The organism is Ralstonia sp. AU12-08 (assembly GCF_000442475.1).
Classification (GTDB): Bacteria; Pseudomonadota; Gammaproteobacteria; order Burkholderiales; family Burkholderiaceae; genus Ralstonia; species Ralstonia insidiosa.
The window spans coordinates 170,507-283,790 of the sequence record NZ_ASZV01000047.1 but is presented as its reverse complement, the minus strand read 5'-3'; the positions used below and the strand labels follow the sequence as shown (position 1 = coordinate 283,790).

General features: G+C 65.3%; 106 protein-coding genes, 1 tRNA gene and 2 riboswitches (1 of these 109 only partly in view). Of the genes, 50 read left to right on the top strand and 57 right to left on the bottom strand.

Annotation, left to right across the window (positions count from 1 at the left end; all coding sequences use genetic code 11):
* The 3 genes in view from C404_RS53490 to C404_RS53480 are tightly spaced (at most 48 nt apart) and all read right to left on the bottom strand, a layout consistent with a single transcriptional unit that may run on beyond the window.
* Positions 1–903, bottom strand: the 5' portion of a protein-coding gene (locus C404_RS53490) for a cyclase family protein (RefSeq protein WP_021197059.1). 117 nt of this gene lie to the left of the window's left edge; only the first 903 of its 1,020 coding nucleotides appear in the window; it begins with the start codon at positions 901–903; the stop codon falls past the left edge of the window.
* 43 nt (positions 904–946) lie between these two features.
* A complete protein-coding gene (locus C404_RS53485; protein ID WP_021197058.1) occupies positions 947–2,224 on the bottom strand; it encodes a CaiB/BaiF CoA transferase family protein in 1,278 nt (425 codons plus the stop codon).
* Positions 2,225–2,272: 48 nt separating this feature from the next.
* Entirely contained in the window at positions 2,273–3,022 is a 750-nt protein-coding gene (locus C404_RS53480; protein WP_021197057.1) for an IclR family transcriptional regulator, read from the bottom strand.
* A 222-nt stretch (positions 3,023–3,244) separates the two neighbouring features.
* On the opposite strand from C404_RS53480, the gene C404_RS53475 reads away from it, so the two are divergent.
* From C404_RS53475 to C404_RS53465, 3 genes are all read left to right on the top strand, one after another.
* The gene (locus tag C404_RS53475; RefSeq protein ID WP_021197056.1) at positions 3,245–4,135 is read left to right on the top strand and encodes an HpcH/HpaI aldolase/citrate lyase family protein; all 891 of its coding nucleotides are present in this window, start codon (positions 3,245–3,247) and stop codon (positions 4,133–4,135) included.
* Between the two features lie 64 nt (positions 4,136–4,199).
* Entirely contained in the window at positions 4,200–5,285 is a 1,086-nt protein-coding gene (locus C404_RS53470) for a porin (RefSeq protein WP_021197055.1), read from the top strand.
* Positions 5,286–5,325: 40 nt separating this feature from the next.
* Positions 5,326–6,831 (top strand): MmgE/PrpD family protein, encoded by a 1,506-nt coding sequence (locus C404_RS53465; RefSeq protein WP_021197054.1) that lies wholly within the window; start codon positions 5,326–5,328, stop codon positions 6,829–6,831.
* Between the two features lie 64 nt (positions 6,832–6,895).
* On the opposite strand, the gene C404_RS53460 is transcribed toward C404_RS53465, so the two are convergent.
* On the bottom strand, positions 6,896–7,330 hold the full coding sequence (locus C404_RS53460; RefSeq protein ID WP_031330039.1) for a PaaI family thioesterase: 435 nt from the start codon (positions 7,328–7,330) through the stop codon (positions 6,896–6,898).
* A 287-nt stretch (positions 7,331–7,617) separates the two neighbouring features.
* Here C404_RS53460 and C404_RS53455 point away from each other — a divergent pair, with 287 nt between their 5' ends.
* A complete protein-coding gene (locus tag C404_RS53455; RefSeq protein ID WP_021197052.1) occupies positions 7,618–8,748 on the top strand; it encodes a porin in 1,131 nt (376 codons plus the stop codon).
* A gap of 18 nt (positions 8,749–8,766) precedes the next feature.
* Here C404_RS53455 and C404_RS53450 read toward each other — a convergent pair whose 3' ends face one another.
* On the bottom strand, positions 8,767–9,828 hold the full coding sequence (locus C404_RS53450) for an ABC transporter substrate-binding protein (RefSeq protein ID WP_031330037.1): 1,062 nt from the start codon (positions 9,826–9,828) through the stop codon (positions 8,767–8,769).
* A gap of 152 nt (positions 9,829–9,980) precedes the next feature.
* On the opposite strand from C404_RS53450, the gene C404_RS53445 reads away from it, so the two are divergent.
* Together C404_RS53445 and C404_RS53440 are read left to right on the top strand one after the other, a co-directional pair.
* Positions 9,981–10,661, top strand: a complete 681-nt coding sequence (locus C404_RS53445; protein ID WP_021197050.1) for a response regulator — start codon at positions 9,981–9,983, stop codon at positions 10,659–10,661.
* A complete protein-coding gene (locus C404_RS53440) occupies positions 10,639–12,096 on the top strand; it encodes a sensor histidine kinase (protein ID WP_031330036.1) in 1,458 nt (485 codons plus the stop codon). Before C404_RS53445 ends, C404_RS53440 begins: the two co-directional genes overlap by 23 nt.
* Positions 12,097–12,126: 30 nt before the next feature.
* On the opposite strand, the gene C404_RS53435 is transcribed toward C404_RS53440, so the two are convergent.
* Both C404_RS53435 and C404_RS53430 read right to left on the bottom strand, forming a co-directional pair.
* A complete protein-coding gene (locus C404_RS53435; RefSeq protein ID WP_021197048.1) occupies positions 12,127–13,794 on the bottom strand; it encodes a hypothetical protein in 1,668 nt (555 codons plus the stop codon).
* 234 nt (positions 13,795–14,028) lie between these two features.
* Entirely contained in the window at positions 14,029–14,511 is a 483-nt protein-coding gene (locus C404_RS53430; protein WP_021197047.1) for an RrF2 family transcriptional regulator, read from the bottom strand.
* Between the two features lie 220 nt (positions 14,512–14,731).
* On the opposite strand from C404_RS53430, the gene C404_RS53425 reads away from it, so the two are divergent.
* The 6 genes from C404_RS53425 (at position 14,732) to C404_RS53400 (ending at position 20,252) form a co-directional block, all read left to right on the top strand.
* Positions 14,732–15,937, top strand: a complete 1,206-nt coding sequence (locus C404_RS53425) for a globin domain-containing protein (protein ID WP_021197046.1) — start codon at positions 14,732–14,734, stop codon at positions 15,935–15,937.
* A gap of 23 nt (positions 15,938–15,960) precedes the next feature.
* Entirely contained in the window at positions 15,961–17,172 is a 1,212-nt protein-coding gene (locus tag C404_RS53420) for an NnrS family protein (protein ID WP_031330034.1), read from the top strand.
* A 70-nt stretch (positions 17,173–17,242) separates the two neighbouring features.
* Entirely contained in the window at positions 17,243–18,700 is a 1,458-nt protein-coding gene (gene pdxR, locus C404_RS53415; protein ID WP_021197044.1) for a MocR-like pyridoxine biosynthesis transcription factor PdxR, read from the top strand.
* Between the two features lie 79 nt (positions 18,701–18,779).
* Complete coding sequence (locus tag C404_RS53410) at positions 18,780–19,217, top strand: carboxymuconolactone decarboxylase family protein (RefSeq protein WP_021197043.1); 438 nt, start codon at positions 18,780–18,782, stop codon at positions 19,215–19,217.
* Positions 19,218–19,227: 10 nt separating this feature from the next.
* Positions 19,228–19,665 (top strand): cupin domain-containing protein, encoded by a 438-nt coding sequence (locus C404_RS53405; RefSeq protein ID WP_037012481.1) that lies wholly within the window; start codon positions 19,228–19,230, stop codon positions 19,663–19,665.
* Positions 19,666–19,826: 161 nt separating this feature from the next.
* The gene (locus C404_RS53400) at positions 19,827–20,252 is read left to right on the top strand and encodes a hypothetical protein (RefSeq protein ID WP_021197041.1); all 426 of its coding nucleotides are present in this window, start codon (positions 19,827–19,829) and stop codon (positions 20,250–20,252) included.
* Positions 20,253–20,268: 16 nt separating this feature from the next.
* Here C404_RS53400 and C404_RS53395 read toward each other — a convergent pair whose 3' ends face one another.
* On the bottom strand, positions 20,269–21,567 hold the full coding sequence (locus C404_RS53395; RefSeq protein WP_021197040.1) for an MFS transporter: 1,299 nt from the start codon (positions 21,565–21,567) through the stop codon (positions 20,269–20,271).
* Between the two features lie 295 nt (positions 21,568–21,862).
* Between C404_RS53395 and C404_RS53390 the strand changes: the two genes are divergently transcribed.
* The gene (locus C404_RS53390) at positions 21,863–22,090 is read left to right on the top strand and encodes a YgaP family membrane protein (RefSeq protein WP_021197039.1); all 228 of its coding nucleotides are present in this window, start codon (positions 21,863–21,865) and stop codon (positions 22,088–22,090) included.
* Positions 22,091–22,107: 17 nt separating this feature from the next.
* Positions 22,108–22,623, top strand: coding sequence for an RNA polymerase sigma factor (locus C404_RS53385; RefSeq protein WP_021197038.1), 516 nt, complete (start codon positions 22,108–22,110; stop codon positions 22,621–22,623).
* A gap of 20 nt (positions 22,624–22,643) precedes the next feature.
* Here C404_RS53385 and C404_RS53380 read toward each other — a convergent pair whose 3' ends face one another.
* The gene (locus C404_RS53380; protein ID WP_021197037.1) at positions 22,644–23,540 is read right to left on the bottom strand and encodes a LysR family transcriptional regulator; all 897 of its coding nucleotides are present in this window, start codon (positions 23,538–23,540) and stop codon (positions 22,644–22,646) included.
* A gap of 134 nt (positions 23,541–23,674) precedes the next feature.
* Here C404_RS53380 and argC point away from each other — a divergent pair, with 134 nt between their 5' ends.
* Positions 23,675–24,601, top strand: coding sequence for an N-acetyl-gamma-glutamyl-phosphate reductase (gene argC / locus C404_RS53375; protein WP_021197036.1), 927 nt, complete (start codon positions 23,675–23,677; stop codon positions 24,599–24,601).
* Between the two features lie 178 nt (positions 24,602–24,779).
* Positions 24,780–25,616: a bifunctional allantoicase/(S)-ureidoglycine aminohydrolase gene (locus tag C404_RS53370; protein ID WP_021197035.1), complete on the top strand. Its 837-nt coding sequence runs from the start codon at positions 24,780–24,782 to the stop codon at positions 25,614–25,616.
* Positions 25,617–25,686: 70 nt separating this feature from the next.
* On the opposite strand, the gene tam is transcribed toward C404_RS53370, so the two are convergent.
* The gene (tam, locus tag C404_RS53365; RefSeq protein WP_021197034.1) at positions 25,687–26,466 is read right to left on the bottom strand and encodes a trans-aconitate 2-methyltransferase; all 780 of its coding nucleotides are present in this window, start codon (positions 26,464–26,466) and stop codon (positions 25,687–25,689) included.
* Positions 26,467–26,567: 101 nt separating this feature from the next.
* Here tam and C404_RS53360 point away from each other — a divergent pair, with 101 nt between their 5' ends.
* Positions 26,568–27,467, top strand: coding sequence for a LysR family transcriptional regulator (locus C404_RS53360; protein ID WP_021197033.1), 900 nt, complete (start codon positions 26,568–26,570; stop codon positions 27,465–27,467).
* Positions 27,468–27,531: 64 nt separating this feature from the next.
* Here C404_RS53360 and C404_RS53355 read toward each other — a convergent pair whose 3' ends face one another.
* Both C404_RS53355 and C404_RS53350 read right to left on the bottom strand, forming a co-directional pair.
* A complete protein-coding gene (locus tag C404_RS53355) occupies positions 27,532–27,903 on the bottom strand; it encodes a hypothetical protein (RefSeq protein ID WP_031330031.1) in 372 nt (123 codons plus the stop codon).
* A 242-nt stretch (positions 27,904–28,145) separates the two neighbouring features.
* On the bottom strand, positions 28,146–29,267 hold the full coding sequence (locus C404_RS53350; protein ID WP_021197031.1) for a nickel/cobalt efflux transporter: 1,122 nt from the start codon (positions 29,265–29,267) through the stop codon (positions 28,146–28,148).
* 102 nt (positions 29,268–29,369) lie between these two features.
* Between C404_RS53350 and C404_RS53345 the strand changes: the two genes are divergently transcribed.
* From C404_RS53345 to C404_RS53335, 3 genes are all read left to right on the top strand, one after another.
* Positions 29,370–29,642: a metal/formaldehyde-sensitive transcriptional repressor gene (locus C404_RS53345; protein ID WP_021197030.1), complete on the top strand. Its 273-nt coding sequence runs from the start codon at positions 29,370–29,372 to the stop codon at positions 29,640–29,642.
* Positions 29,643–29,667: 25 nt separating this feature from the next.
* On the top strand, positions 29,668–30,069 hold the full coding sequence (locus C404_RS53340) for a hypothetical protein (protein ID WP_021197029.1): 402 nt from the start codon (positions 29,668–29,670) through the stop codon (positions 30,067–30,069).
* A gap of 363 nt (positions 30,070–30,432) precedes the next feature.
* Positions 30,433–31,293, top strand: a complete 861-nt coding sequence (locus C404_RS53335) for a DMT family transporter (protein WP_021197028.1) — start codon at positions 30,433–30,435, stop codon at positions 31,291–31,293.
* A gap of 20 nt (positions 31,294–31,313) precedes the next feature.
* On the opposite strand, the gene C404_RS53330 is transcribed toward C404_RS53335, so the two are convergent.
* The 4 genes from C404_RS53330 to C404_RS53315 are packed head-to-tail and all read right to left on the bottom strand — an operon-like array spanning position 31,314 to position 34,856.
* Positions 31,314–32,669, bottom strand: a complete 1,356-nt coding sequence (locus C404_RS53330; RefSeq protein WP_021197027.1) for an ATP-binding protein — start codon at positions 32,667–32,669, stop codon at positions 31,314–31,316.
* Positions 32,645–33,310: a response regulator transcription factor gene (locus C404_RS53325; RefSeq protein ID WP_021197026.1), complete on the bottom strand. Its 666-nt coding sequence runs from the start codon at positions 33,308–33,310 to the stop codon at positions 32,645–32,647. Before C404_RS53325 ends, C404_RS53330 begins: the two co-directional genes overlap by 25 nt.
* Before the next feature lie 18 nt (positions 33,311–33,328).
* Complete coding sequence (locus tag C404_RS53320; RefSeq protein ID WP_021197025.1) at positions 33,329–34,093, bottom strand: COG4705 family protein; 765 nt, start codon at positions 34,091–34,093, stop codon at positions 33,329–33,331.
* Between the two features lie 10 nt (positions 34,094–34,103).
* Positions 34,104–34,856 carry a COG4705 family protein gene (locus C404_RS53315; protein ID WP_235180673.1) on the bottom strand — a complete coding sequence of 251 codons (753 nt, stop codon included), beginning with the start codon at positions 34,854–34,856 and terminating at the stop codon, positions 34,104–34,106.
* Between the two features lie 210 nt (positions 34,857–35,066).
* Here C404_RS53315 and C404_RS53310 point away from each other — a divergent pair, with 210 nt between their 5' ends.
* Entirely contained in the window at positions 35,067–35,696 is a 630-nt protein-coding gene (locus C404_RS53310) for a DUF1963 domain-containing protein (RefSeq protein ID WP_021197023.1), read from the top strand.
* Positions 35,697–35,726: 30 nt separating this feature from the next.
* Here the strand turns inward: C404_RS53310 and C404_RS53305 are convergent, their stop codons facing one another.
* The 5 genes from C404_RS53305 to C404_RS53285 form a co-directional block, all read right to left on the bottom strand.
* On the bottom strand, positions 35,727–36,128 hold the full coding sequence (locus C404_RS53305; RefSeq protein WP_021197022.1) for a hypothetical protein: 402 nt from the start codon (positions 36,126–36,128) through the stop codon (positions 35,727–35,729).
* An 84-nt stretch (positions 36,129–36,212) separates the two neighbouring features.
* Entirely contained in the window at positions 36,213–37,532 is a 1,320-nt protein-coding gene (locus tag C404_RS53300) for an NAD(P)/FAD-dependent oxidoreductase (protein ID WP_021197021.1), read from the bottom strand.
* On the bottom strand, positions 37,529–38,302 hold the full coding sequence (locus C404_RS53295; protein ID WP_021197020.1) for an amino acid ABC transporter ATP-binding protein: 774 nt from the start codon (positions 38,300–38,302) through the stop codon (positions 37,529–37,531). The genes C404_RS53300 and C404_RS53295 overlap by 4 nt, the downstream gene beginning before the upstream one ends.
* A complete protein-coding gene (gene ehuD, locus C404_RS53290) occupies positions 38,299–38,970 on the bottom strand; it encodes an ectoine/hydroxyectoine ABC transporter permease subunit EhuD (RefSeq protein ID WP_021197019.1) in 672 nt (223 codons plus the stop codon). The genes C404_RS53295 and ehuD overlap by 4 nt, the downstream gene beginning before the upstream one ends.
* 28 nt (positions 38,971–38,998) lie before the next feature.
* A complete protein-coding gene (locus tag C404_RS53285) occupies positions 38,999–39,763 on the bottom strand; it encodes an ABC transporter substrate-binding protein (protein ID WP_021197018.1) in 765 nt (254 codons plus the stop codon).
* Positions 39,764–39,967: 204 nt separating this feature from the next.
* Between C404_RS53285 and C404_RS53280 the strand changes: the two genes are divergently transcribed.
* The 4 genes from C404_RS53280 to C404_RS53265 all read left to right on the top strand — a co-directional run bounded on the left by C404_RS53280 (position 39,968) and on the right by C404_RS53265 (position 42,813).
* Positions 39,968–40,756 carry an IclR family transcriptional regulator gene (locus tag C404_RS53280; protein WP_021197017.1) on the top strand — a complete coding sequence of 263 codons (789 nt, stop codon included), beginning with the start codon at positions 39,968–39,970 and terminating at the stop codon, positions 40,754–40,756.
* Between the two features lie 89 nt (positions 40,757–40,845).
* The gene (locus C404_RS53275; protein WP_021197016.1) at positions 40,846–41,961 is read left to right on the top strand and encodes a Fic family protein; all 1,116 of its coding nucleotides are present in this window, start codon (positions 40,846–40,848) and stop codon (positions 41,959–41,961) included.
* Positions 41,962–42,022: 61 nt separating this feature from the next.
* On the top strand, positions 42,023–42,463 hold the full coding sequence (locus C404_RS53270; protein WP_031330029.1) for an acyl-CoA thioesterase: 441 nt from the start codon (positions 42,023–42,025) through the stop codon (positions 42,461–42,463).
* A gap of 128 nt (positions 42,464–42,591) precedes the next feature.
* Positions 42,592–42,813 carry a hypothetical protein gene (locus tag C404_RS53265; protein WP_021197014.1) on the top strand — a complete coding sequence of 74 codons (222 nt, stop codon included), beginning with the start codon at positions 42,592–42,594 and terminating at the stop codon, positions 42,811–42,813.
* Positions 42,814–42,960: 147 nt separating this feature from the next.
* Here C404_RS53265 and C404_RS0130385 read toward each other — a convergent pair whose 3' ends face one another.
* On the bottom strand, positions 42,961–44,484 hold the full coding sequence (locus tag C404_RS0130385) for a hypothetical protein (protein WP_152524487.1): 1,524 nt from the start codon (positions 44,482–44,484) through the stop codon (positions 42,961–42,963).
* A 450-nt stretch (positions 44,485–44,934) separates the two neighbouring features.
* Between C404_RS0130385 and C404_RS53260 the strand changes: the two genes are divergently transcribed.
* Positions 44,935–45,210 (top strand): hypothetical protein, encoded by a 276-nt coding sequence (locus C404_RS53260; RefSeq protein WP_021197012.1) that lies wholly within the window; start codon positions 44,935–44,937, stop codon positions 45,208–45,210.
* Positions 45,211–45,353: 143 nt separating this feature from the next.
* Positions 45,354–46,010, top strand: coding sequence for a VOC family protein (locus C404_RS53255; RefSeq protein ID WP_021197011.1), 657 nt, complete (start codon positions 45,354–45,356; stop codon positions 46,008–46,010).
* 17 nt (positions 46,011–46,027) lie between these two features.
* Here C404_RS53255 and C404_RS53250 read toward each other — a convergent pair whose 3' ends face one another.
* Together C404_RS53250 and C404_RS53245 are read right to left on the bottom strand one after the other, a co-directional pair.
* Positions 46,028–46,936: a LysR substrate-binding domain-containing protein gene (locus C404_RS53250; protein ID WP_031330027.1), complete on the bottom strand. Its 909-nt coding sequence runs from the start codon at positions 46,934–46,936 to the stop codon at positions 46,028–46,030.
* 58 nt (positions 46,937–46,994) lie between these two features.
* Complete coding sequence (locus C404_RS53245) at positions 46,995–48,419, bottom strand: coniferyl aldehyde dehydrogenase (RefSeq protein ID WP_021197009.1); 1,425 nt, start codon at positions 48,417–48,419, stop codon at positions 46,995–46,997.
* 362 nt (positions 48,420–48,781) lie between these two features.
* Here C404_RS53245 and C404_RS53240 point away from each other — a divergent pair, with 362 nt between their 5' ends.
* Positions 48,782–50,500 (top strand): GMC family oxidoreductase, encoded by a 1,719-nt coding sequence (locus C404_RS53240; protein ID WP_021197008.1) that lies wholly within the window; start codon positions 48,782–48,784, stop codon positions 50,498–50,500.
* A gap of 285 nt (positions 50,501–50,785) precedes the next feature.
* Here the strand turns inward: C404_RS53240 and C404_RS53235 are convergent, their stop codons facing one another.
* The 4 genes from C404_RS53235 to C404_RS53220 form a co-directional block, all read right to left on the bottom strand.
* Complete coding sequence (locus C404_RS53235; protein ID WP_021197007.1) at positions 50,786–51,685, bottom strand: amino acid ABC transporter substrate-binding protein; 900 nt, start codon at positions 51,683–51,685, stop codon at positions 50,786–50,788.
* A gap of 256 nt (positions 51,686–51,941) precedes the next feature.
* Complete coding sequence (locus C404_RS53230; RefSeq protein ID WP_021197006.1) at positions 51,942–52,838, bottom strand: amino acid ABC transporter substrate-binding protein; 897 nt, start codon at positions 52,836–52,838, stop codon at positions 51,942–51,944.
* Between the two features lie 117 nt (positions 52,839–52,955).
* Positions 52,956–54,617: an acyl-CoA dehydrogenase family protein gene (locus tag C404_RS53225; protein WP_021197005.1), complete on the bottom strand. Its 1,662-nt coding sequence runs from the start codon at positions 54,615–54,617 to the stop codon at positions 52,956–52,958.
* A 79-nt stretch (positions 54,618–54,696) separates the two neighbouring features.
* The gene (locus C404_RS53220) at positions 54,697–55,881 is read right to left on the bottom strand and encodes an NAD(P)H-dependent flavin oxidoreductase (protein WP_021197004.1); all 1,185 of its coding nucleotides are present in this window, start codon (positions 55,879–55,881) and stop codon (positions 54,697–54,699) included.
* Between the two features lie 238 nt (positions 55,882–56,119).
* A riboswitch (TPP riboswitch) is annotated at positions 56,120–56,221 on the top strand.
* A 93-nt stretch (positions 56,222–56,314) separates the two neighbouring features.
* Here C404_RS53220 and thiC point away from each other — a divergent pair.
* The 6 genes from thiC (at position 56,315) to C404_RS53190 (ending at position 62,208) form a co-directional block, all read left to right on the top strand.
* A complete protein-coding gene (gene thiC / locus C404_RS53215; protein ID WP_021197003.1) occupies positions 56,315–58,210 on the top strand; it encodes a phosphomethylpyrimidine synthase ThiC in 1,896 nt (631 codons plus the stop codon).
* A gap of 13 nt (positions 58,211–58,223) precedes the next feature.
* On the top strand, positions 58,224–59,369 hold the full coding sequence (locus C404_RS53210) for an FAD-dependent oxidoreductase (RefSeq protein WP_021197002.1): 1,146 nt from the start codon (positions 58,224–58,226) through the stop codon (positions 59,367–59,369).
* Positions 59,366–59,581 carry a sulfur carrier protein ThiS gene (gene thiS, locus C404_RS53205; protein WP_021197001.1) on the top strand — a complete coding sequence of 72 codons (216 nt, stop codon included), beginning with the start codon at positions 59,366–59,368 and terminating at the stop codon, positions 59,579–59,581. Before C404_RS53210 ends, thiS begins: the two co-directional genes overlap by 4 nt.
* Positions 59,582–59,590: 9 nt before the next feature.
* Positions 59,591–60,427: a thiazole synthase gene (locus C404_RS53200; protein WP_021197000.1), complete on the top strand. Its 837-nt coding sequence runs from the start codon at positions 59,591–59,593 to the stop codon at positions 60,425–60,427.
* Positions 60,424–61,578, top strand: coding sequence for a thiamine phosphate synthase (locus C404_RS53195; RefSeq protein ID WP_021196999.1), 1,155 nt, complete (start codon positions 60,424–60,426; stop codon positions 61,576–61,578). Before C404_RS53200 ends, C404_RS53195 begins: the two co-directional genes overlap by 4 nt.
* A 150-nt stretch (positions 61,579–61,728) precedes the next feature.
* On the top strand, positions 61,729–62,208 hold the full coding sequence (locus tag C404_RS53190; RefSeq protein ID WP_021196998.1) for a VOC family protein: 480 nt from the start codon (positions 61,729–61,731) through the stop codon (positions 62,206–62,208).
* A gap of 66 nt (positions 62,209–62,274) precedes the next feature.
* Here the strand turns inward: C404_RS53190 and C404_RS53185 are convergent, their stop codons facing one another.
* The 5 genes from C404_RS53185 to C404_RS53165 all read right to left on the bottom strand — a co-directional run bounded on the left by C404_RS53185 (position 62,275) and on the right by C404_RS53165 (position 67,612).
* Positions 62,275–62,628, bottom strand: coding sequence for a DUF4369 domain-containing protein (locus C404_RS53185; protein WP_021196997.1), 354 nt, complete (start codon positions 62,626–62,628; stop codon positions 62,275–62,277).
* A 15-nt stretch (positions 62,629–62,643) separates the two neighbouring features.
* Complete coding sequence (gene thiD / locus C404_RS53180; protein ID WP_021196996.1) at positions 62,644–63,555, bottom strand: bifunctional hydroxymethylpyrimidine kinase/phosphomethylpyrimidine kinase; 912 nt, start codon at positions 63,553–63,555, stop codon at positions 62,644–62,646.
* A gap of 392 nt (positions 63,556–63,947) precedes the next feature.
* Entirely contained in the window at positions 63,948–64,652 is a 705-nt protein-coding gene (locus tag C404_RS53175) for a hypothetical protein (protein WP_021196995.1), read from the bottom strand.
* Between the two features lie 81 nt (positions 64,653–64,733).
* Positions 64,734–66,128: an alkaline phosphatase gene (locus C404_RS53170; RefSeq protein ID WP_021196994.1), complete on the bottom strand. Its 1,395-nt coding sequence runs from the start codon at positions 66,126–66,128 to the stop codon at positions 64,734–64,736.
* Between the two features lie 17 nt (positions 66,129–66,145).
* Positions 66,146–67,612 (bottom strand): alkaline phosphatase, encoded by a 1,467-nt coding sequence (locus C404_RS53165; protein WP_021196993.1) that lies wholly within the window; start codon positions 67,610–67,612, stop codon positions 66,146–66,148.
* A 213-nt stretch (positions 67,613–67,825) separates the two neighbouring features.
* Between C404_RS53165 and C404_RS53160 the strand changes: the two genes are divergently transcribed.
* The 6 genes from C404_RS53160 to C404_RS53135 all read left to right on the top strand — a co-directional run bounded on the left by C404_RS53160 (position 67,826) and on the right by C404_RS53135 (position 73,002).
* Positions 67,826–68,575, top strand: a complete 750-nt coding sequence (locus tag C404_RS53160; protein ID WP_031330024.1) for an AAA family ATPase — start codon at positions 67,826–67,828, stop codon at positions 68,573–68,575.
* Between the two features lie 92 nt (positions 68,576–68,667).
* Positions 68,668–69,474, top strand: coding sequence for a hypothetical protein (locus C404_RS53155; RefSeq protein ID WP_152524486.1), 807 nt, complete (start codon positions 68,668–68,670; stop codon positions 69,472–69,474).
* A gap of 177 nt (positions 69,475–69,651) precedes the next feature.
* A riboswitch (S-adenosyl-L-homocysteine riboswitch) is annotated at positions 69,652–69,726 on the top strand.
* A 112-nt stretch (positions 69,727–69,838) separates the two neighbouring features.
* Positions 69,839–71,263, top strand: a complete 1,425-nt coding sequence (gene ahcY, locus C404_RS53150) for an adenosylhomocysteinase (protein ID WP_021196990.1) — start codon at positions 69,839–69,841, stop codon at positions 71,261–71,263.
* Positions 71,264–71,315: 52 nt separating this feature from the next.
* The gene (locus C404_RS53145) at positions 71,316–71,663 is read left to right on the top strand and encodes a phage holin family protein (protein WP_021196989.1); all 348 of its coding nucleotides are present in this window, start codon (positions 71,316–71,318) and stop codon (positions 71,661–71,663) included.
* A 10-nt stretch (positions 71,664–71,673) separates the two neighbouring features.
* Complete coding sequence (metF, locus tag C404_RS53140) at positions 71,674–72,504, top strand: methylenetetrahydrofolate reductase [NAD(P)H] (protein WP_021196988.1); 831 nt, start codon at positions 71,674–71,676, stop codon at positions 72,502–72,504.
* A 36-nt stretch (positions 72,505–72,540) separates the two neighbouring features.
* The gene (locus C404_RS53135) at positions 72,541–73,002 is read left to right on the top strand and encodes a TfoX/Sxy family protein (protein ID WP_021196987.1); all 462 of its coding nucleotides are present in this window, start codon (positions 72,541–72,543) and stop codon (positions 73,000–73,002) included.
* 4 nt (positions 73,003–73,006) lie between these two features.
* Here the strand turns inward: C404_RS53135 and C404_RS53130 are convergent, their stop codons facing one another.
* Positions 73,007–73,621, bottom strand: coding sequence for a pyridoxamine 5'-phosphate oxidase family protein (locus C404_RS53130; protein ID WP_021196986.1), 615 nt, complete (start codon positions 73,619–73,621; stop codon positions 73,007–73,009).
* Positions 73,622–73,640: 19 nt separating this feature from the next.
* Positions 73,641–74,255, bottom strand: coding sequence for a 5-formyltetrahydrofolate cyclo-ligase (locus C404_RS53125; RefSeq protein ID WP_021196985.1), 615 nt, complete (start codon positions 74,253–74,255; stop codon positions 73,641–73,643).
* A 42-nt stretch (positions 74,256–74,297) separates the two neighbouring features.
* Between C404_RS53125 and C404_RS53120 the strand changes: the two genes are divergently transcribed.
* The 4 genes from C404_RS53120 to C404_RS53105 all read left to right on the top strand — a co-directional run bounded on the left by C404_RS53120 (position 74,298) and on the right by C404_RS53105 (position 79,648).
* Complete coding sequence (locus C404_RS53120) at positions 74,298–76,259, top strand: lytic transglycosylase domain-containing protein (RefSeq protein WP_031330022.1); 1,962 nt, start codon at positions 74,298–74,300, stop codon at positions 76,257–76,259.
* Positions 76,260–76,453: 194 nt separating this feature from the next.
* Positions 76,454–77,458 (top strand): complex I NDUFA9 subunit family protein, encoded by a 1,005-nt coding sequence (locus C404_RS53115; protein ID WP_021196983.1) that lies wholly within the window; start codon positions 76,454–76,456, stop codon positions 77,456–77,458.
* A 217-nt stretch (positions 77,459–77,675) separates the two neighbouring features.
* Positions 77,676–78,365 (top strand): glutathione S-transferase family protein, encoded by a 690-nt coding sequence (locus C404_RS53110; RefSeq protein ID WP_021196982.1) that lies wholly within the window; start codon positions 77,676–77,678, stop codon positions 78,363–78,365.
* 50 nt (positions 78,366–78,415) lie between these two features.
* On the top strand, positions 78,416–79,648 hold the full coding sequence (locus C404_RS53105; RefSeq protein WP_425338176.1) for a multifunctional CCA addition/repair protein: 1,233 nt from the start codon (positions 78,416–78,418) through the stop codon (positions 79,646–79,648).
* A gap of 16 nt (positions 79,649–79,664) precedes the next feature.
* Here C404_RS53105 and C404_RS53100 read toward each other — a convergent pair whose 3' ends face one another.
* Positions 79,665–80,222 carry a TetR/AcrR family transcriptional regulator gene (locus C404_RS53100; RefSeq protein WP_021196980.1) on the bottom strand — a complete coding sequence of 186 codons (558 nt, stop codon included), beginning with the start codon at positions 80,220–80,222 and terminating at the stop codon, positions 79,665–79,667.
* An 89-nt stretch (positions 80,223–80,311) separates the two neighbouring features.
* Between C404_RS53100 and C404_RS53095 the strand changes: the two genes are divergently transcribed.
* Positions 80,312–81,649: a protoporphyrinogen/coproporphyrinogen oxidase gene (locus C404_RS53095; RefSeq protein ID WP_049285956.1), complete on the top strand. Its 1,338-nt coding sequence runs from the start codon at positions 80,312–80,314 to the stop codon at positions 81,647–81,649.
* Positions 81,650–81,674: 25 nt separating this feature from the next.
* Here C404_RS53095 and C404_RS53090 read toward each other — a convergent pair whose 3' ends face one another.
* From C404_RS53090 to def, 15 genes are all read right to left on the bottom strand, one after another.
* Positions 81,675–82,580, bottom strand: a complete 906-nt coding sequence (locus C404_RS53090) for a glutamate/aspartate ABC transporter substrate-binding protein (protein ID WP_021196978.1) — start codon at positions 82,578–82,580, stop codon at positions 81,675–81,677.
* A gap of 84 nt (positions 82,581–82,664) precedes the next feature.
* Positions 82,665–83,507: a 3-keto-5-aminohexanoate cleavage protein gene (locus C404_RS53085; protein WP_031330018.1), complete on the bottom strand. Its 843-nt coding sequence runs from the start codon at positions 83,505–83,507 to the stop codon at positions 82,665–82,667.
* Positions 83,504–84,859, bottom strand: coding sequence for an aspartate aminotransferase family protein (locus C404_RS53080; RefSeq protein ID WP_021196976.1), 1,356 nt, complete (start codon positions 84,857–84,859; stop codon positions 83,504–83,506). The genes C404_RS53085 and C404_RS53080 overlap by 4 nt, the downstream gene beginning before the upstream one ends.
* Before the next feature lie 16 nt (positions 84,860–84,875).
* The gene (locus tag C404_RS53075) at positions 84,876–85,796 is read right to left on the bottom strand and encodes a MurR/RpiR family transcriptional regulator (protein WP_021196975.1); all 921 of its coding nucleotides are present in this window, start codon (positions 85,794–85,796) and stop codon (positions 84,876–84,878) included.
* A gap of 182 nt (positions 85,797–85,978) precedes the next feature.
* Entirely contained in the window at positions 85,979–86,284 is a 306-nt protein-coding gene (locus C404_RS53070; protein ID WP_021196974.1) for a hypothetical protein, read from the bottom strand.
* A 285-nt stretch (positions 86,285–86,569) separates the two neighbouring features.
* Positions 86,570–86,645, bottom strand: a tRNA-Phe gene (locus tag C404_RS53065).
* Between the two features lie 67 nt (positions 86,646–86,712).
* Positions 86,713–87,423, bottom strand: coding sequence for a response regulator (locus C404_RS53060; RefSeq protein ID WP_021196973.1), 711 nt, complete (start codon positions 87,421–87,423; stop codon positions 86,713–86,715).
* Between the two features lie 36 nt (positions 87,424–87,459).
* On the bottom strand, positions 87,460–89,907 hold the full coding sequence (locus C404_RS53055; RefSeq protein WP_021196972.1) for a sensor histidine kinase: 2,448 nt from the start codon (positions 89,905–89,907) through the stop codon (positions 87,460–87,462).
* Positions 89,904–90,674 (bottom strand): DUF4390 domain-containing protein, encoded by a 771-nt coding sequence (locus C404_RS53050; RefSeq protein WP_021196971.1) that lies wholly within the window; start codon positions 90,672–90,674, stop codon positions 89,904–89,906. The genes C404_RS53055 and C404_RS53050 overlap by 4 nt, the downstream gene beginning before the upstream one ends.
* A 13-nt stretch (positions 90,675–90,687) precedes the next feature.
* Positions 90,688–92,022, bottom strand: a complete 1,335-nt coding sequence (gene rsmB / locus C404_RS53045) for a 16S rRNA (cytosine(967)-C(5))-methyltransferase RsmB (RefSeq protein WP_021196970.1) — start codon at positions 92,020–92,022, stop codon at positions 90,688–90,690.
* Between the two features lie 103 nt (positions 92,023–92,125).
* Positions 92,126–92,986 carry a zinc metalloprotease HtpX gene (gene htpX / locus C404_RS53040; protein ID WP_021196969.1) on the bottom strand — a complete coding sequence of 287 codons (861 nt, stop codon included), beginning with the start codon at positions 92,984–92,986 and terminating at the stop codon, positions 92,126–92,128.
* A 133-nt stretch (positions 92,987–93,119) separates the two neighbouring features.
* The gene (locus tag C404_RS53035; protein WP_021196968.1) at positions 93,120–93,779 is read right to left on the bottom strand and encodes a LysE family translocator; all 660 of its coding nucleotides are present in this window, start codon (positions 93,777–93,779) and stop codon (positions 93,120–93,122) included.
* Positions 93,780–93,821: 42 nt separating this feature from the next.
* On the bottom strand, positions 93,822–94,808 hold the full coding sequence (fmt, locus tag C404_RS53030; RefSeq protein WP_021196967.1) for a methionyl-tRNA formyltransferase: 987 nt from the start codon (positions 94,806–94,808) through the stop codon (positions 93,822–93,824).
* 55 nt (positions 94,809–94,863) lie between these two features.
* Positions 94,864–96,885: an ArnT family glycosyltransferase gene (locus tag C404_RS53025; RefSeq protein ID WP_021196966.1), complete on the bottom strand. Its 2,022-nt coding sequence runs from the start codon at positions 96,883–96,885 to the stop codon at positions 94,864–94,866.
* 10 nt (positions 96,886–96,895) lie between these two features.
* Positions 96,896–97,411, bottom strand: a complete 516-nt coding sequence (def, locus tag C404_RS53020) for a peptide deformylase (RefSeq protein WP_021196965.1) — start codon at positions 97,409–97,411, stop codon at positions 96,896–96,898.
* A gap of 263 nt (positions 97,412–97,674) precedes the next feature.
* On the opposite strand from def, the gene C404_RS53015 reads away from it, so the two are divergent.
* The 4 genes from C404_RS53015 (at position 97,675) to C404_RS53000 (ending at position 103,415) form a co-directional block, all read left to right on the top strand.
* Complete coding sequence (locus tag C404_RS53015; RefSeq protein ID WP_021196964.1) at positions 97,675–98,859, top strand: LysM peptidoglycan-binding domain-containing protein; 1,185 nt, start codon at positions 97,675–97,677, stop codon at positions 98,857–98,859.
* Between the two features lie 22 nt (positions 98,860–98,881).
* Positions 98,882–100,090: a DNA-processing protein DprA gene (dprA, locus tag C404_RS53010; protein ID WP_031330017.1), complete on the top strand. Its 1,209-nt coding sequence runs from the start codon at positions 98,882–98,884 to the stop codon at positions 100,088–100,090.
* 50 nt (positions 100,091–100,140) lie between these two features.
* Positions 100,141–100,530 carry a thioredoxin family protein gene (locus tag C404_RS53005; RefSeq protein WP_021196962.1) on the top strand — a complete coding sequence of 130 codons (390 nt, stop codon included), beginning with the start codon at positions 100,141–100,143 and terminating at the stop codon, positions 100,528–100,530.
* A gap of 242 nt (positions 100,531–100,772) precedes the next feature.
* Positions 100,773–103,415, top strand: coding sequence for a DNA topoisomerase III (locus tag C404_RS53000; RefSeq protein ID WP_021196961.1), 2,643 nt, complete (start codon positions 100,773–100,775; stop codon positions 103,413–103,415).
* An 86-nt stretch (positions 103,416–103,501) separates the two neighbouring features.
* On the opposite strand, the gene C404_RS52995 is transcribed toward C404_RS53000, so the two are convergent.
* Positions 103,502–104,440 (bottom strand): LysR family transcriptional regulator, encoded by a 939-nt coding sequence (locus C404_RS52995; RefSeq protein ID WP_021196960.1) that lies wholly within the window; start codon positions 104,438–104,440, stop codon positions 103,502–103,504.
* A gap of 451 nt (positions 104,441–104,891) precedes the next feature.
* Between C404_RS52995 and C404_RS52990 the strand changes: the two genes are divergently transcribed.
* On the top strand, positions 104,892–106,580 hold the full coding sequence (locus C404_RS52990) for an AMP-binding protein (RefSeq protein WP_021196959.1): 1,689 nt from the start codon (positions 104,892–104,894) through the stop codon (positions 106,578–106,580).
* Positions 106,581–106,629: 49 nt separating this feature from the next.
* Here the strand turns inward: C404_RS52990 and rodA are convergent, their stop codons facing one another.
* From rodA to C404_RS52965, 5 genes are all read right to left on the bottom strand, one after another.
* Positions 106,630–107,781 carry a rod shape-determining protein RodA gene (gene rodA, locus C404_RS52985; RefSeq protein WP_021196958.1) on the bottom strand — a complete coding sequence of 384 codons (1,152 nt, stop codon included), beginning with the start codon at positions 107,779–107,781 and terminating at the stop codon, positions 106,630–106,632.
* A gap of 23 nt (positions 107,782–107,804) precedes the next feature.
* Complete coding sequence (gene mrdA, locus C404_RS52980) at positions 107,805–110,201, bottom strand: penicillin-binding protein 2 (RefSeq protein ID WP_021196957.1); 2,397 nt, start codon at positions 110,199–110,201, stop codon at positions 107,805–107,807.
* Between the two features lie 36 nt (positions 110,202–110,237).
* Positions 110,238–110,750, bottom strand: a complete 513-nt coding sequence (mreD, locus tag C404_RS52975) for a rod shape-determining protein MreD (protein WP_021196956.1) — start codon at positions 110,748–110,750, stop codon at positions 110,238–110,240.
* A 13-nt stretch (positions 110,751–110,763) separates the two neighbouring features.
* Positions 110,764–111,813, bottom strand: coding sequence for a rod shape-determining protein MreC (gene mreC, locus C404_RS52970; protein ID WP_021196955.1), 1,050 nt, complete (start codon positions 111,811–111,813; stop codon positions 110,764–110,766).
* A 221-nt stretch (positions 111,814–112,034) separates the two neighbouring features.
* On the bottom strand, positions 112,035–113,078 hold the full coding sequence (locus tag C404_RS52965; RefSeq protein WP_004628293.1) for a rod shape-determining protein: 1,044 nt from the start codon (positions 113,076–113,078) through the stop codon (positions 112,035–112,037).
* Positions 113,079–113,284: the final 206 nt, after the last annotated feature.

Here is a 113,284-nt window from a genome sequence, read left to right as displayed (position 1 = left end):
CAGGTGCCACAGCTCGCCCAGGTGGATGCCCAGCTTGAACAGGCACAGCTCATGCAGCGGCATCAGCGCGCCGGGGCTGGTGCGGTCGGCAAGCTGCTGCGGGCGTTCTTCCACCGCGTGGTTGTCGGCGACCAGTGCGGCCAGGCCCGAGGCGTCGATCCAGTTCCGCAGCCGCGCGTCGTTGCCGTCGAGCACGCAGCAGACATCGGGCACGGCGCGTTCGCCGGCGGCATCGGCTTGCAGCAAGCGATCGGCAAAGCCGGTGTGGATGCAGACGATGTCGCCGCGCTCGACAACGATAGCGTCGGCGCGCAGCACGGCCATCCAATCGTCGTAGCCGATCTTGCGGCGGGCATCGCCAAAGTGGTGCCGTAGGTCGATCAGCACGCCCCGGCCCTGCACGCCGGTCTGGGCCATGACTTCGATGCCCAGTGCATGTGCGCCGCCCGTCGATGCGCCGGCTTGCGGCACGCGCACGTGTTCGTCCATGCGGTAGCCGTTGTAGAACACGGCTTCTGCGTTGCCATCACCGTCCGCATCGAACAGCGAGCCCACATGCGACAGCGCATCCCACTGCGTGGAGAACTGCGAGTGCATGCAGAAGGCATCGTCGCAGACGATATCCGTTGCGTTGCGCGCCGCTTCCTCGGCGCGATAACCGAAGTACGGCTTGCCTTGCAGCAGTGCGGGGCTGATCGTTGGCGGCTGCCGCCGGGCGTTGAGCCCGCCGCCGCGTGGTACATCCAGCGGCAGGCTGAGCGAAAACACCACGCCTTCGCGCACTTCTGCGACGGCGCGCAAGACGCGGTCCGGTGTCAGCCAGTTCAGTCTGCCTCGTTGATCATCGATGCCGAAGTCGCCCCAATTGGAACCGGGCGGCCGGTGGGTCCAGCGCGGGTTCATGCAGTCTCCTCGTTTTTGATTTGTGTTCTGGTGGTGCTGTTGCCTAGCGTGGCAGGATCACGCCCTGCGCCGTGAGGCGGGCGTAGTCGTCCTCGCCCAGCAGCGGCAGCAGGATTTCGCGGTTGTTCTCACCGAGTGTGGGTGCCGGCCGGCGAAACACGCCCGGCGTGCCGGACAGGCGCGGCGCGATGTTGTGCATGGGCAGGCTGCCTGCGTCGTCGTCCGGCAGTTCGACCAGGGCTTCGCGCTCGATCACGTAGTGGTCGTGCACGATCTGGGCGATATCGTGGATCGGCCCAACCGTGACGCCCGCCGCCTCGAAGAAGGCGAGGTTGCTCTCCAGGTCGCGCTCGGCAATGAAGGCGCCCACGATGGCATCCAGTTCTTCCGCGTGCTGCACGCGTTGCACATTGGTGCGATAGCGCGGGTCGTCGATCAGGTCGGCACGCCCGATGGCGCGGAACAGGCGCTCGGCCATCCCCTGCGTAGAGCTCGACATGCACAGCCATTTGCCGTCGCGGGTGCGGTACGTATTGCGCGGCGCGGTGTTGGTCGAGCGGCTGCCGGTGCGCGGCTTGACCTTGCCCGTGAGCGCGTAGTTGGCGGCGGCCGGCCCGAGAATGGAGAACAGCGGTTCGAACAGCGACACGTCGATCACCTGGCCCGTCGCGCCCTCAGCGTCGTGTGCGCGCAGGGCTACCAGCACGGCAATCGCGCCGGACAGGCCGGCCGTCATGTCGCCCAGGAACATTGGCGGCAGCACCGGTTCACGATCGGCAAAACCATTGATGGCGGCGAACCCCGCATAGCCTTCGGCCAGCGTGCCGAAGCCGGGTTTGTGCCGGTACGGGCCGCTCTGGCCCCAGCCGGAGATACGCGCGATCACCAGCTGCGGGCGCAGCGCCAGCAGCACCTCGGGGCCGAGCCCCATCTGCTCGGCAACGCCGGGTTTGAAGCTCTCGATGAACACATCGGCCTCGCGCACGAGCCTGTGCACGATATCGATGCCTTCCGGCGAGCGCAGATCCACACACACGCTGCGCTTGTTGCGCCCGTAGACCTTCCAGTTGGTGCTGATGCCGCCGGCGCCCACCGCGCGCAGCGTATCGCCGTGCTCGCCTTCGACCTTGATCACGTCGGCGCCGAAATCGGCGAGCTGCACGCTCAGCATGTTGCCCGCCATCAAGCGCGACAGATCGATCACGCGCACTCCGGCCAGTGGCCCGCGCGCATCGGCATCGAACTGCTTCATGTGGATCGGGCCAGTCGGCGCGCGAAAGGGGGCCTTCCCCGCCTGGGGTGGCATGTGTTCAACGGACATCGGTGTCTCCGGGATGGGTAACTGGTGTGGCGCGCCTGGGCGCCTGCGCTACGCCTGTAGTGCGCCGAGCGAGTCGGCTTGGGAGGTGGCAGCGCCGGAAGACGGGAGGTCTCCGCCCAGCGCGTGTGTCAGCTCGGTGGCGGCATCCAGCACGCGCGGCAGGTAGTCGTTCTGCACTTTCTTGTTGAAGCGATAGCGCGGGATGCCCAGTGAGATCGTGCCGCTGAGCACGCGGCCCACGCCAAACACCGGGCAGGCAATCGCCGCGCTTTCCGCATCGCGCTCTGCAATGGAGACGGCGTACCCCTGCTCCACGACCTTCTCGTGCTCCGCGCTGCGTGTGCCGGAAAACGCCAGCAGCACGTGCCCTGCGGCACCCACATCGAGCGGGAAACGATCACCTTCACGCAGATTGGTCCGCACCGAGCGCTCGGCATGGAAGCGGAACAGGCAGACGCGCTGGTCGCCTTCGCGCACGTAGAACGCAGCGGTTTCGCCGGTCTCCTCCGACAGCCGGGCGAGGATCGGCGCGGCGTGTTCGCGCAGCTGGAACGACTCGCGATACGTCATGCCCAGGTGAAAGTTGGCCGGCCCCAGCACGTAGCGCCCATCCGGCAGCCGCTTGATGAAGCGGAACTGCTCCAGCGATTCGAACATGCGCAGCAGCGTGCTCATGTTCAGCCCGGTGGCTTCGCTCACCTGCGCCAGCATCAGCCCATTGGGGGCGTTGCCGAAGGCGAGCAGGACGGTCAGGGCGCGATTGACTGCGGAGACGCCGCCCTCTGTTTGCATGTTCATGTGGACCTCGTGACGTGCCGGCCGACGCGCTGGTGGCGTCGCAAAAAAAATGAAAGTTGTTTTCATTATATTTGTGACAACGAGTTTGGCAATAGCCGTTTGGATCTTCCAGGGTGATGCGCTGGTTCGCGTATGCAAGTGATCACAAGGGTTAACGATAGTCTTGACGAATTCGGCGCCAAACACAAAAAATGAAAGTCACTTTCATTTTATTGAGTAGACATGTTTTCGTCACCCTTGCCGGTCTGGCGCTCGCTGTTGTACGTGCCCACCCATGTCCCCCGCTACGTTGCCAAGGCCGAAGTCTGCGGGGCCGATGCCGTCATCCTCGATCTGGAAGACGGTGTACCGCCCGAACAGAAGGCGCAGGCGCGCGGCGCGCTTGCCGAAGCGATTCCGCGCCTGGCCCGCATTGGCTACGACGTGCTGGTGCGCGTCAACGGCCCGCTGGAACCCATGGCGGCGGACTTGCGCGCCGCCGTTCTGGCAGGCGCGAGCGGCGTCGTCTTGCCCAAGGTGCGTGGCGCAGCGCATCTGGAGACCATTGATGAACAGCTGGGGTTGCTGGAGAACGCGTCCGGCGCCCCGCTTGGCCGGACCCGCATCATCGCGATCATTGAAACGCCGCGCGCCTTCGAGGTGATGAGCGACATTGCGCGCGCCACGCCGCGTATTGCCGCCCTGATGCTTGGCGGCGGTGATTTCGCGCTGTCCTGCGACAGCCGCGCCAGTGCCGAGGTGCTGCGCGTGCCCAAGCAGTTGCTGGTGATTGCCGCCCGGGCCGCAGGCGTTCTGCCCCTCGGCCTGACCGGCGGATTGGATGTGCTGGACGATCTCGATGCCTTCGAGCGTGCGGCACAGCAGTCCGTCGACATGGGCTTTGCCGGCGCGACCTGCATCCACCCTGCGCAAGTGGCGGTACTCAACCGCGCATTCATGCCCTCGGCGGACGAGGTTGCCGACGCCAGCGCACTGCTCGCTGCCTTCGATGCTGCGCGCGCCGAGGGCCGAGGCGCACTCCGGTTCGACGGACGGATGGTCGACGCCCCCGGCGTCACGCGCGCGCGCCGTGTGCTTGCTCGCCACGCCGCCAGCCAGAGGCGCATGCCCTAGCCCCGATTTGCCGGCGCCGCCGGCACTTGCCGTACCCCAAAAATCAAAACAGCAGGAGACAAGCATGACCACGCGAATGTTCGCGCTATGCGGACTGGGCCTTCTTTCGGCCAGCGCCAGCGCACAGTCCACCCTCACCCTGTATGGCGTTGCCGACGTCTATACCGAATTCCTGACCAGCCAGGCAGCGCCGGGCGACGGTCGCGCCGTCACGCAGACGCGCATGGCCTCGGGCGGCAAGAGCGGCTCGCGCTGGGGCTTGAAGGGCAAGGAAGACCTGGGTGGTGGGTGGCGGGCCGCGTTCCGCCTGGAGAGCGGCATCAACCTCAACAACGGCACCGGAACGGGCTCGGGCGGGGGCGGTTTCGACCGCTCCGCATGGGTGGCGCTGGAGAACGACCAGTGGGGCATGCTGCGCCTCGGCCGCCAGTACACCACGCTGTTCGACGTCATGGAAAAGTACTCGCCCACCGGTGCGTACTCCACGCTGTATGAGCCCGCCGGCGCCATTGTCGGCCTGAACTTTCGCGAGAACAGCGTCGTGAAGTACCGGTTCGAGACCGGCCCGCTGGCCGTGCAGGCGCACTATGCCCTGGGCGGCACGCCAGGCACGTTCCAGACCAGTGCCGCGTACGGCGCCGGCTTCGACTATGCGAGCGGCCCGCTGTCGTTTGCTGCGGCCTATGACAACGTCAACGGTTCGCAGCTCAGCAACGTCACGCATTTCCGGCGCTACTCGGCTGCCGCCATGCTTGCCCTGGGCCGCGCCGAGTGGATCGTCGGCCTGACCGAGGGCAACGGCAACGTGACCACGCCGCTGGTGGTCACGCGCTACACGTTCCTGTGGACGGGCGTGCGCTATCGCCTGTCCGAGCGCCTACAGGCCATCGGCGCGTTCTATTACGAGAATGTCCGCGCGCAGAACACCTCGCCTGGGCAGCCGGCCCCGCAGCTGACCAATCCACAGCAGGTCACCCTGCAGCTCAACTACTTCCCGTCGAAGACGACGACGCTCTATCTCGCGGCCGGTGCCGCACACCGCGCCGCGCTGGACTTCGACAACTACAACTACAGCTTCCTGCACTACTCACTCGCCAGCGGCCGCTCCGTCAGCACGGGCGTGGCGTTGGGTATGCGCAAGCTGTTCTGACTGTTCTGAGACTCAAAAAACCTGATCAGGAGATCGTGACATGTCCATCACGCTTGCGCGCCGTCGCGCGTTTCTGCTGCATGCGCTTGCCGGTACGGCGGGCGTTGCCTTTGCGGGGGCGTCGTCGGCGCAAGCTCTTGCCGACGCGGCCAAACCTGCCGCCACCACTGTGCTGCCCATCGCCAATCGCCTGGCCGAATACGTGCACCGCCTGCGATACGAAGACATCGACGCCAGTGCGCTGGAAGCGTTGAAGTTGCGGCTGGTCGATACGTTTGGCTGCGCGCTGGCGGCGTTGCAGGAGCCGGTGGTCCAGCGCTGCTTCCATGTTGCGCAGGCCGGTGCGAGCCACGCGTCCGCGCTCATCGGAACCACGCACCGCACGACGCCGGAGCTTGCCGCCTTCGCCAACGGCGCGGCCATCCGCTACTACGACCTCAACGATGGTTACGCCGCCAAAGAGATCGGGCATCCGAGCGATTTCATCTCGGTCAGTCTTGCCGTAGCGCAATCGGAGGGGCGTTCGATCCAGGATTTCATCCTGGCCTCGCTCGTTGCCTACGAGATCGAATGCCGGCTCTTCGATGCCGCTGCCATCAACCCGCGTGGCTGGGACAACCCGAGCTACGGCGTGGTCACCGCCGCTTTGACCGCCGGCAAGCTGATGCAGCTTTCGGTCGAGCAATTGACGCAGGCCGTCAACATCGCGCTCATCGACCACATTGCGATGAACCAGACCCGAACGCAGGTGCTGTCGAACTGGAAAGGGCTGGCCGATGCGTCGGCGGCAAAAAGCGGTGTCTTTGCGGCCAGCCTGGCGCGGGAGGGCATTACTGGCCCCAGCCCCATCTTCGAGGGCACCTACGGGTTCGAGAAGCTCGTCGCGGGCCAGCCGATTGCCATCGATACGGCGGCATTCGGCGGGCCGGGCCGTGCGTTCCGTATTGCCGATGTGCTGGTGAAACCGTATCCGGCGCAAGGCCACACGCTGACTGCGGTGGAGGCGGCCATCCGGCTGTCGGGGCGGATTCACGACCCTGCACAGATCGACAAGGTCGTCGTTGCGACGACGCAGCTCGGCTACAAAATCACCGGAAGCGGGCCGTATGTCTGGGCGCCGGCCACCAAAGAAACGGCCGACCACAGCATGCCCTACGTCGTGGCGCGCGCCCTCATCGACGGCACGTTGACGAATGAAAGCTACGCGCCCGAGAAGCTCGCCGCCGCAGATGTGCGTGCGTTGATGCCCAAGATCCGTGTCGAGGAGGACCCGGCGCTCACCGCGCTGTATCCGCGGCACATTCCGAACCGCATCTCGGTGTATTTGCGTTCGGGAGAGGTGTTGACCGAGCGCGTTGATGACCTGCCGGGTGCGCCCGATATGCCGCTGACGCGCGAGGCGATTGAAGCCAAGTTCTGGCGTACTGCGGGCACGGCCATCACCCGCGCGAATGGCGAGGCGCTGATCCGGCGCATCTGGTCAATGGAGCGGCTACGCGGTGTCGATCCCCTGTTCGAGGCCGCCATGGCAGAGCGGGCGGCTTGAATGTAGCCGGCGCTGCATTCAAAAAAAAGGGGGGCGTTGATGCCCCCTTTCTTGTTGCTGCCCCTTACGGACGGCGAATGACACACGTCGCCGTGGCATGGGCCAGCAGCGTGCCGTCCTGCGTCTTGAGCGTGCCTTCCGATACGCCGATCGTGCGCGATACATGCAGCACGCGGCCCACGGCCACCAGCGGCGTATCCACCGGCACCGCCTTCACCATCTTCACGTTGAGGTCGACCGTGCCGTAGCCGACGCCGGCTTCGAGCATGGTGTGCACCGCGCAGCCGGTCACGGAATCCAGCACGGTGGCCGCAAAACCGCCGTGTACACCACCCAGCGGATTGAGGTGGCGTTTGTCGGCTTGGGCACCGAAGTGCACGGTGCCGGATTCGATGAGGTCCATCGACATCGGGATGGTTTCGCTGATGGACGCGCGCGGCAGCTCACCGCGCGACATGGCCTGCAGCAATTGCAGACCGGTCATTTGGGACGGATGCATGGGAAGAGTCAGATGGGGTTGGGGTGGAACGACTCCGCACTCTACCGCGAGCTGGGTTTCCATGACTGCAATGCGTTGCAACGGCCCCCGCAACAACGCCCCTCCAATGCGGGTGAACCCTAGCGTTGCGCGCACGCCGACGCGAAAGGCTCCAGAAAGGTCGCCCCCTCTACGCTCGCCCAGCGATTGCATCGGGCGGCCTGATTGACTGGATTCACCGCCCTCGCGCGTTACCCGAAGCCGGCATCACGACCGGACACCATTACCCACAAAGGAAGGAGACTTCGATGTCCCGTACCAAGTTCGCCCTGGCGGCGACCGCTGCAGCCGTGGCCACCCTGGCCGCCCCTGGCGCCCATGCACAAGCGTCGAACGTGACGCTCTATGGCCTGATCGATACCACCATCAGCACCGTCAACAACACCAACGCGGCCGGCGCACGCACCACTGGCTTCCAAGTGCCCTGGTTCTCGGGCAGCCGCTGGGGCCTGACCGGCAAGGAAGACCTGGGCGGCGGCACGTCGGCCATCTTCCGACTGGAATCCGAGTTTGAAACGCCGACCGGCAACATGGACACCCCGGGCGTGCTGTTCAACCGCGATGCGTGGGTGGGTCTGTCGAGCGAAGCCCTGGGCAAGCTGACCTTCGGCCGCCAGAACGCCATCGCGCGCGATATCTCGGCCATCTACGGTGACCCGTACACCAGCGAAAAGGTGGGCCTGGACGAAGGCGGTTACACCAACGTCAACAACTTCAAGCAACTGATCTTCTACGCAGGCAGCGCCACGGGCACGCGCCTGAACAACGGTGTGGTGTGGAAGAAGATGTGGGACGGCCGCTTCCTGACGGCCCTGGGCTACCAGTTTGGTGAAGTGCCGGGCCAGTTCTCGCAAGGCTCCACCGAATCGCTGGCCCTGGGTTACAACGGCGACAGTTTCCACCTGGCGGGCTTCGCGCAACAGGCCAAGGTCAACGGCTTTACCGATCGCTCGTACTCGATCGGCGGCAACGTGATCATCGACATCTTCCGCATCAATGCGGGCTACTTCCACTACACCGGCGAGCAGCCGGCCGCGATCGGTAACCGTAGCGACAACGCCTACACCGTCTCGCTGAAGATCGCTCCGCAAGGCGCCTTTGACTACGAGATCGGCTACCAGATCATGAAGGCCAACAACGCTGCCTTCGACGCCAACGGCAACACGCTCAACGCGTACGCCAGCGTGCTGGGTGCCACGGCCTCGGGCAGCGGCCGCAAGAGCACGCTGTACGGCTCGGTGTTCTATCACGTGTCCAAGCGCACCGAGTTCTACGTGGCGGCTGACTACATGAAGCTGAAGGATCAGTACATCGTGGGCTCGACCAACGGCCACAACAGCCAGACGGAATTTGCCATCGGTATGCGCACCCGCTTCTGATCGACGCGCCTGACGTAGTTAGCGTTGCTCGCGCACCTGATCGACAAACCTGTTGGTATAGGTGCGCGAGAGATCGATGTGCTTGTCGCGCGCGTTGGCATTGCTGGCGGCGAGGACGCGCAGGACGGTGGGTGGGCCGTCGTCCGGCATGCGTCCGTCGGCGCTGAAGGTGGGCAACGCGGCGGCAAGCGATTTGACGTAGAGCTCGGGATGTTCGTGGCGGAATTCCGCCGGCATGCGTGCGGCAATGTCCTCCGCGTTGTGCGTGTGCATGTAGCGCAAGGTCCGCACGAAAGCGCGGGCCAGCTTGGTGGCCAGTTCCGGATGGGCTTCGAGCCATTCGGTCTGCAGATACAGGCATGCCGCCGGGTACGGGCCGCCCAGCGCGGCACGCGTGCCTTCGAGCGTGCGCAGATCGAGCAGCACGCGGGCTTCGCCGTTGCGCACCAGGCGCGAGACGGTCGGGTCGGTGGTCATGCCGGCATCGATACGGCCGCTGCGCAGCGCTTTGACGAAGCTGTGTTCCGCGCCGACCGGCAGCATGGTGTAGTCCCCCGCAGACAGTCCCTGCTGTGCCGTCAGGTAGCGCGTGAGAAAGCTGGTGGAGGCGCCCAGGCCCGTCACGCCCAGCGTGCGGCCGCGCAGCTCGCGCATCGATTCCACCGTGGCGGGCAGCCGCGTGGACACCACTTCCGCCTCGCCCGGCACCTGGCTGAAGACCACAATGGCACGCACTTCCTTGCCCTTGGCCTGCAGGTCGATTGTGTGATCGTAAAAACCGACCACGCCCTGCGCGAAGCCGGTCAGCAGTTCGCTCTCGGCATCCACGCCGGCGGGCTGCGAGAGCAGTTCCACCTCCAGCCCTTCGTCTCGGAAGTAGCCCAGGCGCTGTGCCAGTGTGGCGGGCAGGTAGATCATCTTGGCCGTGCCGCTGACCATGATGGTCAGGCGCGTGGGGTCTTGCGCCAAGGCGTGCGTAGCTGCCAGCGCGAGGCAGGCAGCGAGCAACGGCGTGATCCAGCCCCGGGGGCTGCGGGTGCGCTGGTTTCGCACCCTGCCCCTGCAGGTAAAAACACCCATTGAGTTGTCTCCGGCTCTTTTGTAGATATCGGTATCGCGCGCGCTGCAGCAATCAGCGAGTGATGCCCCCAGCGCACGCGTAGGCAGCCGTCACCATTCTAGGAAGCGGCAACCCACAAATCGCTTTCATTTTTCGGACGCGCTGTTTTCGTATGAAGCTGCTCCTGATCGAAGACAACGCCCCCCTGGCGCACTGGCTGTCAGAAGCCCTGCGCCGCGCACACTTCACGGTGGATCACGCCACGGATGGCGAATCCGCCGATACCTTGCTGCTCACCCAGCACTACGACGTGGTGCTGCTCGACCTACAGTTGCCGACGCTGTCGGGGCAAGGCGTATTGCAACGTTTGCGCGGTCGCCGCAACCCCGTACCGGTGCTGATCCTGACTGCCAGCGGCGGCATTGACGACAAGGTTGCCTGCTTGGGCGCCGGTGCCGATGACTACCTCGTCAAGCCGTTCGAAATCCGCGAGCTGATCGCGCGCATCCAGGTATTGGTGCGGCGCAGCACGCCCGATCAATCCGTCGAGCTGCACTGTGGCGACCTGGCCTACCACACGGGCAGCCGCACATTCGCGCTGGCCGGCCAGCCGCTGGTGCTGCCCGCACGTGAGCACACCGTGCTGGAAATCCTCATGCTCAAGCTCGGGCGCACGGTGTCCAAGCCAGCGCTCGTCAACGGTGTGTTTGGCCTGGACGACGAAGCCAGCCCCGAAGCCATCGAAATCTACATCCACCGCCTGCGCAAGAAGCTGGAGCATTCCGCCGCCACCATCGTCACGCTGCGCGGCCTCGGTTACTTGCTGCGCGATGCTTCAACCCAGCAATCCTGAACAACCGGCGGTACAGGTGGCACCGGCCACCTCACGCGCGCGCAGCCTGCGTGCGCGGCTGCTGCTGTGGCTGGCGTTGCCGCTGGTCGTCTATGTGGCGGCCGATGCCTGGCTGGACCTGGCGGCCGCGCGCCACAACGCCGATCTCGTGCACTACCACGCGCTCGATACCGCCGCGCAGATGATCAGCGGCCAGATCGAATGGGACGAAGGCCGCCTGCGCGTATCCGTGCCGCCGGCCGCGCTGGCGGTGTTCGCCGCACCCGAGACCCCCGTGCGCGACCAGATTGCGTATCAGGTCAGCACCGAAGATGGCCGCCTGCTGGCCGGGCGGCTGGATTTCGGCACGCGCCCCGCCTTTGATGCCGCGGGCCTGGCCGATACCGGTACCTACACCGATACGCAGGAAGGCCAGCCCGTGCACGTGGCCGCCGTGGTGCGCACCATGTACGACGCCGGGCGCACCGAGCGCGTTGTCACGCGCGTGGCGCAAACCATGAACGGCCGCGACGCGATGATCCGGCAGTTGTGGTGGCCCGCCACCGTGCGCCAGTTGGCGCTGGTGGGGCTGGCGTTGGCGATGATCCTGATCGGCCTGACGCTGGAGTTGCGGCCGATTCTGCGGTTGGCCGGCAATGTGTCGGCACGCGCGCCCACCGATCTGGCACCGCTCGATCCCGAGGGCTTGCAGCGCGAACTGCAGCCGATTGCCGGTGCGTTCAATCAATACCTGCAGCGCATTGCGGACAACGCGCTCACGCAGAAGCGCTTCATTGCCGATGCCGCGCACCAGATGCGCACGCCGCTCGCGATTCTCGACACGCAGATGCAGGTGGCCGCGCAAACAAATGCCGACGATGCGCTGCACGAGGTGCTGAAAGCCGCGCGCACCAGCACGCGCAATCTGGCCGATCTCATCAACGATCTGCTGTTGCTCTCGCAGGCCGAAGCCTCCGCCGCCACCAGCGAAACGGTCGAACTCCTGCAGGTGGCGCGCACCGTGCTCGAAGACCTCGCATTGCTGGCCGATGGTCGCCGCATCGATCTGGGGATGGAGTCGGCAGAGCAGCCGGTCTGGACGTTGGGCAATCGCACGCTGGTTGCAGCCCTGCTGTTCAACCTGGTGGACAACGCCGTGCGTTACACGCAGGAAGGCGGCCACGTCACCGTGCAGGTGTCGGCCGACTATGGCTGGGCCATGTTGACCGTGACCGACAACGGGCCCGGGATTCCGCCCGAGGCGTACGCACGCGTGTTCGAGCGCTTCACGCGCTTGGGCAACACGCAGACCCAGGGCAGCGGCCTGGGCCTGGCGATCGTACGGCAGATCGTCGATCGCATGGGTGGGCAGATTGCGCTAGCGCCCGGGCCGGGTGGCGCGGGGCTGGCGGTGACGGTGTGGCTGCGGCGGGCCGGGGCGCCGGCCGCCGCCTGAGTTGCCGCTGTTGCTGCCTTGACACCGGCCTTACTGCACCGACACGAACACCGGGTTCGAGTAGAACCACAGATCGTTGTAGTTGCGGTCATTGATGGCGTTGAAGCGCGCTACGTTTTCCGTCACCACCGTCTTCTGGTCGGGCAGCGGGTTGCCGTTGCTGGTCTCGCCCGACACGTTCATGCCGAGGTTGGTGCCGCGCAGGCGGAAGTACTGGTTCTTCGTTGCGGTGGTGGTGTACGTGACGCTGTTGTAGCCGTCGGCATCGACCTTCCAGTCCGCCTTGGTGAAGGTGGCAACGACCTTGGTGGAGTCGTTGGTGGCCTTCGCATACGCGGGCGTGCCGGGGGCGGCCTTGGGGCCAACGTCACCGGCGATCAGATCAACGTGGTCGACCACCGGGCGCATGTTGGCCTTGAAGCCGCTGCCCAGCGGGTACTCGTAGTTGTTGTGATCGGGGCTCTTGAAGCGGATGGTGATCGTCACCTTGTCGCCGGCCTTTGCGGTGAGCGTGCCGCCCATGTCAGCCGAGGCGGTGGCGTTGTCGGCGTGGAAATCCAGCGCGTTGATGAGATCACCAAACACGCCGAACGACTTGCCCGAGCGCATGGCGCCCAGCAGTGTCTTCAGGTCGGTGCTGGTGCCCGGCAGCCAAATGTAGGTCTTGGCGTATTCACCGGGGTAGTAGCCGCTGCTGAACTGCTGCGTGGCGTCCACCTGGAAGTGGTGGTCGGAATCTGCAAAGTTCCAGACGCGGCGGCCTTCGCCCAGCAGTGCATCCCAGACGCCACCGACTTGCGCGACCACGTAGTCGACACCGCCGTAGGTGCGGTTGGGCAGGTTGGCGTCGATGTAGGCGCTGTTGTAGCCGCCGCGATCGGGCTCCATCTGGTTGCCGACCATGCCCTCGATGCCGAACATGATGTCGGGCGCGGTGTCGTTGAACTGGCGGAAATCCGCCACCGTGTACTTGCCCGGGTTGCGCGACGGGTGGTTGATCAGGCCGTAGCTGGTGTTCGGGTAGTTCGTCTTGAGCCAGGTGAAGGCGTTCACCACATCAGCGTGCGTGCTGCCGGCGCGCGGGCCTTCCTGCTGCCATGCGGCCACATCGTTCGGGTTGAACAGCGAGGCGGCCTGCTGCGTGAAGAAGTATTCGAACTTGTTCAGACCCTTGGCCGAGGTCTGCAGCTTGTCGGTGCCCTCGAAGATGCCGACGTTCAGGTGATCGTGTGTCGGCATGTCCCACTCGGTGGCCGAGAAGATCAGCTTGCCCGTGTACTTGCCGGCGGCTTGTGCCTGCGCAATGGCGGGCATCTCGTACTGCGCGATACCCGCCGATGCGGCAATCGAACCGCCCGGCAGCGTGGCGCCCGTGGCATCGCGCGGCGACGGGCGCAGGTGGTTGGACACCGCCATCCAGTCCAGGCTGTTCAGGTTGAATGCGTGATCGAGCACGGCCGCCAGCGGCGTGACGGCATCGACTGACTCGGCCGTGTGCACGTGCAGGTCGCCCGTCGTCCACACGCCTTGCGGCTTGGCGGGCGGGGTCGGTGTGGTTGGGTTGGTGGGCGTCGGGTTAGTCGGTGCGGTGTCGGGGCCGGCGGTCTTGGTGTCGTCGCTGCCGCCGCACGCGTACAGGCCGAAGGACAGGCACACGGGCACAGCAATCGCGAGCAGCGTCTTCTTGGTTGAGAGCATCGTGGTTTCCAGTCGAGGTGATGAGGTCGGGCAAATGCTTCCGGCCACCCATGCGGTGTGGGTGGCTCGTGTACAACTGAAACGTTTGCGCGGCCGAATCTTGGTGATGGACGATGACGCTCAAGTGAATTCAGCGCAGGCGGTTGCGTGCTTTGCTTAGAGAACGCTGAGTTGCTCTGGTCAGCGGGTTGCGTGCGGGGAAACGTTCTGGCGGGTGGAACTGCAGCGACGCTGCTACCGGCGCGAGGCCGGCTTGGCGCGCGCCCGCGGCATCGGCAACGCCACGCCCTCACCCAACGCCCGGCTCAACGCGTTGGGCTTATCGACCAGATCCTGCAGCGTGTACGTGTCGAGCACCGCGAAATACGCCCGCAGCGCGTCGTTCAGTACGCCGCGCAGCCCGCATGCACGCGTGATGACGCAGTGGTTGTCGTCTGCGCGGAAGCACTCGACCAAGCGGAAGTCGGGTTCGGTGGCGCGCACCACGTCGCCAAGGTTGATCTCGGCAGCGGGCCGGCCCAGCGTGATGCCGCCCGCGCGCCCACGCACGGTGTGCAGGAAGCCATCGCCCCCGAGCTGCTGCACGATCTTGATGAGGTGGTTCTTGGGAATGTCGAACGCATCGGCAATGCGCTGGATCGTGACCAGTTCGTCCGGGTGCACGGCCACGTAGATCAGCGTGCGCAGGGCGTAGTCGGTGTAGTCGGTCAGTCGCATGGCAGGTGCGTTGTGCGTAAAACATTCATGAAAGGCGCATCTTACGGGTAAGCGCGCGCCTTGGATGCGCCGGTTTGCCGCAGGTCTTATTGTTGTATAGAAAATGCACGTTTAATAGAATCGGTGTCAGGAAGTCGCAAGAACACGCTGCAGCACACCAGAAGTGCAACGGCGTCCCCGTCTTATTTGTTGCATTTGATATACATATTTGGAGTCTCCCATGCTGTCCGAACGTTCCAAGCCTCTGATCGATGCCAGCGTGCCCGTGCTGCGCGAGCACGGTCTAACCATCACGCAGACCTTCTACCGCAACATGTTTGCCGGCCACCCCGAGCTGACCAACCTGTTCAACATGGGCAACCAGGCGAATGGGTCGCAGCAGCAGTCGCTGGCGTCTGCGGTGTTTGCGTATGCGGCCAACCACGGCAACAACGCGGCGCTGGCTCCGGTGGTCGGGCGCATCGTGCACAAGCATGCGGCCGTGGGCATCAAGCCGAGCCACTACCCTATCGTTGCGCGGCACCTGTTGGGCGCGATTGCCGAGGTGCTGGGTGATGCCGCCACGCCGGAACTGCTGGCTGCGTGGGACGAGGCCTACTGGCTGCTGGCCGCCGAGCTGATCGCCGCGGAAGCCCGCCTCTATCAACACGCCGGCAGCGGCCCGGACCACCGCCAGCCGGTGCGCATTGTCGAGCGCCGTCAGCAGGCGGAAGACGTGGTCTCCTTCACGCTGGAAGCCGTGGGTGATGCGCCGCTGGCGGGCTTTCTGCCGGGGCAGTACATCTCGGTGCAGGTGGAGCTGGCGCCGGGCGTGCTGCAGCAACGCCAGTACAGCCTGTCGGATGCGCCGAATGGCCGCTCGTGGCGCATCTCGGTCAAGCGCGATACCGGTGATGCGGATCGCCCCGCCGGCACCGTGTCGAACTGGCTGCACGCCCAGGCGCGCGAAGGCGAGGTCCTGCTCGTCAGCCAACCGTATGGCGATTTCGTTCCGCGGCTCGCCACCGACAACCCGATCGTGCTGATGTCCGCCGGTGTGGGCATCACGCCGATGATCGCCACGCTCAACACACTTGCGCAGCGGAACAGCGCACGCAAGATCGTGTTCAGCCACGCGGATCGCGCCGCAGCCCATGTTGCGCACGCCGACGATCTGGCGCGTGCCGCGCAGGCCCTGCCCGATTTCGAGGCGCATGTGTTCCTGGAGTCCGGCGAGGCAGCGGAGTTCGCTTCACGCCCGGCGCAACCTGGCCGCATGGCAGTCGATACCTTCCTCGAAGCGCATGCCGCAGATGCGGATTTCTACCTCTGCGGCCCGCTGCCCTTCATGCAGGCGCAACGTGCCGCGCTGCTTGCGGGCGGTGTGCCGGCAGAGCGCATCCACCGTGAGGTGTTCGGCCCCGATCTGCTGGACGACATCCTGTAGGCCCGCCACTCAGGAGGCCCACCCTGCCCCGCCCTGCCCCGCTGCTGAGCATCGGCCAACCTGACCCTGCCAGCCGCGTGTCGTATGCGGGGCATCCAGCATTCGCGCTCGGCTTTCGCCCGTTCTACCTGCTGGCCGCGGCGTTTGCGGCCATCGGCATGGCAGCGTGGGCGGCGTTGCTGCTGGGCGGCCTGTCGTCTGCACACGGCCCGGCGCTGGCGCCGTTGTTCTGGCATGCACACGAGATGGTGTTCGGCTTTGCAGCGGCGGTGGTGGTTGGCTTCCTGTTCACCGCAGGCAAGAACTGGACGGGGTTGCAGACGCCGCAAGGCAAACCGTTGGCCGCGCTCGCTGGGCTGTGGCTCGCGGCGCGTGTGTTGACGTGGACGGGGCCGTTGCCCCTGGCGGTGGCTGCCGATGTGGTTTTCCTGCCGGCGTGCGGTGTGCTGTTTCTGTTGGTTTTGCGGCGCGCTGGCAGCGCCCGCAACTACGGCCTGGCGATTGCGTTGCTGGTGCTTGGCGTCGTCAACGCGGGCTTTCATGCGGCACTGGCCATGGGCGTACCGCTCGCGGCATTGCGCTGTCTCGATGCGGCGGCCGGAGTGGTCTGCGTGTTCGTGACGGTCATTGGCGGGCGCGTGATCCCGATGTTCACGGCCAACGCCGTCCCAGGCGTGCGCATTCGGCGCTTTGTGTGGGCGGAGCGCGCCGTGGTGCCGCTGACGGTATTGGCGGTTGCGGCACTCGCTGCGCCTGTGGAGGGCATTGTGCCGGCTGCTGTTTTCGTCGCCGCCGCCGTAGTGCAAGCGGTGCGCTGGAGTGGCTGGGATACGCGCCGCACACTGCGCACCCCCATCGTCGCCATCCTGCATGTGGCGTACGCCTTCCTGCCGCTCGGCTTTGCCATGCTGGGCGCCGCCGCGCTCGGCTGGGGCGATCGCTCGACCGCGCTGCATGCGCTCACCGCCGGGGCCATCGGCTGCGCCATCGTGGCGATGGTCACGCGCACCGCGCTCGGCCATACCGGGCGGCAGTTGCGCGCGGGCCGGGCAGAGACCTGTGCCTACGCGGCGATTGCGCTGGCGGCACTGGTGCGTGTGGTCGGGCCGATGCTGCTGCCGCGCGGCGTGTGGATCAGTGCGGCGAGCGCGTTGTGGGTGGCGGCCTTTGCTGTCTATCTCTGGCGCTACGCGCCGTGGCTGCTGGCGCCACGCGTGGATGGCCGCGAGGGCTGAGCGCACAACATTGCCCGCCGCCTCGGTGGCTTTCGTAGAATGGCGCAGCCCAACGCTTCCTGCGTCCACGATGGATGTCCATTTGACGATCCACGGCCAGCATGATCTTGCCGGCCAGCTCTACCGCCAGCTGCGCACCGCCATCCTGGATGGCCGCCTTGCGCCCGGCGAGCGGCTGCCTTCCACGCGCGATCTCGCGCTGCAGATTGGCGTGTCGCGCAAGACCACGCTCGATGTGTTCGAGCGCCTGATTGCCGAGGGCTACCTGCGTTCACGCGCGGGTTCCGGCACCTTCGTGGCCGAAGCAACGCAGGGGCTGGCAGGCCGTGCGCCGCGCGTGTCCCCCGCCGCGCAGATGGCTGCGCCTGCGCCGGCCACACACACCTTCGCCACACCCTGGAACGACGTGCCCGACGTGCTGCCGCCGCCGCGCACGAGCATCGTCTACGACTTCGTGGGTGGCGTGACCGAGAAGCGCCTGTTCCCCTTCGACAAGTGGCGCAGCTGCGTGGCGCATGGGCTGCGCCTGCAGGCACGTGGTCGCGGCGCGTATCACGACCCGGCCGGTGACCAGACGCTGCGCCTGGCGATCTCACGCTACCTCGCTTTCAGCCGCGCCGTGGTCTGCGCGTGGGGCGATATCGTTGTCACGCAGGGCGCGCAGCAAGCCATCGATCTGATTGCCCGCGTGCTGGTGCGCCCGGGTGATACGGTCGCCATTGAAGACCCCGGCTATCCGCCTGCGCGCATCGCACTGCAGGCGCTGGGTGCCAACGTGGTGCCCGTGCCGGTAGACGCCGAGGGCCTGGTGGTGGATGCGTTGCCACCGCAGGCCAAGCTCGTCTACGTCACGCCGTCGCACCAGTTTCCGCTGGGCATGCCGATGAGCCTCGCGCGCCGTGCGCACCTGCTCGATTGGGCGCAGCGCCACGGCGCACTCATCCTGGAAGACGACTACGACAGCGAGTTCCGCTTCGATGGCCGGCCGATGGAATCGCTCAAGAGCCTGGATGCCACTGGCTGCGTGGCCTACTTGGGTACGTTCTCCAAGACGATCTTTCCGGAACTGCGCATCGGCTATGTGGTGCCACCAGCGTCATTGCTGACGCCGCTGCGGCGGGCCAAGCAGGTGGCCGACTGGCATAGCGAATCGCTCATGCAGGCCGCGCTTGCCAAGTTCATGCTCGACGGCGATTTCGGCAAGTACCTGCGCCGCATGCACAAGGAATACGCGGCGCGGCGCGATGCGCTGCTGCGGCATCTGCGTGGGCCGCTTAGCACCTGGATGACGCCGTTGCCGTCTGCAGCAGGCATTCATATGGCCGCGCAACTGCACGCGCCGCTGCAAGAGGTTGCTGTGCTGAAGCTGGCTGAGAGCGTGGGCGTGGGCCTGTATGGCACGACCAAGATGCACGCCGCGCGGCCACCACAGCCGGGCCTGCTGATTGGCTACGGCTACGTGAACGTGGCGGAGATCGACGCCGGCCTCGCCCGGCTGGCGCGGGTGCTTGCCGAGCTGGCTACCTGAAACTCGCCAGAAGTGGTGCTTTTTTCAAGCCACTTTGGCCCCTAATCTGGCTTCCGTCACCACGCAACGGAGCCTGATCATGGAACCCCGCCTCGACTTCTACGCAGCCAATCCCGCCGCCATCCAGGCGGTGATGGGGCTGGAAAAAGCGCTGAGCAAAAGCACCCTGGAAAAGCCGCTCACCGAACTCGTGCGCCTGCGCGCCTCCCAGATCAACGGTTGCGCCTACTGCGTCGACCTGCACACCAGCGATGCGCGCAAAAGCGGTGAAGACGACCGCCGTCTGGCCACCGTGTCCGTGTGGCACGAAACGCCCTTCTTCACCGATCGCGAACGCGCCGCGCTGGCGTGGACGGAGGCCGTCACCCTCGTTGCTGAAACCCGCGTGCCGGACGACGTATGGCAGACCGTGCGCGCCCAGTTTTCCGATGCCGAGCTGGTCGACCTGACGCTGCTGGTGTCCACCATTAACGCGTGGAACCGTCTGGCGATCAGCTTTCGCAAGCTGCCGGTTTAAAGGGGGCGTCATGCAATCATGCAAATCGATCGGGATGGGGCTGGCTACGGGTTTGGTGTTCGCCACAATGGGTGTTGCGCAGGCGCACGGCAACAGCGATCACGCTGCCACCGGCAGTGCCGTCAAGCCGGTCATGCAGGAGCGTGTGCCTGAGCTGCCGAACAGCAGCGTGCTGTTGGCGACCGTGCATTACGCGCCAGGTGGCACGAGCGCAGCGCACATGCATCCGGGGTCGGTGTTCGCGTATGTGCTGGAGGGTGCCGTGGTTTCGCAACTGGGCGGCGGCAAGGAGCAGGTCTTCACGCAGGGCCAGGCCTGGTACGAGCCGGCGGGTACACATCATCTGGTGTCGCGCAACGCCAGCGCCGACAAGCCGGCCACGCTGCTGGTGTTCGGCATCGTGGCCGATGGGCAGCAACTGACGGCACCGATCGGGGCATCGCAGTAAGCGCGACTCACTAAACTCAGCGCAGCGGTCCTGGCCAAGCGTAGCAACGCCAGGAGGATCTTGTTGGCGGCGCTAAGGCAGATGCAGGACGGATGCCCTGCCGCCTATACTCCAGCGACCGGCACGGCTCTCGCCTGACGGTGCCCCGCCCTGGAGCCCGCATGCATCCCGTTCGCACACTCAGCATCAACATCGAGCGCCACTTTGACGATGTGGCCGCCTTCCTGGCCGAGCCGCTGAACTACCCCACCTGGGCGACGGGTTTGTCGACCGGCCTGGCGCCCAGCACGCAGGGCTCGGGTGCGGCGCCCGACGAATGGATTGCCGATGCGCCAGGGGCTGGCGAAGGCAACGTGTTCATCCGTTTCAGCCCACCCAACACGTTTGGCATTGCCGACCACTGGGTGCGTCTGCCGGATAACACCGTCATCTACGTGCCGCTACGCGTGGTACGCAACGGCGCCGGCACCACCGTTTCGCTTACGCTGTTTCAACTGCCCGGCATGGACGATGCGCAGTTCGAGGCCGATGCCGAATGGGTGCAGCGTGACTTGGTGAAGCTGAAGACGGTGGTGGAAGCGGAGTAAGCGCAAGCGCCCTGGCTCAAGCCTTGTCCGCCTGTGCAGCCTGCGGGGCGGTCTGCAAGGTCGATGAGGCGGCCGGTGCCGATGGTGCGCCGAGCGACGGATCGCCCTGCGCATCCGACCCCTTCACCTGGCTCACCCAGAACACGCAGAACAGCCCCGCCGCCACGGCCAGCCAGCCGTTGAGCCCGTAGCCATCGATGTGTCCACCCGCGCTGGTGGAGAGCAGCAGCCCGCCAATCCACGCGCCCGTCCCCGTGCCGACTGACATCACCGCGCTGTTGGCCGAGAGGAAGGCGCCGCGCACCTTCGCATCGGGCACGGTGGTCATCAGCGCTTGCATGGGCACCATGCGGCTGGAGAGGAGCACCATGAAGCACGGGAAGAACAGCAGCAGGCCAATGAAGGGCCAGTCCGGCAGATGCGTCATCACCAGCACAGGGATGAACGCCAGCAGTGCCGCCCCCACAAACACACGGCGACGGCCATAGCGGTCGGCCAGCTTGCCGACGGCGCGCGAGCTGAAGAACGACGCCGCGCCGCCCGCCACATACAGCCACGACAGATCCTGCGGCGCGATGCCGTGGTTGGCCACCAGCACCGGTGAAATGAACGGGATCACCAGCATGTGCGAGCCCATCATCACGAAGGTCAGCAGGAAGGCCCGCAGATGGCGCGGGTTGCTCAGCAACTGCCACAGGCCCGCGAGGATCTGGCCGGGGGTCTGGCGGGTATTGCTCAGGTGGTCGGTCAGTGGCGGGATGATGTGCCGTGCGCCCAGCCACGTCAGCGCGGTGAGTGCGGTCAGCAGGAAGAACGGCGCCGTCCAGCCGAGGTGCGCGCCCAGCGCAATACCGACCGGCACGCCGGCCATGGCCGCCAGCGCAAACGACGACATCACCACGCCGGTGGCCGCACCGCGCCGCGCAGGCGGAATCACATCCGACAAGATGGCGAGCACGAGCGAGCCGAGCACGCCGCCCGTGAGCCCCGCAAACGCGCGCGCAAACAGCAGCATGCTGTAGCTGCCCGACAGCGCGCAGGCCAGGTTGGCCAGCGTGAACAGGCCGAAGACGGTCAGCAGCAGCCGGCGCCGGTCAAAGCGATCGGTGTACGTGGCGGCCAGCAGGCCCGAGGCGCCGGAGCACAGCGAATACACCGACACTGCCGTGGCGAACGCCGCCGGGCCGATGCCAAACGTATGCATGATCTGCGGACCGAGCGGCATCATCACCATGAAATCCATGATGACGGTGAATTGCGTGAGCGCGAGCAGCCAGAGCAGATGCCGCTCGCGCTTGGGTTCAAGTAAGGGCATGGGAGAGAACGGAGAAAGCGGAGAAAACGAAGAGAAGGCGCTTGTCTCCGTGGCGGGGATCGCCCGGGTGATGTTTGCGCCGCGTTATGTCTAAAAACATATCTTACGATAGTTATCGCAACCGGCGAAGTCAACCCGAATTTGCGTGACGCGCATACAACGGCGGCCATCATGCGCCTGCCGTACGGGTGCGGCGCAGATTTTTTTTGAGGGGTGCGAATCCGTTCCGGCAAACGGCGCCTCTTAGGGGGCGAGGACTGTCCTCACCTTTCGTCCGACCCCTTTGGAGAACATCATGTCGTTTCTGAAATCTGCCCTGTATGTGAAGAACGTGCCGAACTGGGAGCGCGCCGTGCGCATCGTGCTGGCGCTGGCCGTCGTGGTTGGCGGGCTGGCCTTGGCGGCTGCGCCCTGGAACTGGTTGCTGGCCGCAGCCGGCGCCGGGTTTGGCCTGACCGGCGTGGTTGGCTTTTGCCCGGCGTGTGCGCTGGTCGGCCGCCGGCTGCAGCCGCCCAAGCGGTAACCTGCGCGACTGACGCCATGGATCTTGTCCGTCACCAACCCCTGCTCGATGCCGCCCGCGCGGGTGACGTATCGGCCATCGAGCGCCTGCTGGCCGTGTGTCAGCCCGACATCCGCCGCTATGCGCAACGCAACTGCCTGATCTCCGACGTGGATGACGCCGTGCAGGAGAGCCTGCTGGTGCTGTCACGCAAGGTAGGCTCGCTGCGGGCGGCGGCGGCGTTCTCCAGCTGGCTGTTCGCCATCGTGCGCCGCGAGTGTCATCGCATGGCGCGCAAGGCGCTCTCGACCGATCCGTGGGACGACGACAAGGTGGAAGCGTGGCTCGCGCGCATGCCGGTCGACGACCTGCGGCACGACGTGGCTGCAGCGCTGGAGTCCTTGCCCGCGCACTATCGCGAGATCATCGTGCTGCGCGACCTGAACGAGATGACCATCGGCGAGATTGCCGATCAGCTGAACGAATCCCGCGCGGCCGTGAAGAGCCGCCTGCATCGGGCGCGGCAACTCACGCGCGAATACCTGCTCGGCTGAGGCCCCAACCGAACACCGCCCTACCGCGCGCGCATGCCCCACAGCACGTCGAGCACATGCTGCGTGGCGCGTTCGATGTGCCCTGCCCGATGCGCGATGCCAAGCTGGCGCCACAACGCGGGCCGCAGCGGCCGCATGACGATGCGCGCATCCGGCACCGGCGTGGCCGCTTCGTGCGGCAGCAGCGTGGCGCCGTAGCCCGCTGCCACCAGGCTCTTGATCGCATCGTTGTAGTTGAGCTGGATGCGCGGCGCGGGGTGATGGCCGTCGGTGGCGAACCACTCCGCCGTCAGCCGTGAGAGCCGTGTGGTGGTGTCGTTGAGGATGAGCGGCTGCGCTGCCAGCCACGCCGGCGTAACACGCGCCGGGCTTTGCCAGTGTGCTGGGAGAAACGCCATGACCGGGTCGCGCCGCCATGGCTTGATTGCAAGTTTTGCCCCCTGCGCCGCCACCTGCGATTGCGGCAGCGCCACCAGCCCGATATCGAGCGCACCGTCGGCCAGCCGCGTGAGCGTCTCCTGCGACGTGAGCACCGCTACCTGCACGTCGATGCCCGGATGATCCTGCCGCAGCACCTCCAGCGCCTGCGGCAGAAGATGTGCGATCGCGCCGGTGGACGCGCCCAGCCGCACCCGCCCGCTTAGGCCCTGCACTTGGCGCTGGATATCGTCCAGCGCTTGCTCCGCATCCGCCAGCAGGCGGCGTGCGCGCTCGACCATCACCTCCCCAATCGCCGACGGGCGCACCTGCCCGCGCTTGCGCGACAGCAGCGGCGCACCCACGCGACCCTCCAGCTCGGCAATGTGCAGGCTGACCGTGGGCGGCGCCAGATGCAACGCGCGTGCCGCATCGGCAAACGAGCCGCGGTCGGCTACCTCCACCAGGGTGCGCAGGCGGTCCAGGCTGATCTCTCTCATGGCGGGCTTCCAGTTCAGAAAAGCTGAAGATAAGCGTTGTGAAATTCAACTTTTCATAGGCAACGCATGTCGTGAAGATAGCGATTCCCGCATCGTTTTGCACGCACCGCATTTCTGTACTGGAGGACACCAGCATGGCTGCACCCCTGATCTTCATCGATGGCGACCAAGGCACCACGGGCCTGCAGATCCATGAGCACCTGCGTGGCCGCACCGATCTGCAACTGCTGACACTGCCGGCAGACGCCCGCAAAGATGCGCAGCGCCGTGCCGAGGCCATCAACGCCTGCGATATCGCCATCCTGTGTCTGCCGGATGCGGCCGCGCGCGAGGCCGTGGCCGCCATCGTCAACCCGGATGTGCGCGTGATCGACGCCAGCTCCGCACATCGCACCACGCCGGGCTGGACGTATGGCTTTCCGGAGATGAGCGCGGGGCAAGCGCAGCGTGTTGCAGTTGCATCACGCGTGACGAACCCGGGCTGCTACCCGACCGGAGCGATTGGATTGCTGCGCCCGCTGGTGCAGGCGGGCCTGGTGCCGGCGGACTACCCGATCAGCATCCACGCCGTGTCGGGCTACTCGGGCGGTGGGCGTGCTGCGGTGGAAACCTACGAAGGCCCCGAGGCCGCGAACGCGCTCCCCTTCCAGGTGTACGGGCTTGGCCTAGCGCACAAGCACACGCCGGAGATCCAGCAGCATGCCGGACTCTCGCAGCGGCCGATGTTCGTGCCCGCGTATGGCGCGTATCGCCAGGGCATTGTGCTGACGGTGCCGCTGGAATTGCGCCTGCTGGCGCCGGGCGTTGATGCAGTCCGGCTGCATGCGTGTCTGGCCGGCCACTACGCAGGGGCACAGCATGTGGAGGTGATGCCGCTGCAGGTGTCGTCCGCGTTGCCGCATCTGGACCCGCAGGCACTCAACGGCACCAACGACATCCGCCTGGGCGTGTTCAGCAACGACCACGGCCAGATCCTGCTGACGGCGGTGTTCGACAACCTGGGCAAGGGTGCCTCAGGCGCCGCTGTGCAGAACCTGGAGCTGATGCTGGCGCACGCCTGAGACCGGTGCGCTGATTCGCATGTCGCAGCGCCAGCGGGTAGTGGGAAATCGAATGGAAGTCATCGCAACATTTAATTGGTCGATTGTTACCGACTTCGTTATCGTCAACGCCGCCCGCGTACGAACCGCCCGATGCTGTTTGCGCCCGGGGCCGGACCAACCCATTGCTGGATGCTTTATGTCTAAGACCACGTATTACGCGCCGCATGGCGGCCACCCGCCGCAGACCGATCTGCTGACCGATCGCGCGATGTTCACCGAGGCGTACGCGGTGATCCCCAAGGGGGTGATGCGCGACATCGTCACGAGCTGGCTGCCGTTCTGGACCAACACGCGCCTGTGGGTGATCGCCCGCCCGCTGTCGGGGTTTGCGGAAACCTTCTCGCAGTACATCGTTGAAGTGAACCCGGGCGGCGGCAGCGACAAGCCCGAGCAAGACAAGAACGCCGAAGCCGTGCTGTTCGTCGTGGAAGGCGAAGCCGAGCTGACGCTGCAAGGCAAGAAGCACACACTCAAGCCGGGCGGCTACGCCTTCATTCCGCCGGGCGCGGACTGGACGCTGCACAACGTAAGCGATGCGGCCGTGCGCTTCCACTGGATCCGCAAGCACTATCAGGTCGTCGACGGCATTCCGCTGCCGGAAGCCTTCGTGACCAACGAGCAGGATGTCGAGCCGATCCCGATGCCGGGCACCAACGGCACCTGGGTGACGACGCGCTTTGTCGACATGAGCGACATGCGCCACGACATGCACGTGAACATCGTGACGTTCGAGCCGGGCGGCGTGATTCCGTTTGCGGAAACGCACGTGATGGAGCACGGCTTGTACGTGCTAGAAGGCAAGGCCGTCTATCGCCTGAACCAGGACTGGGTTGAGGTGGAGGCAGGCGACTTCATGTGGCTGCGCGCGTTCTGCCCGCAGGCCTGCTATTCGGGTGGCCCTGGCCGCTTCCGCTACCTGCTGTACAAGGATGTGAACCGTCACATGAACCTGTTGCTGAACCCGGCGCGTTAATCGCCGCGCAGGTCGGACAAGAAAGCCCGCTGGTGTACGCCAGCGGGCTTTTTCATGGGGGCTGCAGTACCTATTTGCGCGTCGCCACGATGAACAGGCGCGGGAACGGCAAGAGCACTGTGCCGTCGTCCTGTGCCGGATATGCCTGTGCGATCGCATCACGGTAGCGCGTGAGGAATGCGCGCCGCTCGTCGTCATTCAACGCGGCTAGAAACGGCCGAAGCCCCGTGCCCTTCAACCACTCGACCACCGCATCCGCGCCACCACGCAGTGGGTGGTAGTACGTGGTGCGCCACACATCCACGCGTGTGCACAGCGGTGACAGCAGCGCGTAGTAGCGGCGCGGGTCGAACCGCTCGGTCCGCTCCACCCCTTTGAGCTTCGCTGCCCACGGGCCGGCAGCGGCCACCTCGCGCATCAGCCGGTGCGTGGGTTCGTCCAGGTTGTCGGGCATCTGCACTGCCAGATGGCCGCCTTGCGTCAGCTTGCCGATCAGCTTTGGAAGCAGCGTGTCGTGCGCGGGCAGCCACTGCAGCACGGCGTTCGCGAGAATCAGGTCGTACATACCGGGCGCATCCCACGCAGCAATATCGGCGACGTCAAAGCGCACATCAGGCAGGCGCTTGCGTGCAGCGTCGATCATGCCGGCCGAGGAGTCGATCCCGTGGACTACCGCGCCGGGCGCCCGTGCCATCAGCGCCGCGGTCGAGTTGCCCGGCCCACAGCCGATGTCGACGGCACTGTGGATGGGCGTTTGCGGCACAGTGGCCAACAAGTCCCGGGCGGGCCGTGTGCGCTCTTCTTCAAACTGAACGTATTGGTTTGCGCTCCAATCGTGTGGTGTCGTCATCACGGTTCTCCTTGCCAAGTTTGCGATCGATTGGCGGCATTCTGTGGTTTCCCGCTGGATCAGTAAAATGAATTCATTGTTCTCATTGATTCATTTATCTGATGAAGATCGATACGCTCGGTGTACAGGCATTCGTGGCGATTGCGGAGAGTGGCAGCTTTACGCAGGCCGCCGATACGCTCCACGTGACGCAGACGGCGATCACGCAACGGCTACGCAAGCTGGAGGCCTTCCTCGGTGTTGCGCTGGTCGAGCGCACGACGCGCCGGACGGAACTGACGGAAATCGGCCGGCGCTTTCTACCGCAGGCGCGCCGGCTGCTGAACGAGTTGTCCGATGCGCTGACAGAAATTCGGGAGACCGGCCTGAGCCAGCGCGGCGACATCACGATAGCCTGCGTGCCGACAGTGGGTGTGCAGTATCTGCCGCGCATCCTGCGGGCGTTCTCTGCGCACCGGCCGCACGATCGCGTGAAGATTCTCGATCATGCCTCCGCATCGGTGCTGCAGGCAGTGCTGCGGCGCGAGGCGGAGTTCGGCATCAGCATTGCGGGCGATCAACACCCTGAACTCACCAGCGTGCCGCTTACGAGCGACCCTTACGTGCTGATCTGCCGCGACGATCATCCGCTCGCCAAGCGACGCCGCATCCGCTGGGAGGCACTGCAACCGCATCCGCTGATCTTTGCCGGCGAGGTGAGCGGCAACCGCAGCCTGCTTGAGGGCGCGCTCAAGAGCAGCGGTGTGATGCTGCATTCGTTCTATGAAGTCCAGCGCAGTTCGACAGCACTCGGGCTCGTGGCCGAAGGGCTGGGTGCGGCAGTGGTGCCGCGGCTCGCGATCCAGAGGAATGCGTACCCGATGATCCGGACGATTGAGCTGGTCGAGCCGCAGGTGTCGCGCACGTTGGTGCTCGTGACGCGCAGGGCGGCACAGTTGTCGCCGGCGGCGCGTGCGCTCTACGAGATGATCGTCGAGGAAGGCGCGACGCTGGCGCGTTGATGAGCGATGACGAATGAGAAGGGCCACCGGCATGGGTGCGCCCTTCCTACGTCGGCAGCACGGCTCATGCGCGTGCGCCTTGCGGGGTGCTGGGATAGGTGGAATCGCGGTTCCATGCAAGCGCGTCCTGTGTGCCGGCGTGCTGCTGGTCGGCGCCTTGCGCGTACGGATCGAAGCGGTCGCGCCTCCACGACAGATAGCCGTAGGTATCGGCCTTGCGATCCGCGCCTTGCGTGAACGGATCCGCCTTGTCCTGCTTGCTCCCTTGTGTGTAGGCATCCACCTTGTCCAGGCGGCTCTGTCCTTGGGTATAGGGGTCGAAGCTGCGGGCGGCTGCAGCAGGTTGCGCCGCAAACAGGGCGGCGGAGGCCGTCAGCGTAGCCAGCAAGGCGAGCGACAGGCGGCGGGTGCGGGCGAAGGAACGGGTGGTGTGCATGGTGAACTCCTCATTCATGATTGAGCGTGCGCCATCCGTGGATGGCAGTCTGACGGATCGTTACCGGATGGCATCGACCTCCCCTGTTGGTCGCGGCATCAGAGCAAACCTGACACGGCTTGCACGAGAAATCTTTTGCACCAACCGGTATGCACAGATACGCAGGCCATGCCGCAGTGGATGCAGCATCGGTCAAACGTGCGCGCAACCCCACACGCCCCACACACGCCCACACGCGGCGCTCACGTCAACTGCATCACCCCTTGCACACCCTGCCAGCCCACGTACAGGCCAACGAGCGCGATCAGCCCGCCCGAGAAGTAGGGCGCCTTGCGCGCGAACTCACCAAAACCGCTCCAGCGCCGTGACACGTGCTTCACGCTCAGCGCCGCGAGCGCGCCCGAGGCGACCATCGTCAACGCCAGGCCGATGCTGAAGCACAGCACCAGCGCCGCGCCCAGGGTGACCTTCTTGAGCTGCAGGCACAGCAGCAACACTGTGATGGATGCCGGGCATGGCACCAGCCCGCCGGTCAGGCCGAACACGATGATCTGGCCGGTGGTCACCTCACGGTTGGCGAAGCGGCGGCGGATATCGTTGGCGTGCGCGCGTTCGTGCGCATCTTCGTAGCCACCGGAAGACACGTCCAGCCCGCCGTGGTCATGTGCAGCATGTGCGTGGTCATGCTCCACGAAGTCGACGTCGTAGTCGTGCCGATGGTGCGCGTGCCCGAGTGACAGGCGGGCCGTGAAAGCATGCGGCTCGGGAATGGTCTGCTCTGATTCGAGAAAGCCATCGCGTTGCACGAAGCTGAAGACTTGCCGGGTGCCATCGGGCCGCTCGGTCACCACTTCCACCTGGTCGGCTGACCACGCGTGGCCATGCGTGCTTTCGCGCACCAGCCGGAAGCGCGGCGGTACACCGTCTTCAAACACTTCCAGCCGGACCAAGCCGTGGCCGGTGTCGATGCGTTTGACCTCGTCATGGTCGTGATCATGATCGTGGTGATGGTCATGCGATGCGCGGGTGCTGCGCCACGTGTGCCACATCATCCACCCCGCCACCGCAACGATCAGCACAGCGGAGGCCACCTGGAAGTACGGCTCCGTCGTCTCCGGATTCCAGTTGCGGCCAAAGTACAGCCCCGCCATGGCCACCGCCCACACCACCGCCGTGTGCGAAACCGTAGCCGACAGCCCCAGCAGCACCGCTTGCGAGAGCGTGCCCCGGATGGCAACGATGAACGCCGCCATCATCGTCTTGGAGTGCCCCGGCTCCAGGCCATGCAATGCGCCCAGCAGGATGGCGCTGGGGACGAACAGCCAGGCATTGCCTTGCTGCAACAGGGTGGCGAACGCGGTCATGGAGAGGTAGCCAATGGTGATCTCAGGTGGGCGAACTATACTCCCCCCTAGTATATTGATGCTACCCTTTCTCGTCTTTCACCCACCTCAATCTTCCGACTCATGGCCCATACCATCCGCGACAAAGCCAAGCTGCTGGCGCGTGTGCGGCGCATCCAGGGGCAGGCGACTGCACTGGAAAAACAACTCGGTGAAGAGGGGGATTGCACGGCCATCCTGCAGCAGATCGCAGCCATTCGCGGCGCGGTCAACGGGCTGATGGCGGCGGTTCTCGAAGGCCACCTGATGGATCACGTGGTCAAGGAGCCGAACGAGGCGCAGCGTCAGGAGGACTTCGACGCCGTGATGCAGGTGATCAAGTCCTACCTGAAGTAAGACAACGCTCTCCTGTTCCCTACCTATGACAACGCAAGCTGAACGCAACCTCCAGCACGCGCACGCTCTGCTTGAGTGGAACCGCGCGCATCTGCGGCACGATACGGTGCTGACCGAGGCGGTCATCGCTGAACGCTTTGCGCCGCAGTTCACCGTGTTCGCAAACGGTCGGCACTACGATGCCAACTACGCGAACTACAAGACGTTTCTCGATGGCTTCAAGCACGCCATCGCCTCGATCGACTACAAGGTGACGCAGACCGTAGCGGACGCCGCCGGTGTGGTGCTCGGCATGCGCGCATCGGTCACGCGCACCCACGGTGCCGTTGACCAGTTCGAGGCCATGCTGCTGCTGCGCTTTGACGATGCCGGCAAGGTCAGCCTGTGGCACGAGGTGTATCTGCAGTCCCCACACGCGGCGGGCTGACTTTGCGCGAAGGCCGCGTGTCACTTGCGCGGTGCAGCCAACCTCGCTAACCTGCTGCAACGCCTTCGGCAAATTCTGATTCTTCGCATCCATGTCCCGACTTCACGCCACCTTCCTCGCCGCCGGCCGTCGCGCCCGCGTGGATGACGTGTGCGTGCAGCCTGGGCCCTTCCCTCCGCTTTCCCCACCTGCGGCCCCTCCGGGCCACGGCATGGTCGGCGCTCCGCCGCCGTGCCTGTTCGCTCGCGGCTGACTTCCAGCCGCATCGTTTCCGGTTGACCTGATCCAGGCTCGGGCTTGACCCCGAGGCAGGCGCACGCCTGCGCGCCGGAACCCGACATTCCTTTTCGACAGGTGAGTGGTATGCGTTCCATGCAAGCCGCGCTGGCAGGGTCCGGCGCGACGGTGTTATTCGTGCTGCTGTGGAGCAGCGGTGCGATCTTTGCGGAGATCGGGGTGCAGCATGTCCCGGCGTTTGCGTTTCTGGTGGGGCGGTTTGCGCTGGCCTCGCTGGTGCTGGCGGGGCTGGGCGTTTGGCGCGGGCGATGGTGGCCTGCGCCGGGTACGCGGTGGCAGGTCGCGGGCACCGGTGTGCTGCTGACCGGCGGCTATGCGATCTGCTATCTGCTGTCGCTTGACCGTGGGCTGACGCCGGGGCTGTTGGCCACGGTGCTCGGTGTGCAGCCGTTGCTGACGCTGCTGGCCACGGAGCGCGCTTGGTCTGCGCGACGCATGGCGGGGCTGGTGCTGGCACTGGGCGGGCTCGCGCTTGTTGTGGATGGTGCCAATGCGCAGCAGGTGCCGATGGCGGGCCTCGGCTACGCGCTGGCCGCACTTGCCAGCATGACGGTGGGGGCGATCTGGCAGAAGCGCCTCGGCCAGGCGCCTATCGATGTGCTGCCGTTGCAGAACGCGGTGAGCCTGGTGCTGTGCGCCGGTCTCTTGCTCGCGCAGCCGATGCCCAGTGCCTTCGTACCCAGCATGCCCGGTATCGTCGCCTTGTTGTGGATGGGCGTGGTCATGTCAGTGGGTGCGCAATTGCTGTTCTACCGGCTCATGCAACGCGGCAACCTTGTCAACGTGACGAGCCTGTTCTACCTCGTGCCGGTGGTAACAGCGTTGCTTGACGATGGGGTGCTGGGCCATCGTCTTTCCGGTGTGGCGATGGCGGGGATGGGGATGATCCTGCTGGGGTTGGCAGTGGTGTTTCGCGCGCAGCGTTAGGTGAAGCGCGGCGGCTGCTTTCAGGCGGGTGCCTGGGGCAGCCGCACCGTCACCCGCAGCCCACCCGTTGGGCTGTTCGCATCCTCCAGCACCACCTCCCCACCCAGCCGCTGCACCACCGTGCTCACGATCGACAGCCCAAGCCCCGAGCCGGTCGCCTCATTCCCGAGCACACGGTAGAACGGATCAAACACGCGCACACGTTCATCGGCGGGGATGCCGGGGCCGCTGTCCTGCACGGCAAGCGACACCACGCGTGCCGCAGTCGCAATCGACAGGTCGATGCTGCCGCCGACGGGCGTATAGCGGATGGCGTTGTCCACCAGGTTGCGCACCACGACAAAGAGGTCGAGCTCGCTGGCATGCACGTGGGCATCCGCCTCGGTGGTGACGCCCAGGTCCAGCCGCTTGGCTTCGGCCAGTGGCATCAGGTCTTCGAGCACGCTGCGGAAGATGCGCTGGACGGAGACGGTGCTCTCCGGTACGCCGGTGGCCTCCTGTGCACGGGCGAGCGTGAGCAACTGTTCGAGCAGCCCACGGCTGCGCTCGATACCCTGGCGCAGGGTCGCTAGACGTTCGTGGGCGTCGGCAGACATGGGTGCCTGCCCCAGCCGTTCGGCCTGTAGCGAGAGCGCCGTGAGCGGCGTGCGCAGCTCGTGCGCGGCATCGGCCACGAAGCGGTGTTGCGCTTGCATCGATTGCCCCACGCGCGCCAGCAGCCGGTTGATGGCCACGACGAAGGGCCGCACCTCGTCGGGGACGGCTTCGGGCGCAATCGCGTGCAGTTGGCGCTCGTCGCGCTGGTCCACCTCGTGCGCGAGGCGTTTGATGGGGGCGAACATCTTGCGCAACACGTCGGCCACCGCCAGCAGCAGGATCGGCGCCAGGATCAGGAACGGCATCAGCGTGCGGATGGCGCTGTCGCGCGCGGTCTCGTCGCGCACGGCGGTTTCCTGCGCCACGGCAATGCGCTGGCCGTTGTCGAGGGTGCGCACCCACACGCGGTATTCACGCTTGCCGGCGTGCGCGGTCTGCATGCCGTCCACCATGTCAGGTGGAAATGCCAGACGCGGTGCAGGTGTGCCGGCCGCAACCGTGCCATCCGGGCCGGGCAGCACCTGCACGATGACGCGGGCTTCCTGATCGGAAACGGGTGGCGCGCTTTCGGGACTCGCGGGCGGTGCGGGCAGGTGCTCAGGGTCGAACATCGCGCCCACCTGGCGCAGCACGTCGTCCTGCAGTTCGTGGGCCTCGCTAAAGGCGGAGACGAACGCAAAGCCGCCCGCCAGCACCGCCACGCCGATGATGATGATGGAGAGCCACAGCGACAGCCGCCGCTGTAGCGACGCCCTCACCCACCCTTGGACACCATCCATCCCACGCCCCTGATGTTCTTGATGGCCTCCGCACCGAGCTTCTTGCGCAGCGCGTGGATGAGGAATTCGACGGCGTTGCTGGCCACCTCGTGGCCCCAGCCATAGATGCGCTCTTCCAGTTCCGAGCGCGAAAGGATGGCACCCGGGCGCAGCATCAACGCCTGCAGCAACGCAAACTCGCGCGCCGACAGGCGTACCGCTTCGCCATCGCCCATGCGCGCTTCATGCGCGGCAGGGTCGAGCGTGAGCACGCCATTGGTCAGCACCGGGCTGGCAGCCCCGCCCTTGCGGCGCAAGACGGCGCGCATGCGGGCCAGCAGCTCGACCATTTCGAAGGGCTTGAGGATGTAGTCATCCGCGCCGCCGTCCAGGCCGCGCACGCGCTCGTTCACGGCATCGCGCGCGGTCAGGATCAGCACCGGCACCGGGTTGTCGCGGGCGCGCAGCGCGCTGAGTACGGCATGGCCATCCTTGCCCGGCAGGCCGAGGTCGAGCAGCAGCACGTCGTAGTGTTGATGCGCAGCCACGTCCAGTGCGGTCTGGCCGTTGCGCACCCAGTCCACCGCATAGGCGGCATCGCGCAGCGCGGCATCCACGGCCGCGCCGATCATCGGGTCGTCTTCAACAAGGAGAACGCGCATTCGGTTTCTGGTGGTGGCTCAAGCAGATTGCATGGCACCGCGCCGCGCCTGCCAGTTCGTATAGCCGATGGTGATGAGCAGCGCCGCCAGCAGCACCGCCGATGCGCCCGCCGTGCCCAGGTTCATGCCGCCCGCGCTGATCGGCTTGGTCAGCAGGTCACCGCCCGTGGCACCCAGCGGCCGTGTCAGCACAAAGGCCATCCAGAACAGCGCCACGCGCGAGATACCGGTCAGATAATACGCCGCCACGATCAGCGCAATCAGGCTGGCAATCAGCAGCGCCCCACCCGCAAAACCCAGCCCCGACGAATCCGCCAGGAAGTCGCCCAGCGCCGTGCCCAACGTGTTGGACACGAGGATGGCGCCCCAGTACAGCAGCTCCTGCTTGCCGCTGCACACGTTCGCGATCGACAGCGATTTCTGGCTCAGCTTCCAGTAGACGAGCACCGCACACAGCAGGCTGGCGAGAATGGTCGAGCCGGTGGCATAGCCCAGGCCCAGCGTGCGGTCCATGAAGTCCGACAGTGTGGTGCCGGCCGTGCTGGTGGAGAGAATGACCGCCCAGTACAGCAGCGGGTTGTACGTCTTGCTGCGCAACTGCGCGCCCAGCGTGATGAAGAAGATGCCGAGCAGCAGCATCGAACTGGCCGCGTAGCCGACCTTGAGCGTCATCGAGAGCAGGTCGCCGGCGGTTTCGCCCAGGGTGGTGGCGCAGATTTTCATGATCCAGAACGCCAGCGTGATCTCGGGCAGTTTGCTGGGGAGGGTGCGGGATGGGGTCATGCGCGTGTCCTTAATGGGAGGCAGCCGAAGAATCGTGTGCGGGGTCTGCTGCGTGCTCCAGCGCCGACAGGTAGGCCACGAGCCCCACGACCACCGCCAGGAACAGCGCGTTGACGGCGCCTGTGCTCAGGCCCAGGCCACCGTTGGCTTCCGGCTGGGCGAGCAGGTCGCGGCAGGCGGCGCCCAGCGGGCGCGTCAGCACGAAGGCCCACCAGAACGTGGGTGCAGCGCCCGCGCCAAAGCCAAAGCGCGCCATGGCCGCCACGGCCACCAGCACGCCAAAGCCCAGTGCCGATTGTGCGTAGCCCAGGCGCAGGCTTTCGATCAGCCAGTCGCCGCATGCGGTGCCGAGCGCAAAGGCCAGCAGCACGGCCAGCCAGTAGAGGCGCTCGCGCACGGGGGTGTCGACGGCATCGAGGGCGAGCGTGCCTTCGCGGCGGCGCCAGAGCACCAGCGTGGCCAGCAAGGCCACTGACAGCACCACGGTCGATGCCCCCGTTGGCAAGCCGGCACGCGCAATCAGCAGATCCACGACGAGCGTGCCGAACACGCTCGCCAGCAGTGCCGTGATCCAGTACAGCCACGGCAGATAGCGGTGCGTGCGGAGTTGCCCCGTCAATGCCGCCGCAAACAGCGCGCCCATGACGACCGTGGTGCCGCCCAACCCGAACTGCCAGCCAAGGTTGAGTGCATCGGCCGCAGCTGCACCCACCGTGGTGGCCATCATCTTGATGATCCAGAACAGGGCGGTGACTTCGGGCACCTTGTTGCGCCGGCCGGGGTGTGATGCGGCGTCCATATGGGAGACGGGGATGGGGAGATTCCACCGCAGTCTGCGGGGCCAGACTTAGATGCCCCATAGCCCCCTGAAAATGGCCGCGCAATATGGTGTTACCGCGTCACATGTGTGCGGCACAATTGCCAACCGATTCTGCCGGCCTGTCTTCCTTCATCCCACCCGAGAGGAATTGCCATGGTGACGCTGCTCTTGAATGCCCCCGCCCCCGACGAACATGCCGCGCAGACCCGCTTTGGCGGGCGCCCGCTGGTGCCGGCCGATGCCCCCTTCACGTGGCCGTGTTGCGCCGCGTGCGAGCAGCCGATGCAGTTTCAGGGGCAGATTGGTGTGGAGGCCACGGCCGAGCATCCAGCCGGCTTGTTGCTGGTCTTCATGTGCCAGAACGACCCCGGCTGCTGTGACGAGTGGGACCCAAACGAAGGCGGCAACCTTGCGGTGTTTGTCCCGGCGGGCGCCCTTACGCTGGCCGAGCCGCCTGCAGAGGGCCTGACCCTGCGCGAAACCACGAACGGCGCACGCACCGAAACGCAAGACGCGGAAGACTACGAAGCCGCGCGCCGCCAATGGTGCGAGCGCACCGGCCAGCCCGGCCGCCAGGTGATCGGCCAACTGCACGGCGCGCCGTCCTGGCTACAGGCGGATGAGACCCCTGGCTGCCCCGCCTGCGGTGCCCCCATGCACCTGGCCGCGCAGTTGGAGGAAGGCCCCGACGCGCACACCGCCATGAACTTTGGCGGCGGCTGCGCCTACCTCTTCCAATGCGCCAGCCACGCGGGGCAGGTGAAGTTCCTGTGGCAGTGCTGACGCGTTAGCGCAAGCGCTTGCTGGGGGGGCTTACTGGACCAGACGGCGCAGCTTCCACTCCCCGCTCGGTTGCTTGCACAGCCAGGCCGTCCATTGCTCCTTGCTGGAGCCGCGTGTCAGTTCGCTCTGCAGGCGGCGGCACGCTTGGCCGGCGTCGGTCTTGCTCTCCAGCGGCGTGATGGTGGCCTCGATGGCCGGTTGCTTGCCCTTGGCAGGCCACGTCCATTGCGCGGGTGTGTTGTCCGCAGTGTTGACCAGCACACTGCCGATGGCCTTGGTGAACGACTTCACCTCCGTCTCGCTCATGGACCCGATGATGGTGCTGGCCAGCACATTGCGGAAGTACGCGAACGACGGCGTGGCCGCGGCAAGCAGCGCGGCGCCCGTCAGGGCGAGGGCAAAACGGCGGGCAGGAAGGCGGCGAAGCAGCATGGCGTGTCCTTAGGATGTGACGAAAGGTGCCTTCATCCTAGACCATGCTGCACCGCCTGGTTGTGACAACCGTCAGCCGGCCCATCACCCGCCCAACTTGTCGAGCAGGCTGTACCACGCCACGCCGGCCGCAATGTAGAAGCGCTGCAGCCCATGCAGCGGGATCGGCGTGATGGGCGACACGGGGTACGGAAACGCCTCCCCACTGCCCGACAGCCGCGCAGCGATGTGCTGGCCCAGGCTGGTGCACAGCGCAATGCCGCGCCCGTTGCAGCCAAGCGCCATCGTCACGCCCGGCGCGGGTTCGTGGATGTGCGGCATGAAATCCCGCGTGATGGCGATGCGGCCGGCCCAGCGGTACTCATACTCCAAGGGCCCCAACTGCGGAAACAGCAGCTCCAGCGAGCGTTCGAGGTGTGCAAAGTCCTGCGCGTGGCGCGGCTCGGCAAAAAAGCCGCGTCCACCCATCAGCAGGCGCCCGGCTGCATCTTTGCGGAAGTACAGCAGCAGCCGTTGCGAGGTGGAGGCCGTTTCGCCACGCGCCAGGATGCTTTGCGCATCCGCCGCCCTGAGCGGCTTGGTTGCGACGATAAAGCTGTTGGCGGAAAGCACTGTCTGCGCCAACCCGGGCCACAGCGGGCCGGTGTAGCCGTTGGTGGCGATCACCACGCGCTGGGCGCGCACCAGGGCGCCCGTGCTGGTGGTGGCGATCCATTGCGTGCCCTGCCGCTCCAGCGCGGTGACGGCAGTGTGACCGTGCACGGCGGCGCCCGCTTGCTGTGCAGCGCGCACCAACCCGCGCGCATACCCCATCGGCTGGATGGCACCGGCACGGCCGTCGAGCCACGCGCCCGCAAACGCCTCGGTGCCGACACGGCGCGCGACGGCGGTGCGGTCGAGCACTTCCACCGATACGCCGCGCTTCTCCCATTGCCGTGCGCGGGCATGCAGCGCCGGCACGGCCTTGTCGGAGTACGAGAGCTGCAGCCACCCCGCGCGCACCGGCTGGCAGTCGATCTGGTGCCGCTCGATCAGATCGAACACCAGATCGGCGGAGCGCGAGACGGCGTCGATCAACGGCTCGGCGCGTGCGGCGCCGAACAGGCTCACCAGTTCATCGGGGTCGTGCTTGAGCGTCGGGTTGACCTGCCCGCCGTTGCGACCGGAGGCACCCCAGCCCAGGTCGTTGGCTTCCAGCACCGTGACCTGCGTGCCGCGCTCGGCCAGATGCAGCGCGGTCGAGAGCCCCGTGTATCCACCGCCGATGACGAGCACGTCGGTGCGGGTCGAATCCAGCAACGGCGGCGTGGGTGGTGCGGCTGGTGCAGTGGCCGCCCACAGCGACGGTGGCAGCGGCTCGCCGCCGACAGTACCGGATGCGATATCGAGTTGCGGCAGCGTCATGGCACAAGGTCCCCGGCCGGCGAGTTGGCCACACTGTCTGCAGGCTTGTGCAGTACGCGGCGCAGAAAGTCTTGCGTGCGCGGCTGACGCGGCGCGCCCAGCACCTGTGCAGATGGCCCTTCCTCGACGATGGTGCCGCTGTGCAGGAAGCACACACGGTCGGCCACCTCGCGCGCAAAGCCCATCTCGTGTGTGACGACGATCATCGTCATGCCTTCGCGGGCGAGTGCGCGCATCACCTCCAGCACATCGCCGACGAGTTCCGGGTCGAGTGCAGACGTGGGCTCGTCAAATAGCATCGCCTCGGGTTCCATCGCCAGCGCGCGGGCAATCGCCACGCGTTGCTGCTGGCCGCCGGAGAGCTGGTTCGGAAACGCCTGCGCCTTGGCGGCCAGGCCCACCTTCTCCAGCAACGTCATCGCCTTGGCACGCGCCGCGTCGGGCCGCTCACCTTTGACGTAGACGGGGCCTTCCATCACGTTTTCCAGCACGCTGCGGTGCGGGAACAGATTGAAGCGCTGGAACACCATGCCCATGCGGCTGCGCAGCGTGTGGATGGCTTTGCTGTTGCGGTCCACACGCTCGCCAAACGCGCGGATCTCCCCACCGTCGTACGACTCCAGCCCGTTGATGCAACGCAGGACCGTCGACTTGCCCGAGCCCGATGGGCCGATCAGGCAGACGACTTCGCCCTTGTCCACGTGCAGGCTCACGCCGCGCAGTACGTGGTGGTCCCCAAAGTGCTTCTGCAGATCACGGATCTCGATCATCGCTTGGCCCTCCCTGCGCCCATGCGGTGTTCCAACCGGCGCAGGCAGTACACCAGCGGCAGGCTCATCACCAGATACAGCAGCGCCACCAGCGTGTAGACCGTCATGTTCTGGAACGTGGACGAGGCAATAAGCTGCCCCGCACGCGTCATTTCCGCCACCGTGATGGTGGAGACCAGTGATGAATCCTTGAGCATCATCACCAGCGTGTTGCCGTACGGCGGCAGTGCAATGCGAAACGCCTGCGGCAGGATCACGCGCCGCATGATGAGCGCACCGCGCATGCCCATGGCCTCGGCGGCTTCACGCTGGCCGGGGTCTACCGCCTCGATGCCGGCACGAAAGTTCTCGGCCTGATACGCGGAATACGCAATGCCCAGCCCGATCACGCCCGCCTGAAATGCGCTGAGCTGAATGCCGATGTCCGGCAGCACAAAGTAGATGTAGAAGAGCTGCACGATGATCGGCAGCCCGCGAATGACGTTGACGATGGTCGCCCCCGCCGTCGACACGGCCTTGATGGGCGACAAGCGCATCAGCGCCAGCGCCAGACCAATCACACTGCTGAGCAGGAACGACAGCACAGTCACCTGCACCGTGACCACCGCCCCCTGCAGCAGGATCGGCAGGAACTCCTGCGCGTGTTCAATGAACGTTGCAACACTCATGGCGCATCACCTGTCCGTGTCGTCAGCGTTAGATGCCCCACTTCTTCACGATGGCGTCCAGCGTGCCATCGGCCTTGATCTTGGCGATGGCCTTGTTGATGCGGTTGAGCGTTTCGGTATCGCCCTTGCGCACCACCAGGCAGACGTCGCCCACGTTGGCGGGTTTGTAGTTGGGCGCGAGCTTCACGCCCTCGAAGGTTTTCTGGCGGATCTGGTACGCGATGATGGGCTGATCGCCCAGGCCGGCCTTGATGCGGCCCAGCGCCAGGTCACGCGTCATGTCGGCCACCGAGTCGTAGCTGCGCACTTCCTTGAAGATGCCCTTCTTGTTGAGCATGTCGAGGAACACCGTGCCCACCTGCGCACCCACCACTTCGCCCTTCAGGTCATCGAGCGTGGCGTAGTTCTTGGCGTCGTCTGCTTTGACGATCAGACCCTCGCCGTATGAGTACACCGGGTCGGAAAAGTCCACCACCTGCGCGCGTGCCGGCGTCTTCAACATCGCCGCCGAGATGATGTCGATCTTGTTGGACGTGAGCGACGGGATGAGCGCCGAGAACACCGTCTGCTGCACGTTCACGTTAAAGCCGCCGGCCTTGCCCACGGCCGTGACGGTGTCGACCATCATCCCCTGGATGGAATTCGTCTTCACATCCAGGAAGGTGAACGGCACACCCGTGGCCGTGGCACCCACGTTGTAGGTGTGCGCACTACCCTGCGCCCAGGCGAACGATGCGGTGCCGAGCATGCACAGAACGAGTGCGGCGCGACGGAAGGTGGTGACAACAGACATGGCAATCCTCCAGGCAACGGAAAAAGGTGCACCCCGAACGCGCATGTACGGGGACTGGCTCAACGTGATGCAATGCTTGTGCCAATATTCGAACGCACAGCATCGATATATAACTATGGAAAACCACTAATCGACGCATGTGAATCGATATGCGATTCTTTGGGTGTTCCAAGACCACGCACAAGCCACTCAGGCGCCACTTCCATGACTGACACCGACGACGCGCCCAACCTGCTGTTCAACCAGTCGCTGGAGAAAGGGCTGGCCGTGCTGGGCGCCTTCAACGCGCAGCGCCGCACCATGACGATTGCCGAAGTGGCCGTCGCCGTGAGCATCAACAAAAGCTCGGCGCAGCGCATGGTCTACACGCTGGAGCAGCTCGGCTACCTGCGCAAGCACCCGCAAACACGCCGCTATCAGCTCACCCCGGCGGTCATGAAGATCGGCTTCAACTACCTGGCCGCCGACACGCTCATCGACGTGGCTAACCCGTTCCTCTCCGAGCTGACCAAGGTGACCACGGAAACGTCGTGCCTGACCGAGCCTGACCAGGACGAGATGGTGTACGTGGCCCGCTTTGTGAGCGCGCATTTCGTGCCGGTGCACATGCCCATCGGCAGCCGCATCCCGATGTACTGCACGGCATCGGGTCGCGCTTACCTGGCCGCATTGCCCGTGCCCGAGGCACAGGCCATTGTCGAAAAATCGCACCGCGTTGCGCACACCATGCACACGCGCACCGAGGTGGCCGACATCATGGGAACGCTGCGCGAAACCCGCCAGCGCGGCTACGCCATCAACCGCGAAGAACTGTTCCTCGGCGACATGACCATCGCCGCACCCATCGTGAGCGGCAACGGGCGGGCGCTCGGGGCGATCCACCTCGTCGCACCCACCGGGCGTTGGACGCCGGAGGAGATGGAGAACAAGCTGGGGCCGGCGCTGCTGCAATCGGCGCGGGCGATCTGCACGTCGGTGCGGGCGCTGGGTTAACCGGGCATGCGGTGAATCGGTTTGCTAATCTCCGCAGAATATGCGGAGATTAATTTGCCGATGCGGAGAATCACCCCCATAATCTCCGCATGGAACGCGGAGATTGGCTCTACATCTGGCAGGCGCCCGAGTGGCCCGCCCTTCACTACGACCTCGCGCAACTCGCCGAGCCGCTGGAACACGTGTCGCGCGCGCAGGGGCGGTTACTCGGCCGGATGGCCGATGTCGGCCTTGCCATGCGCGATGAGGCCAGTTTGGCTGCGCTCACTGAGGACGTTCTGAAGACCAGCGAGATCGAAGGCGAACGGCTCAATGCCGAATCCGTCCGCTCGTCCATCGCCCGCCGTCTGGGCGTGGACATCGGCGCGCTCGCCCCGGTCGATCGCCACGTCGAAGGCATTGTCGAGATGGCGTTGGATGCGACGCAACGCTGCAAGGATCCGGTGACCCTTGAGCGCCTGTTCGGCTGGCACGCCGCGCTCTTCCCCACCGGCTACAGCGGCATGTCGCGCTTGGCCGTTGCCCGATGGCGCGATGACGCCAAAGGCCCGATGCAGGTGATCTCCGGCCAGATGCATCGCCCACGCGTGCATTTCGAAGCACCGCCAGCCGATCGTCTGGACGCCGAGTGTGAGCGCTTTGTTCGCTGGGTCAATGACGACGCATCGAACCCGCCACTCCTCAAGGCTGGCCTGGCCCACTTATGGTTCATCACCCTGCATCCGTTTGACGACGGCAACGGCCGGATCGCGCGTGCCATCGGTGACCTGCTGCTTGCTCGTGCGGATGGCAGCCCGCAGCGGTTCTACAGCCTATCGGCACAGATCCAGCGTGAGCGGAAGGACTACTACGACATCCTAGAGCGCACGCAGAAGGGGTCGCTTGATGTCACAGCTTGGCTGGCTTGGTTTCTCGGTGCACTGCTGCGCGCGGTTGAGAGTGCGCAGCATACGCTCGACGCTGTGCTCATCAAGACGCGTTTCTGGCAGCGCTGGGCCGCCACGCCCATGAACGCGCGGCAGGTGAAGCTACTGAATCGCTTACTGGATGGTTTCGAGGGCAAGCTCACGAGCAGCAAATGGGCATCCATCGCCAAATGTTCTCCCGATACGGCGCTGCGAGACATCAACGAACTACTGATGCTGGGCGTGTTGCGCAAGTCGGCGGCCGGTGGCCGGAGCACGGCATACGAACTGGCGGACTGACCAACGCTGCGCATCAAAGCCCGGCACAATGCACGCACCCTTGGCCGTTCCGAACATCACAATGACCCTCCCGCTGCTCAACGACTTCGCCCTGCAGGCCACCGACAAGCTCCGCTATGGCGACACCGACCGTCAGGGCCACATCAACAACGCCGTCTTCGCCACGTATCTGGAAACCGGCCGCGTTGAACTGCTCTTCAACCCCGACAACCCGCTGGCCGCACCCGGCTGCGAGTTCGTCATCGCCCAGCTTGTGCTCGACTTCCGCAACGAGATCCTCTGGCCCGGCTCGGTGCAGATCGGTACGCGCGTCGCGCACATCGGGCGCAGTTCGGTCAAGCTTGAGCAGGCCATCTTCCAGAACGGCCGCTGCGCCGCCACCTCGCAGTCGGTGATCGTGCAGATCGACGTCGCCACGCGCCAATCGGCGGCGATTACCGATAGCGCACGGGCACGACTGGCCACCCTGGTTGTGACCCCTGCCGGCGCGGAAACCGAGTAAGCGAACGCGCGCTGCGTGACGCCCGGTCGACGCAAACGACAGCGCGCGAAAATTTTTAACTTTGTTTGCGCTTCTGTCACTTGCCGGTGGGAAGATGGCTCTCCCTGTTCAAACATGCGGAGGTGACCATGGGACTGTTGGATGAAGTGGGCAAGATCGCCGGCGCCGTCGCCGCCGTTGAAGCCGCTGAAAAAGTCGACCCGGATGCTGGTCTGTTGACCAAGGGCATCGCCGCCATTGCCGGCTTCAAGGGCGCAGGCGCACTGGAAGAGATGGTGGAAAAGAAAGACGAAGCCAAGGCCGATGGTGCCGAGGCTGCTCCGGAAGATGGGGCTGCGCCGCAGGCTTGATGCGCTTGCAGGCTCGAAAGGATTTTGGGGACCCCGCCGGTTGGCGGGGTTTTTGTTTTGGAGCTACGTCACCGCATTTTCGATGACTAACGGAGATTGCGTTCGCCAATGACCGTGTGTGTAGGGGTGCGCCCTTGCGCGGGAGAATCAGCTTTCGGGGCGCGTTGTTTCGACCCTCGTGCTTGTTTCCTCTGACGCAATGGTTGCTGGTGAAACGGGTTCCAGGTTTGTGGGCTCGGGTAGTTCAATGCGCGGGTTTTGCACTATAAGTGCATCTGGCTCGCCTTCTTGCGTTCCATTGAAATCACTGCCGTAGATTTCTTTGTAGGATTTTAGAAACTCTTCTCGATGGCGAAATTCGTTAAATAGCGGCCAATCGTGATAAGAGCTCTGTTGAACCAATTCCCCTGTGCGTCCGATCTGGATCATCAGATCTGCAGCTTTCGAGAAATCATCTTTTAAGATGGCTACGGCGAGCTTGAAATCCCGAAGAGAAGCCGACCAGTCGCAAGATTCTAAAACACGCAACACGTCATCCTGCCTCTTTTGTTGCTTGTATGCAATTGCAAGATTGATGTGCCGAATTCTAACGTTAAGATCACTTGCATCTTTTATTATTTCTGGGTTGAGGGAAAATTCTCCCATTCTTGTGGCGAGTTTCCAGTGTTTCCGGTCTAGTGCGTCATATACGGCTTGATATATTTCGTGGTTCGCTGTTTCGGCTTCGCCAGGGAATATCTTGCGCCAGAGTGTATACACCAGCATGAATGCAACGAGCGAAAGAACGTGACACGCTCTTAGGTAGTATTTTGGATCTACCGAGAGAGTCTCTCCTACCTTAACTTCGCTGCCGGAAATGGAGCCTTCTCGTTTGCAAATGGCGGTGTATTGTTCGCTGACGATGCCATCATTGTGTGTCATCAAATTTCTGCGTTGGCCAATTTCGACAAACTCTGGCCATTCGGCAAACTTCTTTAGTGTCTTGAGTGAAAATTTGTTCTCTAGTAGCGTAAATTGCTCGACGTAGCTCTCTCGGCGAAAGGAGTCAATCTCCTTCTCTAGCATGTCCTTCTTTATGGCGTCGAGTGATTCGAATTGGAGTAGTTCTGGGAGGGAAACTTCCCGGCGGATACTTTTGAGTAGGTCGGGCTGTCTCTCGTAGATTGTCTTGAGAAGTTCGCCGATAAAAGCATCAAATTCGCTGAATAATCCGATAAAAAGACTTCTTTGGACGATTTTTACCATCCGTAGATCGCGCATGCGCTCGATAGTGTCAAGGGCTGCTTTGACATTGGCGCGCTCACGAACATCCTCGGGGAGTCTCAGTGTTAAGTTGTTTTGGTTCTTTTTGATGGTATATTTCTCAAGGGCCTTAGCTGCCTTTTCGAGCTCCGCTTTCATGTGCTCTGCAACGGCTGGTACGGAAATTTTCGCTGCTTGCCTCATTTCATCGACACGATGAATGAATTGTGCCGAAATTCGTGCAAGCGGATGCATCGAGGATTCGCTCGCCTCTGCAATTCCCCCTTGCTGGTCACCGCTGACGCTATCCAACGCATCATTAACCGCCTCCCGTCTTTCGCTAGAGGGTGTCGCGGTCGGATTTTCTTCGTGTGTGGTTTGTTCGGATGGAGCAGTATCCGGTTTAATATCTCTCCCCCACGGAGGCATTTTTGATTTGGGATGATCTCCATGGATTCTTGCACAACCATGATCGGATAGGGCAATGCAGAATATGATTCTCGTTTCTTCGTATTTGCTCCGAGAGGAGCCTATCCCTACTACAATCTTGCCGTCACCGCCTTCGCGGTGACCGGGTTTCGCAGCCCATCCAACATCACGACTGGACGAACCGCCGGCGGCGGTTTTTTTACGTCCGGGTGCTTGCGCACGTCTGTACCTTGGCGGGCCGGGCAGGGAGACCTCCGGGTCTGCCGGTGTCGTGATGGCCGGTCTGCGAACCCTGTCGTCAGGCCCGCCACCCCTCGTTTCGCAGCGAGCGGCGGGGCCTCAACATCACGATGGAGGCCACATGGCTACCGCACTCAGCGGGCATTGCCCCGCGTCTTACCCTTCCCCACCCCCTTGGCGTTCAGCGCATCCCGTTTGGGGAGGCCACCCATGACGCCTAGCAAACGCCGCATCTACCTAACCGGCGCGCTGGCGGCGCGGGACTTTCTCTGCCGCACGCAATCCGACTTGCACCGGCATCAGCGGTACGAGCCGAACGTGCTGCGTTGGGAAATGGCGTTTTCGGGCATGCACCCGCCCGAGTACCGGGCAGGCTTTCTCGATGCCATCGGCGCGTTTGTGCTGATGACGTTGGAAGGCTGTCAGGTGAACCCTGAAACGTGGGAGGTGCTCACCGCCGTAGAGCGGGCTGGCGAGAGCCGGTAAGAACCAGATGAACGTATCCCCGAGACGGGCGGGGATGCCGGCAACAAGCCACCAGCCAACAACGGTGTCCCAAGAAACACCATGCAGTGCCCTGTGGCATCCTGAGCCCCGCAGATTTCTGACGCAGTCCAACGGGAGCTGTCTTGAAGATCGATCACATCGCCTTCGCCGCGCAATCGCTCGACCAGGCGCACGCGTATGCCTCGCAGATGTTCGGCGTGAAGCTGCCGGCCGGCGGCAAGCATCCCTTGATGGGAACGCACAACCTGGTGACGCGGATTGCGCCGGGCATCTTCCTCGAGTTCATTGCCATTGACCCGGAGGCGCCTGCGCCAAACCGGACCCGCTGGTTTGCGCTGGACCGCCTCATGCAAGAAGGCAAGCTGAAAGACGCGCCCCGGTTGTTTGGCTGGGTTGCCAGCCTTCCCGGGTTGGCGCACAACGCGATCGATTCATCGCAACACGAGTTGCTTGAAGTGTCCCGTGGTGATCTGCGATGGCACTTCTTCCACCGCAAGGACGGTGAGGCAGAAGCCGGCGGATGCCTGCCGGCCATGATCGACTGGGCTGGCGGTAAAAGCCCCGTCGACAACATGCAGGATGTCGGCCTCCACCTGAACCAGTTCCAGCTCGCGCATCCGGAGATGGCCGCCATTCGCACAAAGCTGGATGGACTGGGCTGGGATGCTGCCTGCCCGGAGAATCGGTATGTCGCATTTTCCGATGCGGCGCGGCCTGCATTGACGCTCGTGCTCGACACGCCGAATGGGCGCGTGCAGATCGAAGGCGGTGGCGTGTAACAGCACGCGCGGGCCGGTCAGGCCGCGCGATCCCACCCGATACCCGTAACGCGCCGCTCTCCGACCCGGTGCCGCGTAGAGAACCCTTCACGAATACATTGCCCCAGCGCCTGCGCCGCCGCACTCGCGCCCTGCGCGGGCAATAGCAGACTGATCGCAAACATCGGGAGTTCCGGCAAACCGGCTTCAGGCCCGAGGACGTCTAGGTCCGCCGGCACCGTCGGCGTGAGCCATGCGGTGACGGCCAGGCCGGTACGCACCGTGGCAGTGGTCGCTTCGATGTTGCCGCTCTCGAACACCGTGCGCCATTCGATGCCTTGCTCGCCCAGCACCTTGAGCACGCGGGCGCGGAAGGCGCAGCTCTCATCCACCATCGACAGGGGCAGCGGCCGCCGTGCATGCACGTTGCCGCCGCGTGCGCCCACCCACACCAACCGTTCCACGCACAGGCATTCACCGGTGGCTTCGTCCACCGGGGCTTCGACCACGGCGACGTCCAGTTCGCCGCGTGCAATGCCCTCGGCCAACTCGGGTGAGGTGCCGCACACGATGGTCAGCTCCACCGACGGCCACGCCTCGGTAAAGGCTTTGAAGATGGGCGGGAAGATGGTGCCGACCAGGTCATATGGCACGCCCAGGCGCACCGGGCCCTGCAGCGGGCGCGCGGCCATGTCGGCCCAGACTTCATCATTGAGGGCGAGCAGGCGCTTGGCCCGGCCGAGGAAGCGCTCACCCGCGTGGGTGAGTTCAAGCCGGCGGCCGTCGCGCTCGAACAGGCGGCATTCGAAGGCATCTTCGAGCCGCTTGATCTGCTGGCTGACGGCGCCCTGCGTGAGGTGCAGCGCGTTGGCCGCCACCGTCATGCTGGCGTTTTCCGCCACGGCAACGAAGGTGCGGACGAGGGTGATGTCGAGGTTCTTGGCCATCAATGCATTCTAGGTGCTAATGCATCAGGCCAAAAACCTCAAAGTTGCTAATGCCTTGTCAGCGCACCAGCAGCTTCATCATCGAGTCGAACGTCTTGCCGTACGGCGCGCGGAACATGCCCAGCCCGTTGAGCTTGGCCTGCTTGAACACCGGCTTCATCTTCGAGAACCGCTCGAACCCGTGGATGCCGTGGTACGCGCCCATGCCGCTCGCGCCCACGCCGCCAAACGGCAGGTCGTCCTGCGCCACGTGCAGCAGCGTCTCGTTGATGCACACACCACCGGCAATGGTGCTGGCCATGACGCGGTCGACCGTGCTGCCGTTGCGCTCGAACAGGTACAGCGCCAGCGGACGTGGGCGGGCGTTGATGTAGTCGATCGCCTCACCCAGCGTGCGGTACGGCACCAGCGGCAGCAGCGGGCCGAAAATCTCTTCCTGCATGACGCGCATCTCGTCAGTGCCGCCGGTGATGAGCGCGGGCGGGAATTGCCGCGTGTCTGCGCTGGGGGCGGTATTGGTGAGCGGCAGTACCTGGGCGCCCTGCTCGCGTGCCTCGTCGGCCAGGCTGGCCATGCGCTGGAAGTGGCGCGGGCTGATGATCGTCGTGTAGTCGCGGTTGCTCGCCATGTTGGGGTACATCTTGCCGACCAGCTTGCGTGCCGATTCGATAAAGCGTTGCTCGGTGCCGGCGGGCAGTAGCACGTAGTCGGGTGCTACACAGGTCTGCCCCGCGTTGAGCAGCTTGCCGACCAACGTGCGTTCCACCGCGCGATCAAAGTCCGCATCGGGCCCGATGATGGTGGGCGACTTGCCGCCCAGTTCCAGCGTCACCGGCGTGAGGTTGTCCGCCGCCGCACGCATGACGTGGTGGCCAACGGTGGTCGAGCCCGTGAACAGCAGATGGTCGAATGGCAGCCGCGAGAACGCTTCTGCCACGGCGGTATCGCCATTGATCACGCGCACTTCATCGGCGGCAAAGTGACGCTCGACCAGATCGGCAAACAGCGCGGAGAAGCGCGGCGTGTACTCCGAAAGCTTCACCATCGCCCGGTTGCCCGCGGTGAGTGCGGAGACGAGCGGCCCGATGGTCAGATAGATCGGGTAGTTCCACGGCACCACGATGCCCGCCACGCCCAGTGGCTGCGGAATCAGCCGCGTGCTGGCGGGGCGGAACCACAGGCTTACGCCGCGCCGCTGCACGCGCATCCAGCGCTTGCCGTGTGAGAGCGCGTGCTTGATGCCGTCCACGCTCGGGAAGATTTCCAGCAACTCGGTTTCCTGCCGCGAGCGGTTGCCGAAGTCTGCACTGACGGCCTGGACGATGGCATCACGGTTGTCCATGACGAGGCGCTTGAGGCGCACCAGCCGGTTTCGGCGCACGGGCCACGCGGGCAGCATGTCGGCCTGGTGGGCGGCGCGCATGGCCTCAAAGGTTTGCTGCATGCGCAGCAGGTGCGGGGCGGGCAGGTCGGCAGGTTGCATGGTGATGCTCCTGGCAAGGGTGGGTGGTTGGCGAGGTGGCGCAATTGCAAGGGAGTATGGTCGCCCAGGCAGCCTTGCGAAGCCCTGATACGGCCGCGCCGTGTGCGGCATGGCGCCCTCGCAGTCGCCAGGGCAGACGCACACCGGCCGTGAGATCTCGCAACGCAGCATGCCGCATTGCCAAGTGTGGCAAGCCTGTCTTCCCGGCCGCCGCCGATTTTGCTGCGTGACATCGAACGATGCCTCTAATGCGGGTTAGCCCGACCGTTTGAAACGACCCGTGGCGCCTAGGATGTGAGTTCGTGACCGGCAGCCAGCCGGCGGCGGCGCTCGCCCAATAAAAAACACATCCGGAGACACCCATGGCCAACGATTCGCTCACCTTCGACTACGTCATCGTCGGCGCCGGCTCGGCCGGTTGCGCGCTTGCCAGCCGCCTGACCGAAGACCCGGACGTGACGGTTGCCCTGCTAGAAGCCGGGCCGCACGACCACCATTTCTCGGTGTGGGTGCCGGCGGGGTGTGCCGCATCGCTGCCGTTCAAGAACAAGCGCAACTACGGGTTCGAGACCGTGCCGCAGCCGGGCCTGGGCGGGCGCCAGGGCTACCAGCCGCGTGGGCGCGGGCTGGGCGGCAGCTCGTCGCTCAACGCGATGATCTACATCCGCGGCACGCACAACGACTACGACCACTGGGCCGCGCTCGGCTGCACCGGCTGGGGCTGGAACGATGTGCTGCCCTACTTCAAGCGTTCGGAAGGCAACGAGCGCGTTGCCGGCCGCGATGACGACGCACTGCACGGCGGTACCGGCCCCCTGCACGTGAGCGACCTGCGCACCGGCAACCCGATCGCCCGCCGTTTTGTCGACGCGGCCGCCGCCGCAGGCTACCGCCGCAACGACGATTTCAACGGTCCCGACCAGGAAGGCGTCGGCCCATACCAAGTCACGCAATACAACGGCGAGCGCTGGAACGCCGCACGCGCCTATCTGCATGGCGGTGACAAGACCGACGCCACCTACAACCGTGGCCGCCGCCAATTGACCGTGCTGCCTGATACGCAAGCGCTGCGCATCGTGTTCGAGGGCAAGCGCGCGACGGGCGTGGTGGTGGATCGCGGTGGCCGCACCGAGACCCTGCAGGCACGGCGCGAGGTGATCGTGTCTTCCGGCGCGTTCGGCTCGCCGCAGTTGCTGATGGCCTCGGGCGTGGGGCCGGCCGAGCATCTGCGCTCACTCGGTATCCCGGTCGTGCAGGACCTGCCCGGCGTCGGCCAGAACCTGCAGGACCACCTCGACATCATCCTGCACAAGAAGACCTTCAACCTGGACCTGATCGGCTATTCACTGCGCGGCAGCGTACACATGCTGGGCGAGATCCTGCGCTACCGCCGCGAGCGGCGCGGCATGATCGCCACCAACTTTGCCGAGGCCGGCGGCTTCATCAAGAGCCGCCCCGATCTGGCCGAACCCGATCTGCAACTGCACTTCGTGGTCGCCATGGCCGACAACCACAACCGCACGTTCAACTACGGCCACGGCTATTCATGCCACGTCTGCGTGCTACGCCCGAAGAGCCGCGGCGAGGTGCGCCTGGCGACCACCGATACGCGTGACGCACCGCTCATCGACCCGCGCTTCCTCTCCGACCCGGATGACATGAACGGCATGCTGGCAGGCTTCCGCGCGGTGAAGCGCATCTTCGCGCAGCGCCCGCTGGCCGAGCTGGGCGGGCGTGAACTGTATTCGGGAGACATCCGTGGAGACGGCTCCGACGACGAAGCCGTGCGCGCACTGATCCGCCAGCGCGCAGACACCATCTATCACCCGGTCGGCACCTGCAAGATGGGCAGCGCAGACGATGCGATGGCGGTGGTCGATCCGGAATTGCGCGTGCGCGGCGTGACCGGCCTGCGCGTGATCGACGGCTCGGTCATGCCCACGCTGATTGGCGGCAATACCAACGCCCCGATCATCATGATTGCGGAGCGCGCGGCAGACCTGATGCGCCAAGGCGGGCGCCCGACGCTGAATGTGGTGGCAGGGACTTCTGCGCAAACCACGCCGGCCGAGGTGCACTAAGCAACAGAACATGCCTTGGCGGTGAGGCTCACACACCGACGGTGTGGCCGTACCCTGCCCTAGATGGCGCCTTGAATTTCTGTTGCAGGGAGGAAAAAGAAGGGAGGCTGTTTGAGCGCAGCGAGTTTGCCTCCCTTCCCTCCCTGCGGCATAAATTCAAGGAGGGGGGCGCCATCTCGGGCGCGCCTCTCTTTGCTTACTTTCTCTGGCAAGACAGAGAAAGTGAGTCAGCCCCGGCAGGGGATGAAACAGGGGATGAACCAACAACATCCATCCCCGCCTGGATCAGTTACCAGCACTATCCGTAGGCGTATTGAACGAGTCCCGCAGCAAATAGCTCATCGGCACTTCCAAATTCACGCCATTCGGCGGAATCGGCTGCTGAAACCACTTCTTGTAAAGCTTCGGCACCTCGCCATCGACAATCAGCCGCGTCATCGACTGGTCGATCATCTTCTTGAACTCCGGATCCTGCTTGCTGAGCATGATCGCATACGACGACACCAGCTGCGTCTTGCCGGCCACCGCAAAGTCCGCCGGGTTCTTCGACGTAGCACGCATGCCCGAGAGCAGGATGTCATCACCCGCAAACGCATTGGCACGGCCATCCGCCAGCATGGCGAACGCGCTGCGCAGATCGTTGGCATCCACCACGCGCACCGTCATGCCGCTCTCATTGAGCTTGCGTGCGAGCTCGGCATTGGTCGACCCACGCGCCGCCACCACCGTCTTGCCGTTCAGGTCTTCCCACTGCTGAATGCCCGAATTCGCCTTGACCAGCATGCGGCCCTTGGTGATGTAGTGCGGAATGGTGAAGGCCACCTTCTCGCGGCGGTCCGGCGAGTTGTTGGTCGAGCCGCATTCCATGTCGGCCTTGCCCGAGGTGATCACATCCATACGGGTAGCCGCCGTCACCGGCACGTACTGCACCTTCAGGTCCGGGCGCTTGAGCGAGGTGCGCAGCGAATCGATCAGCCGCGAGCAGATGTCGATCGTGTAGCCGACCGGCTTGCTGCCGTCGAGGTACGAGAACGGGATGGAGTCTTCACGGTAGGCCACGTGCACCGTGCCGGAATCGCGGATGCGATCGAGCGTCGGGGTAGCGGCCATTGCGTTGGAAGCAGCAAAGAACGCCGCAGGAACGGCAAGCGCGGCCAGCAGCCACGTGCGCGCAGGGAACAGCATCGTCAAAGGTCCTAGGAGAGGGTTAGGGCTATCTGGGCACGGCTGACCATGTCGCTGCCCTGTCGACGCGGCCATCTGAGCAATCGTTTGCTGGGCTGGGCCCGGCTCGATTGCGCAGAACTGGCTTGCGCGCCGCCACTCCCCGGGGAATGCCAAAACGTGAAGCAATGTCACGCGCCGCCATGGGCGCGCATTATGGCCTGATTGCGGGTATACCCTCAAGCACCTTCGTGGTGCATGGATTCCGGGTGTTGCGTCAGTCCGCCACCTTGTCGGTCGGGAACTTGAACGAGTCGCGCAGCAGGAAGCTCATCGGAATCTCCAGCTTGACGCCGTTGGGCGGAATGGGCTGCTGGAACCACTTCTTGTAGAGCTTCTCGGCCTCGCCATCGAGGATCGTGCGCGACATTGCCAGGTCGATCACCTTCTTGAACTCGGTATCGTCCTCGCTCAGCATGATCGCGTATGGCGCCACCGCCAGGTTGCTGCCGACCACCACGTAGTCCGCCGGGTTGGGCGAGGTGGCCCGGAAGCCATAGAGCAGCACGTCGTCCATCGCAAAGGCGTCAGCCTTGCCGGCGGCCACCATGCCGAAGGCCTCGGCGTGGTCCTTGGCCTCGATCACGTTGACCTTGAGCACACGCGCATCGGCCATCGCCTTGATCTGCCCGCCATTGGTGCTGCCGCGTGTGGACACCACCGTCTTGCTGTTGAGGTCTTCCCAGCGCTGGATGCCCGAGCTGGTCTTCACCAGCATGCGGCTGCTGGCAATGTAATGCGGGATAGTGAACGCTACCTTTTCACGCCGCTCACGCGTGTTGTTGGTGGAGCCGCATTCCAGGTCCGCCCTGCCCTCGGTGATGGCGGCGATGCGCGTGGCGGGTGTCACGGCCACGTATTCCACCTTCAGCACCTTCAGGTCGGGCCGCTTGACCGCCACCTTGATCGCGTCGACCAGCTTTGCGCACAGGTCGATCGAATACCCCACCGGCTTGCCGCCATCGAGATAGGAAAACGGCACGGAGTTCTCCCGATACGCCAGCCGGACGATGCCGGTGTCGCGGATACGGTCAAGCACGGGGGATGCAGCCAACGCCTGGAAAGCGCACAACGCCAGGCCGGCCGCGAGCAAGGCGCGGGTCGGGTGCGGCACGGGGGATGTCTCCTGTTTGTTTGTTCTTTTTATGCCGGGCGTGGGCGCGCGGCCCACCTACCCTAGGCGATGCAGACTTTCATCGTGCTTTCACGCGGTTTGTGCTTCACGGATTCTTCACACTGGCCACGCGCGTTGCAGCACCGCCCCTAGTTCCTGCGCATGGCCATCGAGCGTGCCGAACACCCGGCCATGCTGATGGTGGAAGCGGCTGGCGATGAAGCGCTCGGCGTCGTCCGGGTGGGCGTGGGCCAGCATCAGCGCAGCCTGCGCCGTGAGTGCCAGCCCCTGCGCGATGCGGCGGGCGGAGGTCTCCTGGATGTCGCCCGGCCGATGCAGCATCGCCTGCAGCGCGGCCAGTTCGGCGCGTACGGCACGGTGCCCCTGCGCGCGCTCGCCAATGTCCTGCAGCAGGCGCAGCGCATCGTCCGGCGTGCGGGCGATGGCGCGCAGCACGTCCAGGCACATCACGTTGCCCGAGCCTTCCCAGATGGAGTTGACCGGTGCCTCGCGGTACAGGCGCGCCATCGGACCCTCTTCCACGTAGCCGTTGCCGCCCCAGACTTCCATCGCCTCGCCGGTGGCTTCGATGGCGCGTTTACAGACCCAGAACTTGGCGGCGGGCGTGACGATGCGCTTCCACGCGGCGGCCAGCGGATCAGTGTCGGCCCGCTCGAAGGCGCCGCCCAGTTCCATCATCAGCAGGGTCGCGGCTTGCGATTCGAGTGCGAGATCTGCCAGCACGTTGCGCATGAGCGGCTGATCGGCCAGCAAGCGGCCGAACGCCATGCGATGGCGCGCGTGGTGCAGCGCCTGCATCAGCGCGTGGCGCAGGATGCCTGCGCTGCCGATCACGCAATCCAGGCGCGTGTGCGTCGCCATCTCGATGATGGTCGGAATGCCGCGCCCTTCCTCGCCGATGAGGATGCCCTCCGCGCCGCGGAATTCCACCTCGCTGCTGGCGTTGGAGCGGTTGCCGAGCTTGTCTTTCAGGCGCTGGATCTGGATGGGGTTCTTGCTGCCGTCATCGCGAAAGCGCGGCACGAAGAAGCACGACAGCGGGCCGTCTTCCGCGCCCATGCGCGCGACCACCAGGTGCGCATCGCACATCGGCGCGGAGAAGAACCACTTGTGCCCGGTGATGGCGTAGGTGGCGCCGCGCCCCTCGCCGCGCAAAGGCGTGGCCACCGTGGTGTTGCTGCGCACATCCGATCCGCCTTGTTTTTCGGTCATGCCCATGCCGATGAGGATGGCCGTCTTCTGGCGCCACGGCAGGTCGCGTGCGTCGTGTTCGCGGGCGAAGAGGCGCGGGGCCAGATCGGCAAACAGCGCGGTCTCTTTCTGCAGCACGGGGATGCTGGCGAACGTCATCGTCGCCGGGCATAGCGTGCCGGATTCGATCTGCGCCTGCATGTAGTAGCCCGCTGTGCGCGCGGCCCATGCGCCGGGGCGCGGGTCGGCAAACGGCAGGGCTTGCAGGCCCTGGCTGCGCATCAGGCCGAGCAGCGCGTGCCACGCGGGGTCGAAGCGGATGGCGTCGATGCGCTCGCCGGTGCGGCTGTGGGTGTGGAGTTCGGGGTGGTACTGGTTGGCTTCGGTGGCCCACCGCAGGGTCTCGGGGGCGCCGAGCTGGTCACCGAAGGCTTGCAGCGCGCTGGCGTTCCAGCCGCCACCCAGGCGTTCGAGTGCGCCTTGCAGCGTGGTGTCGGACGTGAAGGGATTGAAGCCGGTCAGGTCCGGGACCTGGTTGAAGATGCGGTGCGTGGCCTCGGTGGGCATTGGGGGGTCTCCTGGGGTGTCACGTTTGTTGTGCACCCATGGTAGACCACCGATGGTTTGCGCGGCTGGAGGCAGGTTTCTATACGGCGGTGGCGGCTTCCGCGTGCGTTTCAGACGCCGTGAGTGCAGGCTTTTCCCCAGTCAGCAAGTAGTGCATCAACTCCCGCACAGGCCGAATCGTCTGCCCAAACGGCAATTTTCCCGCCCCCCGGAAGAACAGCCCCCGCTCCACATCCCCACGCAGCGCCTGCGCCAGCTTCAGGTCAATGCAGAACTGCCCCACCTTGCCGATGCCATCCCGCAGCCCGCACGTCTGCAAACAATCGAACCCCTGCAGGCAATCCCGCACCTTGGCCTTGGCCTGCAAGGCGCTCTCACGCGACAGATAACGCGACAACCAGGGCGTCATCACCGCACGTGCAGGCAACCCTGCCACGCTGACGAACTCGGCAATGTCGCCATCCTCCGCGCCCGTCAGCACACGCTTGAAGCGCGGGTGCGCATCGCCTTCCTCTGTCACCGCAAACGCCGTGCCGAGCTGCACCGCAGCCGCGCCCTTGTCGAGCCAATGCCGCACCTTTGCATGTGAATCGATGCCACCGGCCAGGATGATCGGTATCTGCTCCGCCGCCAGCCCCAGCTTGACGAACAGCTCGCGGCATTCGTCCAGTACGCGCGCGAACGAGAACCGCTCATCGCGTAGGTCTTCGATCCGCGCCGCGCCCAGGTGGCCGCCCGCGTGCGCCGGATGCTCGATCACCACCGCATCGGGCAATCGCGCCTTCTTCATCCACCGCTTGAGTACCACGCCCACGCCGCGCGAATCCGACAGGATCGGGATCAGCGCCACCTTCGGATACCCCGCCGTCATCTCCGGCAGATCGAGCGGCAGGCCCGCCCCCATGACGATGGCATCCGCACCGCTCTCGCACGCCTGCCGCACCAGCGCCGCGTGCGATTCCACCGCCTTCATCACGTTCACGGCGATCAGGCCGTTGCCTTGCGCTCCCTCGCGCGCGGCCCGGATCTCCCGATCCAGTGCGACGAGGTTGGCCGCGTTGATGGCGTCCTTGTCATGCGATTTCTCAGTCGCAGCGACGAGATCCGCATGGTGATGCCGCAGGTCGATGCTGGCGATGGTGCCCACGCCGCCCTCGCGCGCTACGGCGCCGGCCAGCCGGTGCGCCGAAATACCCACCCCCATCCCGCCCTGCACGATGGGCACGAGGCTGCGCCCCGCGAGTGTGAACCGACGTTCCAGCATGACAACTCCCCTGCGGCTCAACCGCAACATAATGCGATGCAATAGAAAATGGGTTCGAGCGTCGCATAGGTGAAACGCGGCTGGATTGCGCCAGATCAAGGCAGGCGGTGTCCGTGCGGAAGGCAGCACATTTGCAGCGCGTTGCATGGGGGTTTGGACTGAAATGACCGGCTGACCGTCACCTGCCGGGTTTTCTTGCTGGCAACGTCGATCCGGCTGTGCTTAAATGCACCCTCGTTGGATGAAACAGGGGTGCCGTACGGATGGGCCGTGCGGCTGAGAGAGTCCCTTAGCACCCGATCCGGTTCGTACCGGCGTGGGAAGTTTCTTCAGAACACCGAGCCTCTGGCAACCCGATCTTTCGGGCCCCGCCTCTCCTCCCGGTTTCGTCCACAGCCTGCTCCACCAGGCCACAGAATCAAAGGACGAGACCATGCCCCAAGCCAAAAACGCCCCCGCCGCCTCATTCGACTCGCTGCAGTCCGAGCTCGACCAGAAGTTTGCCTACCCGGCCTCCAGCAAGACCTACATCGCCGGCAGCCGCCCGGACATCCGCGTGCCGATGCGTACCATCAAGCAGACCGCCACGCGCACCGACAAGGGCGAGATGCTGAACCCGCCGGTGCCGGTGTACGACACCTCGGGCCCGTACTCGGACCCGGACGTGCACATCGACCTGAAGGCCGGTCTCGCCCCGCTGCGCGCCAAGTGGATCGACGAGCGTGGCGACACGGAAATCCTCTCCGGCCTGTCGTCCGAGTACGGCCGTACGCGTGCCAATGACCCGGCCACGGCCCACCTGCGCTTTGCACAGCTGACGAACCCGCGCCGTGCCAAGCCGGGCGCCAACGTGAGCCAGATGCACTACGCGCGTCGCGGCATCATCACGCCGGAAATGGAATACGTCGCGCTGCGTGAATCGCTGAACCTGCAGGCGCTGCAAGACAAGCCCGAGTACCGCCAACTGCTCAAGCAGCATCCGGGCTTCTCGTACGGCGCGAACCTGCCGCAGCGTCCGGAAGACATCACGCCGGAATTCGTGCGCGCAGAAATCGCCGCCGGCCGCGCGATCATCCCCGCCAACATCAACCACACGGAACTGGAGCCGATGGCCATCGGCCGCAACTTCCGCGTGAAGATCAACGGCAACCTCGGCAACTCGGCGGTCACCTCGTCGCTGGCCGAGGAAGTGGAAAAGATGGTGTGGGCGATCCGCTGGGGCGCCGACACGATCATGGACTTGTCCACCGGCAAGCACATCCACGAAACGCGTGAATGGATCCTGCGCAACTCGCCGGTGCCCATCGGCACGGTGCCCATCTACCAGGCGCTGGACAAGACCGGCGGCGTGGCCGAAGACCTGACGTGGGAGATGTTCCGCGACACGCTGATCGAACAGGCCGAGCAAGGCGTCGACTACTTCACCATCCACGCCGGCGTGCTGCTGCGCTATGTGCCGCTGACGGCCGACCGCATCACGGGCATTGTTTCGCGTGGTGGCTCGATCATGGCCAAGTGGTGTCTGGCGCATCACAAGGAAAACTTCCTGTACACGCACTTCGACGAGATCTGCGAAATCATGAAGGCGTACGACGTGTCGTTCAGCCTGGGTGATGGTCTGCGCCCCGGTTGCATTGCCGACTCGAACGACGCTGCGCAATTTGGCGAGCTGCACACGCTGGGTGAACTCACCAAGAAGGCGTGGGAGCACGACGTGCAGGTGATGATCGAAGGCCCGGGCCACGTGCCGCTGCAACGCGTGCAGGCCAACATGGACGAAGAGCTGAAGCACTGCTTCGAAGCGCCGTTCTACACGCTGGGCCCGCTGGTGACGGACATCGCCCCCGGCTACGACCACATCACCAGCGGCATCGGTGCGGCCAACATTGGTTGGTACGGCACGGCCATGCTCTGCTACGTCACGCCCAAGGAACACCTGGGCCTGCCGGACAAGGAAGACGTGCGCGAAGGCATCATCACCTACAAGATCGCGGCCCATGCGGCTGACCTTGCGAAGGGCTGGCCGGGCGCGCAGTTGCGCGACAACGCGCTGTCCAAGGCACGCTTCGAGTTCCGCTGGGAAGACCAGTTCAACCTCGGCCTCGACCCGGAAAAGGCACGCGCCTTCCACGATGAAACGCTGCCGGCTGAAGGCGCCAAGATCGCGCACTTCTGCTCGATGTGCGGTCCGAAGTTCTGCTCGATGAAGATCACGCAGGAAGTGCGTGATTACGCGGCCTCGCTCGACGCCAACGCCACGGCCGCAACGCAGGGCATGGAGGAGAAGTCGATCGAGTTCCGCAAGACGGGCAGCAAGATCTACAGCTAACTCACTGGGCGAAATGCCAACTCCCACTCCGTTCGACGTAACGATCCTCGGTGGCGGCCTCGCTGGCCGCCTGTGTGCCTGGCAACTCGTGCAAGCCGGTGTGCCGGCTGCACGCATTGCCGTGGTGGAGCGCGGCGCGCGTGACGGCAGCAGTGCTGCCGCGCACGTGGCTGCAGCCATGCTGGCGCCGCTGGCCGAAGCCGCCGTGGCGGATCGTTTTGTCGTCGATCTGGGGTTGGCGAGCCTGGCGCTGTGGCGCGACTGGCTGTCGAAGCTGCGCACGCCGGTGTTCTTCCAGGAGGCTGGCACGCTGGTCGTGTGGCATGCAGCGGATCGTGGCGAGGCATCGCTGTTTGCCAGCCGCGTGCGCGCCGTTGCGCCGCCCGAGCGAGTGACGGCAGATCTGCGCGCGGTCGATGCTGCGGGCATCGGTACGCTGGAGCCGCTGCTCGCGCAACGCTTTACGCAAGGGCTGTATCTGGCGGGCGAAGGCCAACTCGACAACCGCACCCTGCTGAATGCAATGGCGACCGAGCTGGAAGCCGTGGGCGTGCAACTGCGCTGGAACACGGACGTTGCGGATCCGCGGCCCGATGCCCTCGCGGCCAATGGCCTTGGCGCACGTCTCGTGCTCGATTGCCGTGGCCTCGGTGCCAAGCCCCAATGGCCGCGCCTGCGTGGTCTGCGCGGCGAGGTCGCGCGCATCCACGCACCCGATGTGTCGCTCACGCGGCCGGTGCGCATGCTGCATCCGCGCTATCCGCTGTACATCGCGCCCAAGCCGGGCAACGTGTATGTGATCGGCGCGACGGAAATCGAATCCGACGACATGTCGCCGGCCAGTGTGCGCTCCACGCTGGAGTTGCTGTCCGCTGCCTACGCCGTGCACCCCGCCTTTGGCGAGGCGCGCGTGCTGGAACTGAACACGCAGTGCCGCCCGACGCTGCCTGACCACCGTCCCGCGTTGCGCTGGGATGGCGCTGGCACGCTGTCGGTCAACGGCCTGTACCGGCACGGCTACATGATCGCGCCCGCCGTCACCCAAGCTGCGGTGGCCGTCGCGCGTGATCTGCTGGACGGCCGTGCCCTCGATGCGAACGACCGCGAATGGCCCGAGCTGTTCGCCGCCGCTGCATCGCCTGAACCTGTTTTGTCATGACGCTGAACGTCACCCTCAACGACCTGTCGCTCGCACTACCTGTTGGTAGCACGCTGGCCGACGCCATCGGTGCCGCCGCGCCGCAACTGCAGATCGCGCCGCCGTTTGCCGCCTCCGTGAATGGCGATTTCGTGCCCAAGGCGCGCCACGCGCAGCACGCGCTCAACACGGGCGATCGCATTGCACTCGTGCAGCCTGTTGTGGGTGGCTAGGAGTATCTGATGACCACTACGAATCTTTCCGCGCTCGCTGGTCAAGCTGATCCGCTGCGCCTGTACGACGAGACCTTCGCCTCGCGCCTGCTGTTGGGTACAGCGCGTTACCCGTCCCCACAATCGCTGGAAGACGCGGTGCGCGTGTCCAACCCGGCCATGCTGACCGTGGCGCTGCGCCGCCAGAGCGCGGGCTCGCCCGAAGGCGGCGCCGGCTTCTGGAAGATGCTGCGCGAACTCGGCGTGCCCGTGCTGCCGAACACAGCCGGCTGCTATTCCGCCGACGAGGCCTATACGCTGGCGCAGATGTCGCGCGAAGTGTTCGAGACGGACTGGATCAAGCTCGAAGTCATCGGCGACGACTACACGCTGCAGCCCGACACGCTCGCGCTGCCCGCAGCGGCCGAACGCCTCATCAAAGATGGTTTCAAGGTGCTGCCGTATTGCACCGAAGACCTCGTGCTGTGCCGCCGCCTGCTCGACGTCGGTTGCCAGGCGCTGATGCCGTGGGCCGCGCCCATCGGCACGGGCCGTGGCCCGACCAACCCGTACGGTCTGCGGCTGCTGCGCGAGCGCTTGCCCAACGTACCGCTCATCGTCGACGCAGGCCTGGGTGTGCCGTCGCACGCCACGCAGGTCATGGAGTGGGGCTACGACGCCGTGCTGCTCAACACCGCCGTCGCCCAAGCCGGTGATCCGGTGGCGATGGCGCAGGCGTTTGCCATGGCCACGCAGGCGGGTCGCCTTGCGCGCCTGTCTGGTCCGATGCCGGAGCGCGATGTCGCGCAAGCCAGCACCCCCGTTGTTGGCCTGCCCTTCTGGCACGCCGAAGAGAAAAGCGCATGAGCATGTCTGCCCTGCGTTTCTCCGCCGCGTGGCCGGAGGCGGCCGCCCTCGCTGCGCAGATCATCGATCGCCATACCGAAGCCTTCGGCCGCGCACCGCACGCCTGGAGTGTGACCGACCGCGTTGATGAAGCCACCAGCGCCACCACTGTTCTGCTGACCTCCGACGCCGCACACGCTGACCGTGCCCGCACCGCCGGTGCCGCCGTCGTGTTGACCGCTATGGAAGGTGATCAACGCATCGACACCGTGCACGACCGCCTCGGCACGTATCGCTTCACGTCGGTGGCGCAAGGCGATGCGCTCGACGCACGCTTCGTCGCCATCTTCGGTGCGGCACTCGCGCTGGCCTTCGAGCCGCGCGATGCGCTGTGCGTGGCCCGCGCGTGGATCGCTGAAGCCAACGCCGATGCGCTCGCCTGGCCCACGCGCTTCAACGCCCTGCCCCGCGTGCTCGAACCCGCGCTGCCGTGCCCGACCGCAGCAGACCTCGCCTTCGCGCCGTGCCCGACGCAACTCGGCATCTACGCCGTGGTGCCCGATGCGGACTGGGTGGCGCGCCTCGTCGCGCTCAAGGTGCCGACGGTGCAGTTGCGCTTCAAATCGGACGACGCGCAGGCTGTGGCCGATCAGGTCCGTCGCGCAGAAGCCGCCGCACGCGGTAGCGACACGCGCCTGTTCATCAACGACCACTGGCAAGTCGCGCTCGACGTGCATGCCCAGGTGCCCAACAGCGGCATCTACGGCATCCACCTCGGCCAGGAAGACATCGACGATGCGGACCTGGTAGCGATTCGCGCCGCAGGGTTGCGCCTGGGCATCAGCACGCACGGCTTTGCCGAAATGCTGCGCGTCGCGCCGCTGAACCCGAGCTACCTCGCGCTGGGCGCTGTCTTCGCCACGCCCACCAAGACCATGCCGACCGTGCCGCAGGGCCTGGGCCGCTTATTCGCCTACGCGGCGGCCATGCGCACGCGCGTGCCGGCGCCACCGCTGGTGGCCATCGGCGGGATCGACCTGGCCGCGATGCCGCGTGTGCTGGAATCCGGTGTCGGCTGCGTGGCCGTGGTGCGTGCCATCACGCAGGCGGACGATGTGCCGGCGGCGGTACAGACCCTGCAAGCGACGTTCGCGGCGCACGTGCGCGCCTGACGATACGCAAGGGTTGCGCAACGCAGTTTGCGTCCCATGACTGCCCCACAAGCGCCATCTCACTGACCTATCCTGTTCGTGCGCTGCCCCGGTCACTGAGGTTTACGGTCCTGGGGCGGCGCATCCTCATTCACGCTGCAGGAGACAGACATGGCGGCCAAGCCCATTCCCGAGGGTTATCACAGCGTCACCCCGTACCTGAGCATCAAAGGCGCCGCACGCGCGCTCGATTTCTACAAGCAGGCCTTCGGTGCCACCGAACTGCTTCGCATGGATGGCCCCAACGGCACCATCGCGCACGCTGAAATCCGCATTGGCGACTCCCCCATCATGTTGTCGGACGAAGCCCCCAACATGGTTTGTGCCAGCCCCGACACGCTGCAGGCCACATCCGTCGGGCTGATGATCTACGTGCCCAACGTCGATGCCGTGTTTGCCAACGCGCTCAAGGCCGGCGGCACGGAAGTCCGCCCCGTGGTGGACCAGTTCTATGGCGACCGCTCCGGCACGCTCAAAGACCCGTTCGGCCACGTATGGACCGTGTCCACCCACGTGGAAGATGTGTCGCCCGAAGAGATGAATCGGCGCATGGAAAAGTGGACGAAGGAGCAGGCCGGCGCATCGGCGTGAGCCGGCGAGCTCCAACGAAAAAGCGCGGACCGTGATCCGCGCTTTTTCTTGGTCGGCGTGGGTCGCCTAACGCGGCACGCAGGTCACCTGCACGTTGTTCACATCATTGGTGGCCGTGCCGCTGGCGTTGGTCACTGTGCAGTTGGCCGACGCCGGCTGCGTGCTGATCGTCACCAGATAGCTGCCGTTGAACGGCACCAGCCCGCCGAACACGAACCTGCCGTTTGCCGCAACGGTCAGGCTGTCGCGGCCGTTGTTGAGCAGCACGATCGACTGGCCGCCCGGCAACCCGCTCAGCGTGCCGCCAATCGAAAAGTTGCTGCCGAAGTCACTGACAAAGCTCGCGTTGCAGGCGGCCAGCAGCCCGCACAACGCGGCCATGGGAAGCATGCGGATCATCTTGATCGGCAGACGCGTCATGGCAGCTCCTTGGGATCAGTCTTCGTCGATGTCGACTTCGAGCGCGCGCGGTGCAGCCAGCGGACGCGGCGCAAAGCCGTGGTTGAGCGGGCCGGCCCCGCGCCCCAATGCCAGGTGACGCCCCGCGCCGATGGCGTGCAGCAAGTAGTCGAGCGCAGCCTCGATGGCGGCTTCCAGCGCGTCGCCACGCGCGAGGTGCGCGGCAATGGCGGCAGACAACGTGCAACCCGTGCCGTGCGTGTGCGGCGTGTCGATATAGGTGTGCGCGTAGACGCGCTCGGTGCCATCGGCGGTGACGAGCACGTCTTGCAGCACGCCGTCTTCACCGGCGGTCGCCACATCGGCCAGGTGCCCGCCTTTGAGCAGCACCGCACGCGGGCCCAGCGCCAGCAGATCGCGCGCGGCGGGCAGCATGTCGTCTGCGGTGCGGATGTCGCGGCCGAGCAGCGCGCTGGCTTCCGGCAGGTTGGGTGTCACCACCAGCGCGCGCGGGAACAGCCATTTCGCCATGGCCTGCACGGTGGCATCGGTGCCGAGCTGCGCGCCGCTGGTGCTGACCATGACCGGATCGACGACGAGATTGGCGATCGGGTGGCGGTCCAGCGCCGAGAGGATGGCTTCCACCACCTGCGGTGTGCCCAGCATGCCGGTCTTGGCGGCGTCCACGCCGATGTCGCCTGCCACGGCATCGATCTGCGCGGCCACGATGTCCGGTGTGAGCGCTTCCACCGCCGTCACGCCCAGCGTGTTCTGCGCGGTGATGGCCGTGATGGCCGACATGCCGTAGCAGCCGAGGGCCGCAAACGTCTTCAGGTCGGCCTGGATACCGGCCCCGCCGCCGCAGTCCGAACCGGCGATGGTGAGCACGCGCGGCACGTGCGAGGCGGGAGCGGCAAACGCAGCGAGGGTCGGGTCGGTGATTGTCATGGCGGGGGACGTGTGCAAGCGGCGTTGGGGGTTGCTCGCACTATAGCGCCATCGCAGCCGGATCGGCGTGCGTGGTGCTGCGCACCATGACCGAGGCCTCAGCAGGTGGCGATGACGCTTCGGAAGCCGGAATCGTGTCTCGGAGCGTCAGTGCCGGCTCTTGGAGAGTCAGCTGCGGGTCTCGGAGAGCCGCCAGTAGTTTCCAGAGAGTCGGCATCCGTTCCTAAGGAGCCAGCGCCGGTTTCCAGGGAGTCAGCATCAACTCTGAAGGCGCCAGTGCCGGTTGCCAGGGAGCCGGCATCAGCTCCTAACAAGCCAGCGCTGGTTTCCGGGGAGTCGGCACCGGCACCTGGAGCGTTCGCGTCGGGACTTGCTGTCCGGCGCGGGTGCATTCAATCCATCAGGTCGGTGTAGTCGGCGGCGGCAAAGCGCTGGGCACGTACCCACGGTGCAGCGGCCGGGGCGGGCAGCGCCGTCACGCGCGTGAGCTTGCGCTGCGAGCCGCTGGCGTTGCGCGATTCCACGCGGCGCGGATACTGGCCGGCCACATCCCATTCCACCGTGACGGTGCGCTCGCCCTGGGTCGAGCGGTAGGTCTGCACGCCGTTGCGCACGGGACCCTCGGCACGCATGCCCTTGAGCGCGGCCGGGTCGAGCAGGTGGTAGGCCGTGGCCCACGAACCGTCGAAGCCGATGTTGGAATACTCGGCGGGCAGCACGTTGTAGTTCTTCTGCTGCGATTCGCTCACCACGCGCACGGTTAGTGCGCCCTTGGCGTCGCGTTCGATCCAGCGCGGGGCGGTGTCGGTGTCGGCGTGCTTGTGGCCGGCGTGGGTGTTGGTGGCGTCATGCTCGGCGTGGGCAGAGGCCGGCGGCAGTTCACGCGCGATCCACACGCGGTCGCCCTGGCGGTAGACGCGCTCGGCAAAGCGCATGTCGCGCTGGATGCCGTCGGTGCCGAGCGATGACAGTTGGTGTTCAACACGTAGCGCGGTGAGTGGCACGGATGCGGCCGGGCCGGCGGCCTGTGCGGTAGCGGCGAGCGCGCTGAGTACAGTGAGTGCGAACGAAAACAGAAGGCGGGCAGATCGGGTCATACGAATGCGAAGTCGGGAAAGCCAAAACGAAAAAAGCGCATGCCGATTGCCTCGGCATGCGCGTCAATGGAAACGCCAGGATCAGAGGCCCATGGCCGTCTTGACCACGCCGAACACTTTCGTGTTGTCCAGCGTGCCCTTCAGCGGTGCGCTGCCCGGACCAGAGGAGAACAGCATCACATCCCCGCCGCCGTGCGTTTCCGAACCAGGCGTGCCGAGCTGCACGCCCACTTCCTGCAAGTAGTCATCCGCCGTCGTGTCGACCCCGGCCACGTTGTCACGCGTGGCCTTGCGCGGCGTGCCGCCGTTGCCGAACACCAGCGTGGTGTACGGCAGGCCATCGGCGGCCAGTTGCGGCTGACCGGTCTTGATGTCGTTCGACACACCCAGGATCGGGTTGCCCTTGCGGGGGTAACCGTTGATCGTCATCGTGTGGTCGTGGTCGGCCGTGACGACGATCAGCGTGTTTTGCAGATCGGCAATCGACAGGGCGCGCTTGATCGCTTCGTCAAACGCACCGGCATCTTCCAGCGCGCGCTTGGCGTTGGTGCCATGCAGTGCGTGGTCGATACGGCCGCCTTCCACCATCAGGAAGTAGCCCTTGCCGTTCTTCTGCAGCACGCGGATGGCCTTCTCGGTCATGTCCGCCAGGCTGGGCTCGTCCACATTGTTCTTCTTGCGGTCCAGCTCGTAGTTCATGTGGTCGAGGTTGAACAGGCCGAGCAGCTTGGTGGTGCTGGCCGGGTCGACCGCCGCCAACTGCGTGCCGGTGCTCACGTACTTGTAGTTGGCTGCCGTGAACTGGCCGATCAGGTCGGTGGTGTCCGTGCGCTTGCTGCCGGTGGTGCCCTGCGGCAGGTAGTGGCGACGGCCACCGCCCAGCAGCACGTCCAGCCCGTCCTTCAGCGCGGCGTTGTACAGCGCGTTGGTCGGTGTGCCTTGCGCGGCGATCTGATTCTCGCCATCGCGGTGGCAGATATGCGAGTACGTGGCAGCCGGCGTGGCGTGCGTGACGCGCGTGGTGGTGACCGCGCCCACCGACTTGCCGGCGGCCTTGGCCAGTTCCAGCAGCGTGGTGGCGGGCGTGCCGTTGCCTGCGGGGCAGGTGCTGTCAGAGCCGGTCACATAGCCCTTGCCGGCGGGGTCGCTGGCCTTGGTGTCCTGCGACATGGAGATGACTTCGTTGTTCATCTTCACGCCGGTCATGTAAGCCGACATCGACGGGGCGCTGTCAGTGGTCTGCGCATCGTTGGAGTACGTCTTGATGCGCGCCGTGCGCTTGAGCGTTTCCATCGTCAGCTTGCCGCTCTCGCCCACCTTGTAGATGCGCGTGGCGGTGACGGTGGTCGGGCCCATGCCGTCGCCCAGGAAGAAGATCACGTTCTTGGCTTCACCAGCGGCGTGCGCTTGGGCACAGGCGCCGGCGGCCAGCGCCAACAGGCTCGCGCGAATGATGCGGTTCGATTGCTTGTTCATGATTTGCCCGCTCCCTCTTACAGACCCACGGCCTGCTTGATGAGGCCGAAGACCTCGGTGTTGTCCATCGTGCCGGTAAAGCGCTCGGCGCCCAGGCCGCGTGCGCCGATGAAGACATCGGTGCCGCCGTGCGTTTCGCCGCCCGGCGCGACTGGGATCACTGCTTCCTGGTGGTACGTCGGGGCGTAGACGTCAGCGTCCGTCAGCGCGCCGCGGTTGGGCTTGCGGCTCTCGCCGGTACCAAAGCCGATGATGGTGAACGGCGCGCCGGTGGAGTCGACAGCGTTGGCGCCCGTCACGTAGTTCTTCAGCAGGCCGAGCACGCCAGGGTTGGCGTCGCTGCTCGGGCCCGTGCGCTTGGCGTAGCCGTTGAGCACCAGCGTGTGGTCGTGGTCAGCCGTCACGACGATCAGCGTGTTCTTCAGGCCCGGGTCGATCGTGTTGAGCTTGTCGATCGCACCGCGAATGGCCGAGTCGAACGCCACCGTGTCCTGCAGTGCCTTGCGGGCGGTGGTTTCGTGCAGCGCGTGGTCGATACGGCCGCCTTCCACCATCAGGAAGAAGCCCTTCTTCTTGGCGGCGAGCACGTCGATGGCCTTGTTGGTCATCTCGCCCAGGCTCGGCTCATCAGCCGGGTTGCGGTCCAGGTCGTACGACATGTGGCTGCTGGTGAACAGGCCAACGACCTTCTTGCTGCTGGCCGACAGCGCGTCGAACTGTGCACGCGTGCCGGCATAGCTGTAGCCGGCTTTCTGCAGGTCGACCGTGAGGTCGCGGCCGTCGGTGCGCACGCCGCCCTTGGTTTTGTCCGACAGGAAGTGCTTGCGGCCGCCGCCGAAGATCACGTCCACGCCGTCGCCCAGCGCAGCGTTGTAGCCTGCGCCGCCCGGCGTGAGTTGCGCGGCGATGGTGTTCTCACCGTCGCGGTGGCAGATGTGCGCGTACGTGGCGGCCGGCGTGGCGTGCGTGATGCGCGTGGTGGTGACCACGCCCGTGCCGTAGCCTGCGGCCTTCATCAGTTCGAGCAGCGTGGTGACGGGCTTGCCGTTGCCGCTCGGGCAGGTGCTGTCGGCGCCCGACAGGTAGTCCTTGCCGCCCGCGTCATAGGCGCTGGTGTCCGGCGACATGGAGATGACCTCGTTGTTCATCTTCACGCCGGTCATGTAGGCCGACATCGACGGCGCCGAGTCGGTCACCTGCGCGTTGTTCGAGAAGGTGCGCACGAAGCCGGTTTCCGGCAGCGTGTCCATGGTCAGCTCGCCGTCTTCGCCCACCTTGTAGATGCGCGCGGCGGTCATGGTGGTCAGGCCCATGCCGTCGCCCAGGAAGAACACGACGTTCTTGGTCGGTCCGGTGGACGGGGTGGTCGGCTTGCCATCAGGCTCGGCGCTGCCGGTGGTGGATGTGCCATCACTGCCGCATGCCGTCATGGCAATGGCGGCCGCCATGGCGGCGGCGTATTTCGTGAATTTATGGTTGTGCATCGTTGGCTCCCTGAACGATGCCCCTCACTCTGGTGCCCGCGTGTTGCAGGTCTGTGATGCGAGTGCGCCGCTTCCTAACCCGATCGCAAGGTTCAAATATGACAACGCATTGACACCGCCAGATGGAGCGGGCTATGGCCTTGCGCTTGCCTGAGCGGTGGACCCATCACTCCACGCTACGATGCTTGCTATCGCTTGCACCTGCGTATGCCCATGCTCACTCGCCAATTCGTCAGCCATGTCACGCTACGGCGCGACACCATCACCACCTTCGACGCCTATCCGTTCAACCTGCCCGCCGTGCGTGCGCTCGACACGCTGGCGCTGCACCCGAAGATGACCTTCCTGGTGGGCGAGAACGGCTCGGGCAAATCGACCCTGATGGAAGCGATGGCCGTGGCGATGGGGTTCAACGCCGAGGGCGGCTCGCGCAACTTCAACTTCAGCACGCACGCCTCGCACTCGGAGCTGCACAACCACCTGCGCATCGCCAAGGGCTTCCGCAAGCCGCGCACCGAGTTCTTCCTGCGCGCCGAGAGCTTCTTCAACGTGGCGACCAACATCCAGCGCATGGATGAGGAACCCGGCCCAGGTGGGAGCGTGATTGCATCCTACGGCGGCAAATCCCTGCACGCGCAATCGCACGGCGAGTCGTTCATGGCGCTACTGATGCATCGCTTTGGCGGCAATGGCCTGTATCTGCTCGACGAACCTGAGGCCGCGCTCTCGCCGCAGCGGCAGTTGGCGGTGCTGGCGCGTATGCACGCGCTGGTGCGGCAGGAAAGCCAGTTCATTATCGCCACGCATTCGCCCATTCTGATGGCGTATCCCGACGCCTATATCTATCAGTGCGATGGTGATGGCATCCGGCGTATTGCCTATGAGGAAACCGAGCACTTTCAGGTGACGCGGGATTTTCTGGCGCATCCGCAGCGGATGTTGAACATGCTGTTGGATCACTGAAGCGCGCATCTTCAATGATTGGCGTTTGTGTTGATTCAGTAACGTGGCGCCGATTTTGGCCGTGGATAATGCAGCCGAGGCCCGGCCACCCAATGCGCCGGCGGCGATTGAGCACCGCAATTGAACGCGAAGCGATGAAACTGAACAGAATGCGATGGATGTTGGCCAGCCTCATGGCGGCCTTGGGCGTGATGGTTGTCGCCGGATGCGCGCAACAACCCGTAGCGTTGGACAAGCGCGCGGATTCCGCACAACTCGGCACGCAGTGGGGTGAAGGGATTGAATCGCGCCTGCAAACGGTGGATCTCCGGCGTGTGAGCAGCGAGCCGGTGACTCAGCACACGCTGTCGTACTCGGAGGCCAGCGGAGAAGGCCGAGCCGTCCGCGAAATCATGCTCGCCAAAGGCCGGATCGGATTGACCGTGCTTCGTGACGGGAACGAGCCCTGGTCGATTTACCAGGATGGCACGAACGGTCACCTGAAAGGGAAGAAGGGTGAGCGCTATGTGCTGCAGTATCAGAATTACTCGAAGCAGACCATCTACGAAATCGTCACGACAGTGGATGGGCTGGACGTGATGAACGGCCGGGCGGGCAGCATCCGAAACAATGGCTATGTTCTGAAGCCGGGTGAAACCCTCCAGGTGGAAGGATTCCGCAAGAGCCGGAAGGAAGTGGCAGCGTTCCGGTTTGCTGAGGTGGACGACGCCTACGCGGCCAACAGCAAGAACGGGGCGGCCAGCAATGTTGGCGTCATCGGTACCGCCGTGTTTGAGCTGTACGACCCGAACAAGAAGAACAAGCCGTCGCCGGCAGAGGGCCCGAATGCATTCCCGGGCGATGACAAATCGGGCGACGATCATCGCTTTGCCAGCCCACCCGAGTACAGGAAAGGCTGATCGCCTCACGGGGCCGTCGTTGACGGCCAAGGTGGCGAAATCGCGACGCTGAAAGCGAGGCCGGCTCCGGGCGAAAGCCTTGACCGGCCTCGTTTTCATTTGCCGGTGGCCTCATGCATCACACGGCAAGCGCGTGCTGACCTGCCGCAGCGGGAACGAATCCGCTACAATCCAGCCCATTCCGAGGAGCGTTGCAACGGCCCAGCACAGTCTGGCCGCCAGGCTCGGAAGTTCAAACGGCGCTCGCAGTATCGTGGCTACACGATGGCGAGAACGCATCTATCCGGGGTCCAGCACATTGGCGCCCCGTCTCGGCAGTTATCTCTCCAGCGTGCGGTCACCCAAATCTTGACGGAGTGATCCAATGAACGCTGTGACCGATCTGAAGAACGACTACCTCGTCGCCGACATCAAGCTGGCCGACTGGGGCCGCAAAGAAATCGCCATTGCCGAGACCGAGATGCCCGGCCTGATGGCGATCCGCGACGAGTTTGCCGCCAGCCAGCCGCTCAAGGGCGCGCGCATTGCCGGCTCGCTGCACATGACCATCCAGACCGCCGTGCTGATCGAGACGCTCAAGGCACTGGGCGCCGACGTGCGCTGGGCCTCGTGCAACATCTTCTCGACGCAGGACCACGCGGCCGCCGCGATTGCCGTGTCGGGTACCCCGGTGTTTGCGTACAAGGGCGAGTCGCTTAAGGAATACTGGGACTTCACGCACCGCATCTTCGAATGGGCCGACGGCGGCACGCCCAACATGATCCTGGACGACGGCGGCGACGCGACGGTGCTGCTGCACCTGGGCGCCAAGGCTGAGAAGGACGCTTCCGTCATCTCCAAGCCGACCAGTGAAGAAGAGACGTACCTGTTCGCGGCCATCAAGGACAAGCTGACCAAGGACGCGACCTTCTACAGCCGTAACCTCGACGCCATCAAGGGCGTGACCGAAGAAACCACCACGGGCGTGCACCGCCTGTACCAGATGGCCCAGCGCGGTGAACTGCGCTTCCCGGCCATCAACGTGAACGACTCGGTCACCAAGAGCAAGTTCGACAACCTGTACGGCTGCCGTGAATCGCTGGTGGACGGTATCAAGCGCGCGACCGACGTGATGATCGCCGGCAAGGTGGCCATCGTGGCCGGCTACGGCGACGTGGGCAAGGGTTCTGCACAGGCACTGCGTGCGCTGTCCGCCCAAGTGTGGGTGACGGAAATCGACCCGATCTGCGCACTGCAGGCCGCCATGGAAGGCTACCGCGTGGTCACCATGGACTACGCTGCCGAGCACGGCGACATCTTCGTGACCTGCACGGGCAACTACCACGTCATCACGCATGACCACATGGCCAAGATGAAGGACCAGGCCATCGTCTGCAACATCGGCCACTTCGACAACGAGATCGACATCGCCTCGATCGAGAAGTACCAGTGGGAAGAGATCAAGCCGCAGGTCGATCACGTGATCTTCCCGGACGGTAAGAAGATCATCATCCTGGCCAAGGGCCGCCTGGTGAACCTGGGTTGCGCCACGGGCCACCCGTCGTACGTGATGAGCAGCTCGTTCGCCAACCAGACCATTGCGCAGATCGAGCTGTGGACGGAAGCGGTCAAGGGCTCGAACAAGTACCCGGTGGGCGTGTACACGCTGCCCAAGCACCTGGACGAGAAGGTCGCGCGCCTGCAGTTGAAGAAGCTGAATGCGCAGCTGACCGAGTTGACGGATCAGCAAGCCGCGTACATTGGCGTGAGCAAGCAAGGTCCGTACAAGGCTGACCACTACCGCTACTAAGCTGTACCCGCCGGCGGCACCCCGCCGCCGGCATCCAACCCGAGGACTCCCCATGAGACTGCTCGCTGTCTGGGTCATCAACGCGCTGGCGTTGCTGCTTGTCGCTTACCTGCTCAAAGGCATCCACGTCGCCGGTTTCACCTCCGCGCTGATCGCGGCGCTTGTGCTGGGTCTCGTCAATACGCTGATCCGTCCGATCCTGGTCATCCTCACCCTGCCGGTGACGATTCTCACGCTCGGGCTGTTCATCTTCATCATCAACGCGCTGCTGTTCATGTTTGTCGGCAACGTGCTGTCGGGCTTCCAGGTGGCCAGCTTTGGCTCGGCGCTGCTGGGCTCCGTGCTGTACAGCGTGATCTCGTGGCTGCTGTCCAGCTTGCTGCTGGGCGAGCGCCGTTAATGGGTCTTCCATGAACGATCGTCAATTCAGTTTCGAATTCTTCCCGCCCAAGACGGCGGAAGGTGCCGAGAAGCTGCGCAACACGCGTGCACAGCTCTCGCCGCTCAAGCCGCGTTTCATTTCCGTGACCTTCGGCGCGGGCGGCACCACGCAACAGGGCACGCTCGATGCCGTGGTGGAAATCCAGCGCGAAGGCATCGAGGCTGCGCCGCACCTGTCGTGTGTAGGCTCGTCGCGCGAGAGCATCCGCGCCATCCTCAACACGTATCGCGAGAACGGCATCCGCCGCATCGTCGCGCTGCGCGGCGACATGCCCTCTGGCATGGGTGAGATCGGTGAATTCCGCTTTGCCAACGAGCTGGTCGAGTTCATCCGCCAGGAAACCGGCGACGCCTTCCACATCGAGGTCGCGGCGTATCCGGAGTACCACCCGCAGGCGCGTTCGCCCAAGCACGATCTGGACAACTTCGCCCGCAAGGTGAAGGCTGGCGCAAACTCCGCCATCACGCAGTACTTCTTCAATGCGGATGCGTACTTCCAGTTTGTTGCCGACGCGCACAAGCTGGGCGTGGACGTGCCCATCGTGCCCGGCATCATGCCGATCACGAATTCGTCGCAACTGATGCGCTTTTCCGAGATGTGCGGCGCCGAGATTCCGCGCTGGGTGGCCAAGCGTCTGGAGAGCTTTGGCGATGACCGCGAATCGATCCGCGCCTTTGGCCTGGATGTGGTGACGGCGCTGTGTGATCGTCTACTGCAAGGCGGTGCACCGGGCCTGCACTTCTACACGCTCAATGCCGCCGGTTCCACGCGCGCCATCTGGCAGCGCCTCGGTCTGTAAGCAAGCGACAGAAAAAGAGAAGACAAGGAGATCGTCATGGCAGCCGCACCTGATCCGCTGGTCGCCTGGTTGCTTGACGAACTCCGGCCGCTCGCCGCGCAGATCGGCGAGATCCGCGCGCGCCGGATGTTCGGCGGTGCGGCCCTGTATTACGACGACATTGTCTTCGCGCTGGTGATCGACAGCACCTGCTACCTGCGCGTGGATGACGCCACGCGGGCGCGCTTTCTTGCGGAAAAGTCGGTGCCGTTCAGCTACGACCGTGAGGGGCGCACCATCAGCATGAAGGGGTATCTGAGCGCGCCGGCCGATGCGCTGGATGGCGGCCAGCCGCTGCGTGATTGGGCGCGCTTGGGCGTCGAAGCCGCGCTGCGCGAGGCGAACGCGAAGGCGGCCAAGCCCAAGCGTGCCGCTACAAAGACAACGGCGACCAAGAAGGTCGCCGCCAAGAAAGTCACTGCCAAGACTGCCGCCGCCAAGAAGACGGCTAAGCGCTGAACGCTCAGTACAGCGTCGTCTTCAGCCGCTCGGGCAGTTCACGGTCGTAGGCTTCTCCATCAAACGCGCCACCGCTGATGTGCTGCAGGATCCTGCCTGCGGTGGGCAGCGCGGGTTTTGTCTCCTGCGCGCCGCGTTCCCACAGCCTTGAGCGCACCACCGCCTTCGAGCAGTGGAAGTACACCGACTGCACATTCACGATGATCACGCTGCGCGGCAGCTTGCCTTGCACGGCAGATGCGGCGAGCAACTCAGGATCGGTCGAGATGGTGGCCGTGCCGTTCACGCGCAGTGTTTCCCCCGCACCCGGCACGATAAAGAGCACCGACACGCGCCCGTCTTCCACGATGTTGCGCAGGTTGTCGATACGGTTGTTGCCGGGCCGATCGGGAATCACCAGTGTGCGTTCGTCGAGGATGCGCACAAAGCCCGGCGCGTCACCCTTGGGCGAGGCATCCGTGCCCTGCTCGCCCACCGACGACAGCACGATGAACGGCGAGGCCTCCACGAACGCGCGGTAGTCCGCGTTCAGGTGGTCGATCTCTTTCAGGACGGAGCGCGGGTTCGGGGTGCCGTAGACGGCTTCGAGGTCGGCAACGGTCTTCAACGTATGGGACATAGGCGTTCCTGCGTGAGAGTTAAAAGACGCCACGCTCGGTGACGATGCAGTCGAGCGCGATGTCGTGCGATTGCGGTGCGATGGATTCCACCCGGTTCACCTCGAACGCCACGCCAATGGTGTGTGGACGGTGGCCAGCGGCGTGCAGCGCGGCGAGTGTGCGGTCGTAGAAGCCGCCACCGTAGCCGATGCGATAGCGTTGCGCATCAAAGCCCACACAAGGAATCAGCAAGGCATCGGGCGTTTCCATCTCACCCGAGCGGGGGATGGGGATGTTGTACGCGCCCGTCGCCATTTCACAATCGGGCGTCCAGCGCCGAAACTGCAAGGGCGAAAACTTGTCAGTCACCACGGGCAGCAGCGCGTGGCGCGTGGCATCCGCCGTCAACCAGTGGCCCAGCACGGTCAACGCATCGAACTCGCCCTGCGTTGGCCAGTAGGCGGCCAGGCGCTTGACGGGCAGCGTGCGCAGCAGGTCGGCCAGGTGGTGCGCCAGCGCGGCATCGTGGGCAACGCGCTCGGGCAGCGCGGCGCGCGCATCGAGCAGTATGGCGCGCAGCGTGCGGCGCGATTCGATGGGCGTGGTCGCGATTGTCGGACGTGCCGGATCGTGCGGGTTCCCTAAGGCTGGCATGGGATAATCGACGGACCTAACAGTGATTGGATGGGGTAGGAGATGGCATTGAAGGGCAAGGCAGTATATCGCGCAGTGGCGCTGGCTTTTGCAGGGGTGATCGGCATCGGCGCGGTGGGTCCGCTGAGTCCCGTTGGGGTGGCTGCACCGGCCAAGCGGCAGGCGCCGCAAGGCATTCCGGCCAATCCGGACGACGCCTTCGTCGAGTTGCGCAACGCCGCACGCCGCAACGACGTGTCGCGCAGCTGGGAGCTGGCCGACAGCCTGTCCGATTACCCGATTCAGTCGTACGTGCAGTATTTCCGCATCAAGCCGCAGCTGTTTGACGCCAGCGGCTATGCACGCACGGATGCGCCGGAAGACGAGATCCGCCCGTTCCTGCAGCGCTACCAGGGCGACGCCATTGCCGACCGTTTGCGCAACGACTGGCTGCTCGTGCTCGGCAAGAAGCGCGACTGGGCCACCTTCGATGTCGAATACCCGAAGTTTGTGCTCAAGGACGACACGCAGGTCGAGTGCTATGCCCTGCTGTCGCGCGCCATGAAAGGCCAGAACGTGGCTGCCGATGCGCGCAACACGCTGGCTGACCCGAAGGGCTATGGCGAAGGCTGCGTCGACCTGATCGGTTATCTGGCGCAGGCCAACCAGTTCACGCGGGCGGACGTGGCCTTTGCGGCGCGCCTGTCGCTGGAGCAGAACCTGGTGACGCAGGCGTCGCGCATTGCGGCGGTGCTGCCCGAGGGCGATCGCGTGGACAACGACACGCTGGCCAACGTCACCCGCATGGCGCGCAATGACCCGTCGCAGGCCACGGCGTATCTGATGGCACAGAGCGGCGGCCTCTCGCGTGAAGAGCAAGGCGCGGGCTGGGGTGTGATCGGCCAGTACGCGGCCAAGAAGCAAACGCCGGATGCGCTCGATGCTTACCGTCGCCAGTTGACGCTGGGCGGCGATGCCTGGCTGTCGGACGATTCGCAGGAATGGCGCGTACGCACCGCCCTGCGCGCGGGCGATTGGAAGATGGTGCGCCAGGCCATCGACAAGATGCGCCCCACCCTGCGCGATCGTGATCCGGCCTGGACGTATTGGTACGGCCGTGCGCTCAAGGCAGACAACCGTAACGACGACGCCAACAAGCAGTTCCAGTCGATCGCCGGGCAGTTCAACTTCTATGGCCAACTGGCACAGGAAGAACTCGGCCAGCGCATCACGGTGCCGCCAAAGACCACCGTGACCGATGCCGAGATCGATGTGATGGGCCGCAACCATCCGGGCTTCGGTCGTGCCAAGCGTCTGTATGACTTGAACCTGCGCTTCGAAGGCAACCGCGAGTGGAACTGGGAGCTGCGCAACATGAGCGACCGCGAGCTGATCGCCGCGGCGGAATACGGCCGCAAGCTCGGCCTGCTCGATCGCACCGTCAACTCGGCGGACAAGACCCGCGCCGAGCATGATTTCTCGCTGCGCTTCCCCACGCCGTTCCTCAACGTGGTGCAGCGCAACGCCGATGCTGTTGGTCTGGACATCGCCTGGGCCTACGGCCTGATCCGCCAGGAGTCGCGCTTCATCATGGACGCGCGTTCGTCGGTGGGGGCATCGGGCCTGATGCAGGTGATGCCGGAAACCGCCAAGCGCGTGGCCAAGAAGATCGGCCTGCCGGGCTTCCGCCCCTCGCAGATGAGCGACATCGATACCAACGTGCTGCTGGGCACGAGCTACCTGTCGATGATCCTGACGGATCTCGATAGCTCGATGACGTTGGCAACCGCCGGCTACAACGCCGGCCCTGGCCGCCCGAAACGCTGGCGTTCGACGCTCACGCGTCCGGTGGAGGGCGCGATCTTCGCCGAGACGATTCCCTTCAACGAGACGCGCACGTATGTGAAGAACGTGCTGTCCAACGCCACGTACTACAGCGCGCTGATGACCGGTCGCCCGCAGTCCTTGAAGGACCGCCTGGGCAAAGTCGGGCCGGAGGCGGTGACGCCGGACGACCTGCCATAAGCGACGCAATCATCATCTGCATCAAAAAAACGCCCGCAGCAATGCGGGCGTTCTGCTTTGGGGACGGGCGTGCTTGCGATCACAACGGTGCGGCGCGGAGCACATCGCACCGGTACGCCTTGGGGGCGGTCGCCTTCGGGATGTATTGTGGTGGAGCCCCCTCTGTCCCTCTCCTCCCGTCTTGGAGATGCACCATGCACACCTCCAATCTGCTCGTCTTCGGTGGTACAGGTTTCATCGGCACGCAGTTGCTCTCGCGGCTGGTGACCGAGACTTTTGCCGCGCCCGGCCTGCCCGAAGGCCGCGTGATCGTGCCCACGCGCGATGCCGAATCTGCTCGGGCGCACAACCTGACATTGCTGCCGCGCGTGGATGTGATGGATGCCGACATCTACGCCGACGACGCTCTCGACGCGCTATTCCTGGCGCTCACTGAACGCGGCGGCAAGCACTGCGCCGTCATCAACCTCGTCGGCGTGTTGCAGGACGAGCGTGCGATGCCCTACGGTCCTGCGTTCCAGCGCGTGCACGTTGACTTGCCGCGTCGCATCGTCGCCGCTTGCCGCCGGCACGGCGTAGACCGGCTGCTGCACATGAGCGCGTTGGGCGCTGATCCCGCCGGCCCGTCGATGTATCAGCGCAGCAAGGGCGATGGCGAGCGCGTGGTGATGAACAGTGAGCTGGACTGGACGGTGTTTCGCCCCTCCGTGGTGTTCGGCCCGCAGGATCACTTTCTCAACCTGTTCGCACGCATGCAGCGCATGGCGCCGTTCGTGCCGCTGGCCTGTGCCGATGCGCGCTTCCAGCCTGTCTACGTCGACGATGTGGCGGCGGCCTTCGTCAACGCGCTCGACAATGCGACCACCATCCGGCGCGCGTATCCGCTGGTCGGCCCGCGCGTCTACACGCTGGCCGAGCTGATGCGTTTTGCCGGACGCGCCAGCGGCCACCGTCGCTGGATCGTGCCGCTGCCGGAGGGCCTGGGCCGCATGCAGGCGGCGCTGTTCGAGCACTTGCCCGGCGCACCCATCTCGCGCGATAACCTGGATTCCATGCGCGTGGACAACGTCAGCATGGAGCCCGTTGCCCCGGAACTCGGCATCCACCCGCTCGGGATGGAGGCCGTGATGCTGCCTGCGCTGGCCGGATTCGGCCTGAACCCAAGGCTGAGCGCAGCGCGCGCCCGGGCGCATCGGTAGCGGGCCTGCACCGCAGCGCGCCTCGCTTGTGAGGCCACTTCACAACCGTGGCCAATCCGTTTCATTTTGTCGCGCTGCAGCGCAGGGCTAGAATGACTCGTTCGCCCCACGCTGCAGCCCCTTTCTCCATCGCCAAACACAAGAGCGTTCTGGTGCGTCGGCGTGACATACGCGAACTCCCACAATAATTGCAGTGCACTCTCCAAGGACGGGAATCATGAAACTGGTCATCGGCAACAAGAACTATTCGTCGTGGTCGCTACGCCCGTGGCTGCTGGCCAAGCAGGCCGGCATCCCGTTTGAAGAGATCCGTGTGCGCCTGGCGAGCGAGACCTTTGCCGCCGACGTGGCACGCCATTCGCCCGCTGGCCGTGTGCCCGTGCTGGTGGACGGTGACATGAACGTGTGGGATTCGCTCGCCATTTGCGAGACGTTGGCAGAGCGCTTCCCACGCGCGCAACTGTGGCCGGCGGACCCGAAGGCCCGCGCACACGCCCGCTCGATCTGCGCCGAGATGCACTCCGGCTTTGGCAACCTGCGCAACAACATGCCGATGAACGTGACGGCAGTGCTGCCCGGCATGGGCTGGAACGTGGCCGTGCAGCGCGACATCGATCGCATCGCGCAGATGTGGACCGAGCTGCGCCAGAAGTACGTCGCCGAAGGCCCGTTCCTGTTCGGCCACTTCACGGTGGCAGACGCGTTCTACGCGCCGGTGGTCAGCCGCTTTGCCACGTACGGCGTGCGCCTGCCCGAAGCCGCCAAGGCCTATGCAGACCACATTCTCAACCTGCCCGCCATGCAGGAGTGGATTGACGGCGCACGCGCTGAGAACGACTTCATCGCCGACGACGAGCCGTACCGCACCGCGCTGGATGAGGAAACGCTGGTCGCCGCCAATCAATGACGGAGCGCGCAGCACAGACTGAGGCGATCGTCGATCCAGCCACACATGGGTTGGAGGTGTATGCCGTGGGCGGCGCGATTCGTGATGCGCTGCTCGGGCTGCCCGTGCAGGATCGGGACTACGTGGTCGTTGGCGCCACGCCGGAAGACCTGGAGGCACGCGGCTTTCGCGCTGTCGGCAAGGACTTTCCGGTCTTCCTGCACCCGCGCACGCAGGCCGAGTACGCCCTGGCCCGCACCGAGCGCAAGACGGCGGCTGGCTATAAGGGCTTCTCGGTCTACTACGCGCCCGACGTCAAACTCGAAGACGACTTGATCCGCCGCGACCTGACCATCAACGCGATGGCCCAGCGCGTGGCGGAAGACGGCGCGCTGGTCGGCCCGGTCATCGACCCGTACGGCGGGCAGGCGGATCTGGCCGCGCGCACGTTCCGGCATGTGTCGGATGCGTTTGTGGAAGACCCGGTGCGCATCTTGCGCCTGGCGCGCTTTGCGGCGCGCTTTGCGGACTTCCACGTCGCGCCCGAGACCAACGCGCTGATGCAGCGCATGGTGCAGGCTGGCGAGGTGGATGCGCTGGTGCCCGAGCGCGTGTGGCAGGAAATCGCCCGCGGGCTGATGGAGGCGCACCCGCAGCGCATGTTTGCCGTGCTGCGTGACTGTGGCGCGCTGGTGCGCTTGCTGCCCGAGCTCGATCGGCTGTGGGGTGTGCCGCAGCGTGCCGACTATCACCCCGAAGTCGACACCGGCGTGCACACCATGATGGTGATCGAGACCGCCGCCGCCATGGGCGCGCCCCTGCCCGTGCGCTTTGCCGCGCTGGTGCATGACCTCGGCAAGGGCACCACGCCCGACGACATCCTGCCGCGCCACATCGGCCACGAAGAACGCAGCGTGCCGATGATCGAGGAGGTCTGCCAACGCCTGCGTGTGCCGACGGATTGCCGCGAGCTGGCATTGGTCGTCGCACGCGAGCACGGCAACATCCACCGCAGTGATGGGTTTGATGCGACGGCGCTGGTGCGCCTACTGGAGCGCTGCGATGCGCTACGCAAGCCCGAGCGGTTCCGCCTGGCGCTGCAGGCGTGCGAGGCGGATGCCCGTGGCCGGCTTGGGTTTGAGGATCGCGCCTATCCGCAAACGGAACGCCTGCTGCAGGCGTTGCAGGCTGCATCGTCCATCGATGCCGGCGCCGTTGCCAAGCGCTACGCCGACAACCCGGCGCATATCAAGCAGGCCGTGCACGTGGCGCGCATCGAGGCGGTCACGCAGGCCGGTATCTAGCGCAACGCAGCTCAGCTCAGCTCGGCTCGGCCAGCGCGGCCAGCCGCTGCGACATCGCAAACAACTTCAGGAAGAACGCACGGAACGCCTCGGGATCGGGGCGTGCCGTGGTTTGCTGCGCGCCGATAAAGCACAGGTGCGCGATGCGGCCCCAGAACGCCGCGTCATCCGGTGCGCCACCCTCCAGGCTGCACAGCGAGGTGGCGAAGGCCAGCCGCAGGGCATCCACACGCTGCATGGTGTCGGCCACCAGCGGCTCGCGCATCGCCCAGGCGCGGATGGCGACTTCGCGCTGCGGGTGCATTGATGCGGCGACATCGAGGTAGCGCATGAGCAGGGTCTCTGCCGTGTCGTCGGGCTGGATGAGCGAGAGGATGCTGCCGGTATAGGTGCGCTCCCACTCGGCGAGCAGGCTGCGCACGTAGTCGTCGCGGCTGGTGAAGTGGTGGTAGAACGCGCCGCGTGTCACGTTCAGGCGGCGGGCGAGGCGCTCCGCAGAAATGCCGACAGCCCCTTCGATGTCGAGCAACTCGAAACCGGCTTCGATCCAGTGCGCGCGGGTGGTCTTGGGCATGGTGGCGTCCTTGGGGCAAAAACTGACAGGCTGTGTAGGGTGTGCAGCCGGCCGCTATTGTAGGCGCCGTCATCTCCTTCTTCCTTGCCATGCGACATTTCATCGTTGTGGGTGCGGGCATTGCCGGGCTCAATGCCGCGCGCCATCTGCAGCGGGCCGGCTGCTCCGTCACCGTGCTGGAAGCGGCACGCTCGCCCGGCGGGCGCATCCGCAGCGTGCCCTTCCACGGCCAGACCATCGAGTGCGGCGCGCAGTTCGTGTCATCGCGCTACCGCTACGTGCTGCCATTGCTGCAGGAAGCTGGGCTGGCCTCGCGCCTGCGCAAGACTTCGGCGGTGGCGGCCATGCAGCGCGGGCCGGTGTTCCATGCGGTGCACAGCAAGCGCCCATGGACGCTCGGCACCAGCGGCCAGCTCACCTGGGGCGAGACCTGGCAGATGCTGCGCGGCGGCCTGGCCACCGCGCGCGAGGTGCGCGGTGTCGATCCCAGCCACTACGCCAGCCTTGCCGCGCTGGACGACGAGGATGCGCAGGCCTGGAGCACCCGCGTGTTCGGCGAGGCTGCCGCGCGCTACTTCTTCGAGCCGATGGTCCACGGTCTGTACTTTCATCGGCTGGCCGGCACGTCACGCGCGCTGCTGGGTGCGCTCACGGCCTTCAACGGTGCTGACACGCTGACCGTCGATGACGGTTGGCAAGCCTTGCCACGTGCGATGGCCTCGGCGCTCGATGTGCGTTACGGCGCGAATGTGGAGCAGGTCAGAGAAACGCTCGACGGCGTGCGCGTGTGTGTGAACGGAGAGTGGCTCGACGCCGATGGCGTTGTGCTTGCTGCGCCGGCACACATCGCGCGTGCATGGCTGCCACAACCCACGCTTGGAGAATCTGCCGTGCTGGATGCGCGCTACGCACCGAGCGTGCATGTGGCGCTGGGGCTCCCGCCGTCCTGGTCGGCGCCCAAGGTGTTCCAGCCGGTGTATGGCGCGCTGTTTGCGCCGGTGGAGGGCAGTCCGCTTGCCGCACTCACGTTTCAGCAGGGGAAGACGCCCGGCGATGGTCCGATCGTCTGCGCGATGCTGGGCGAGCAGGCGGCGGCAAAGGTCGGGCACTTGAGCGATACAGCGCTGGTGCGCTTTGTCGTGGAGGCGATGGCCGCGCACCTGCCTGGCATCGACCGGGCTGCGGTATCGACACACCTGCAGCGCTGGGAGGTGGCCGAGCCGCGCTCACCCGTGGGCCGCGCACGTGCAGTGGCGGCATATCGCAACACGCTCGGGCGCGATCGTCGTGTGGTTCTGGCGGGGGACTACCTCGGCAGCCCCTGGACGGATGGCGCCGCAGAAACCGGCCACTGGGCCGCACAGCATTTGCTGGCGGCCCGCATGCAGCGGCCGGATCACGCTGCACTTGCGCGGGCCGTTGCCTGAGCGGACCTGATGTCGGCCTGTCCGCTTACTCGAACGGCGTGTCGTTCGGATTGGCGTACAGCGCCTTCAACGGATCGCTCATCTTGAAGTTGAAGTTCAGGCTCTTGGGCGGCACCGGACTCTCGAACCACTTGGCGTAGAGCGTAGTGATCTCGCCGCTCTTCATGACGCTGGTGAGCGTGTCGTCCACCAGCTTCTTGAACGGCGGATCATCCTTGCGCAGCATGAAGCCATACGCCTCGAACGATTGCGGCGTGCCGGTCACGACCCAGTCGGTGGGCTTCTGCGCGAGGGTGCGTGCGCCGGCCAGCAGCACGTCGTCCATCATGAACGCCGCCACGCGGCCGCTTTGCAGCGTGAGGAAGGATTCGCCATAGTCCTTGCCACTGATGACGTTCATGTTCATCTTCTTCTCGTCGTTCATCTTGCGCAGGATGCGCTCCGACGTGGTGCCCGCATTGGTGATGACCGACTTGCCTGCCAGGTCCGGGAAATCCTTCACGCCCGAGTTCACGCCCGTCAGCAGGCGCGTACCCGCGATGAAGAAGGTGGTCGAGAACGCCGTCTGTTGCTCGCGCGATTTCAGATGCGTGGTCACGCCGCACTCCAGATCCACCGAGCCGTTCTGCACGAGTGACGTGCGGTTCTGCGAGGTGACCGGAATCTGCTGCACCTGCAGGTTGGGCTTGCCCGTCTTCTGCTTGACCGCGTCGATCACGCGTGTGCACAGGTCCGCCGAGAAACCGATGATCTTGTTCTGGCTGTCGCGGTACGAAAACGGAATCGACGATTCGCGCACGCCGATCAGGATGGTGTTGCTGTCCTGGATCTTCTTGAGCGTGCCGTCGAGTGCCTGCGCCTGTGCGCCAACGGCGGACAGGGCGGCCAGCGCCAGCGGGATGGACCGGATACACCGGGTGGTCAAACGCATGCTTCCTCCAATGGTTGAGTGACGCGGCCTTGTGTATTGCGGCCGTCTGGTCGGTGGCTTCGTGGTGATGAATGCGAAAGAGACCTAGCGGCCGAACCAGGCGCGCAGTTCCGCCGCGCTGGCCAGCGGGCGATGCAGTGCGTCGAGGTGGCCTCGCAGGTTGGTGATGAGTGCCGCGTTGTCGGGCGCGGTGCTGCCGTCGGGCAGCATCATGTTGTTCTCGAAGCCCAGGCGGGCGTGGCCGCCGAGCAGGGCTGCGGTGAGCGCGCACTCGGCTTCGCGCGGGCCGAATGCACACATCGCCCACGGCACGTTGGACGTGACCGCGCCGCCATCGGCCCAGGCTTGCAGGAACGGCAGCAGGTCCGACGGATTCGAGCGCTGCCCCGCCGAGTAGCGGCCGAGCACGAACAGCACCCAATGCGGTGTATCAGGCAACACACCGCGCGCACGCAGGTCGCGGTAGCGCACCACGTCATCGGCGGAATACAGGATGTACTGGATGGCCGTGCGCGCCGCGGCAAGCTCGCCAAAGAAGCGCGCGGCTTCCGCCTCGTGCGCAGTATCCGGAACCAGTTCGCGCAGCGCGGCGGAGATGGCCTCCGGCTGTAAGGCCCGCACCGATGCCATTTGTTGTTCCGGCGTGTAGATGCCGACCGCTTCCGTGGTGATCTGGAGGACCAGTGCATCGCCCACGGCCTGCTGCACGGCGGCGATGGCCGGGCGGTAGTGGTCGGGTTCCAGGCTGTGCGTGCCATCGGGGCGGCGCACATGCAGATGCAGCATTGCGGCGCCGGCCTCGACGCACTGACGTGCGCAGTCGGCCAGCTCGTCGGGCGTGATCGGCAGCGCGGGGTGATCGACGTGCGTCTTGCGCGCGCCATTGGGCGCAACGGCGATGGCGATGGGCTGGTTGGCTTGGTTCACCACACGGCCTCCGGTGCGTGGGCGGTGGCGGCATCCACGGCGTCGCCCAGGCGTTCGACGATGGCGTCGATGTCCTGCGCGGTGGCGATGAACGGCGGCGCGAGCAGGATATGGTCGCCACGCTGGCCGTCGATCGTGCCGCCCATCGGATAGACCATCAGGCCGCGCTGCATGGCTTCAGCCTTCACGCGTGCGTGCGTTTTGTGCGCAGGTGGCAGCGGTGCCTTGGTGGCACGGTCGGCAACAAGCTCCACGCCAACGAACAGCCCGCGGCCACGCACATCGCCCACGTGTGCATGGTCGGCAAAGCGGGCGCGCAATGCGGTGCGCAGTTGTTCGCCGCGCCCCCGCACGTTGGCAAGCAGGTTCTCTTCGGCAATCACCTTCTGCACTTCCAGTGCAGCTGCACACGCGGTGGCGTGGCCGATGTAGGTGTGACCGTGCTGGAAGAAGCCGCTGCCCCGCGTGATGGCGTCATAGATGCGGCGGCTCACCAACGTCGCGCCGATCGGCTGATACCCGCCGCCCAGGCCCTTGGCAATGGCAACCATGTCGGGCACCACGTCATCTTCTTCGTAGGCAAAGAGCGTGCCCGTGCGGCCCATGCCGGACATCACCTCATCCAGCAGCAACAGCACGCCGTGACGGTCACACACCGAGCGGATGCGGCGGAAGTAGTCAGCCACCGGCGGCACCGCGCCGGCCGTGGCACCGACCACCGTCTCGGCGACAAACGCGGCGACGTTTTCAGCGCCAAGCTCGACAATCTTCGCGTCCAGTTCATCTGCCAGACGCTGCACGTATTGCGCGTCGGTCTCGCCATCCAGGCGCTCGCGGTAGGCGAAGCACGGCGAGACGTGATGCGCGGGCACCAGCAGGGGCAGGAAGGGCTCCCGCCGCCACGCGTTGCCGCCAATCGCCAGCGCGCCGAGCGTGTTGCCGTGATAGCTCTGGCGACGCGCGATGAAGAGCTGGCGCTGCGGCTGGCCGATCTCGACGAAGTATTGGCGCGCGAGTTTCAGTGCGGCCTCGATGGCTTCCGAGCCGCCGGAGACGAAGTACACGTGATCGAGATCGCCCGGTGCTGCGGCGGTCAGGCGTGCGGCCAACTCCTCCGCCACATCTGTCGTGAAGAACGACGTATGTGCGTAGGCCAGCGCGCGCACCTGCTTGCAGATGGCCTCGACCACACGCGGATGTCCGTGGCCGAGGCACGAGACGGCCGCACCGCCGCAGGCATCCAGGTAACGCTTGCCGTCGGAGTCGATGAGGGTCATGCCCTCGCCGCCGACGGCGGTGGGCAGCGTCTTGCGCGGGTCGCGGTGGAAGACGGCAGTCGTGGACGGTGTCATGGTCGGTCGGGGAGTGTCAGCGTTGGGTGGGGACGACGGGCGCGGGATGGGCAATAGCCGCTTCACTGCGGCGGGCGCTGCGGACGTAAGCTTGTTGCTGTTTCAGTTGGGCATCGCTGTCGGCCAGGTGGGCGAGCGCGGTGGGGCCGGCGCGGCGGAACCACGTCATCAGCAGCGCATCGAGCAGCGCCAGCGGCGCGGCCAGCGAATGGAAGAACGACGGGATCGCCACGGGCGCAACGAGCTGCTGCCACGCCAGCTCGGCACCGGGCGCGATCGCGCTGTCGGTCACATAGACGAGGCGTGCGCCGCGGGCATGCGCGTACTGCATCGCCTCGATCACTTCGCGCGTGTACGGGTCGAACGTGACGGCGATGACGACATCGCCCTCCCCGCAAAAACGCAGCGGATCGGCCAGCGTGTTGCCTGCGCCGCTGCACAGCGTGACCTTGTCGTCGAACAGCTGTGCGGCATAGCCAAATGCGTGCGTGAGCGCGAGGCAGCTGCGCGCGCCGAGCAGATAGACGCGGCGCGCGGCACACAATGCGTCGGCGGCAGCTTCTAGCGCAACCAGATTGGTCGGAGAGAACGCCGATTGCACGTGCGCGCCGATGGCGGTGCCGATGCGCTCGGCATCTGACGCACCCGCCGCATCGGTACCCTGTAACGTGCTGGCCCGGCCGGCAAAGCCGTCCGCCTGCTGGCGCAGGTGATTCACGCAGATGTCGCGCAGCGCTGCAAAGTCTTCAAAACCCAGCGCCCGTGCAAGGCGCGAGAACGTAGCCGGCGGCAGGTCGCAGCGCCGCGCCAGATCGCGCATGGAAAGCAGCGCGATGTCGTGCTGGTGGGTTTCCAGCAGCATGGCGGCACGCTGCAACTGTGGCGACAGATCTGCTGCGCGGTCGCGCAACGTCTGCATGAGCCCTTCGAACGTCATCGAGATCGCGATATTTGATTCAACTGTTTCGTAAACTACTGAATTGAAACAAGTGAGTCAATATCGGGATCACCCCGGGGTGGCCCAGAAAGCAAAACGGCCGCATCCAGGAAGGTGCGGCCGTGGCGGGCAAACAAAAACGGAGGCCGAAGCCCCCGTCTAGGGTGTGACGTGCGGGATGCTCAGGCGGTCGGAGCGTCCAGCTGCTCCATGCGGAACTGGAAGAATCCCGCAGCAATGAGACCCAGCAGGCTCACCGCCATGAACGAACAGGCCAGGGTCATGACTGCCGCCAGCGGGGTCACGCCGTTCAGGATCGGCGTGTGCATCAGGGCCGACAGATTGCCGCCCACCCACATGGTCGCGATCAGCGCCATCAGGCACGTCAGCGCTGCGGCATTGCGCAACCACGTCAACCGCGTCTTGCGGCTGATGCCGTCGAAAGCGTGGAAATGGAAGTGGTGGTGACCGGTGCCAACGAGTGCCATGGAGAATCTCCTTGTGCTTGCCGTTTGATAGCGTTGAGTCACTATACCGAGACCTGCGACAGTTTGGCGCAGTTTTCGGCGCTAGGTATACCCTAAGCTGCGGCGCGTCAAGAGGTTCTGGGACAATTTTTGTGTCTGCGACGTTCCGCCACAGATCGGCGACTGGCGCGGCGCTCCGGCAACTGGAGGCGTCAGGAAGACGAGGCCGGAAATGAAAAAAGACCTCGCGAGGAGGTCTTTTTTGTTGCTCCGCAGAATTGATACACCTTGCGGAACGAAGAATTTTGGTGGCCTGGGGCGGAATCGAACCACCGACACGCGGATTTTCAATCCGCTGCTCTACCAACTGAGCTACCGGGCCAGAACAGAAAGGCGAGTATGGCAGGGTTTGCCCCCTGTCGTCAAGCCCTGTTGAAAAAGAGATTGGATCAGACTGTCGGCTCGCCCTTGTTGCGCGAGAGCTCGACGCCCAATTGCTTGAGCTTGCGGTACAGGTGCGTGCGCTCCAAGCCGGTTTTCTCGGCCACACGGGTCATGCTGCCGCCCTCGCGCTGCAGGTGGTATTCGAAGTAGGCGCGCTCGAACAGGTCGCGTGCTTCGCGCAGCGGCATGTCGAACGAGAATTGCATGCCGCCGCCCTCGACCGTGCGGACCGGTGCGCCGTTGATGTCGGTGCGGTCGATCGTGGCAGGTGCCCCCGCAATGGCCGCATTCGGTGCCGCGCCTGCGCCTGCAGCCGGTGCCGCCAGCGGTGCCGCTGCGCGCGGCTTCTCCTTGCTGCGGGACAGCCCCTGCTCCACTGCGCTCAGCAGCTTTTGCAGCGCGATGGGCTTCTCCAGGAAATTCAGTGCGCCGATCTTGGTTGCTTCCACGGCGGTGTCGATGGTCGCATGGCCCGACATCATGATGACGGGCATGGTCAGCAGGCCCTGCGATGCCCATTCCTTGAGCAGCGTGACGCCGTCGGTATCCGGCATCCAGATATCGAGCAGGACGAGGTCGGGGGTTCCGTTCGCGCGGTGTTCACGCGCGCGCTGCGCGTTCTCGGCGACTTCGACAACGTGCCCTTCGTCTCCGAGAATTTCGGAGAGCAACTCCCGGATACCCATTTCGTCGTCGACAACGAGGATGGTGGCCATGCTTTTCCTCTATGTGCGGCGGGATTGCCGTCCGCGTCAGGCAAGTTTTACGAACAGTATGGAAACCTGGGCGCCGACGGTGTCGGTGCCCGTTTGACCCGATTGGCCGTTGCGCAATTCGATGCGCGCCCCGTGCTCGTCCATGATCTTCTTCACCATGGCCAAGCCCAATCCTGTGCCCTTGGCTTTGGTCGTGACGTACGGCTCGAAGGCGCGGTTGAGGATGCGGGATGAAAATCCGCCGCCGTTGTCCGCGATCGCAAGCCGCACGGCCTGCCGCCGCGCGCCCGAGGCGTCGTCGTATTCTACCGTGTCAGTTTGCAACATGACATGTGCGGCAGGTCTTCCGGCGCTTTCGTTCTCGGCCACGGCGTCCTGCGCGTTCTGCAGCAGGTTGTGGATGACCTGGCGCAGCTGGGTCGGGTCGCCCTTGATCAACGGCAATCCCTCGCCCAACTTGACCTCGATGACGGGGTGATCGTGCTGGCTAGGGTGATCGATGCCGTACAGGTGCAGCACCTCAGAGGCGAGCGCGTTGAGGTCCAGTTCCTGTAGTACAGCGGGCGGTGTGCGCGCGTAGTCGCGGAAGTCGTCCACCATGCGCTTCATCGCCGCGACCTGGTTGACGATGGTGGTGGCGCCACGGCGCAGCACCTCCGCATCGGCGTCGGACAGCTTGGGCGAGAGCTTCATCTCCAGGCGCTCGGCCGACAGCTGGATGGGCGTGAGCGGGTTTTTGATTTCGTGCGCGAGACGGCGCGCGACTTCACCCCATGCCACCGAACGCTGCGCCGAGATCACGTCAGAGATGTCGTCGAACACCACCACGTAACCGCGCTCCGTGCCGTGCGCACCCACTGACGGCCCCGGCAGGCGCGTGCCGCGCACCAGCAGCGTGAGTGGCTCATCTTCGTCTTCGAGCGGAATTTCGACCTGTTTCTGCCAGTGGGCTGCAGCACCGCCGGCTGCGGCACTGGCGTCTTGCTCTGCGAAAGCCTGCTCGACCACTTGATCAAAGGCCGACAGCGGCACGATGCTGGCCAGCCCCTGCCCGACCCACGCGCCGAATGGCTGCTTGAAGATGCGCTCGGCACCCGGGTTGGCAGTCAGCAGGACAAAGCGATGGTCGAACACGAAGACGCCTGCGGTCAGGTTGGTCAGCACGCTTTCAAGATAGGCTTTCGATTGCTCGAGTGCTGCACGGTTCTGCTCAACGGCGCGGCGCGCGTCGGCAAGCTGGCGCGTCATCTGGCTGAACTGCTGCGTCAATACGCCGAGCTCGTCGCGCGTGTGCAGTTCACGTTTGGGTGAGAGATCGCCCTCGGCCACCTCGCGCGTGCCCTGCAGCAGCATCAGCAGTGGTCGTGCCAACTGCGCGCCCAGCAGCAATGCCAGCATCACCGCGATGAACACCGCGAGGAACAGCGTGAGCGTGAGCGTGCCGATGTACATCTTGCGCAGGCCGGTGCGGCCGAGCGCTTTCTCCTGGTATTCCTGATACGCACGCTGGACCGCGTCCGCATTACGGGCGAGCGCCTGCGGCACCGGCTGTATGAGCTGCAGGAAGCGCTCTTCGCGGCCGGTTTCGCCCGTCAGGCCAAAGCCGCGTGAGACGCCCCCGTTGCCGTCTTCCGAGCGGCGGTCGGCCAGCAGGCCGGTGCCGGCCCACTTGCGCGCCGGTGAGCTTGCGCCGAGTGTGGGCTCCTCGCGCGAGGTCGTGCCCAGTGCCACCACCACGCGCAGTTGGTAGAGATCGTTGTGACGGTTGTTGCTGCGTGTGGAGGGCGTGGGGCCGGTGTCGCCTTCGGTGTCGCTGCCGCCTTCGAGGCTGGCGTAGCCGCCGGGTGCGCGCGCCTGTTCGAGGATGGCTTGGTCGGGCAGGCTCGGCACGAGCGTGTCGTAGGTGCTCGATGCGGTGGCGACCACGCGGCCGTTGGCGGTGAAGATGGTCGCTTCCTGCACGCCGAACTGTTCGCGCAGGCGGTTGAGCGTGATGGCGGTGGCCGAGGCCGAGCCGTCGCCCACCTGTTCGGCAATCAGGCGGCCCTTGTTCTGCAGGTCGGCCAGCGACGCATCCATGGTCGTGCGGCCGAGGTTCAGCCCCGCCTCCAGCGCCGATTCGACCTTCACGTCGAACCATGACTCGATGCTGCGCGAGACGAACTGCAGCGACACCAGATAGATCAGCACGCCCGGCAGCACGCCCACCACGCCGAAGAACACGGCGAGCTTGGTCATCAACCGCGTGCCGAACTTGCCGCGCCGCGCGCGCAGCGCCAACGCCAGCATCAACCCGCCGATGATCACCACCAGCAGCACGCCAATGACGAGGTTGACCTTGTAGAGCAGCGTGAAATACCGGTCGAAGAATTCGGTGTTGGCCGAGGCGGCGGCCAACAGCCCCACCAGCACAATCGCCAGAAAGACGATGGTGCCCGCCACCACCTGATATAGCAGGCGCTTGTAACTGCGGTCGAAGATCATTTGGCGGGCGCCAGCAACGAACCTGCGTTGCCGGGGCCGGCGCTCATGCCCCAGCCCGGATTGAGCGACAAGCCCGGCGCAGGCGTTGACGAGGCGGGTGCGCTGGCCGCGGGTGCTGAGACCGACGGTGCAGGCTGTGGTGCCGACGGGGGCGATGCAGGTTCGCTCGGCACCAGGAAGCCGAACTGCTTCCATTCGGAAGCGAGGTTCCAGTCGCGCGTATTGACGGCGTTGATCTGGAACGGCTTGGGCAACTGCGTCACGTCCAGGCGCATGCGTACTTGGGCCTGCACGGTCTCACCGGTCTTGACGGCGCCACGTTCGAATACACGCCAGCCGCGCACGTGCTGCATGAAGTCGACCGCGTCTTTCAGGCGCGAGAACGGCACTTGCAGGCCACCGGTCGATACCCGGTACTGGCGCGTCAGCGGATGGTAGGACAGGCGCACCACGCGCGTGGCACTGACGGCATGGTCATCGAACCAGTACCAGCGCGGGCGGATCAGCTCGAACTCGACAAGAAAATACAGCGCGATGCCTTTGTTGACCGCATCTTCGAGGTTGCTGGGCAGATCGAAGTCGAAATCGGCGGTGAGGTTCCAGCCGCCGTCGGCGTATTCCAGCTGGGCGCGGTTGACTTCGATGGTTTGTGCGGACGGCGCTGTCGGCCACAACAGGCACAGCATGCCCAATACGACAAGCCGGTGCAGCATCTGCCGGAATCGGGCGGGCAGCAGCTGGAGCGATGGGCGGAGGAAGACAGTCACAACGGTCGTCGCATCAGGGCCGTTTCTGGAACACCGCGTAAAAGAAGCCGTCGTGGTCGAGCGGCAGTGGCGAGACACCCGGGATGAAACCGCCGGTCGGTGCCGCGTCGGGCAACAACTCGGGCAGCAACTGGCCGGGCGCGTGCAATCGTATCGCATCTTCGAGATGGCTTTCAAACCATCGGGCCTGCGCTTCACCTTCCGTCGGGAAAATCGAACACGTGACATAAACCAACTTGCCACCGGGCGCGAGGCATGCCCAGAGGGCGCGCACGATGTCGCGCTGCAAGGCGGCCAATGCCTTGAGATCGGCCAGGCGGCGCAGCCAGCGGATGTCCGGGTGGCGCCGCACGATACCAGCGGCCGAGCACGGTACGTCGGCGAGGATGCGGTCGAACGGGCGGCCGTCCCACCAAGTGCCGGGCTGGGCGGCGTCGCCCACGCAAACGGTGGCGGTTTGGGATAGGCGTGCGAGATTCTCGTTGATGCGCACCGCGCGTGCGGCGTCGGATTCGAGCGCTGTTACGTCCAGGTCGTCAGCCAGTTCCAGCAGATGGCCGGTCTTGCCACCGGGCGCGGCACAGGCGTCCAGCACACGCTGGCCCGGTGCCACGTCGAGCAGGATTGCAGCCAGTTGCGCGCCGGCGTCCTGCACGGAGACGTCCCCTTCGGCAAAGCCGGGGAGTTCGGCGACCGGTACGGCGCGCGCGAGGCGCACGGCCTGCTCGCCGATGCGTTCGGCGTCGATGCCGGCCTCGGCCAGTTGAGCAAGGTAGTCATCCACGGCAACACGGCGCGGGTTCACGCGCAACACCATCGGCGGGCGGCGGTTGCCGGCGGCCAGGATGCCTTGCCAGGTGTCGGGATAGGCGCTGCGCACGGCGTCGATCCACCATTGCGGATAGTTGGTGGTGGCCACCGGGTCAGCCTGCATGGCGGCGACGAGTTCACCTTGTTCGCGCAGGAAACGCCGTAGCACGCCATTGATCATGCCCTTGCCGTGCGCGAGCTTCGGGTCGGCCGAGGCGGCCCGCACGGTCTGGTCAACCACAGTGAACGGCGTGTACGGCGGCGGCGCATCCAGCAATTGCGCCAGCGCGACGCACAGCAGGTTTGCAGCGCTTTCGGCGGGCGGGCGCGGGATCAGCGTGCGGATCAGCCAGTCCGTGCTGCCGAGCCAGCGTGTCGCGCGGTAGGCGAGATCCTGCACGGCGCCGCGCACCGGAGCCGGCTGGCCCTGGCAGGCGGCATCAATGGCCTGGGGCAATGCCGTGCCCTGCCGCAGCTTGCCCAGTACAACGGCGGCAAGCGATAAGGCATGGGCGAGAGAATCGGGCGGCAGGCGCATTGGGCAGCAGAAAATCAGGCGGGAGAAAAGCAACGAGCCCGCGATGGGCGGGCTCGTGCGGACGGTGAAAGTATAAAGGATGCGCCTGATCGGGCCGCCTCTTTTACGTCGGATACTGCCCAGTCTGCGCCATCTGCATCAGGCGCGCGATGCGCTCTTCCGTGGCCGGGTGCGTGCTGAACAGGTTGGCCAGGCCGCCGCCGTGCAGTGGGTTCATGATCATCATCTGCGCGGTAGCCGGGTGGGCCTCGGCAGCGGCAAACGGGATGCCGGCGGCATAGCGGTGGATCTTGTCCAGCGCCGACGCCAATGCTTGCGGGTCGCCGCTGATCGTAGCGCCGCCACGGTCGGCTTCAAATTCGCGCGCGCGGGAAATCGCCATCTGGATCATCGCCGCTGCCAGCGGGGCGAGAATCGCCACGGCAATCCCGGCGATCGGGTTGGCCGGACGCCCTTCGCTGTCGCGCCCACCGAAGAACACCGCAAAGTTGGCCAGCGCCGAGATCGCACCAGCCATGGTGGCCGAGATGGTCGAGATCAGGATGTCGCGGTGCTGCACGTGCGCCAGTTCGTGCGCCATCACACCGCGCAGTTCGCGCTCGGAGAGGATGTTGAGGATGCCGGTGGTGGCGGCCACCGCGGCATGCTCCGGGTCGCGGCCGGTGGCGAAGGCGTTGGGCTGGGCTTCGTCGATCAGATACACGCGCGGCATCGGCAACTGCGCACGCGTGGCCAGCTCGCGCACCATGCGGTAGAACTGCGGCGCGCTGGTCTCGGTGACTTCCTGCGCGTTGTACATGCGCAGGACCATCTTGTCGGAGAACCAGTATGAGAAGAAATTCATGCCCAGCGCGAACAGCAGCGCCAGCATCATCCCGCTGCGTCCGCCGATCATGCCGCCGATGACGATGAACAGCGCGGTGATCGCTGCCATCAGCATGAAGGTCTTGATCCAGTTGAACATGGGGGCGTGGCTCCTGTGGGTCTAGGGTGTCCTGGCAGGGGCGCAGGACGGTTTCTCGAGTCTCTTAGATCGCGATAATCGCTGAAAATTCAAGGATTTGCGCGATATTTCGCCGCAGATGATGCTTGACGCATCAACGGGTGGCGAACGCCAGCCGCGCACCGAGCCCGATGAAGGCCGTGCCGACCACGCGATCGAGCCAGCGCTTGATACCCGGCTTGCCCGCCACGCGCCGTGTGACGCTGGCGGCCACCCACGCCACCATGCTGTTCCACACCGTCGACATGGCGATGAACACCACGCCCAGCGCCAGGAACGCCGCCGCCTTGTGGCTGGCATGCGGATCGACGAACTGCGGGAAGAACGACAGGAAGAACAGCACCACCTTCGGGTTCAGCACATTGGTGAGAAAGCCCTGCATGAACAGCGCCTTGAGCGGGCGCGGGCGCTTGGCTGCCGCTGCCTGCGCGGAGGTCTCGGCGGGCGCGTCGTCGCGTTCGGGCGGCGCCAGCAGCATGCGCCCGCCCAGGTAGATCAGGTAGGCCGCCCCCACCACCTTGATGACCGTGAAGGCCGCGGTGGAGGCCGCCAGTAGCGCCGTCAGCCCGAAGGCCACCGCCAGCACGTGCACACAACACCCGGCGGACACGCCCAGGGCCGACAGCAGCCCGGCCACACGCCCCTGCGACACACTGCGCCCGACGATGTAGGCCGTGTCCGGCCCCGGCGTCACATTCAGCAGGAACACCGCCAGCACGAAGAGCGGCAGGTTGATGATGCCCAGCGTGGTCATGGCGAGGTCCTCTCTCTACATAGACAGGGGTGATGCGAAGGCTTAAGCGCGTGAGGCGAAGCGCTGGCCAGGCTGGATCGCCAGGCCCTGCAGGAATTCGCGCGCGGGCAGGCGCTTGCCGCCCGGCTTTTGCAACTGTGTCACGCGCAGCGCGCCGGCGCCACAGGCAATCGTTACGCCGTCGGCGTTGGCGGCGAGCACCGTGCCGGGGTCGGCATCGGCCGGCCGGTCAGCCAGCGCCTCGGCTTGCCAGAATTTGATCGTCACGCCATCGAGCGTGGCCGACGCACCCGGAAACGGATTGAACGCATGCACCTGGCGCAGCAGCGCGGCAGACTGGCGCGACCAATCGAGCGCGGCTTCGTCCTTGGCGATCTTCTCGGCGTAGGTCACGCCTTCTGCCGGTTGCGGTGTAGCGGGCAGCTTCCGGCCGTCCTGCGCCAGCCTGGTCAGCGCCTCCACCACCATGCGCCCACCGAGCGCGGCCAGCGTGTCGTGCAGCGTGCCCGTGGTATCGGCCAGGCCGATGGGCGCGCGCTCCATGCTGATCATGTCGCCGGTGTCGAGGCCCGCATCCATTTGCATGAGCGTGATGCCCGATTCGGCGTCACCAGCCTCAATGGCGCGGTGGATGGGCGCGGCACCACGCCAGCGCGGCAGCAGCGAGGCGTGGATATTGATGCAGCCAAAGCGTGGCAGGTCCAGCACTTCCTGCGGCAGGATCAGGCCGTAGGCGGCCACCACCATCACGTCAGGACGCTGCGCGGCCAGTGCATCAATGGCTTCCGCGGCTTCCTGCGGATACTTGCCCGTGCGGCGCAGCGACGGCGGCTGCAGGATCGGCTCGAACCCATGCGACACCGCGTACTGCTTGACGGGGCTCGCCTGCAACTGCATGCCGCGCCCGGCCGGACGGTCCGGCTGGCTCAGCACGGCAACGATCGGGAAGCCGGCCTGGTGGATCGCCGCCAGGGCGATCTGCGCAAATTCTGGTGTGCCGGCAAACGCTACGCGAAGGGTGGACGTCATGGAGCAGGGAGCGGAAAAGGAAAGTGCGCTACACGCCAAGCGTAGCGCATTGGACTTAACGACCGCGATGCGGCGTGTCGGTCAGCGGGACGATGGGTTCGGGTGCGGGCAGCGTCTCGGATACGCCATTGCTGCGCCGCTGGAACAGCGAGAAGGTTTCGTTGGTGTCGCCGGGGCGGCTGCCGCGCCACACCATTTCCCAGTTATCGCCTTGCGGACGGCGTCGGTTGTGCTCCGGCCTTTTTTCGAGCACCAGCATGAGGTCGCACGTGCGTGCGGTCGGGTTGGGGCGAAGGTCGTCGCCCGCACCGCTGTGGCCAAGCAACCATTTGACCGGGCGCACGCCGGTTTCGTAGTGCATCAACGCGCGTTCGCTCTCGCCCATGCCGCGCGTGGCCACGCAGATCTGCGCGGATTCGAGTACGGGTTTGATCGCCTGGAACAAGGGGCGGTAGCTGCGCGCATCGTCCACCCAAGGCATCAGCAGTGTGCCGAGCAGGCCCCACACCATGCCAAGACCTGCTGCCCACGCCACCACGCCCGAGCGCGCCGGGCGCAGCCACACGCAGACAATCCACAGCACGGTCATGCCGGCCGCCGCCAGCACGGCCACCGGGTGGAGCAGCATGTCGTAAGGCAGCGGCAATACGCGGCCCAGCACCTTGGCCAACCAGCCCGGTAGCGACTGTCCACCGTTCGTCACGAGCGTTGCCCATACGGCCCAGACCACCATCCCCAGCACGCCGAACAGCGTGACCGATACCACCCAGGCGCGCGTGCGCCAAGCGGGTGGAATCAGCAACAGCATCGGCGCACCCAGCAGAACGAGTGCCGGTTGCAGCGGCATCAGATACACGTCGCGCAGCACGGCCGAGCGCAGCACCACTGCAATCGTCACGAGCACGAACAGCGCCACCACCAGGTGCCCCTGATACGGCAGCAGCCAGGCTGCCCGTGCACCACGTCCGCGTTGGCGCACCAGCTTGTAGAGCGAGATTCCCAGCACCGCCAGTGCCGGCCACACCGCCGGCGTGCCGGTCAGCAGGATCGAGCGAATGGTGGTGACGAGCGATCCTTTTTCACCGCCCAGGTGCGAGAACCCGAAGAAGCGGCCCAGGTTGTTGACCCAGAACCACTCGATGAACAGGTCTGGCGATTCGTGCCAGAAGATGGCCGGCCAGATCACCAGCCAAGGCAGCGCGGCCAGCAGCGACAACCCATAGAAGCGCCATGCCTGGCGATTGCGGAAGTCCGGCAGCAGCACCATTGCCGCCAGCAGGGTCAGCCCGAACAGGCCTGGCACCAGGACGCCTTTGCCGAGGAACGCCACGCCGGCACCCGTGCCGAACCACAGGGCCGGGCGCAGCACATCAACGCCATGTACGCCGCCCGCTTCGCTCGCCTTCACATAGCGCACCAGGCCATACAGCGCGATGGCGGTGCCGGCCAGTTGTGGCACGTCGGCAATGAATTTGTGGACATGCTCAACCAGCCCGATACAGCCGGCAAACAGCAACAGCGCGCCCAGCGCGTAGTCACGGAACGCTGCGCCGCCGGCATCCTGCCCCGCGATGCGGCGTTCGGCCAGCGTCGGACCGGGGCGCCCACGTGCCAGTTGTGCCCCGACGCGCATGCGCCAGTCACGGGCCTCGCCGCGTAGCAGGCGCGCTGTGCGCCAGACCGCCAGGCAGGTCAGCGCCATCCAGAACAGCACGGCCAGTCGCACCGCTTCGTGCGGCGGCAGGTCGGGCACGGCCAGCGCGGCCAGTGCGCCGGTCCAGTACATCAGCGGGGGTTTCTCGACGAAGGGCTCAAAGGCGACGTTGGGGATCACCCAGTCGCCGCGCTCGATGATGTTAAGCACCACGCCGAACGAGTACGGCTCGTCGGCTTTCCAGGGCGCGCGCCAGAACGTGCCCGCCACAAAGTACGCGCACACCATCAGCACGACGATCACGCGCCAGTGCCGCACCAGCACGGCGGTGAGGCTGCGTGTGCGCGTGGCCGGGCCTGCGTCGGCGGGTACGGTCGACATCAGTGGGAGGGGGTGGGCACGCGCGTTCGCGTCGGGCGGCATGAACGCGGGATCAGCGCTGGTGCTCCAGATCGCGCTGATGTTTCTTGAGCTTGGAGCGGATGCGCGTTTGCTTGAGCGGCGACAAGTATTCGACAAACACCTTGCCCATCAGGTGATCCATTTCGTGCTGTATGCACACGGCCAGCAGGCCATCGGCCTCCAACTCGAAGGTTTCGCCGCGCTCGTTCAGTGCACGCACGCGCACGCGGTCGGGGCGGTCCACCTTGTCATAGATGTCCGGCACCGACAGGCAGCCCTCATCCCAGACCTTGTGCTCGTCACTCGCCCAGATGATCTCGGGGTTGATGAACACGCGCAGTTCGTCACGCGACTCCGACACGTCGATGGTGATCACGCGCTCATGCACGTCGACCTGCGTGGCAGCCAGGCCGACACCCGGCGCCTCGTACATGGTCTCGGCCATGTCGGCTACCAGTTTGCGGATGCGATCGTTCACTTCAGCGACTGGTTTGGCGACCTTGTGCAGCCGCGGATCAGGGTATTGCAGGATATTCAGTAGGGCCATGATGCTTGGCAACAACGGTTGCGGAAGGCCACGCTAACGAGGGGTTGCCTTCAATTGCGATCGCTTGGAATGTCATGCAGAATCGGGGGCGCTATCCGCCACATGGCTTAGGAAAAAGCCTGACGAATGTTCGATGTCATACCCCTCTAGCTGCAACGCACCGAAGCGTGCAGCGGCGGCGGCCAGGCATCGCGCAGGCACTGACCAAGCACGCGGACCACTCGCCGATTCTTCATAGAATAATGCGCCATCGTAACACACCGATGCTGATCAAGCCCGCCACGCAATCTGCCACGAAAGCGCGCCAGTCTTACGTTTGCGCCCTGTCTGTGGTTGCTGCGGCAACACTGTTTTGCGTCGGCGCTGCACATGCTGCCGAGCGCGCTGTCTCGCCGGCGCAACAGGCGCAGGCCGCAGCGGCCGCGCAAGCCGGTATTCCGGAATCCGAACTCGCTGCAAACGCACCTGCGCAGTACACCGTGCGCCGTGGCGACACGCTATGGGCGATCTCCGGCAAGTTCCTCAAGCGGCCTTACCGCTGGCCCGAGCTGTGGGGCATGAACCGCGAGCAGATCCGCAACCCGCACCTGATCTATCCGGGGCAGGTGCTCTATCTGAATCACGCCAACGGCCGTGCTTGGCTGTCGAGCTCGCCGGCCTCGGCTGACGGCAGCACGGTGCGCCTGTCGCCGCACACCCGCGTGGCGGGCCAGGATGGCGACGCTATCTCCAGCATTCCCGCCTCGGTCATCGAGCCATTCCTCACGCAGCCGATCGTCGTGGACGAAGAAACGCTGGCGACGCCGGCGCGCATTTTTGAACTGCCGGAAGGCCGTGTCTACCTGGGTAAGGGCGAGAGCGCCTACGCTCGTGGTCTGCCCGGTGGGGAAGCAGGCCAAGCCGGCACTGAGTGGCAAGCCTATCGCCCAGTCAAGCCGCTCAAGGACCCGGTCACCGGCAACGTGCTCGGCTATGAGGCCGACTTCCTCGGCACCCTGCGTGTGGTGCGCGCGGCCACCGGCCCGCAGGCCGTGACCAAGATGGAGGCGCTGACGTCCAAGGAAGAAATGGGCGTCGGCACGCAACTGATGCCGCTGCCGCCGCGCGTGCCGGTGCGCTACGTACCGCATGCGCCGGAAGGCAATGTGCATGGCGTGGTTGCCAAGGTGACGGGCGGTGTGCGCTTTGGCGGTTCGGATCAGGTGGTGGTGCTGAACATCGGCAGCCAGCAGGGGCTTGAGGCAGGCCATGTGTTGGCGCTGTCGCGCGCCGGCACGGTCGTCAAGGATCGGACCGCCGGCGGTGAAGCCGTGCAACTGCCGGAAGAACGTTACGGCTTGGCCTTTGTGTTCCGCGTGTTCCCGCACGTGGCCTACGCGCTGGTGACGGACTCGTCGAACACCGTTGAAGTGGGCGATGCTGTCGATAATCCGATGACGCAACCCTGATCACGCTGACCGCAGTCCTGATTTGACCGATGCCTCACAGGTCGCGGCGGGTGCCGCGACCGACTCCATAGATTCCCTCTCCTGCACACGCGATTCCGTAGAGCTGGCCGCGTGGCTGCGTCTGACAGAAACCCCCGGTGTCGGCCCTGTTGCCGCGCGTCAGTTGCTGGCGGCCTTCGGCCTGCCGCAGGACATCTTCGTTCAACCGTATTCCGCGCTTGCCCGGGTGTTGCCCGAGCGGCAGGCACGCGCGCTATTGGCCGCGCCGGACGCAGCGCTGGCAGCGCTGATCGAACGCACCGTCGCGTGGGCAAACGAGCCTGGTAATGCCGTCTTCACGTTGGCCGATCGTGGCTATCCGCCCCGCCTGCTGGAGCTGACGGACCCGCCGACCGTGCTGTACGCCAAGGGCGATGTGTCGCTGCTGCGTGCGGCGGCGGTGGGTGTGGTGGGCGCGCGCAGCGCCACGGCGGCTGGCATCGACAATGCGCGGGCGTTTGCGCAGGCGCTATCTGCGGCGAGCGTGACGATCGTCTCCGGCCTGGCGCTGGGCATCGATGCGGCGGCACATGAGGGCGCACTGAGCGGGCCCGGCAGCACCATCGCCGTGGTGGGTACGGGCCTCGATATTGTTTACCCAGCGCGCAACCGGGCGCTGGCGCACCGCATTGCCGAGGCGGGGGTCATCATCTCCGAATACCCGCTGGGCATGGGCGCGCGGGCGGAGAACTTTCCGCGCCGCAATCGCCTGATCGCCGGTCTCGCGCGTGGGCTGCTGGTGGTGGAGGCGGCGGCGCAGTCCGGCTCGCTCATCACCGCGCGGCTGGCTGCCGAGCAGGGGCGCGATGTGTTTGCGATTCCGGGATCGATCCATTCACCGTTGGCCAAGGGCTGCCATCTGCTGATCAAGCAAGGGGCCAAGCTGGTGGAAACCGCCGCCGACATCCTCGATGAGCTGGGCTGGGGGCGCTCCACCGCGCCGGTTAAGCGTACCTCGCGTACAGCGCCGGCTGAAGATGCCGTCATTGCGCAGGCGCCGGTCGCACGCGCCGCGCCAAGTGCGGCTGAAACCACGTTGCTCGATGCGCTCGGTTTTGATCCCGTTGATCTGGATACCTTGTGCGAGCGCACCGGCCAAGCTGCGGCTGCGCTGTCGGCACAGCTTCTGGCGCTGGAACTGGATGGCCGCGTAGAGCGCCAGCCAGGCGGGCGCTTTCTGCGCCTTCCTTGAAAGCGTGCCTACAATAGCTGCGACCTGTTCGCTGCGCACTGCCACTATTTATGCGACTGCTCTCGCCTGACACTGACGCCACCATGCTGCACACGCGCGTGCGGATGGGGCAATTGCTGGTTGCGTGTCTGTGCGCCGAGTGGTGTGGCACCTGCCGCAGTTACCGCACGACGTTTGCCGAGCTGGCCGCGCGACATCCGGAATGCTGCTTCGTCTGGGTGGATGTGGAAGACCATGCCGACGCCCTGGGCGATTTCGACGTCGAAAACTTCCCCACCCTGCTGATTCAACGCATGGATGACGCCGGTGATGTGTTGTTTTTCGGCCCCGTCTTGCCGCATGCCGGTGTGGTGGAAGGCATGCTTTCGCGTGATTTGCGCGCCGCACCAACCGTGACGGCGGCACCCGACTTGCGTGGCTGGCTGCTGCAATCGGCCTGATTGCGAGCCTTGACAATGCAAGGCGAAGTCTGCGTCACTCTATTGCACCTGAAAAGGAACCGCGCTTATGATTGGCGGCCAAATTCGGGGCAGACTGCCTGAATGTGCGCTTTGATAGGCGCCGGCAGCACTTGAAGTCGGCACGCGTTGCCATAAGACTCTACAAAACCCACGCGAATGGCCGCTAATAGAAAGCGACCTCTTGTTTACCTGATTGCTTGCGATCGCCAGGATCCGCTCACATGTCCAAGGCCCTCATCATTGCCGAAAAACCGTCGGTCGCCGCTGATATCGCGCGCGCGCTGGGTGGCTTCACCAAGCACGACGAGTACTTTGAGAGCGACGACTACGTCCTCTCCTCGGCGGTTGGCCACCTGGTTGAAATCGCCGCCCCCGACGAATACGAAGTCAAACGCGGCAAATGGAGCTTCAACCATCTGCCGGTGATCCCGCCGCACTTTGACCTGCGCCCGATCGCCAAGTCTGAATCCCGACTGAAGGTGCTCACGCGCCTGATCAAGCGCAAGGACGTGACCGCGCTGATCAACGCTTGCGACGCGGGGCGCGAAGGTGAATTGATCTTCCGCCTGATTGCGCAGCACGCGAACACCAAGCTGCCTGTACAGCGTCTGTGGCTGCAGTCGATGACGCCGCAGTCCATCCGCGATGGCTTCACCAAGCTGCGCAGCAACGAAGACATGATGCCGCTGGCGGATGCCGCGCGCTGCCGCTCCGAGGCCGACTGGCTGGTTGGCATCAACGGCACGCGTGCCATGACCGCCTTCAACAGCAAGGGCGGCGGCTTCTTCCTGACCACCGTGGGCCGCGTGCAGACGCCCACGCTGTCGATCGTGGTGGAGCGCGAAGAGAAGATCAAACGCTTCGTGCCGCGCGATTACTGGGAAGTGCGCGCCGAATTCATCGCCGCCGCTGGCCTGTACGAAGGCCGCTGGTTCGACCCCAAGTTCAAGAAGGACGAGTTCGATCCCGAGCGACGCGATTCGCGCCTGTGGAGCGAAGCCGAGGCCAAGAGCATCGTCGCCGCATGCCGCGACAAGACGGGCACCGTTACCGAAGAATCGAAACCGTCGACGCAGATGTCGCCGGCGCTGTTCGACCTGACCAGCCTGCAGCGCGAGGCCAACGGCCGCTTCGGCTTCTCGGCCAAGAACACGCTGGGCCTGGCGCAGGCGCTGTATGAAAAGCACAAGGTGCTGACCTATCCGCGTACCGATTCGCGCGCGCTGCCCGAAGACTACATGGGCACGGTCAAGCAGACGCTGGACATGCTGGGCGAGAGCTCGCCCAACTATCTGACGCACGCGAAGAAGATCCTCGCCAACCAGTGGGTCAAGCCGAACAAGCGGATCTTCGACAACAGCAAGATCAGCGATCACTTCGCCATCATCCCGACGCTGCAGGCACCGAAGAACCTGTCGGAGCCGGAGCAGAAGCTGTACGACCTCGTGGTGCGCCGCTTCCTGGCGGTGTTCTTCCCGGCGGCTGAGTACCAGGTCACCACGCGCGTGACCGAGGTGGCCGGGCATCACTTCAAGACCGAAGGCAAGGTGCTGGTGAACCCGGGCTGGCTGGTCGTGTATGGCCGTGAGGCGCAGGGCGAGGATGCCAACCTCGTGCCGGTCGCCAAGGACGAGAAGGTCAAGACCGACAAGGTCGAGCCGGTGGGCCTGACCACCAAGCCGCCCGCGCGCTACAACGAAGCGACGCTGCTCTCCGCCATGGAAGGCGCCGGCAAGCTGGTCGACGACGACGCGCTGCGCGAAGCCATGGCCGGCAAGGGCCTGGGCACGCCAGCCACGCGTGCGGCCATCATCGAAGGCCTGCTGGGTGAGAAGTACCTCGTACGCGAAGGCCGCGAGTTGATCCCGACCGCCAAGGCCTTCCAGCTGATGACGCTGCTGCGCGGCCTGGGCGTGGAAGAATTGACGCAGGCCGAGCTGACCGGCGGCTGGGAGCACAAGCTCTCGCTGATCGAACGCGGCCAGCTCGAGCGTGACGAGTTCATGCGCGAGATCGCGCAGATGACGCAGCAGATCGTCAAGCGCGCCAAGGAATACGACAGCGACACCATCCCCGGCGACTACGCGACGCTCTCCACGCCGTGCCCGCAATGCGGCCACGTGGTCAAAGAAAACTACCGCCGCTTCGCCTGCAGCCACTGCGACTTCTCGATCAGCAAGATCCCGGGTGGCCGCCAGTTTGAGCTGGACGAGGTGGAAGAGCTGCTGATCAACAAGACCATCGGCCCGCTGCAAGGCTTCCGCAGCAAGATGGGCCGGCCGTTTGCGGCCATCCTCAAGCTGGCGCAGGAAGACGGCCACTGGAAGATGGAATTCGACTTCGGCCAGAACGATGAGGACGACGGCGAGCCGGTCGACTTCTCCGGCCAGGAGAGCGTCGGCCACTGCCCGAAGTGCAATGGCAGCGTCTACGAACACGGCCTGAAGTACGTGTGCGAGAACGCCGTGGCGCAGCCCAAGACCTGCGACTTCACCACCGGCAAGATCATCCTGCAGCAGGAGATCAGCCGCGAGCAACTGGCCAAGCTGCTGACCGAAGGCAAAACGGATCTGCTGACCGGCTTCAAGTCGGCACGCACGGGCCGCAACTTCAAGGCGTTCCTCGTCAAGCAGCCGGACGGCAAGATCGGCTTCGAGTTCGAGCCGCGCGGCGAAGGCAAGGGCAAGCCCGGCGCCAAGACTGCTGCGAAGAAGACAACGGCCGCGGCCAAGACGCCTGCTGCCAAGAAAGCTCCGGCCAAGACCGCAACGAAGACGGCTGCGAAGACTGCTGCCAAAAAAGCCCCGGCACGCAAGAAAGCCGCCGAAGCCGAGACCGACGAGGAAAGCACCAGCGAAACCTGATCACGGTTTCATCGGCACCAAAGCAAACGGGAGGACACTGTCCTCCCGTTTTGTATTGGCGATGCGGTTTGCGCGCAGTTTGCCGATCAGGCGGCTTCGCTCAAACCTCGGCCAGCGCGCGCTTCGCTGTGCTTGACCTCCATCGCCTGGGCCAGCATGTAGTCGATGAAGGTGCGTACCTTGGTCGGCAGGAATTTGCGGCTCGGGTACACCAGCGACAACGACCGGGCCGGCAGCTTGTACTGCGGCAGCACGCGCACCAGCTTGCCCGACTCCAGATCCGGCCGGGCCATGTACGACGACAGAATCGCGATGCCCATGTCGGCCAGTACGGCGCGGTGCATCAGCTCGGCATTGCTCGTCACCAGCGACGGCTGCACCGGCACCGAAATCGACTGGCCGTCGGGCGTGCTCATCTCCCACTCGTGACGCAGTTGCGGGTGCCACATGGCGATCACGCGGTGCTCGGCAATGTCTTCCGCGCGCTGCGGCGTGGAGTGCTGGCGCAGGTAGGCGGGCGTGGCCGCCATCACCATCTCGGCGGAGATCATGCGACGTGCTACCAGGTGCGAGCCCAGGCCTAGCTCCGACACCATGATGCCGACGTCGCGGCCGTCTTCAACGATGTCGATCGGGCGATCGGACAGCGCCACGTCAAAGGTCACCTCGGGGTAGAGCTGCTGGAAGCGCGCCAGCAGTATCGGTAAAACGTGTAGCCCGAACATCACCGGTGCGACGATGCGTAGGCCGCCCACCAGCGCCTGGCTGCGCGAGGTGGCGAGCGATTCCGCCTCGTCGATGTCGAGCAGGATCTGCTGACAGCGCTGCAGGTAGGTTTCGCCCACGTCCGTCAGCGACAGGCTGCGCGTGGTGCGATTGAGCAGGCGCGTGCCAAGGTGCGCCTCCAGATCGGCCACGTAGCGCGTGACCACAGCATTGCTCATCGACAGATGCTGGGCCGCCCGGGCGAAGCTGCCAAGCTCCACCACCTTGGAAAACACCCGCATCGACTGCAAACGATCCATTCCAGCCTCTCACATGATTTGTTGTCAAAAATAGAACAAATCTGTCTTGGCGGCAAATTTTTGATGTTGTCTGCGCAATTTACTGCTCAGGTCGAATCATTGAATGTAAGTACACGCTCATCCTGAGGCGGGCGTGCCATTTACACTTTGCGGGCATTGCTGCCGAGGCTGAGTATCCGCCTTCTCCCTGATTGACGTTGCGGCGGATTTGCGTCGAGACTCTATACCGAATGGTAGATTTTTTTTGGAATCTGTCTTGCGTGAGATCACATTCGCTGCAGTTGCGGGTGGAACACCGTCTTGCGCAAATCGATACGGCAACCGCAGGGCGGGCTCGTCATACTCGAACGATGGATGCCAAGAAACCTGCCCCGCATGAGCGCCCCGGTACGAGGGCAGCCATCACGGCCAAGGCATTGCCTAGCGATGCCGACGGTCGAGGAGACACCACATGACGATCCAGAACCGCGAACCGGTCGACTATCTGGCAGGCGAGATGCCGCTGCACCGGTATTGCACCCACCATGCACAACAGACGCCGGAGCGCATTGCCCTGCTCTGGTATGGCCGCACAATCTGCTGGCGCGAGCTGGATCAGCTCTCGACACGGCTGGCGGTGCAGTTGCAACGGCTGGGCGTGGCGCGCGGCGACCGCGTGGCGCTGTTCCTGCAGAACTGTCCGCAGGCCATCCTGGCGCATCTGGCCACGGCCAAGCTGGGCGGCATCGTCGTGCCGTGTGGCCCGCTGTCGCGTCAGCATGAGTTGCGCGACCAACTGGCCGATTCCGGTGCAAAGATCCTGGTGGCTGCGGCGGACCTGATGCCGATTGTCGAGGCCGCGCGGCCGGGCACCTCGGTGTCCACTGTCATCACCACGCGCTATGCCGATCTGCAGCCCTCGCAGCCCGCGTGCCGCAAGGCGCTGGCGGTGCCGCCCGAACTGATCGCGGCCGATGCCTCGTCCGCGCCGCCGATCAAGAACAAGCCCGGCGCATCTCAGCTCGACCTGATGCAGCTGCTGGCCGAGCCAGTGGATGTGGCCGAACGCAACGCCGTGACCGCCATCCAGGTCGATCTGGATGAGGTGGCGCTGATGATCTACACCTCGGGCACCACCGGCCGCCCGAAGGGCGCAATGCTCACGCACCGCAATGCGCTGTACAAGACCGCTGTGACGGCGCAGGTGAGCGGCATCCACGCATCCGACGTGCTGCTGGCGGTGGCGCCGCTGTCGCACATCGCCGGCATGCTGATGGGCATGAATGTGATGCTGTATTCCGGCGCGACCACCATCCTGCTCTACCGCTTCGACCCGCTGGCCGTGCTGCAGGCCGTTGACCGTTACCGCGTCACGCGCTGGTACAGCATGACGCCGATGAACCTGGCGGTGATGGCGCATCCGGATGCTGGGCATTACCGCATGGAATCGCTGGTGGCCAATCCGTGCACGAGCTTTGGCGTGACGCTGACCGAGGCGATTGCCGAGCAGTGGCGTGCCTTTGCCGGCCGACAGTGCAGCATCTACGAGGCCGCCTACGGCTTGTCGGAAACCCACACCTGCGATGCCATCACGCCGCCCGACGCGCCACGCTGGGGCTGGCACGGCAAGATCGTCCCGCAGACCGAGGTGCGCATCGTCGATCCGCACACCGGCGCCGAGTTGCCGCCCGGCCAGGCCGGCGAGATCACCATCCGCAGCCCCGGGGTGTTCCGCGGCTACTGGCAGCGCGACGAGGCCACGCGCGCCGTGATGCACAACGGCTTTCTGCGCACCGGGGACATCGGTCAGCTCTCGCCTGACGGCTATCTGCAGTGGCAGGGCCGTATCAAGGAGATGATCAAGGTGTCCGGCTACAGCGTGTTCCCGGAGGAGGTGGAGTCACTGCTTTCGCGCCACCCGGGCATCCGCCAGGTGGCCGTCACCCCCATCCCCGATCCGGACAAAGGCGAGGTTGTTTGCGCGCATGTGGTGCCGATGCATGGGGTCACGCTCACCGAGGCGGAGCTGATTGCCTGGTCGCGCGACAACATGGCGCCGTACAAGGTGCCGCGCCGCGTGAAGTTCCATGAGGCGCTGCCCGCCACATCCACCGGCAAGGTACTGCGGCGCTTGCTGCGCGAAGAGGCGCTCGCCGCCTGAGTCGCTGGCCAGAAAGCACAACGGCCGCCTATTCTGGCGGCCGTTTTTGCTAGGTCTGCACGAAGCGCTTCTGTCGGGCGATGCTCATCAGGATACCGATACCCATGCCCAGTGTGACGAGTGCGGTCCCTCCATAACTGATGAGCGGCAGCGGCACGCCCACCACGGGCAGGATACCGCTCACCATGCCCATGTTGACGAAGGCGTAGGTGAAGAAGATCAGCGTGATCGACCCCGCCAGCAATCGCCCGAACAGTGTGCCCGCATTCGCCGCGATAAACAGCCCGCGAATGATCAGCAGCAGGTACAGGAACAGCAGGAAGCCGTTGCCCACCAGCCCGAACTCTTCCGAATAGACCGCGAAGATGAAGTCGGTGTGCTTCTCGGGAATGAACTCCAGGTGGGTTTGCGTGCCCTTGAGCCACCCCTTGCCGCTCACCCCGCCCGAGCCGATGGCGATGATCGACTGGATGGTGTGGAAGCCCTTGCCCAGCGGATCGGTGGTCGGGTCCAGCAGCGTGCACACGCGGTGCTGCTGGTAGTCGTGCAGGATCGGCCAGTTCACGCCCGGCGCGCAGATGCGCGACTCGAACGACACCACCAGTGTGATCGCCGTCACTGCAATCACCAGCACCGGCACGATCAGCCGCCACGACAGTCCGGCAAAGTAGATCACGTAGATGCCGGCCGCCAGCACCAGCAGCGCCGTGCCCAGGTCCGGCTGCTTGGCGATCAGGCCCACCGGAATCAGCAGCAGTACGGCCGCGGCCAGGTAGTCGTACCAGTGGACCACGCCCTCGCGCTTCTGGAAGTACCACGCCAGCATGAGCGGCATGGCGATCTTCATGATCTCGGAAGGCTGCACCACCACGCCGATGTTCAGCCACCGCCGCGCACCCTTGCGGATCAACCCGAATGCCGCCACGCCAATCAATAGCGCCACGCCAACGGTATACAGCGGCACCGCAAAGCGCATCAACGTCTGCTGCGGCAGGTTGGCGATGATCCACATCAGCACGAACGACAGCAGGATGTTGCGGACCTGGTCTTCCACCCGGCCCGGCATGTCGATGGCGGCCGAATACAGTGCGACTAATCCCGTGCCCAGCAGCAGAAACACGATCAGTGCCAACGGCACGTCAAAGCCGGTGAAGAGCGACTTGATGACGTTGAATATGCGGCGCTTGTCCAGTTTGTCCATGGCGTGATCCTCAAGCGCGAATGTCAGGGCGCGGCCTGCGCGGGTTTGGGCGTCGGCTTCGGTGCCGGCTTGTTGCCAGGCTTCACCTCTTTCCCGCCCTTGGGGCTCGTGGCCGGCGCCGAGGCTGGGGCGGCGGCATTGCCGCGTCCGCGCGGTGGCAGTTCAGGCGCGGGCTGCGCATGCGACAGTGCCTGCAGCACCTGGGCGTCCAGCGTGGCCGGGGCGATGGCTTCGGCGCTGGTGCCGGCCTCGCGCAGGGCGGGGGCCAGCAAGTCAGGCGACATCGGCGGCGTGGTATGCGTGGCGCCGGCGGCCACCGACGAAGCCGCAGCCACTCCACTGGCGGTGGGCGCCGCCACGGCCGAAGCGGCGGCGACCCCCGAAGCCGCTTGCGCGACAGCCTCCGCGGCTGCCTGCGGCGTGGCCGTGGCGCTGGCGATGGTGGCCGTCTTACCGGTCGAGAACACGCTCGGCGTGTCCACCGGCGGTTGCGGTTGAGGCTTCGGCGCGCTGGCGAGCAGTTCGGTCGGCCACTTGCCCGTCAGGTAATAGTCCATGACGGCGCGTGCGATCGGCGCGGCCGATGCTGCGCCAAAGCCGGCGTTTTCCACGATCAGGGCCAGCGCGATCTTCGGATGGTCGGCCGGGGCAAACGCCTCGAACAGCGCGTGGTCGCGCTTGTTCTCGGGCAGCGCGTGGTGGCTGTACTTTTCGTTCTTGCCCAGCGAGTACACCTGCGCTGTCCCCGTCTTGCCGGCCGACACATACTGCGCACCGATGAACGCCTTGGCCGCGGTACCTGCCTGGTTCACGCCCACCATCGCGCGCTTGATCACGTCGATGTTGGCCTGCTTGAGCGGAATCCGGTAGCTCTCGGTCGGCACGGTCAGCGTGCGCGATTTGGACAGCGAATCTTCGACGGCCTTCACCAGGTGAGGCTTCATCACCACGCCGTTGTTGGCCAGCGTCGACACCGCGTGCGCCAACTGCAGGATGGTGAAGTTGTTGTAGCCCTGGCCGATGCCCAGCGAGATGGTTTCACCGTCATACCACTTCTGCTGCTCGGGGCGCTTGTAGGCTTTGCGCTTCCACTCGGTGGACGGCAGGATGCCGGTGCGCTCGCCCTCGATGTCGATGCCCGTGACCTGCCCGAAGCCGAACGGCTTCATGAAGTCGTGGATGGCATTCACGCCCATGTCGTTGGCGAGCCGGTAGTAGTACGTGTCGCACGACGCCACGATCGAGCGGTACATGTCGACCCAGCCGTGCCCGCCCGGCACGTCGTCGCGGAAGGTGTGGTTGCCCAGCGTGAACGAGCCCGGATCGGCCATGCCCCACTGCGGCGTGCGCTTGCCCAGCTCCAGCGCGCCCAGCGCCATGAACGGCTTGTAGGTCGAGCCCGGCGGATACGTGCCGCGCAGCGGACGGTTCAGCAGCGGCTTGTCGGGCGAGTTGTTCAGCTCGTTCCAGGAAGTGCTGTCGATGCCTTCGACGAACATGTTCGGGTCGAACGTCGGCTTGGACACGAACGCGAGGATGTCGCCCGTCTCCGGCTCGATCGCCACCAGCGCGCCACGGCGGTTGCCGAAGAGTTGCTCGGCCAGGCGCTGCAGGTTGATGTCGAGCGACAGGATCAGGTTGTTGCCCGGCGTCGCCTGCGAGGTCGACAGCGTCCGGATCGGCCGCCCGCCCGCGCTTACTTCCACCTCTTCGTAGCCGGTCAGGCCGTGCAGCTCGGTCTCGTAGCTTTGCTCGATGCCGACCTTGCCGATGTATTCGGTGCCGCTGTAGTTGTTGGAGTCCTTGCGCGGGTCGTACGCCACGCCGGGCTGACTGTTGGCATCGCTCATGTTGTCGATGCGGTCCAGGTCACGCTCGGAGATCCGCCCGATGTAGCCGATCACGTGTGACGCCGACTCGCCCAGCGGGTACTGACGGAACAAGCGCGCATGCACATCCACACCCGGAAAGCGGAAGCGCTGCGCAGAGAAGCGCGCGACTTCCTGATCAGTGAGCTGGCTGCGGATCGGCAGGCTTTCGAAGCTGCGCGCGTCTTCCATCAGGCGCTTGAAGCGGCGGCGGTCGCGCGGCTGGATGTCGATGACCTGGGCGAGCTGGTCGATGGTGTTGTCCAGCGTGTCCTGCAGCTTGGACGGCGTGATCTCCAGCGTGTACGCCGAGTAGTTGCGCGCCAGCACCACACCGTTGCGGTCCATGATGATGCCGCGGTTGGGCTCGATGGGCGCGACCGAGATGCGGTTGTCTTCCGCCTTGGCCGAGTACTGCTCGTGCTTGACCTCTTGCAGCCAGAAGAAGCGCGCCAGCAGCAGCCCGAAGCAGATCACCACGAACAGCGCAGCCGCCGCCAGCCGCAGGCGGAAGCGCGACAGCTCCTGTTCGACGTTGCGGATTTCGGTCATGCCGGACTAGCAGCTAGGTACATCAGATTGGACGCCTTAGATTGGCCGCGTCTCGTCGACGCTCTCCGGCCGGCGCTGCGGCGCCAGCAGGATGGCATTGGCGAACGGCCACAGCGCCGCTTCGATCAGTGGCGGCAGAATGACCTGCCAGTCCGGCAGGTGTGCGCCCATCAGCAGGCGGATGACGATCGGCACGGCGTGCGCCAGCACCAGCAGCGGCAGCACATGCAGCGCCTGCGACAGCACCGAGAACCACAGCACGCGCCGATGGATGGTGATCGCAAAGTACGACAGCATCGTGTAGGCCATCGCATGCTCGCCCAGCAGGCGCGCTTCGTGCACGTCCATCAAGAGGCCCAGCAGGAAGGCCACCACCATGCCCACGCGGCGGGGCTGGTGGATGTTCCAGAACACCAGCACCAGCGCCACCAGATCGGGAATCCACTGCATGTGGCCCCACGGCATCAGGTTGAACAGGAATGCCAGCACGAAGCTGAAGGCGATGAAACCGGGGTTGACCGGGCGCAGCAGGTATTGGGGCGAGTTCATGTGGATGCCTCGCTTAGCGTTTGGCCGCTGGATCAGCAGTGTCCAGCGGATTGCCGTCAGCGTCGGTCGGGCGCGGCGGCGGGGTGTTGTCTTCGGCAGCGGGAGCAGGAGCAGGCACGTTGGCCTCGGCGGCAGCGCGCGCGGCGCGGTCCTTCTCTTCGCGGGCGTCGCGGGCAGCGTTCTTGCCCTTGGCGGCCGGTGCGGGCGCCACATCGATCGGCGGCGGGAAGCCCGACTCGTACTTCACGATCAACAGGTGCCGGTTGCTGCGGATGCCAGCCACCGGCTCGCAGATCACGCGCGAGAACGCGGTGTCGGCCTTGCGCTCGATCTGTGCGATGCGCGCCACCGGCAGGCCCGCCGGATACACGCCGTCCAGCCCCGAGGTCACCAGCAGGTCGCCCTGCTGCAGATCGGCCGAGGCAGCCATGAAGCGCAAGTCCAGCGCACCCGGGCGGGCACCGCCAAACGCCACGCTGCGCAGGCCGTTACGCACGACTTCCACGGGGATCGCCTGATCCTTGTCGGTCAGCAGCGTCACCTGCGATTCGAACAGCGACACGCGCGTCACCTGGCCGACCACGCCGCGATCATCAATGACCGGGTAGCCGGCGCGCACGCCGTCCTTGGAGCCACGGTCAATGACGATACGCTGGGTGTACGGATCACGCGCTTCGTAGAGAACTTCCGCCCCAATGGTGGGGATGGCGGCGTGCTGTTTCAGGTTGAGCAGCGTGCGCAGGTTGCGGTTCTCGGCTTCGAGCTGTGAGGCACGCAGCGATTGCTGGGCCTGGGCGACGGCCGATTCGCGCAGGTTGCGGTTATCGGCGGCGAGCTTGGTGGACGACTGCGTGTAATCCAGCGCGGCACGCACCGTATCGCGCGGAATCAGCACCAGGCGCTCGACGGGGTACAGCACGACCGACACAACCTGCCGGACCACGCCCAGCACCGACATGCGGGCATCGATCACCAGCAGCGCAAGCGCGAGCGCGAGCAAAGCAACCAGCCGCGCGGTGGCGGACGGGCCCTGCTTGAAGAGGGGCGGCGGGGAGTAGTCCATGACCCGGACGCTTCAGATGCACACGGCAGGCGCGTAACGAATAACGTCAGCGGCCTGCCGGTAACGGATTAGGTGTGGCGTCGGTGCGGTGCCTGGGCCCGGGGTGGGCGGAGCACGGCGCACCGGCGCGGGACGCATCTCAGCGGCCCGCCACGGCCGCTGGTGCGGCCAGGAAGACAGGCATGGCGAAATGCGCCGGATGCGAGCGGTGCATGATCCCGTTATTCGTACGAGAAGATGCTGCCGAGCTTGTCCATGCGCTCCAGCGCCATGCCCGAGCCCCGCACCACGCAGGTCAGCGGATCTTCGGCCACCAGCACCGGCAGGCCGGTTTCTTCGGCCAGCAGGCGGTCCAGGTCGCGCAGCAGCGCGCCGCCGCCCGTGAGCATCATGCCGCGCTCGGCAATGTCGGCACCCAGTTCCGGCGGGGTTTGTTCCAGCGCGATCTTCACCGACGACACGATCTGGTTCAGCGGGTCCGTCAGCGCTTCCAGGATTTCGTTGGACGACACCGTGAAGGCGCGCGGAATGCCTTCCGACAGGTTGCGGCCCTTCACTTCCATCTCACGCACTTCCGAACCCGGGAAGGCCGAGCCGATTTCCTTCTTGATGGCTTCGGCGGTCTGCTCGCCGATCAGCATGCCGTAGTTGCGGCGGATGTAGTTGACGATGGCCTCGTCGAACTTGTCGCCGCCCACGCGCACCGAACCCTTGTAGACCATGCCGCCCAGCGAGATGATGCCCACCTCGGTGGTGCCGCCGCCAATGTCCACCACCATCGAGCCCGACGGCTCCGACACCGGCAGGCCGGCGCCAATCGCAGCGGCCATCGGCTCTTCAATCAGATAGACCTGGGAAGCACCGGCGCCCAGCGCCGATTCACGGATGGCACGGCGCTCGACTTGGGTCGAGCCGCACGGCACGCAGATGATGATGCGCGGGCTCGGACGCAGCAGCTTGGTGTCGTGCACCATCTTGATGAACTGCTTGAGCATCTGCTCGGTGACGGTGAAGTCGGCGATCACACCGTCTTTCATCGGGCGGATCGCTTCAATATTGCCCGGCACCTTGCCCAGCATCTGCTTGGCTTCCTTGCCGACTGCCTGGATGGTCTTCTTGGCGTTCGGGCCGCCTTCCTGGCGAATGGCCACCACCGACGGCTCGTCGAGGACGATGCCCTTGTCGCGGACGTAGATCAGGGTGTTGGCGGTGCCGAGGTCGATCGCGAGATCGTTGGAGAAATAGCTGCGCAAAAAGCCGAACATCGAATGAATCCTGTTTTCGAGTCATGGGCGGCTCAGCAGCAGAATCTCGGCCAATGGCTACACCGATACGCGGACGTCGCATGGCTACCATACGGTCCGATCCTGCTACTGCGCTCCCGGGAATGTCGCGGGCTCCGTGGTGGTCGGCGGTGGGGTGCCGTGGCACTGGCCATCCTGCCGAGGGTGAGCCGCCCGGAGGGGGCGGC

Coding starts and splice junctions, on each gene's coding strand:
- C404_RS53155 (WP_152524486.1), top strand. CDS start 68,668: ATGCGCCGGCGGCGATTGAGCACCGCAATTGAACGCGAAGCGATGAAA.
- C404_RS53425 (WP_021197046.1), top strand. CDS start 14,732: ATGCTGTCCGAACGTTCCAAGCCTCTGATCGATGCCAGCGTGCCCGTG.
- C404_RS53345 (WP_021197030.1), top strand. CDS start 29,370: ATGGCCCATACCATCCGCGACAAAGCCAAGCTGCTGGCGCGTGTGCGG.
- C404_RS53340 (WP_021197029.1), top strand. CDS start 29,668: ATGACAACGCAAGCTGAACGCAACCTCCAGCACGCGCACGCTCTGCTT.
- metF (WP_021196988.1), top strand. CDS start 71,674: ATGAACGATCGTCAATTCAGTTTCGAATTCTTCCCGCCCAAGACGGCG.
- C404_RS52990 (WP_021196959.1), top strand. CDS start 104,892: ATGACGATCCAGAACCGCGAACCGGTCGACTATCTGGCAGGCGAGATG.
- rodA (WP_021196958.1), bottom strand. CDS start 107,781: ATGGACAAACTGGACAAGCGCCGCATATTCAACGTCATCAAGTCGCTC.
- C404_RS53135 (WP_021196987.1), top strand. CDS start 72,541: ATGGCAGCCGCACCTGATCCGCTGGTCGCCTGGTTGCTTGACGAACTC.
- htpX (WP_021196969.1), bottom strand. CDS start 92,986: ATGTTCAACTGGATCAAGACCTTCATGCTGATGGCAGCGATCACCGCG.
- C404_RS53225 (WP_021197005.1), bottom strand. CDS start 54,617: ATGCCCACCGAGGCCACGCACCGCATCTTCAACCAGGTCCCGGACCTG.
- C404_RS53325 (WP_021197026.1), bottom strand. CDS start 33,310: ATGCGCGTTCTCCTTGTTGAAGACGACCCGATGATCGGCGCGGCCGTG.
- C404_RS53360 (WP_021197033.1), top strand. CDS start 26,568: ATGAAGATCGATACGCTCGGTGTACAGGCATTCGTGGCGATTGCGGAG.
- C404_RS53260 (WP_021197012.1), top strand. CDS start 44,935: ATGACGCCTAGCAAACGCCGCATCTACCTAACCGGCGCGCTGGCGGCG.
- C404_RS53330 (WP_021197027.1), bottom strand. CDS start 32,669: ATGGATGGTGTCCAAGGGTGGGTGAGGGCGTCGCTACAGCGGCGGCTG.
- mreC (WP_021196955.1), bottom strand. CDS start 111,813: ATGGACTACTCCCCGCCGCCCCTCTTCAAGCAGGGCCCGTCCGCCACC.
- C404_RS53455 (WP_021197052.1), top strand. CDS start 7,618: ATGTCCCGTACCAAGTTCGCCCTGGCGGCGACCGCTGCAGCCGTGGCC.
- C404_RS53080 (WP_021196976.1), bottom strand. CDS start 84,859: ATGACACCGTCCACGACTGCCGTCTTCCACCGCGACCCGCGCAAGACG.
- C404_RS53165 (WP_021196993.1), bottom strand. CDS start 67,612: ATGCACAACCATAAATTCACGAAATACGCCGCCGCCATGGCGGCCGCC.
- C404_RS53235 (WP_021197007.1), bottom strand. CDS start 51,685: ATGCTGTTCCCTGCGCGCACGTGGCTGCTGGCCGCGCTTGCCGTTCCT.
- C404_RS53405 (WP_037012481.1), top strand. CDS start 19,228: ATGCAATCATGCAAATCGATCGGGATGGGGCTGGCTACGGGTTTGGTG.
- C404_RS53110 (WP_021196982.1), top strand. CDS start 77,676: ATGAAACTGGTCATCGGCAACAAGAACTATTCGTCGTGGTCGCTACGC.
- C404_RS53120 (WP_031330022.1), top strand. CDS start 74,298: ATGGCATTGAAGGGCAAGGCAGTATATCGCGCAGTGGCGCTGGCTTTT.
- C404_RS53240 (WP_021197008.1), top strand. CDS start 48,782: ATGGCCAACGATTCGCTCACCTTCGACTACGTCATCGTCGGCGCCGGC.
- C404_RS53000 (WP_021196961.1), top strand. CDS start 100,773: ATGTCCAAGGCCCTCATCATTGCCGAAAAACCGTCGGTCGCCGCTGAT.
- C404_RS53170 (WP_021196994.1), bottom strand. CDS start 66,128: ATGAACAAGCAATCGAACCGCATCATTCGCGCGAGCCTGTTGGCGCTG.
- C404_RS53210 (WP_021197002.1), top strand. CDS start 58,224: ATGCCAACTCCCACTCCGTTCGACGTAACGATCCTCGGTGGCGGCCTC.
- ehuD (WP_021197019.1), bottom strand. CDS start 38,970: ATGAGTGTTGCAACGTTCATTGAACACGCGCAGGAGTTCCTGCCGATC.
- def (WP_021196965.1), bottom strand. CDS start 97,411: ATGGCCCTACTGAATATCCTGCAATACCCTGATCCGCGGCTGCACAAG.
- C404_RS53115 (WP_021196983.1), top strand. CDS start 76,454: ATGCACACCTCCAATCTGCTCGTCTTCGGTGGTACAGGTTTCATCGGC.
- rsmB (WP_021196970.1), bottom strand. CDS start 92,022: ATGCGCCTGCCGCCCGATTCTCTCGCCCATGCCTTATCGCTTGCCGCC.
- C404_RS53160 (WP_031330024.1), top strand. CDS start 67,826: ATGCTCACTCGCCAATTCGTCAGCCATGTCACGCTACGGCGCGACACC.
- C404_RS53075 (WP_021196975.1), bottom strand. CDS start 85,796: ATGACGTTCGAAGGGCTCATGCAGACGTTGCGCGACCGCGCAGCAGAT.
- C404_RS53440 (WP_031330036.1), top strand. CDS start 10,639: ATGCTTCAACCCAGCAATCCTGAACAACCGGCGGTACAGGTGGCACCG.
- C404_RS53245 (WP_021197009.1), bottom strand. CDS start 48,419: ATGCAACCTGCCGACCTGCCCGCCCCGCACCTGCTGCGCATGCAGCAA.
- C404_RS53025 (WP_021196966.1), bottom strand. CDS start 96,885: ATGCCGCCCGACGCGAACGCGCGTGCCCACCCCCTCCCACTGATGTCG.
- C404_RS53445 (WP_021197050.1), top strand. CDS start 9,981: ATGAAGCTGCTCCTGATCGAAGACAACGCCCCCCTGGCGCACTGGCTG.
- C404_RS53460 (WP_031330039.1), bottom strand. CDS start 7,330: ATGCATCCGTCCCAAATGACCGGTCTGCAATTGCTGCAGGCCATGTCG.
- C404_RS53380 (WP_021197037.1), bottom strand. CDS start 23,540: ATGAGAGAGATCAGCCTGGACCGCCTGCGCACCCTGGTGGAGGTAGCC.
- mreD (WP_021196956.1), bottom strand. CDS start 110,750: ATGAACTCGCCCCAATACCTGCTGCGCCCGGTCAACCCCGGTTTCATC.
- C404_RS53190 (WP_021196998.1), top strand. CDS start 61,729: ATGGCGGCCAAGCCCATTCCCGAGGGTTATCACAGCGTCACCCCGTAC.
- C404_RS53265 (WP_021197014.1), top strand. CDS start 42,592: ATGGGACTGTTGGATGAAGTGGGCAAGATCGCCGGCGCCGTCGCCGCC.
- C404_RS53475 (WP_021197056.1), top strand. CDS start 3,245: ATGTTTTCGTCACCCTTGCCGGTCTGGCGCTCGCTGTTGTACGTGCCC.
- C404_RS53395 (WP_021197040.1), bottom strand. CDS start 21,567: ATGCCCTTACTTGAACCCAAGCGCGAGCGGCATCTGCTCTGGCTGCTC.
- C404_RS53250 (WP_031330027.1), bottom strand. CDS start 46,936: ATGGCCAAGAACCTCGACATCACCCTCGTCCGCACCTTCGTTGCCGTG.
- C404_RS53100 (WP_021196980.1), bottom strand. CDS start 80,222: ATGCCCAAGACCACCCGCGCGCACTGGATCGAAGCCGGTTTCGAGTTG.
- C404_RS53015 (WP_021196964.1), top strand. CDS start 97,675: ATGCTGATCAAGCCCGCCACGCAATCTGCCACGAAAGCGCGCCAGTCT.
- thiC (WP_021197003.1), top strand. CDS start 56,315: ATGCCCCAAGCCAAAAACGCCCCCGCCGCCTCATTCGACTCGCTGCAG.
- C404_RS53390 (WP_021197039.1), top strand. CDS start 21,863: ATGTCGTTTCTGAAATCTGCCCTGTATGTGAAGAACGTGCCGAACTGG.
- C404_RS53385 (WP_021197038.1), top strand. CDS start 22,108: ATGGATCTTGTCCGTCACCAACCCCTGCTCGATGCCGCCCGCGCGGGT.
- C404_RS53200 (WP_021197000.1), top strand. CDS start 59,591: ATGACCACTACGAATCTTTCCGCGCTCGCTGGTCAAGCTGATCCGCTG.
- C404_RS53145 (WP_021196989.1), top strand. CDS start 71,316: ATGAGACTGCTCGCTGTCTGGGTCATCAACGCGCTGGCGTTGCTGCTT.
- thiS (WP_021197001.1), top strand. CDS start 59,366: ATGACGCTGAACGTCACCCTCAACGACCTGTCGCTCGCACTACCTGTT.
- C404_RS53370 (WP_021197035.1), top strand. CDS start 24,780: ATGTCTAAGACCACGTATTACGCGCCGCATGGCGGCCACCCGCCGCAG.
- C404_RS53470 (WP_021197055.1), top strand. CDS start 4,200: ATGACCACGCGAATGTTCGCGCTATGCGGACTGGGCCTTCTTTCGGCC.
- C404_RS53035 (WP_021196968.1), bottom strand. CDS start 93,779: ATGACCACGCTGGGCATCATCAACCTGCCGCTCTTCGTGCTGGCGGTG.
- C404_RS53125 (WP_021196985.1), bottom strand. CDS start 74,255: ATGCCAGCCTTAGGGAACCCGCACGATCCGGCACGTCCGACAATCGCG.
- C404_RS53185 (WP_021196997.1), bottom strand. CDS start 62,628: ATGACGCGTCTGCCGATCAAGATGATCCGCATGCTTCCCATGGCCGCG.
- C404_RS53435 (WP_021197048.1), bottom strand. CDS start 13,794: ATGCTCTCAACCAAGAAGACGCTGCTCGCGATTGCTGTGCCCGTGTGC.
- tam (WP_021197034.1), bottom strand. CDS start 26,466: ATGACGACACCACACGATTGGAGCGCAAACCAATACGTTCAGTTTGAA.
- C404_RS53485 (WP_021197058.1), bottom strand. CDS start 2,224: ATGTCCGTTGAACACATGCCACCCCAGGCGGGGAAGGCCCCCTTTCGC.
- C404_RS53095 (WP_049285956.1), top strand. CDS start 80,312: ATGCGACATTTCATCGTTGTGGGTGCGGGCATTGCCGGGCTCAATGCC.
- C404_RS53070 (WP_021196974.1), bottom strand. CDS start 86,284: ATGGCACTCGTTGGCACCGGTCACCACCACTTCCATTTCCACGCTTTC.
- C404_RS53400 (WP_021197041.1), top strand. CDS start 19,827: ATGCATCCCGTTCGCACACTCAGCATCAACATCGAGCGCCACTTTGAC.
- C404_RS53090 (WP_021196978.1), bottom strand. CDS start 82,580: ATGCGTTTGACCACCCGGTGTATCCGGTCCATCCCGCTGGCGCTGGCC.
- ahcY (WP_021196990.1), top strand. CDS start 69,839: ATGAACGCTGTGACCGATCTGAAGAACGACTACCTCGTCGCCGACATC.
- C404_RS53480 (WP_021197057.1), bottom strand. CDS start 3,022: ATGAACATGCAAACAGAGGGCGGCGTCTCCGCAGTCAATCGCGCCCTG.
- C404_RS53310 (WP_021197023.1), top strand. CDS start 35,067: ATGGTGACGCTGCTCTTGAATGCCCCCGCCCCCGACGAACATGCCGCG.
- fmt (WP_021196967.1), bottom strand. CDS start 94,808: ATGACGTCCACCCTTCGCGTAGCGTTTGCCGGCACACCAGAATTTGCG.
- C404_RS53220 (WP_021197004.1), bottom strand. CDS start 55,881: ATGCTGGAACGTCGGTTCACACTCGCGGGGCGCAGCCTCGTGCCCATC.
- C404_RS52995 (WP_021196960.1), bottom strand. CDS start 104,440: ATGGATCGTTTGCAGTCGATGCGGGTGTTTTCCAAGGTGGTGGAGCTT.
- C404_RS53175 (WP_021196995.1), bottom strand. CDS start 64,652: ATGACCCGATCTGCCCGCCTTCTGTTTTCGTTCGCACTCACTGTACTC.
- C404_RS53305 (WP_021197022.1), bottom strand. CDS start 36,128: ATGCTGCTTCGCCGCCTTCCTGCCCGCCGTTTTGCCCTCGCCCTGACG.
- C404_RS52965 (WP_004628293.1), bottom strand. CDS start 113,078: ATGTTCGGCTTTTTGCGCAGCTATTTCTCCAACGATCTCGCGATCGAC.
- C404_RS53410 (WP_021197043.1), top strand. CDS start 18,780: ATGGAACCCCGCCTCGACTTCTACGCAGCCAATCCCGCCGCCATCCAG.
- C404_RS53280 (WP_021197017.1), top strand. CDS start 39,968: ATGACTGACACCGACGACGCGCCCAACCTGCTGTTCAACCAGTCGCTG.
- C404_RS53300 (WP_021197021.1), bottom strand. CDS start 37,532: ATGACGCTGCCGCAACTCGATATCGCATCCGGTACTGTCGGCGGCGAG.
- C404_RS53335 (WP_021197028.1), top strand. CDS start 30,433: ATGCGTTCCATGCAAGCCGCGCTGGCAGGGTCCGGCGCGACGGTGTTA.
- C404_RS53285 (WP_021197018.1), bottom strand. CDS start 39,763: ATGTCTGTTGTCACCACCTTCCGTCGCGCCGCACTCGTTCTGTGCATG.
- C404_RS53295 (WP_021197020.1), bottom strand. CDS start 38,302: ATGATCGAGATCCGTGATCTGCAGAAGCACTTTGGGGACCACCACGTA.
- C404_RS53005 (WP_021196962.1), top strand. CDS start 100,141: ATGCGACTGCTCTCGCCTGACACTGACGCCACCATGCTGCACACGCGC.
- C404_RS53350 (WP_021197031.1), bottom strand. CDS start 29,267: ATGACCGCGTTCGCCACCCTGTTGCAGCAAGGCAATGCCTGGCTGTTC.
- C404_RS53355 (WP_031330031.1), bottom strand. CDS start 27,903: ATGCACACCACCCGTTCCTTCGCCCGCACCCGCCGCCTGTCGCTCGCC.
- pdxR (WP_021197044.1), top strand. CDS start 17,243: ATGGATGTCCATTTGACGATCCACGGCCAGCATGATCTTGCCGGCCAG.
- C404_RS53130 (WP_021196986.1), bottom strand. CDS start 73,621: ATGTCCCATACGTTGAAGACCGTTGCCGACCTCGAAGCCGTCTACGGC.
- mrdA (WP_021196957.1), bottom strand. CDS start 110,201: ATGACCGAAATCCGCAACGTCGAACAGGAGCTGTCGCGCTTCCGCCTG.
- C404_RS53430 (WP_021197047.1), bottom strand. CDS start 14,511: ATGCGACTGACCGACTACACCGACTACGCCCTGCGCACGCTGATCTAC.
- C404_RS53450 (WP_031330037.1), bottom strand. CDS start 9,828: ATGGGTGTTTTTACCTGCAGGGGCAGGGTGCGAAACCAGCGCACCCGC.
- C404_RS53055 (WP_021196972.1), bottom strand. CDS start 89,907: ATGATCTTCGACCGCAGTTACAAGCGCCTGCTATATCAGGTGGTGGCG.
- C404_RS53270 (WP_031330029.1), top strand. CDS start 42,023: ATGACCCTCCCGCTGCTCAACGACTTCGCCCTGCAGGCCACCGACAAG.
- C404_RS0130385 (WP_152524487.1), bottom strand. CDS start 44,484: ATGCCTCCGTGGGGGAGAGATATTAAACCGGATACTGCTCCATCCGAA.
- C404_RS53060 (WP_021196973.1), bottom strand. CDS start 87,423: ATGGCCACCATCCTCGTTGTCGACGACGAAATGGGTATCCGGGAGTTG.
- C404_RS53195 (WP_021196999.1), top strand. CDS start 60,424: ATGAGCATGTCTGCCCTGCGTTTCTCCGCCGCGTGGCCGGAGGCGGCC.
- C404_RS53465 (WP_021197054.1), top strand. CDS start 5,326: ATGTCCATCACGCTTGCGCGCCGTCGCGCGTTTCTGCTGCATGCGCTT.
- C404_RS53320 (WP_021197025.1), bottom strand. CDS start 34,093: ATGACCCCATCCCGCACCCTCCCCAGCAAACTGCCCGAGATCACGCTG.
- argC (WP_021197036.1), top strand. CDS start 23,675: ATGGCTGCACCCCTGATCTTCATCGATGGCGACCAAGGCACCACGGGC.
- C404_RS53275 (WP_021197016.1), top strand. CDS start 40,846: ATGGAACGCGGAGATTGGCTCTACATCTGGCAGGCGCCCGAGTGGCCC.
- thiD (WP_021196996.1), bottom strand. CDS start 63,555: ATGACAATCACCGACCCGACCCTCGCTGCGTTTGCCGCTCCCGCCTCG.